The sequence below is a fragment of the Pseudokineococcus basanitobsidens genome, assembly GCF_037482545.1.
Lineage (GTDB): Bacteria > Actinomycetota > Actinomycetes > Actinomycetales > Quadrisphaeraceae > Pseudokineococcus > Pseudokineococcus basanitobsidens.
Window position 1 is genome coordinate 1 of the sequence record NZ_JBBIAA010000011.1, and the last position, 93,407, is coordinate 93,407.

General features: G+C 77.1%; 77 protein-coding genes and 2 pseudogenes. 34 read left to right on the forward strand and 45 right to left on the reverse strand.

The annotated features are described in order from the left end of the window. Positions 1-372 (reverse strand): annotated as a pseudogene (locus WDZ17_RS10600) (iron-containing redox enzyme family protein); the annotation flags it as partial. Positions 373-496: 124 nt separating this feature from the next. Between WDZ17_RS10600 and WDZ17_RS10605 the strand changes: the two are divergent. From WDZ17_RS10605 to WDZ17_RS10615, 3 genes are all read left to right on the forward strand, one after another. Further along, positions 497-700 (forward strand): CDGSH iron-sulfur domain-containing protein, encoded by a 204-nt coding sequence (locus WDZ17_RS10605; RefSeq protein WP_422631949.1) that lies wholly within the window; start codon positions 497-499, stop codon positions 698-700. Between the two features lie 244 nt (positions 701-944). Continuing rightward, positions 945-2,012, forward strand: a complete 1,068-nt coding sequence (locus WDZ17_RS10610; RefSeq protein WP_339575124.1) for a CDP-glycerol glycerophosphotransferase family protein — start codon at positions 945-947, stop codon at positions 2,010-2,012. Positions 2,013-2,149: 137 nt separating this feature from the next. Continuing rightward, positions 2,150-2,398: a hypothetical protein gene (locus WDZ17_RS10615; RefSeq protein WP_339575125.1), complete on the forward strand. Its 249-nt coding sequence runs from the start codon at positions 2,150-2,152 to the stop codon at positions 2,396-2,398. Between the two features lie 99 nt (positions 2,399-2,497). Here the strand turns inward: WDZ17_RS10615 and trxA (WDZ17_RS10620) are convergent, their stop codons facing one another. The 3 genes from trxA (WDZ17_RS10620) to WDZ17_RS10630 form a co-directional block, all read right to left on the reverse strand. Beyond that, positions 2,498-2,884 carry a thioredoxin gene (trxA, locus tag WDZ17_RS10620; protein WP_339575126.1) on the reverse strand — a complete coding sequence of 129 codons (387 nt, stop codon included), beginning with the start codon at positions 2,882-2,884 and terminating at the stop codon, positions 2,498-2,500. A gap of 101 nt (positions 2,885-2,985) precedes the next feature. Further along, complete coding sequence (locus WDZ17_RS10625; protein ID WP_339575127.1) at positions 2,986-5,148, reverse strand: HNH endonuclease signature motif containing protein; 2,163 nt, start codon at positions 5,146-5,148, stop codon at positions 2,986-2,988. Positions 5,149-5,300: 152 nt separating this feature from the next. After that, positions 5,301-6,578: a GNAT family N-acetyltransferase gene (locus tag WDZ17_RS10630; RefSeq protein ID WP_339575128.1), complete on the reverse strand. Its 1,278-nt coding sequence runs from the start codon at positions 6,576-6,578 to the stop codon at positions 5,301-5,303. A gap of 215 nt (positions 6,579-6,793) precedes the next feature. On the opposite strand from WDZ17_RS10630, the gene WDZ17_RS10635 reads away from it, so the two are divergent. The 6 genes from WDZ17_RS10635 (at position 6,794) to galK (ending at position 13,790) form a co-directional block, all read left to right on the forward strand. Continuing rightward, positions 6,794-8,119, forward strand: a complete 1,326-nt coding sequence (locus WDZ17_RS10635; RefSeq protein WP_339575129.1) for an ABC transporter substrate-binding protein — start codon at positions 6,794-6,796, stop codon at positions 8,117-8,119. 212 nt (positions 8,120-8,331) lie between these two features. Further along, entirely contained in the window at positions 8,332-9,201 is an 870-nt protein-coding gene (locus WDZ17_RS10640) for a carbohydrate ABC transporter permease (protein ID WP_339575130.1), read from the forward strand. Next, a complete protein-coding gene (locus WDZ17_RS10645; protein WP_339575131.1) occupies positions 9,198-10,184 on the forward strand; it encodes a carbohydrate ABC transporter permease in 987 nt (328 codons plus the stop codon). Before WDZ17_RS10640 ends, WDZ17_RS10645 begins: the two co-directional genes overlap by 4 nt. Before the next feature lie 131 nt (positions 10,185-10,315). Continuing rightward, a complete protein-coding gene (locus WDZ17_RS10650; protein ID WP_422631950.1) occupies positions 10,316-11,209 on the forward strand; it encodes a DeoR/GlpR family DNA-binding transcription regulator in 894 nt (297 codons plus the stop codon). A 101-nt stretch (positions 11,210-11,310) separates the two neighbouring features. Beyond that, positions 11,311-12,438 (forward strand): galactose-1-phosphate uridylyltransferase, encoded by a 1,128-nt coding sequence (galT, locus tag WDZ17_RS10655; RefSeq protein ID WP_422631951.1) that lies wholly within the window; start codon positions 11,311-11,313, stop codon positions 12,436-12,438. Beyond that, on the forward strand, positions 12,435-13,790 hold the full coding sequence (gene galK / locus WDZ17_RS10660) for a galactokinase (protein ID WP_339575134.1): 1,356 nt from the start codon (positions 12,435-12,437) through the stop codon (positions 13,788-13,790). The genes galT and galK overlap by 4 nt, the downstream gene beginning before the upstream one ends. A gap of 100 nt (positions 13,791-13,890) precedes the next feature. Here the strand turns inward: galK and WDZ17_RS10665 are convergent, their stop codons facing one another. From WDZ17_RS10665 to WDZ17_RS10675, 3 genes are all read right to left on the reverse strand, one after another. Continuing rightward, entirely contained in the window at positions 13,891-16,137 is a 2,247-nt protein-coding gene (locus tag WDZ17_RS10665; RefSeq protein ID WP_339575135.1) for a peptidoglycan recognition protein family protein, read from the reverse strand. A gap of 213 nt (positions 16,138-16,350) precedes the next feature. Next, the gene (locus WDZ17_RS10670) at positions 16,351-17,532 is read right to left on the reverse strand and encodes an MFS transporter (RefSeq protein ID WP_339575136.1); all 1,182 of its coding nucleotides are present in this window, start codon (positions 17,530-17,532) and stop codon (positions 16,351-16,353) included. 85 nt (positions 17,533-17,617) lie between these two features. Further along, positions 17,618-18,496, reverse strand: coding sequence for an aldo/keto reductase (locus tag WDZ17_RS10675; protein ID WP_339575137.1), 879 nt, complete (start codon positions 18,494-18,496; stop codon positions 17,618-17,620). Positions 18,497-18,861: 365 nt separating this feature from the next. Here WDZ17_RS10675 and WDZ17_RS10680 point away from each other — a divergent pair, with 365 nt between their 5' ends. Then, positions 18,862-19,806: a helix-turn-helix transcriptional regulator gene (locus tag WDZ17_RS10680; RefSeq protein WP_339575138.1), complete on the forward strand. Its 945-nt coding sequence runs from the start codon at positions 18,862-18,864 to the stop codon at positions 19,804-19,806. Positions 19,807-20,596: 790 nt separating this feature from the next. Here WDZ17_RS10680 and WDZ17_RS10685 read toward each other — a convergent pair. Genes WDZ17_RS10685 through WDZ17_RS10705 form a run of 5 tightly spaced genes read right to left on the reverse strand, consistent with a single transcriptional unit; the run spans position 20,597 to position 24,408 of the window. Next, positions 20,597-21,115, reverse strand: coding sequence for a hypothetical protein (locus tag WDZ17_RS10685; RefSeq protein ID WP_339575139.1), 519 nt, complete (start codon positions 21,113-21,115; stop codon positions 20,597-20,599). Then, positions 21,112-22,290, reverse strand: coding sequence for a molybdopterin-dependent oxidoreductase (locus WDZ17_RS10690; protein WP_339575140.1), 1,179 nt, complete (start codon positions 22,288-22,290; stop codon positions 21,112-21,114). Before WDZ17_RS10690 ends, WDZ17_RS10685 begins: the two co-directional genes overlap by 4 nt. Continuing rightward, the gene (locus WDZ17_RS10695; protein ID WP_339575141.1) at positions 22,287-22,961 is read right to left on the reverse strand and encodes a methyltransferase domain-containing protein; all 675 of its coding nucleotides are present in this window, start codon (positions 22,959-22,961) and stop codon (positions 22,287-22,289) included. The genes WDZ17_RS10690 and WDZ17_RS10695 overlap by 4 nt, the downstream gene beginning before the upstream one ends. Then, positions 22,958-23,707: a TIGR04282 family arsenosugar biosynthesis glycosyltransferase gene (locus tag WDZ17_RS10700; protein ID WP_339575142.1), complete on the reverse strand. Its 750-nt coding sequence runs from the start codon at positions 23,705-23,707 to the stop codon at positions 22,958-22,960. Before WDZ17_RS10700 ends, WDZ17_RS10695 begins: the two co-directional genes overlap by 4 nt. 11 nt (positions 23,708-23,718) lie before the next feature. Then, positions 23,719-24,408: a glycosyltransferase family 2 protein gene (locus WDZ17_RS10705; RefSeq protein ID WP_339575143.1), complete on the reverse strand. Its 690-nt coding sequence runs from the start codon at positions 24,406-24,408 to the stop codon at positions 23,719-23,721. A 183-nt stretch (positions 24,409-24,591) separates the two neighbouring features. On the opposite strand from WDZ17_RS10705, the gene WDZ17_RS10710 reads away from it, so the two are divergent. Next, positions 24,592-25,989, forward strand: coding sequence for a hypothetical protein (locus WDZ17_RS10710; RefSeq protein ID WP_339575144.1), 1,398 nt, complete (start codon positions 24,592-24,594; stop codon positions 25,987-25,989). Between the two features lie 57 nt (positions 25,990-26,046). Here WDZ17_RS10710 and WDZ17_RS10715 read toward each other — a convergent pair whose 3' ends face one another. The 3 genes from WDZ17_RS10715 to WDZ17_RS10725 form a co-directional block, all read right to left on the reverse strand. Next, positions 26,047-27,126: an NAD-dependent epimerase/dehydratase family protein gene (locus WDZ17_RS10715; RefSeq protein ID WP_339575145.1), complete on the reverse strand. Its 1,080-nt coding sequence runs from the start codon at positions 27,124-27,126 to the stop codon at positions 26,047-26,049. Next, entirely contained in the window at positions 27,123-28,037 is a 915-nt protein-coding gene (locus WDZ17_RS10720) for an S-methyl-5'-thioadenosine phosphorylase (protein WP_339575146.1), read from the reverse strand. Before WDZ17_RS10720 ends, WDZ17_RS10715 begins: the two co-directional genes overlap by 4 nt. Before the next feature lie 72 nt (positions 28,038-28,109). Continuing rightward, the gene (locus WDZ17_RS10725; RefSeq protein ID WP_339575147.1) at positions 28,110-30,296 is read right to left on the reverse strand and encodes a S8 family serine peptidase; all 2,187 of its coding nucleotides are present in this window, start codon (positions 30,294-30,296) and stop codon (positions 28,110-28,112) included. A gap of 254 nt (positions 30,297-30,550) precedes the next feature. On the opposite strand from WDZ17_RS10725, the gene WDZ17_RS10730 reads away from it, so the two are divergent. Beyond that, positions 30,551-32,014 carry a four-carbon acid sugar kinase family protein gene (locus WDZ17_RS10730; RefSeq protein ID WP_339575148.1) on the forward strand — a complete coding sequence of 488 codons (1,464 nt, stop codon included), beginning with the start codon at positions 30,551-30,553 and terminating at the stop codon, positions 32,012-32,014. A 256-nt stretch (positions 32,015-32,270) separates the two neighbouring features. Further along, a complete protein-coding gene (locus WDZ17_RS10735) occupies positions 32,271-32,522 on the forward strand; it encodes an STAS domain-containing protein (protein WP_339575149.1) in 252 nt (83 codons plus the stop codon). A gap of 56 nt (positions 32,523-32,578) precedes the next feature. On the opposite strand, the gene WDZ17_RS10740 is transcribed toward WDZ17_RS10735, so the two are convergent. Together WDZ17_RS10740 and WDZ17_RS10745 are read right to left on the reverse strand one after the other, a co-directional pair. Then, positions 32,579-33,577, reverse strand: coding sequence for a quinone oxidoreductase family protein (locus tag WDZ17_RS10740; RefSeq protein ID WP_339575150.1), 999 nt, complete (start codon positions 33,575-33,577; stop codon positions 32,579-32,581). 41 nt (positions 33,578-33,618) lie between these two features. Then, positions 33,619-34,443 carry a GAF and ANTAR domain-containing protein gene (locus tag WDZ17_RS10745; RefSeq protein ID WP_339575151.1) on the reverse strand — a complete coding sequence of 275 codons (825 nt, stop codon included), beginning with the start codon at positions 34,441-34,443 and terminating at the stop codon, positions 33,619-33,621. 373 nt (positions 34,444-34,816) lie between these two features. On the opposite strand from WDZ17_RS10745, the gene WDZ17_RS10750 reads away from it, so the two are divergent. Then, the gene (locus WDZ17_RS10750; RefSeq protein WP_339575152.1) at positions 34,817-35,338 is read left to right on the forward strand and encodes a hypothetical protein; all 522 of its coding nucleotides are present in this window, start codon (positions 34,817-34,819) and stop codon (positions 35,336-35,338) included. A gap of 32 nt (positions 35,339-35,370) precedes the next feature. On the opposite strand, the gene WDZ17_RS10755 is transcribed toward WDZ17_RS10750, so the two are convergent. Then, the gene (locus WDZ17_RS10755) at positions 35,371-36,246 is read right to left on the reverse strand and encodes a GAF and ANTAR domain-containing protein (RefSeq protein WP_339575153.1); all 876 of its coding nucleotides are present in this window, start codon (positions 36,244-36,246) and stop codon (positions 35,371-35,373) included. A 191-nt stretch (positions 36,247-36,437) separates the two neighbouring features. On the opposite strand from WDZ17_RS10755, the gene WDZ17_RS10760 reads away from it, so the two are divergent. Continuing rightward, entirely contained in the window at positions 36,438-37,457 is a 1,020-nt protein-coding gene (locus tag WDZ17_RS10760) for a TetR/AcrR family transcriptional regulator (RefSeq protein ID WP_339575154.1), read from the forward strand. Between the two features lie 75 nt (positions 37,458-37,532). Here the strand turns inward: WDZ17_RS10760 and WDZ17_RS10765 are convergent, their stop codons facing one another. From WDZ17_RS10765 to WDZ17_RS17495, 7 genes and pseudogenes are all read right to left on the reverse strand, one after another. Then, positions 37,533-38,069, reverse strand: a complete 537-nt coding sequence (locus WDZ17_RS10765) for a GNAT family N-acetyltransferase (RefSeq protein WP_339575155.1) — start codon at positions 38,067-38,069, stop codon at positions 37,533-37,535. After that, positions 38,066-39,310 carry a cysteine desulfurase-like protein gene (locus WDZ17_RS10770; RefSeq protein WP_339575156.1) on the reverse strand — a complete coding sequence of 415 codons (1,245 nt, stop codon included), beginning with the start codon at positions 39,308-39,310 and terminating at the stop codon, positions 38,066-38,068. The genes WDZ17_RS10765 and WDZ17_RS10770 overlap by 4 nt, the downstream gene beginning before the upstream one ends. Positions 39,311-39,481: 171 nt before the next feature. Further along, positions 39,482-41,314, reverse strand: coding sequence for an asparagine synthase (glutamine-hydrolyzing) (gene asnB / locus WDZ17_RS10775; RefSeq protein WP_339575157.1), 1,833 nt, complete (start codon positions 41,312-41,314; stop codon positions 39,482-39,484). 153 nt (positions 41,315-41,467) lie between these two features. Next, positions 41,468-42,190, reverse strand: a complete 723-nt coding sequence (locus WDZ17_RS10780; protein ID WP_339575158.1) for a hypothetical protein — start codon at positions 42,188-42,190, stop codon at positions 41,468-41,470. Positions 42,191-42,353: 163 nt separating this feature from the next. Continuing rightward, complete coding sequence (locus WDZ17_RS10785; RefSeq protein WP_339575159.1) at positions 42,354-44,813, reverse strand: SpoIIE family protein phosphatase; 2,460 nt, start codon at positions 44,811-44,813, stop codon at positions 42,354-42,356. Between the two features lie 126 nt (positions 44,814-44,939). Next, complete coding sequence (locus WDZ17_RS10790) at positions 44,940-45,287, reverse strand: hypothetical protein (RefSeq protein WP_339575160.1); 348 nt, start codon at positions 45,285-45,287, stop codon at positions 44,940-44,942. Between the two features lie 23 nt (positions 45,288-45,310). Beyond that, positions 45,311-45,952, reverse strand: a pseudogene (locus WDZ17_RS17495) (class I SAM-dependent methyltransferase); the annotation flags it as partial. On the opposite strand from WDZ17_RS17495, the gene WDZ17_RS10795 reads away from it, so the two are divergent. Continuing rightward, the gene (locus tag WDZ17_RS10795) at positions 45,953-47,419 is read left to right on the forward strand and encodes a dihydrolipoyl dehydrogenase family protein (protein ID WP_422631952.1); all 1,467 of its coding nucleotides are present in this window, start codon (positions 45,953-45,955) and stop codon (positions 47,417-47,419) included. 47 nt (positions 47,420-47,466) lie between these two features. Here the strand turns inward: WDZ17_RS10795 and WDZ17_RS10800 are convergent, their stop codons facing one another. From WDZ17_RS10800 to dnaB, 3 genes are all read right to left on the reverse strand, one after another. Continuing rightward, a complete protein-coding gene (locus WDZ17_RS10800; protein WP_339575162.1) occupies positions 47,467-48,591 on the reverse strand; it encodes a DUF302 domain-containing protein in 1,125 nt (374 codons plus the stop codon). 180 nt (positions 48,592-48,771) lie between these two features. Next, positions 48,772-49,239, reverse strand: coding sequence for a VOC family protein (locus WDZ17_RS10805; protein WP_339575163.1), 468 nt, complete (start codon positions 49,237-49,239; stop codon positions 48,772-48,774). Positions 49,240-49,244: 5 nt separating this feature from the next. After that, positions 49,245-51,671, reverse strand: coding sequence for a replicative DNA helicase (gene dnaB / locus WDZ17_RS10810; protein WP_422631947.1), 2,427 nt, complete (start codon positions 51,669-51,671; stop codon positions 49,245-49,247). A 546-nt stretch (positions 51,672-52,217) separates the two neighbouring features. Here dnaB and WDZ17_RS10815 point away from each other — a divergent pair. Next, entirely contained in the window at positions 52,218-53,576 is a 1,359-nt protein-coding gene (locus WDZ17_RS10815; RefSeq protein WP_339575165.1) for an MATE family efflux transporter, read from the forward strand. Between the two features lie 380 nt (positions 53,577-53,956). Here the strand turns inward: WDZ17_RS10815 and rplI are convergent, their stop codons facing one another. From rplI to WDZ17_RS10845, 6 genes are all read right to left on the reverse strand, one after another. After that, positions 53,957-54,406, reverse strand: a complete 450-nt coding sequence (gene rplI / locus WDZ17_RS10820) for a 50S ribosomal protein L9 (protein ID WP_339575166.1) — start codon at positions 54,404-54,406, stop codon at positions 53,957-53,959. Positions 54,407-54,420: 14 nt separating this feature from the next. Then, positions 54,421-54,657: a 30S ribosomal protein S18 gene (rpsR, locus tag WDZ17_RS10825; protein ID WP_339575167.1), complete on the reverse strand. Its 237-nt coding sequence runs from the start codon at positions 54,655-54,657 to the stop codon at positions 54,421-54,423. 141 nt (positions 54,658-54,798) lie between these two features. Further along, a complete protein-coding gene (locus tag WDZ17_RS10830; RefSeq protein ID WP_339575168.1) occupies positions 54,799-55,389 on the reverse strand; it encodes a single-stranded DNA-binding protein in 591 nt (196 codons plus the stop codon). Positions 55,390-55,547: 158 nt separating this feature from the next. After that, complete coding sequence (gene rpsF, locus WDZ17_RS10835; protein WP_339575169.1) at positions 55,548-55,838, reverse strand: 30S ribosomal protein S6; 291 nt, start codon at positions 55,836-55,838, stop codon at positions 55,548-55,550. Between the two features lie 210 nt (positions 55,839-56,048). Further along, positions 56,049-57,611: a hypothetical protein gene (locus WDZ17_RS10840; RefSeq protein WP_339575170.1), complete on the reverse strand. Its 1,563-nt coding sequence runs from the start codon at positions 57,609-57,611 to the stop codon at positions 56,049-56,051. Positions 57,612-57,661: 50 nt separating this feature from the next. Beyond that, complete coding sequence (locus tag WDZ17_RS10845) at positions 57,662-59,974, reverse strand: transglycosylase domain-containing protein (RefSeq protein ID WP_339575171.1); 2,313 nt, start codon at positions 59,972-59,974, stop codon at positions 57,662-57,664. A 465-nt stretch (positions 59,975-60,439) separates the two neighbouring features. On the opposite strand from WDZ17_RS10845, the gene WDZ17_RS10850 reads away from it, so the two are divergent. Beyond that, positions 60,440-61,825, forward strand: a complete 1,386-nt coding sequence (locus WDZ17_RS10850; protein WP_339575172.1) for an MFS transporter — start codon at positions 60,440-60,442, stop codon at positions 61,823-61,825. Between the two features lie 11 nt (positions 61,826-61,836). Here the strand turns inward: WDZ17_RS10850 and WDZ17_RS10855 are convergent, their stop codons facing one another. Then, complete coding sequence (locus tag WDZ17_RS10855; RefSeq protein WP_339575173.1) at positions 61,837-63,408, reverse strand: CCA tRNA nucleotidyltransferase; 1,572 nt, start codon at positions 63,406-63,408, stop codon at positions 61,837-61,839. A gap of 140 nt (positions 63,409-63,548) precedes the next feature. On the opposite strand from WDZ17_RS10855, the gene WDZ17_RS10860 reads away from it, so the two are divergent. The 11 genes from WDZ17_RS10860 (at position 63,549) to WDZ17_RS10910 (ending at position 78,754) form a co-directional block, all read left to right on the forward strand. Continuing rightward, positions 63,549-63,806 carry a hypothetical protein gene (locus WDZ17_RS10860; RefSeq protein WP_339575174.1) on the forward strand — a complete coding sequence of 86 codons (258 nt, stop codon included), beginning with the start codon at positions 63,549-63,551 and terminating at the stop codon, positions 63,804-63,806. Between the two features lie 6 nt (positions 63,807-63,812). Beyond that, on the forward strand, positions 63,813-66,494 hold the full coding sequence (locus WDZ17_RS10865) for a DNA methyltransferase (protein WP_339575175.1): 2,682 nt from the start codon (positions 63,813-63,815) through the stop codon (positions 66,492-66,494). 134 nt (positions 66,495-66,628) lie between these two features. Then, positions 66,629-67,282, forward strand: coding sequence for an NUDIX hydrolase (locus WDZ17_RS10870; protein ID WP_339575176.1), 654 nt, complete (start codon positions 66,629-66,631; stop codon positions 67,280-67,282). Next, on the forward strand, positions 67,275-69,683 hold the full coding sequence (locus WDZ17_RS10875; RefSeq protein WP_339575177.1) for a DUF6049 family protein: 2,409 nt from the start codon (positions 67,275-67,277) through the stop codon (positions 69,681-69,683). The genes WDZ17_RS10870 and WDZ17_RS10875 overlap by 8 nt, the downstream gene beginning before the upstream one ends. Further along, positions 69,680-71,410 carry a murein biosynthesis integral membrane protein MurJ gene (gene murJ / locus WDZ17_RS10880; RefSeq protein WP_339575178.1) on the forward strand — a complete coding sequence of 577 codons (1,731 nt, stop codon included), beginning with the start codon at positions 69,680-69,682 and terminating at the stop codon, positions 71,408-71,410. The genes WDZ17_RS10875 and murJ overlap by 4 nt, the downstream gene beginning before the upstream one ends. Positions 71,411-71,557: 147 nt before the next feature. Further along, positions 71,558-73,738 carry a protein kinase family protein gene (locus WDZ17_RS10885; RefSeq protein ID WP_339575179.1) on the forward strand — a complete coding sequence of 727 codons (2,181 nt, stop codon included), beginning with the start codon at positions 71,558-71,560 and terminating at the stop codon, positions 73,736-73,738. Position 73,739: 1 nt separating this feature from the next. After that, entirely contained in the window at positions 73,740-74,666 is a 927-nt protein-coding gene (gene sigM / locus WDZ17_RS10890; RefSeq protein ID WP_339575180.1) for an RNA polymerase sigma factor SigM, read from the forward strand. After that, positions 74,663-75,700: an RsmA family anti-sigma factor gene (locus tag WDZ17_RS10895; protein ID WP_339575181.1), complete on the forward strand. Its 1,038-nt coding sequence runs from the start codon at positions 74,663-74,665 to the stop codon at positions 75,698-75,700. The genes sigM and WDZ17_RS10895 overlap by 4 nt, the downstream gene beginning before the upstream one ends. A gap of 223 nt (positions 75,701-75,923) precedes the next feature. Next, positions 75,924-76,937: a thioredoxin-disulfide reductase gene (gene trxB / locus WDZ17_RS10900; RefSeq protein WP_339575182.1), complete on the forward strand. Its 1,014-nt coding sequence runs from the start codon at positions 75,924-75,926 to the stop codon at positions 76,935-76,937. A gap of 73 nt (positions 76,938-77,010) precedes the next feature. Then, entirely contained in the window at positions 77,011-77,334 is a 324-nt protein-coding gene (trxA, locus tag WDZ17_RS10905; RefSeq protein ID WP_339575183.1) for a thioredoxin, read from the forward strand. 178 nt (positions 77,335-77,512) lie between these two features. After that, entirely contained in the window at positions 77,513-78,754 is a 1,242-nt protein-coding gene (locus tag WDZ17_RS10910) for an N-acetylmuramoyl-L-alanine amidase (protein ID WP_339575184.1), read from the forward strand. A gap of 100 nt (positions 78,755-78,854) precedes the next feature. Here WDZ17_RS10910 and WDZ17_RS10915 read toward each other — a convergent pair whose 3' ends face one another. From WDZ17_RS10915 to rpmH, 10 genes are all read right to left on the reverse strand, one after another. Next, positions 78,855-79,523 (reverse strand): GNAT family N-acetyltransferase, encoded by a 669-nt coding sequence (locus tag WDZ17_RS10915; RefSeq protein ID WP_339575185.1) that lies wholly within the window; start codon positions 79,521-79,523, stop codon positions 78,855-78,857. A gap of 67 nt (positions 79,524-79,590) precedes the next feature. Continuing rightward, the gene (locus WDZ17_RS10920) at positions 79,591-79,794 is read right to left on the reverse strand and encodes a hypothetical protein (protein ID WP_339575186.1); all 204 of its coding nucleotides are present in this window, start codon (positions 79,792-79,794) and stop codon (positions 79,591-79,593) included. After that, positions 79,791-80,969, reverse strand: a complete 1,179-nt coding sequence (locus WDZ17_RS10925) for a ParB/RepB/Spo0J family partition protein (RefSeq protein ID WP_339575187.1) — start codon at positions 80,967-80,969, stop codon at positions 79,791-79,793. The genes WDZ17_RS10920 and WDZ17_RS10925 overlap by 4 nt, the downstream gene beginning before the upstream one ends. Continuing rightward, positions 80,966-82,048: a ParA family protein gene (locus WDZ17_RS10930; protein WP_422631953.1), complete on the reverse strand. Its 1,083-nt coding sequence runs from the start codon at positions 82,046-82,048 to the stop codon at positions 80,966-80,968. The genes WDZ17_RS10925 and WDZ17_RS10930 overlap by 4 nt, the downstream gene beginning before the upstream one ends. 427 nt (positions 82,049-82,475) lie before the next feature. After that, positions 82,476-83,192: a 16S rRNA (guanine(527)-N(7))-methyltransferase RsmG gene (rsmG, locus tag WDZ17_RS10935; protein WP_339575198.1), complete on the reverse strand. Its 717-nt coding sequence runs from the start codon at positions 83,190-83,192 to the stop codon at positions 82,476-82,478. Further along, entirely contained in the window at positions 83,189-83,845 is a 657-nt protein-coding gene (locus WDZ17_RS10940; RefSeq protein ID WP_339575189.1) for a Jag family protein, read from the reverse strand. The genes rsmG and WDZ17_RS10940 overlap by 4 nt, the downstream gene beginning before the upstream one ends. 53 nt (positions 83,846-83,898) lie before the next feature. Beyond that, on the reverse strand, positions 83,899-85,137 hold the full coding sequence (gene yidC / locus WDZ17_RS10945; RefSeq protein ID WP_339575190.1) for a membrane protein insertase YidC: 1,239 nt from the start codon (positions 85,135-85,137) through the stop codon (positions 83,899-83,901). 151 nt (positions 85,138-85,288) lie between these two features. Continuing rightward, the gene (gene yidD, locus WDZ17_RS17500) at positions 85,289-85,762 is read right to left on the reverse strand and encodes a membrane protein insertion efficiency factor YidD (protein WP_422631948.1); all 474 of its coding nucleotides are present in this window, start codon (positions 85,760-85,762) and stop codon (positions 85,289-85,291) included. Further along, the gene (gene rnpA / locus WDZ17_RS10955) at positions 85,759-86,166 is read right to left on the reverse strand and encodes a ribonuclease P protein component (protein WP_339575191.1); all 408 of its coding nucleotides are present in this window, start codon (positions 86,164-86,166) and stop codon (positions 85,759-85,761) included. The genes yidD and rnpA overlap by 4 nt, the downstream gene beginning before the upstream one ends. A gap of 6 nt (positions 86,167-86,172) precedes the next feature. Next, positions 86,173-86,310 carry a 50S ribosomal protein L34 gene (gene rpmH / locus WDZ17_RS10960; protein WP_339575192.1) on the reverse strand — a complete coding sequence of 46 codons (138 nt, stop codon included), beginning with the start codon at positions 86,308-86,310 and terminating at the stop codon, positions 86,173-86,175. Between the two features lie 514 nt (positions 86,311-86,824). Here rpmH and dnaA point away from each other — a divergent pair. From dnaA to WDZ17_RS10985, 5 genes are all read left to right on the forward strand, one after another. Further along, the gene (dnaA, locus tag WDZ17_RS10965) at positions 86,825-88,234 is read left to right on the forward strand and encodes a chromosomal replication initiator protein DnaA (RefSeq protein ID WP_422631954.1); all 1,410 of its coding nucleotides are present in this window, start codon (positions 86,825-86,827) and stop codon (positions 88,232-88,234) included. 733 nt (positions 88,235-88,967) lie between these two features. Continuing rightward, the gene (dnaN, locus tag WDZ17_RS10970) at positions 88,968-90,104 is read left to right on the forward strand and encodes a DNA polymerase III subunit beta (protein ID WP_339575194.1); all 1,137 of its coding nucleotides are present in this window, start codon (positions 88,968-88,970) and stop codon (positions 90,102-90,104) included. A gap of 205 nt (positions 90,105-90,309) precedes the next feature. After that, entirely contained in the window at positions 90,310-91,302 is a 993-nt protein-coding gene (gene gnd, locus WDZ17_RS10975; protein WP_422631955.1) for a phosphogluconate dehydrogenase (NAD(+)-dependent, decarboxylating), read from the forward strand. Between the two features lie 124 nt (positions 91,303-91,426). Then, positions 91,427-92,770, forward strand: coding sequence for a DNA replication/repair protein RecF (locus WDZ17_RS10980; protein ID WP_339575196.1), 1,344 nt, complete (start codon positions 91,427-91,429; stop codon positions 92,768-92,770). Further along, on the forward strand, positions 92,763-93,371 hold the full coding sequence (locus WDZ17_RS10985; RefSeq protein ID WP_339575197.1) for a DciA family protein: 609 nt from the start codon (positions 92,763-92,765) through the stop codon (positions 93,369-93,371). The genes WDZ17_RS10980 and WDZ17_RS10985 overlap by 8 nt, the downstream gene beginning before the upstream one ends. The last annotated feature ends 36 nt before the right edge of the window (positions 93,372-93,407 follow it).

The following is a 93,407-nucleotide window of genomic DNA, read 5'->3' on the forward strand; positions in this document are numbered from 1 at the left end:
GGCGACCTCGCGCAGCGCGCGCTCGAGCTCCCCCTCCAGCGCCCGGCGGGCGGCGACGAGCTCGAGGTCCCACTCCCACACGTCCCCGGCCCCGCCGAAGCCCCGGAAGGAGAGCTCCTGCAGGGTCCACAGCGCCAGCTGCAGGTCGTCGTCGCGCAGCACCTCGTCGGCGCTGCGGCGCACCCGGCCGAGCTCGGCGACCACGGCCTCCCGGACCTCCCCCGGGCTCGTGCGCCCGCCGCCGAGGAGGTCGACGACGGCGGTCGAGGCCGGTCCCCGCCCGCGGGGCAGGCCCACGGCCGCCGGCGTCACCCCCGGCGTGGTGGCGCGGCTGGTCGTGCGGGCGGTCGTCGTGCGGGCGGTCGTCGCCATGGCGGGCTCCCCGGTCGCGGTCCGTGCTGCGGTCGCCCACGCTCGGGCGGTGGTCATCCCCTCGCACCCCGCGGACGCCCGGGCCCGGCCGGTCGACGCCTCGACCGCTCCGCCCCGGGACGACCTGCTGGCCCGGCCGGGAGAGCGGGCCGTCATCACGGTGTGCCCGGACGGGCCGCTCCTCGTGCGCGGCGAGGTGGACGTCGTGGGCGTCGACGGCGAGCCCGTCGAGCGTCGGCGCAGCACGGTCGCGCTGTGCCGGTGCGGCCGGACGTCGATCGCCCCGTACTGCGACGGGAGCCACAAGGTCAGGCCGCGGCGGGGGTGAGGCGCTCCGGCGGGGGGCTGGGTCGGAGGACGTGCGCGACGTCGTCACGGCGTCGTCGGCCGGTCGGGGTCGCTCGTAGAGCCAGCGCCCGCACGCATCCCCGCGCGACCCGGGCCCCGGGACGCCGCCGGCCGTGACGTGCCGGCAGCGCGGATAGCCTCCGGACGTCCCTCACGCCACCGACAGGCGCAGGCGACGCGCCGGTGCGGCGAGTCGCCGTCCCGGGACCGTCGAGCGCAGGAGGGTGCAGCGCGTGCGCGTCGTCTACAACAGCTTCGGGGGGCGCTACGCCGACAGCCCGCGGGCCGTGCACGAGGCGCTGCTCCGCCGGGGCGACGACGTCGAGCACGTGTGGCTGCTCGACGAGCGCCATCGCGCAGGTTTCCCCGCCGGGACGGCGACCGTCGAGCTCGGCACCCCTGCGGCCGGGGAGGTGCTGGACGGGGCCGACGTCGTCGTCGCCAACACGCACATGCCCCTGGACTGGGTCCCGGCGGCGGGCACCCGGTACGTGCAGACGTGGCACGGCACCCCGCTGAAGCGGATCCACGGGGACGCGCACACGCGGTACGACGACGACCTCATGGCCCGACTGCAGGCCGAGGTGGACCGCTGGGGCTGCCTCGTCGGGCCCGGCGGGGAGGGCAGCGCGCTGCTGGCGCGGGCGTTCCGCTACACCGGCCCGGTGCTCGACACGGGGTACCCGCGCAACGACGTCCTGCACGCCCCCGGTGCCGCCGAGCACGGGCGCGCCGTCCGCGAGCGGCTCGGCCTCGGCGCCGACGAACGCGTGGTGCTCTACGCGCCGACGTGGCGCGACGACGAGGACCTCGTCGGCCCGGGAGCTCCGCCGGGGCTGGACGCCGCCCGGCTCGCCGACCACCTCGGGGAGGGCTGGCGTGTCCTGGTGCGGCTGCACTACTTCGTCCGGCGGGGAGCTGGTGTCGACCACCCCCGCGTGCTCGACGTCGGCGCCCACCCGGACATCACCGACCTGTACCTGGCGGCCGACGCCTTCGTGACCGACTACTCCTCGTCGCTCTTCGACGTCGCGCCCACACCGCTGCCGGTGCTGCTCTACGCCTACGACCTCGAGCACTACCGCGACCGGCTCCGCGGCTTCTACCTCGACCTCGACGAGGAGTCCCCCGGCCCCGTGGTGCGCACCCAGGACGAGCTCGAGCGGCTGCTGCTGGACCTCCCCGCCGTGGACGCCGCCTGGGCGGACAAGCGGGCCGCCTTCGTGGCGCGGTGGTGCCCGCAGGACGACGGGCAGGCCACCGGGCGCCTGCTCGAGCGGGCGGGGCTGTGACGGCCCGGCGCCCGCGCGGGCCGGGACCCGAGCGGTCGGTGGGGCTCGCGGCGCGCCTCCCGCACGGCGCGGCGACGCCGCCGCACGCCCTCCCGCCGTCGGGGCTGACGGCGTGGCGCGTCCGCGACGGACTGGCCGTGGCCGCCCGGGGCAGCAGCACCTGCCCCGTCTACCCCGTTGCGGTCGGGTACGAGCCGACCGGCGGGTCCAGCGGTCGCCCGCGTGTGCGCGTCGACCTCGACGACGCCTACCCGGGACGGCCCTGCACGAAGGACCTCGTGCTGACGACGCACGTCGTCGCACTGCCCGGGGGAGCGCCCGCGGAGGGCCACCTCGAGCTGCTGCTCGTGCTGCGCGAGGTCCGCGAGCGCGTCCTCGTCCACTGATCCGGCCCCGCGGCAGGAGCACGCGCGACGACGGCCCCGCACCCAGTGGGTGCGGGGCCGTCGTGGTGGTGTGTCCGAGGGGCCCGTGGACCCGTGGGCTCAACCCGCCTGCTGGGCCTTCTGGGCCTCGGCGAGGGCCTCGGCGTAGCGCTGCTTGACCTCGTCCATGTCGAGGCCGCGCAGCTGGCCGATGAGGTCCTCCAGCGCCGGCTGCGGCAGCGCCCCGGGCTGGCTGAAGACCGGGATGCCGTCGCGGTAGGCGACCAGGGTGGGGATCGACGTGATGCCGTACCGGGCCGCCAGCTCCTGCTCCGCCTCGGTGTCGACCTTGGCGAAGGTGATGTCCTCGTTGGCCTGCGACGTCTTCTCGTAGACCGGGGCGAAGCTGCGGCACGGGCCGCACCACTCCGCCCAGAAGTCGATGAGGACGATGCCGTCGGCGACGGTCTCGTCGTGCTCGGCCAGCGTCAGCTCACGGGTGCTCATGGAGGTCTCCAACCAGCTCTCCGGAGGCTGTGTTCCACGTGGAGCGCGTCGCCCGGGGACGCGCCGCAGGCCCGGGCGAGGCACCGGCACGAGGACGGTCCTCAGAAGGGCGGTGGCTCGGGGGCCGCCCGCCGGGAGCGCCTCGGCTCGACGGCCGCCCGCCGGTGGGCGAGCTCCGCCACGTCCTCGGCCGCACGGGCGTCGGCGCGCGCGTCGAGCCGCTGCCGCGCGAACGCTGCCCGGGCGCGCCGGCTGTCACCGGCGGCGGCGTCCTCGGAGGAGTAGGCGGCCACCACCTCACCGCGGGCTCGCGTCGTCACCACGACCGGCGTCGCGACGCCCCGTGGGGCGGGGGCCGGCAGGAGGGGCTCGGCGGGCACCTCGACGGTCTGGCCGAGGGGGCTCGTCCACGTCAGGCCGGGGTCGCGGGGGTCCTCGCTGCTCGGGACCGCCGTCCAGCCGTGGTGGTGCTTGGCCAGGTGGTGCCGTCGGCACAGGACGTCCAGGTTGCAGGGGCACGTGGGTCCGCCGGTGGCGTACGCGGTGCGGTGGTCGAGGTCGCACCGGGTGGCGGGCACGCGGCACCCGGGCGCCTGGCAGTGACGGGTCCGGGCCCGCACGTGGCGCTCGCACGCCCGCGTCGGGGTGTAGCGGCCACCTCCGGCGGCGGCGACGGGGCAGGCCCCCCGCGGCCGGGGCAGACCGGCGTCCTGCAGGCGTCGAGGCCGCAGCGCTCCCCGCGGAGGGGCAGGTCTCGTGCTGCCCCGCGGCACGTGGGGACCTCCGAGGGCGCCGGTCAGGTCGACGCGACGACGGCCGTCCGGCGGCAGTGCCGGTCCCCCGCCCCCACGGGGTCCTCCGGAGGGGGGCGCGCAGCCGTCGGGGCCCGAAGGCTCCGGAGGACCGGGTGGGCCGGAGGGACCGGGCGGGCCGGAGGGACCGGGCGGGCCGGAGGGACCGGGTGGGCCGGAGGGACCGGGTGGGTCGAGGGTGCGCAGGTGCCCGTCGAGGTCGACGAGGGCACCGGTGAAGGGGTCGGTCAGCGCGCGGCGGAACCGGTGCCCCGCGGCGAGCAGCTCGGCCACCTGGGTCACAGGCACAGGACCGAGGCCGGCGAGCTGGGCGGGCTCGGCGTCCAGACCGACCAGGCTGCTCAGGGCGACGACGAGCTGCGGGCCGTGCGGCGAGGCCGCCCGCCCCGGCCACGACCCTCCACCCGGCGAAGGCGCGTCGTCGCGGTCGCCGACGCCCCCGCCCCGGCCCGCCGCGGGCGCGCCCTCACCCCTGGTGGCCACGACGCCCTCGACGGCACCGGCGCCGCCGGCCGGCATCGCTCCCGTCGTGGCGAGGTCGACGAGCGCGTCGAAGCGGCGCGCGTCGACGCCGCGGCGGTCGGGCAGGGCGTCGGAGCCACCCGCCGGGGCCAGCGGGTCCAGGCCCGCGACGGTCGCGGCGTGCGGGTCGAGGCGGCCGTGCACCCCCTCGCGGGCTCTCGCGGCCGTCGTGAGCCGGTCCATCACCACGGCCAGGTCGGTGCCCGGGCCGGTCGCGACCAGCTCGGCCATCCCGTCCGGCAGGGCGACCAGACGCACACCGCGCTCGCACGTCGCCAGCCGGGCGCGTGCAGCCGTCGCGTCCGGTCCGGCCGTGGCGACGAGGTGCCGCACCCGGGCCCGCAGGCGAGGAGCGGCCAGCGGTCCCAGCGCCGGACCCAGCCGGGCGTCGACCGCGCGGGCCTGCACGTCCGGCAGGGCCCGCGTCTCGACCACCACGACGCGCGCCCGGGCCTCGTCGAGCCGTCCGGACTCGAGAGCGGCCATCGTGACCGGCAGCACCGTGCAGAGCGCCGTCGCCTGCTCGACCACCGCCCGGGCCGCGCCCAGCGACAGCCTCAGCGTGACGACCAGCTCCGCTGCCGCGGCCTCCTGCGCGCCGCCGGCGGCGTCCACGAGACCGGTCTCGGACGCCCACGGGCCGCCCCCGGCCATGACCTCCGGCGTGGTCCGGCCCTCCTGGAGCTCGGTCAGGTCCTCGACGAGAGCGGCGACCTCGCGCAACGTCGCGGCCCAGGCGAGCGACCGGGACGCCTCCGAGGACGCGACCGCCTCCAGCCGAGCCCTCGCCCGCTCGGAGGCCGGGGCGGGCTGGGCGACGTCCGCACCGCCGCCGTCGGGGACCGCAGCACCGCTCGAGCACGCCCCCTCGTCCCCGTCGGGGGCGACGGGTTCGTCCGGCACCTCCTCGGCACCACGGTCGTCCAGCACAGGAGCGACGCTAGGACCGGGCACCCGACGTCGACCGAGCCGCGCGACCGCTGTGGACGGCGGCCCCGCCCCGCACCCTGTGGACGCCGCACGGACGCCGCACCGACGGGCCGTCGCGCTCCACCCGTCCGGGCCCGCTACGCCCTCAGCGCTCAGAACCAGGTGCGTGCGAGCACCCCGGTCGACGGGTCCCACAGCATCGCCCCGAGCCGTCGTGCGGCGCCGGGCGTCCGCTCGTCGACGCGGCCGGCGGCGACGTGACCGGCGAGCGGCACCTGACCGAGGTACGCGGCGCCGAGGACCGCGACGGGCAGGACGACGTCGGGCTCGGCGTCCGTCGGCTCGGCCCGGCCGGCACCGTCCGCGTCCGCGACGAGCCGCCACCGGCCGCCCGCGAGCCCCAGGTCGTCGACGACCTCGAGCACCACGGACCCCGGCAGCGCGTAGCGGCGGGCCGCGAGCGCGGACGGGACGTCGAGCAGGCGCACCCAGTGGAAGTCGTCGCGCTCGGTCTGCACCGCGGCGCGCGGGTCGACGAGCAGGTGCTCGAGCGGCTCGTGCGGGGACCGGTCGCCCGCCGTCGCCGCGACGACGAGGTCGAGCTCGGCGAGGAAGCGCCACAGCGCCGTCGTGGCGGCCGGCCCGTCCGCCATGAGCTCGAGCACCTCGGCGCGCGTCGACGTGCGCCGGCCCTCGGAGGTCTCGACGGCGCGGTAGGACAGCGCGCCGACGACCTCTCCCGCCGCGCCGCGCGCCAGCACGGCCGGGCGCTGGAGCAGCGGGTCGTCGCCGCTGTCGTCGTCCTCGACGCCGAGCCGCGTCCGCCACCACAGGTCGTCGCGCGGCGTGGCGCCCGGCGAGGCCGCCGCGAGCCGGTCGTGCAGCGGCGCCACCGCGTCGAGCAGGTCGGCGTCCTCGACCAGCTCGAGGTCGACGACGCCCTCGCGCACGGGGTCGGTGCGGAAGCGGGCGCCCCGCGCGTCCAGGGTCCAGCGGCAGCCCTCGGTGGCGGCCCCGAAGCCGAAGCGCCCGTAGATCGGCGCCTCGCTGGCGATGAGCACCGCGAGGACGTCGCCGCGGTCCCGCGCCTGCGTGAGGTCCGCCGTCATCTGCCGCGTCAGCAGGCCGCGGCGCCGGTGCGTGGGGGCCACGACGACCGAGCTGATCGCCTCCCCCGCCGCGGAGCTGCCCGGCACCGGCAGGTCGACGCCGTAGGACCGGAACGTGGACACGACGCGGCCGGCGCCGTCCACCGCGACCCGACGCCGGTGCCCGGCGAGGGCACGACGGCGGACGTCGAACCCCGTCGGCGAGGGCCGGCGGGCCTCCAGGAAGCCCCGACGGCCGAGCGCCACCCACTGCTCGTGCTCCTCGGGTCGCATGTCCCGCAGCTCGAGCCGGTCGTCCGCCGTCGTCGCGAAGGTCGTCACGCCGGGTGACGCTACCGAGCGCCTCCTCCGTCGCACCGCCTCCGGCGGGTCACGGACCGGGACCCTCCGTGTTGTCGCGGGCGCGCCGCCTGCCTACTGTGTGCCCGTTCCGGCGCCCCCAGCCCCCGTCGCGCCCCACACCCCGGCTCCGTCCGCCCCCCGACGCCCGCGCCGCGGCCGTCGAGGAGCCGAACGCCTGCTCCGAGGAGACGCCCATGCGCGCCCTGCGACTGCGCCCGTCCGCCACCCCGCTCGCCGCCGCCTCGATCGCCGTGGTGACGGCCGCCGCGCTGACCGCCTGCGGCGCCGGGTCCCGCACCGGCGCGGAGACCGCCGCCGAGGTGCCCTGCGACGTCGAGGTCGACTCGCCCACGACGGTCAACGTCCTGGCCTACAACTCCTCGGCCATCGACCCGTTCACCAACGCCATGGTCCGCAGCTGCTCGCAGGGCGACCTCACGGTCGAGCACGAGCCCATCGACTTCGCCGGCCAGACCCAGCGGACGACGGCCACGCTGGCGGGCGAGACGGGGACCTACGACGTCCTGGAGACGTACGGCTACATCATCCCGCAGCTGGCCGCCGACGAGTCCCTCGTGCCCCTGGACGACCTGGTCGACACCTACGGCGACGAGTACGACCTCGGGGAGCTGAACGAGGGCATGCGGGAGGCCATGAGCTACGACGGCCAGCTCTACGCCGTGCCGATGCAGGCGCAGATGTTCCTCCTCGCGTACCGCCAGGACGTCTTCGACGAGCTCGGCCTCGAGCCGCCGACGACCTTCGACGAGCTGCGCGAGGTCTCCCAGACCATCCAGGACGCCGGCGACTTCGCGTACCCGCTGGCGCTGCCGTGGCTCGCGAGCGGCGACATCACCACGTCCTACGACGCCGCGCTGGGCTCTCTCGGCGTGGACTACGTCGACCCCGAGACCATGACGCCGAACTTCGACACCCCCGAGGCCGCGCAGGCCCTCGAGGAGATGAAGTCCCTCGTGCCCTACATGGACCCGCAGGTGACGACCTTCGACCAGCCGGCCGTCCAGCAGCAGATGTACAACGGCGACGCCGCGATGGCCATCATGTTCTCCGGCCGCATGAGCGACCTGGCGAACGAGGACAACACCCAGTACGCCGCCGACTTCGGGTTCGCCCCGCCGCCCTCGGTCGAGGAGGGCGGCCCGCAGTTCAGCGCGCTGTCCGTGGACGGCTGGTCCATCCCGGCCAACTCGGCCGTGGACCCCGACACGCTCTTCCAGGTGATCGCCACGTCCGTCTCCGAGGAGGCCTCGGAGGCCGCCCTGCCGGCCGCCTACCCGGCCCGCGACGGTGTCGCGGACGACTCGGACTCCCCGATCGTCGAGGCCGCCAGCGAGGCCATCGACAACGCACCGCCCGCCGAGCCCTTCCCCTGGACGGCGCCCATCTCGAACGACACGCGGGACGTCATCGCCCAGGTCGTCCTGGGGCAGACCTCCGTCGAGGACGCCGTGGTGCAGATGCAGCAGATCGCCACGGACGACCTCGCCCAGTACTCCTGAGCACCAGCACTCCAGAGCACCAGCACTCCAGAGCACCAGCACTCCTGAGCACCGGCACCTGAGCGGCTCCGGGGCCCGACCTGCGGCCCCGGAGCCACCGGCCGGGCGGAGCCACCGGCCGGGCGGCGCCACCGGCCGGGCGGAGCCACCGGTCGGACGAGACACCCCACGCGGCCCGTCGTGCGGGCCGCCAGCACCCGTGAGGAGCCGCCGTGCGCCGCCGTGAGTACGCCTACCTCGTCGCCCCGAGCGTCGTCGTCATGTTCGGCCTCCTCGTCGTCCCGCTGTACCGGACGGTCCGGTGGAGCTTCGAGCAGGTCCGCTACGGGCAGCCCGGCACCTTCGTGGGCCTCGACAACTACCGCGAGGCCTTCTCCGACCCGCGCTTCGGCAACGCCGTCTCCTTCACGGTCGTCATCACGCTCGCCGTGGTGACCGTGCTCGTCGTGGGGGGCTACGTGCTGGCGGTGCTCGTGAACCGGCTCGGACGCATGCGCCCGGTGGTGCTGGGCATCCTGCTCGTCTCCTACGTCGTCCCCGGCCTGATCGGCGCGACGATGTTCTCCTGGCTGTTCAACAACAACTTCGGCGGTCTGGTCAACCAGCTCATCGACGCGGTCGGCCTCCCGCCGGTCCTGTGGTTCACCGAGACCTGGGCGAACCGCGGCCTGGTCGGCGCCTCGGTCGTGTGGAGCATCCTGCCGTTCTCGATGCTCGTCATCCTCGCCGGCCTGCAGGGGGTCCCGAAGGAGATGCTCGAGGCGGCGCGGGTGGACGGCGCGGGCACCCTGCGCACGCACTGGAGCGTCATCGCGCCGACCATCCGTGGGGTCCTCGGCTTCGTCACGCTCATCTCGATCATGGACGTGCTGCGCCTGTTCGACCAGCTCATCCCGCTGTCGCCGCAGGCGGTGCAGATCGGCAACGAGTCGCTGGTCCTCTACATCTACAACCAGGCGTTCCTCGACGGCGGGCAACGGCTCGGCCTCGGGAGCGCGATGAACGTGCTGCTCATCGTGCTCATCGTCATCATGCTCCTGCCCTTCATCCGCGACACCGCACGAGAGGGGCGCCGCGCATGAGCGACCAGCAGGCCGTCGGCAGCGGGTCCGTCAGCAGGGGGTCCGTCGGCGAGGGTTCCGCCGACACGGGGACCGGCAGCACGAGGGCTCTCGAGCGGCCGACGACCGCGACGGGCGCCGACGCGGGCAGGGGGCAGACCTACCGCACCCCCCGCGGGCCGCGGACGTCACGGGCGAAGACGGTCGGCGCGGGGGTCGTCCTCGCCGTGGTCTGCGTCGTCATGCTCAGCCCGGTGCTGTGGACCGCCTTCTCGGTGCTGAAGCCGACGAGCGTCGCCTTCCTCAACCCGCCGGTGTACTCGTTCACGCCGACGTTCGAGGCCTTCGTCGACCTGTGGCAGACGACGAACTTCTACCAGTACCTCATCAACACGGCGGTCGTCGCGGTCATCTCGACGGCCATCGCGCTCGTCATCGGCCTGCCCGCCGCGTACGCGCTCTCCCGCTCGCCGGGATGGGTGTCGGTGGCCCTGCTCGTCGCCGCGCTGGTGTTCCGCGCGCTGCCCCGGACGGCCGTCGTCCTGCCGCTGTACGAGATCGCCCGTGACCTCCACATCTACGACACCCGCATCGCGATGGCCGCGGCGCTCGTCGCGATCAACCAGCCGTTCTCCATCTGGCTGCTGCGGAACTTCTTCGCCGCCGTGCCGAAGGAGATCGACGAGGCCGCGATGATCGACGGCTGCACCCGGCTGTCCCTGCTGCGCCGCGTCATCATCCCGCTCATGGGCCCGGGCATCATCACCGCGGCGCTGTTCATGTTCCTGTTCGCCTTCCAGGAGTACCTGACGGCGGTCGTGCTCACCGACGTGAACGCGGCGACGGTGCCCGTCTTCATCGCCACCCAGCTGGGCCAGACGCTGCCGCTGCTGCAGCAGGCCGGGGCGGCGTCGCTGCTGCTGACGGCACCGGTCTTCGTCTTCGCCTTCATCGCCCAGCGCTACCTCATCGCCGGCCTCAACGCGGGGTCGGTCAAGGGCTGACCCCGGTCGGGGGCTGACTCTGGTCCGGCCTCACCCCGGTCGAGTCTTGACAGGATCGGACAGCGAGCGACACGATCGAACAACCGCGGTGGTCGTCACCGGCGGACTGCCGCTGGACGCCGGAGGTGCCCGTGCTCGCCGAGGAGCGCCGCCAGGCCGTCGTGGAGCTCGTCCGGGCCCGCGGCGCCGTGCGGCTCGCCGAGCTCGCCGGGACGCTCGGCGTCTCCGAGATGACGGTCCGCCGCGACGTCGCCGAGCTGGCCGCCCGCGGGGAGCTGGACCGCGTCCACGGCGGCGCGATGGCCCCGCGTGCCGCGAGCACGGACGAGCCCGGCTTCACCGTCAAGTCCGGGCAGCGGGTCGCGGAGAAGACCGCCGTCGCGCGCGAGGCCGTCGCGCTGGTCGAGGCGGGCAGCTCCGTCGCCCTCTCCGGCGGGACGACGACGCACCTGGCGGCGATGATGCTGCGGGAGGTCGCCGGCCTCGTCGTCGTGACGAACTCCCTGCCGGTCGCCGACGTCCTCGCCGACGCCGACGGGCAGCGCGAGGTCCTCCTCGTCGGGGGCCGCCCGACGCCGTCACGGGCGCTCGTGGGACCCCTGGCCGTGCGCGCGCTCGACGGCGTCAACGTCGACGTGCTCCTCCTGGGGGCGCACGGCCTCGACCCCGAGCGGGGCCTCACGACGCCGACGCTCGAGGAGGCCGAGACCGATCGCGCGCTCGCCCGCTCGGCGCGGCGCGTGGTCGTGCTGGCCGACTCGGCGAAGTGGCGCGTCGTCGGCCTCGCGACCGCGCTCCCGCTCGAGGACGTCGACGTCCTCGTCACCGACGCCGGCCTCCCGCCCGAGGCCCGTGAGGAGGCCGCCGCGCGCGTGGGCCGCCTCGTGGTCGCGGGCGCGAGCGACGAGGCCCCCTCCCGTACGACCGCTGCCCGTACGACCCCTGCCCGCACGACCGCCGCCCGCACGACCGCCGCCCGCACGACCGCCGCCCGCACGACCGACCACCTCGGAGACGCCCCGTGACCACCCCGCCCCCCGCCTCCCCGGTGCCCGAGCCGTCCACCGGGCCCCCCACCGGGCCCCCCACCGGGCCCTCCACCGGGCCCTCCGTCGGGTCGTCGGCCCTGCGCGGCCCCGGCACCGAGCAGCAGCTCGCCGACGGCCGCACCCTGCGCTACTACGACGACCGCGGCGGCTCCGGCGCGGGCCGTCCCACCCCCGACGAGCGGCCGATGACGCCGCAGGACCGGTCCCGGGCGGGCGAGGTGCGCCGCGACCCGCTGACCGGCGACTGGGTCGCCGTCGCCGCGCACCGCAACGACCGCACCTTCCTGCCGCCCGCGGACCAGTGCCCGCTGTGCCCCACGGGCAGCCCCGGCTCGTCGGGCGCGCCGTCCGAGATCCCGGCGCCCGACTACGACGTCGCGGTCCTGGACAACCGCTTCCCCTCCTTCTCCGCGGGCGCCGTCGGCCCCGGTGCCGGCAGCACGGTGGACGGCGAGGCGCTGTGGCCCGCGGGCCCGGCGGCCGGCCGCACGGAGGTCGTCTGCTTCTCCAGCGACCACGCGGCGTCCTTCGGCGACCTCGGCGTCGACCGGCTGCGGACGGTCGTCCGGACCCTCGCCCACCGCACCGAGGAGCTCGGCGCCCTGCCGGACGTGGCCCAGGTCTTCTGCTTCGAGAACCGCGGCGAGGAGATCGGCGTCACGCTCGCCCACCCGCACGGGCAGATCTACGCCTACCCGTACGTCACGCCGCGCACCCAGGCGCTGCTGCGGGAGGCCCGCGCCCACCGCGAGCGCACCGGCGGCAGCCTCCTCGCCGACGTCCTCGCCGCCGAGCGGCGCGCCGGCACCCGCGTCGTCCTCGAGGCGGAGCACTGGACCGCGTACGTCCCCGCCGCCGCGCGCTGGCCGGTGGAGGTGCACCTGGCCCCGCACCGCGACGTCCCGGACCTCGCGGCGCTCGAGGACGCCGAGCGCGAGGAGCTCGCGCACGTCCAGCTCGACCTCGTGCAGCGCCTCGACCGCTTCTTCCCCGAGGTGGAGCACCTGCCCTACATCTCGGGGTGGCACCAGGCGCCGACCGGCGCGGGCCGGGACCTGGGACGCCTGCACCTGCAGGCCTTCTCGGTGCTGCGACAGCCGGGCAAGCTGAAGTACCTCGCGGGCTCGGAGTCGGGCATGGCGGCGTGGATCAACGACCGGACCCCCGAGGCGATCGCGCAGCGGCTGCGGGAGGTGGCCCGGTGAGCCCGGAGACGGACGCCGCACCGTCGCCGGACTGGGTGCCCGGTCCCGACCCCGCACGGGCGCTCGCGGAGGTCCGCGCCCTCTTCGCCGACGTCCACGGCGGGGAGCCGACCGGCGTGTGGGCGGCGCCGGGCCGCGTGAACCTGGTCGGGGAGCACGTGGACTACGCCGGCGGCACGTCGCTGCCCCTCGCCCTCCCGCACCGCACGCTCGTCGCGCTGCGCCCCCGCGACGACGGCCGCGTGCGGGTGGTCTCCGCCTGGGCACCGGACGAGCCGTGGGAGGGCGCCCTCGCGGACGTCCGCCCGGTCCGGCACCCGGACGAGGACAGGGACGAGGACAGGGACGAGCACGAGGACAGGGACGAGGGCGAGGACAGGGACGAGGGCGAGGACAGGGACGAGGGCGAGGAGGGGGACCGCTCGGTGCAGGGCTGGCCCGCCTACCCCGCCGGTGTCCTGTGGGCCCTGGGTCAGCCGGACGACCCGGGGTGGGACGTGCCCGGCGCCGACCTGGCGATCGCCTCCGACGTCCCGGTCGGGGCGGGCCTGTCGTCGTCGGCGGCGCTGACGTGCTCGACCGCGCTGGCCGTCTCCGACGTGCTGGGGCACGGCGACGACGACGCCACCCGCTCCGTGCTCGTGGACGCGTGCGTGCGCGCGGAGAACGACGTCGCCGGGGCCGCGACCGGCGGCATGGACCAGCAGGCCTCGCTGCGCTGCCGCGCGGGGCACCTGCTGCTGCTGGACTCGGCCGACGGCACCGTGGAGCACGTCCCCTTCTCCCTCGAGGAGCACGGCCTCGTGCTCCTCGTCGTGGACACGCGGGCGACACACGAGCTCACGGACGGCCAGTACGCCGCCCGCCGCGCCGACTGCGCCCGCGCGGCGGGGCTGCTCGGCGTGGAGCACCTCGCCCGCGCGGCCCGGGGCACCTCCGTCGAGGAGGTGCTGGAGCGGCTTCACGCCGCGGGCGCCGACGAGCGGGTCGTGCGCCGCGCCCGGCACGTGCTCACCGAGGAGGAGCGCACGCACGCGCTCGTCGAGCTCCTGCGCGCCGACCGGCCGCAGGACGTCGGACCGCTGCTCGACGGGTCGCACGCCTCGCTGCGCGACGACCACGAGGTCTCCTCCGTCGAGCTCGACGTCGTCACGGAGGCCGCCCGCGGCGCCGGGGCCCTCGGCGCCCGGATGACCGGCGGCGGCTTCGGCGGCTCGGCGATCGCCCTGGTGCGCACGGGCGACGTCGACGCCGTCGCCCGCGCCGTCACCACGGCGAGCGCCGACGCCGGCCACCCGCGGCCCCAGCTCGTCGCCGTCACCGCGGCGCAGGGGGCCGAGCGCGTGGCCTGAGCCGCGTCGTCCGGGCACCGGTCGTCGCGAGGGACGAGCCGCCACGGGCCGGCAGCCGTGGCGGCTCGTCCCGACGAGGGTCCCCCGTCCGGGTCGCTGCTCAGCCGGTGAAGACGACCGTCCCGGTGGCGGCGCCGGCGCGGGTGTCGCCGCGCCACAGGAAGGTGCTCGTGCCGGGCGCCCGCACGCCCCACCCGTCGCGGCGGTCGCCGTCCATGTCGGCGACGAAGCCGACCATGGTCGAGGTCCCGAAGACGACGGGGCTCGCGGGGCCCGGACGCAGCGAGGGGAGCGTGAACCGCTGGTTGCCGCGCTGCAGGCCCGGGGTGTCGGTCCCGTTGCCGTCCCAGTCCCCCGGCAGGGGCCGGTCGGTGGCCCGGCCGAAGGCGAGCGAGACGTCGACCGCGCCGGCGGAGGCCTGCGTGCGCAGGAGCCAGCGCCCCTGCCGCACGACGCCGATGCCCTCGGTGCGCCCGTCCCAGCGGCCGGTGACGGGGACGTCGCCGGCGCGGCCGAAGAAGAAGGTGCGGTCCGCGGCGCCGGTGCTCGTGCGGTTCTTCAGCAGCCACGTGCCGCGGCGGAAGACGCCGACGCTGTCCTTGCCGTCGCGGTCCCAGTCGCCGACGACGGCGACGTCGCCGGCCGCCCCGAAGCGGTAGCGCAGGACCGTCCCGTCGGCGCGGCGCAGCGAGACGGCGCCGTCGACGAACAGCCCGACCTGGTCGCGGCCGTCGCCGTCCCAGTCACCCACGAGCGTCTGGGCCCGCGCGGGGACGGGCGGCGCGGGGGTAGGCCTCGGCGCCGGGGTGGCCGTGGGCCGCGGGGTCGGCGTGGGGGTCACGACCGGGACGGTCGGCGTGGGCGTCGGCGTCGCGACCGGGACGGTCGGGGTCGGCGTGGGCGTCACGACCGGGACGGTCGGCGTGGGCGTCGGGGTCGGCGTCACGACCGGGACGGTCGGGGTCGGCGTCGGGACGGGCGCCGGGACCGCCGTGGCGGCGGCGGCGATGAGGGCGGCGGCCTGGGTCCGGATGGCCGGGACCTGGGCGAAGAGCAGGTCACCCGGGCACTCGGTGAAGGAGGTCTGGCGGTGGCCGCTGACCGTGTCCAGCGTGACCGTCGTCCCCCGGGCGAAGCGGGTGGTGCTGCCGCCGGCGGAGGTGAGCCGGGTGGTCGCGGTCGGGGAGACGCCGTTCGCGCCGAGCTTCCACGCGACGACCTGGGCGATGCTGCGCACCATCGCCGACGACGGCGACGCCTCCGCGTAGTTGCCGAGGGCGGAGACCCCCATGGTGCTCGTGTTGAAGCCCGAGGCGTGCGCGCCCACGACGTTCTCGGTGATGCTGCCGCGCCGGCCCTCGTAGACGGTCCCGAACTTGTCGACGAGGAAGTTGTAGCCGATGTCCGCCCAGCCGAGGGACTGCGTGTGATACGTGTAGATGCCGCGCAGCTGCTGCTGGGCCTGCGCCGGGGTGCTGTAGCCGTTGGACGACGCGGTGTGGTGGACGACCATCGCCGCGACGGTCTTGTTGCGGGACGTCGTCCCCCGGGCGAGCCTCTCGTCGGCGCCCCAGTCGGCGCGGGTGACGACGGCGGGCTGCAGCGCCGAGGACGCCGCGCCCACCGCGGCCCCCGCGACGGGGACGGGGACGGCCGACGACCGCGCGAGCGTCGACGACGCCGCGACGCGGGCGCCGGTGCGCCGCTCGGCGGCGGCCACGTCCCCCTCGCCGCCGTCGACGAGCCGGAGCCGGACGTCCTCGGGCGCGTGCCCGGTGCTCGTGTCGACCCGGAGCTGGTAGCCGTGCGCGCCGTTGGTCACGAGCGGGGCGGTGCCCACGACGTCGGCCGCCGCCGCGGCCTCGGCCGTGCCGGGGTCCGGGCCCTCGTCCATCACCGGGAGCGGCTCCCAGCGGGACCAGCCGTCCTCCTCGAGCAGGCGCACCTGGACCGCGACACGGCCCGCGCCCGGCGTCGGCGCCCACGTGACGCCGGCGACCTCGAAGGAGCTCGTGGTGCGGACCTGGGCGGTCAGCAGCTCCGGCGACGGTCGGTCCGCGGTCCCGGCCGCGGACGCGGCCTGCACGGCACCGAGGGCGGACAGCGCCGCCCGGTCGACCCCGGCGACGGCCACCGACGTCGTGCTCGTGGCGACGGGTCCGTGCTCGACGGCGGCGACCGGTGCCTCGGCGGGTGCGGGTGCGGGTGCGGGTGCGGCGCCCGCCGCCCCGGGGTGGACCAGCACGAGCGGCAGGGTGACGGCGGCGGCGCAGACGAGCACCGGGCCGCGCAGCGGCAGCCGGCGGAGTGCCCTCGCGGTCGCGGAGGGGTGGGAGGTCGTGGTCATGCGTCCGGTCTCGGCAGCCCGCGAGCGCTGCTGGAGCGGCCGGGACCGCGCCTCCCCGTCCGGGCGCAGGACGAGCAGGACGCGGACGGCCCGACGTCCGGCGACCAGGACGGCGACCGCCCGATGCCCGGCCGGGACCGCCGACGACGTCGAGCCGGCACCCGAGGGGTCGCCACCCGGTTCGGCCCGGGGACGCCGCGGCCGGCGCCGTCCTCAGGACGTGCCGGTGGCGACCGCCGGAGGTCGGCTCGTGCGGGCGGCGAGGACCACGAGCGCCAGCGCGAGGACCGTGAGCCCGGCGCACAGGGCGAAGACGCCGCCGTACCCCAGGGAGCCGGACGCCCCGACGCCGATGACGGGCCCGGAGACGACCCCGCCGACGCGGCGGGTGTTGGCGTACAAGCCCGAGGCCAGGCCGGGCCGGGGCACGACCCGCTGGAACAGGGCCAGGCCGACGCCCGCGACGACGGCGAAGAACCACGCGTTGAGCACCTGCAGGAGCAGCAGCGCCACGGGACCGCCGACGAGGGCCATCGCGACGTAGTAGGCGACGCCGGCGAGGCAGCCCGTGACCACGAGCGAGAGGTCGGGGACCCGCCGGCTGAGCCGGCCCGCCAGCAGCAGCGCCGGGATCTCCAGGCCGGCGGAGACGCCGAGGGCGATCCCCGCCCACACGACGTCCAGGCCCAGGTCGCGGGTGACGAACAGCGTCATGACCGCGACGACGGAGCTGTTCGTGGCCTGCAGGGCCACGAAGGCGACGACCACGAGGACGACGGCCGCCCGGGTCACCGGCGCGCCGTCCTGCGCCGCGGGCGCGCGGGCGGCCGCGGCGTCCCGTCCCCGCCGCTCGCGCGCGAGCAGGCCCAGCGTCGTGAGGAGGTTCAGGACGGCGACGACGGCGAGGGCGACCAGGACCGCGCGGTCGCCGAGGGACCCCACGAGCAGCGTCGCGACCGGGGGCCCGGCGACCCACGCGAAGGAGACGACGGCGCGCGTACGGACGACCTCGTCGGCCCCCGCGCCGGCGTGCCGCGGGTGGGCGAACAGGAGGGTGACGCCCACCCCGGCGGGGGCGCCGAGCACGAGCAGGGCCGCGACGGCCACGGGCAGCGCCGTCGTGGCGGCCAGCACGGCGGCCAGGGCGACGGTGAGCAGGGCGCACAGCCCCAGCGGGTGCAGGTAGTCCCCCCGGCGGTCCGCCCACGCGGGCAGGAGCAGGGTCGCGACGAACCCCGCGCCGTTGTAGACGGCGAGCACCCAGCCGACCTCGCCCGGCGTGGCGTCGTAGAGCGTGACGAGCAGCAGCGCGAGGCTCGGGACGAGGAACGCGAACTGCAGGCCCCACAGCAGCGCCGCCGACGACGTCAGCAGCCGGGCGGGGCGTGCGGGCATCGTCGTCTCCGGTCGTCTCCGGTCGTGGGAGGGGGCCGGTGCGCCGCCGCCGCGGCCGTCCGCGACGGCGGCGCGCCCCTGTCGGTCAGGCCTCGGGGATGTCCCGGCCCATGGACTCGAGGGTCACGTCCTCGGGCTCGGGGCCGCCGCGCACGCCCTTCTCCAGCCCGTCGATCGCCGTCATCTCGTCGTCGGAGAGCTCGACGTCGAACACGTCGATGTTCTCGGCGATCCGCTCCGGCTTCGTCGACTTCGGGATCACCGAGCGGCCCTGCTGCAGGCCCCAGCGCAGCATCACCTGGGCCGGGCTCTTGCCGTGGGCCCGCGCGATCGCCCCGATGGTCTCGTCCTGCAGCGCACTGCCGGTCTGCCCGTCGCGGTAGTGGGTGATCCCGCCGATCGGCGACCACGCCTGCGTGAGGATCCCGTGCTCGCGGGCGAGGTCGGCGACCTCGCGCTGCTGGAAGTAGGGGTGGCACTCGACCTGGTTCACCGCGGGGACGACGTCGGTGCGCGCGAGCAGGTCGGTCAGGTGGGAGACCATGAAGTTGCTGACGCCGATCGCGCGGACCTTCCCGTCCGCGAGCAGCGTCTCGAGGGCCTTGTACGCCCCGACGGTGCGCTCGAAGTCCGACGGCAGGGCCTGGTGGAGGATCAGCAGGTCGATCGTCTCGAGCCCCAGCTTGCCGGCGCTCTTGTCGAAGGCGTGCAGCGTCTGGTCGTAGCCGAAGTCGCTGATCCAGACCTTGGTCTCGACGAAGACCTCGGAGCGGTCCAGGCCCGAGCCGCGCACGGCCTCGCCGACCTGCTTCTCGTTGCCGTAGGCGGCGGCGGTGTCGACGTGCCGGTAACCGGCCTGCAAGGCGGCGGCGACGGCGTCGCGGGTCTCGTCCGGGGGCGTCTGGAAGACGCCGAGGCCCAGGGCGGGCATCTCGACGCCGTTGTTCAGGGTGAGGGTGTCCATGACGGCGACGCTAGGACGACCGGCGGGGACGTGACAGGACCTGGCAGACCACGGCACACCAGGTCCTGTCTCGCCCCGGCCCTGCCCACCCGCGGCAGACCCGGTGGTGCCGCCGCCTGCGCCCTCACCGGGACGGGTCAGGTCGGGCGTCGAACCGAGGCGGGGTCGCGGCCGCTGCGCCGGCCGGCAGACGCCCGGTCGTCCCCGGTCACGAGCAGCCTCCTCGTGGCGGACGGTGCGCGGTGACGAGTCGGGCGGTGAGCACGCCTCGTCGTCGGCGCGCAGGCGCCGTGCGGGCCAGGACCTGCTCTTCCGTGGACTGCCAGGTCCTCCCACGCCCCCGCGCTGGTGCCTACCGTCGAGGCATGCCCGCGACCGGTGACCACCGCAGCCAGGTCAGCGCCTTCCTGTCCACCCGACGGGCACGGCTGACCCCCCAGCAGGCCGGCGTGCCCCTCTACGGCGGGCAGCGCCGCGTCGCCGGGCTACGCCGCGAGGAGGTCGCCCAGCTCGCCGGCGTCAGCACCGACTACTACGCCCGCCTCGAGCGCGGCAACCTCGCCGGAGCCTCCGAGGAGGTCCTCGACGCCCTCGCCCGGGCGCTGCAGCTCGACGACGCCGAGCGCGGGCACCTGCACGACCTCGCCCGGACGTCCGACGTCCCCGGCAGCGCGGCGCGGCGGCGCCGCACGCCGCGAGCCGCGACCGTGCGACCCGGGCTGGTGCGCACCCTGGACGCCATCACCGACGCCCCCGCCTTCGTGGTCACCCTCCGCCGGGACGTCCTGGCCGCCAACCGGCTCGGCCGCGCCCTCTACGCGCCGATGTACGAGAGCTCCGCCCGACCGGTCAACACCGCCCGGTTCGCCTTCCTCGACCCCCGCGCCCGCGACTTCTTCCTCGACTGGCACCGCACCGCCGACGACACCGTCGCCAACCTGCGCACCGACGCCGGGCGCAACCCCCACGACCGGGCGCTGACCGACCTCATCGGCGAGCTCGCCACCCGGAGCGAGGATTTCGCCACCCGCTGGGCCTCCCACGACGTCCGCTACCACCACACCGGCACCAAGGGCATCCACCACCCCGTCGTCGGCGACCTCGTCCTGTCCTACGAGGTGATGGTCCTGCCCGCCGACCCCGACCAGTCCCTCATCACCTACACCGCCGAGCCCGCCACCCCGGCCGCCGACGGGCTGCGCCTGCTCGCGACGTGGGCCGCCACCACCGAGGCAGAGCAGCTGCTCGAGCCGGCCACCGACGTAGCCGGCGCCAGCACGGTGCACGAGGAGGGACGCCCGCACGAGTAGCCGGCAGCCTCTCCCTGGGCGTCCTCGACGGGCGACGTCCGCACGACCGGCCTCCGAGCGACCGAGGCAGGCGACCGAGGCAGGCGACCGAGGCAGGCGACCGAGGCAGGCGACCGAGCGCACCTGCTCGTCCTGGCCTCGGGTCCGCTGCCGGAGCCGGCGACACCGGGACGTTGATCGAGACCATCAGCTGGTCCCGGTCAGGGCTGATGCGGGTCGAGCACCCGTCGAGGAACCCCTGCGCATGGAGGGCGTCCTCCACCGTCGAGCACGGGACGTCTCGGACTGACGGCGGCACCACGGTGGGCGCGCCCGTCGGCGACAGCACCGGAGACCTGGCCTCGGACCAGTCGCTGCGGGATGGCGTCACGAAGCCACCGAGCCGGCGTCACACCCTCGCGGTCGGCAGCAGCGCACCGCGTCCTCGACGTCCTGCGGGACGACGCGCGTGGACGGCCGCGGCGGGTGTCCGCCGACCGTCGACCCCAGAGGCGGTCGGCCGCGGCGGACCTGCGGTGGCGTCTGGCGCTCGGCCTCGTCCGCGAGCTCGTGCCCGTGGGCGTCGTCGTAGGGGCGTCCGCTGGGAGTGCTGGACCGCCCGCGTGCCGGCGGCCCTGTCCGGACCTCCATCCCGGTCAGGAGACGTGTCCCGGGACTCGCCCGCCGCGTCACCGGACCTCGTCCGGAGGTCCCGCGGCCGCCGCGACGCCCGACCCGACGGGCGGACGGCTCGGGTGCGTCCGGAGCGACGTCGCAGGCCTGCACGGGCTCGTCGGGAGGGGACCGCTGCTCACCCTCGCGGGGGTCGAGCGCCCTCGAGCTCGGCCGCACGCCGACGACCACGCCGCGGCACGAGCAGCGCGAGGGCGGCGACCGCCCACACCACGGCGAGGGAGACGAGCAGGTTGCGCCCGTAGTCGAGCGGCAGCGCCGAGGGCTCGGACGGGTCGTCGCCGAGCCCGAGCACGAGGGGCAGTGCGACGAGCGCGAGCGCGCCGCTGACCAGCAGCGCGGCCCGGACCACCGGGACCGCCCGGTCCGGGACGAGGCGCGACGCGACGGCGACCACCACGAGCACGGCCGGCGCGAAGAGGGCGTCGTGGCCGACGGCGAAGGCGGCGAGCACGACCCAGGAGGCCACCGGTCCGGTGTCCCCCGCGTCCAGGACGAACCCGAGGACGCCGAAGGCCATCACCGCGACGCCCACGACGACGAGCAGCACCCGCGCCGTCCGCACCCCCCGGCCGAGGACGACCGGCGGGGCCGGGACCTCCTCGACCGGCCGCCGACCCCAGGGCACGACGCTCACGCCGTCGCCCCGCTCGTGACCGGGGCCAGGCGGGCGACCCACTTCGTCTGCATGACGCCGGGCAGCGTCGGCGCGATGAGCCGGCACGGGTACCCGTGGTCGAGGGCCAGCTCCTCGCCGCCGAGCTGCAGGGCGAGCAGCGTCCGCGGGTCGCGGGCGTGGCCCGCCGGGAGGAGCGACGAGGAGTAGCGGCTGCCCGTCTGGATCGACTCGACGCGCACGTCGCTCGTCCCGTCCCAGCCCGCCCGCTCGAGCAGGTCCCGCACCCGCACGCCCGTCCACGTGCCGAGGGCGTTCCAGCCCTCGACGCAGGCGATCGGCAGGTCCTCGGTGTGCTGCTCCATCGCCTGCAGGTCGGCGCGCGTGAGCGTGAACGGCGCGGCCCCGTCGACGGCGAGCTCGTAGCCCGGCTCGGCTGCGGCCTGCTCGACGCCGGCGGAGACGGCGGACTTGTTGACCGGCAGCCCCTGCGGCCCGACGGTCGCGACCCGCGGCGCGAGCAGGCTCACCGGGCGGAGGAGGTGCAGCGTCTGGCCGACCGTGGCGACGGTGACGGCGCCCGCGGCGAGCACCACCCCGGTGAGGAAGCGGCGCCGGTCCGGGCCCGCGCCCTCCTCCCGCGGTCGGCCGCGCCCGAGGTGCGCGCGGGCGACGACGAGCTTCGTCGCGACGTGCACGAGCAGCGCCCCGATGACGAGCCAGGACGTCCAGAAGTGCGTCGTCGTGAAGAAGAACGGCCACGGGTACCAGAGGCTGATGTTCGCAAGCCCGGTCACGAGCTGCATCACGGACCCGCCGACCAGGACGAGCAGGGAGCCGCGCTCGAGCGCGTTCAGCACCCCGCTGACCGGCGGCCAGGCGAACAGCCGCGGGTAGACGGTCCACAGCTTGGCGAGCAGCAGCGGGATGCTCGCGAGGCCCGTCGCGACGTGCACGCCCTGCGTGATCGCGTACAGCGACACCGGGCGGGTCGGCCACGTCGTCCACCACGTCGGGTGCTGCACGAGGTGGCTCGCGACGCCGGTGAGGAAGCACGTGCCGAAGGCGACGCCGAGCCAGGTGCCGAGCAGCGCCGCGGTGCGCGGCTCGTGCAGGCGGGAGGTGAAGCGCCGCTGCACGAAGGACTCGTGCTCCTCCCCGCCCGTCGTCGGGGTCGACCTCGTCGACGCGCTCACGACGCCACGAGGCACGCGAACCACCGCCGGCCCCCCGAGGACGGGGCGGAGAAGGCGTCGACGACGACGAGCCCCGCCTGACCGGCGACGCGCTCGACGTCGTCGCAGGCCACGCGGTCCCAGCCGAACCAGTCGCTCGCGCGGCCGTCGGCCTCGAGCCGGACGAGCGCGGGCCCGGTCGGCGAGCCGGGCGGGCCGACCTCGCAGACCACCTCGCCGCCGGGCGCCAAGAGCTCGCCGGCCCGCCGCAGCAGCGCGACCGCGTCCCCGCCGATGCCGACGTTGCCGTCGGCCAGCAGCACGTGCTGCCACGTGCCCGCCCCCGGGACGCTCCCGAAGACGTCCCGGCGCTCCGCCGACCCGCCGCGCTGGCGGGTGAGCCGCACCGCCTCCCGCGAGACGTCGATGCCGAGCGCCACGGGCACCCGGCCGGTCAGCGCCGCGGCGAGACGGCCGGGTCCGCACCCGACGTCCAGGGCGGGGCCGGTGCAGCGCTCGACGACGAGCCGGTCGGCGTCGTCGAGGTCCGCCGACCAGGTGAGCACGGGCAGCTCTGCGACCGAGCCGTCGTGGGAGCGCCACCGCCAGCGGACGCCGGAGCCGTCGCGGGCACCGCGCAGCGCCTCGTCGTAGAGGTCGATCGGGTGCACGCCGGTGCCGACGACGGTCACGCGACGTCCTCGGCGGAGCCGGGCGGCAGCTCGGCGGCGGCCGCCCGGACCGCGGCGGCGAAGCGCGTGCCCGGGGCCTGCGCCGCGACGGCGAGCGCGTCCTCCCACGCGTCCACGTCGCGGGCCTCGGGCAGCCGGGCGACGTCGAGGCCGCCGGCGCGCAGGGCGGCGAGGGTGAGGGCACCGGTGTCGTCGCGCGACGTCGGCACGTCCAGGACCAGGCGCACGTCGTGCGGCCGGCGCAGGGCCAGCGCCCACCAGCCGCCGTCGAAGGCGGGGCCGAGCGCCGCGTCGGCGCCGCCGTCCCCGACGGCCGCCAGCGCCGCCGTGATCTGCCCCGGGACCACCTGCGGGGTGTCCATCCCGACGAGCGCGACCGGCTCCCCCGCGTCCGCCCCGCCGACCCGCGCGGCGTCGGCGTCGGCGGCCGCGGCGACGGCGCCCGCGATCCGCCGGTCGAGGCCGCCGTCGACCTGGGGCACGACGACGACGCCGTCGGGCACGCCGCCCGGGACGTCCGCCACGGCGCCGTCCAGCGCGAGGACGACGCGTGCGCCGGTCCCGGTCGCGGCGGCCAGCACGTCCGCGAGGGCGGCGGCGGCGAGGTCCGCGGCCCGCTCGAGGCTCAGCGGCGGGTGCAGCCGCGTCTTGACCCGCCCCGGCACGGGGGCCTTCGCGAGGACGACGACCGTCCCGCGCACGCCGTCCTCCTCCACGCCGTCCTCCTCCACGCCGTCCCCCCTCACGCCGTCCCCCCTCACGCCGTCCGCCCGGGGGCGTGGGGAGCGGTGCCGCGGACCTCGCGCAGGACACCGCCGATGTCGCCGACGGCGCGCACGTAGCCGCGCAGGTCGCCCGTCACCTTGGACCGGCCGCCGCGACGCGGGCCGTAGGGCACGTCCACCTCGACGACGCGCCAGCCGGCGGCGCCGGCGCGCAGCAGCAGCTCGACGGGGTAGCCCGATCGCCGGTGCGCCACCCCGAGGTCGAGCATCGCGGCGCGCCGCCCGACCCGCAGCGGACCGACGTCGCGCACGCCCAGGCCGCCGGCGCTGCGCAGCCGCGCCGCGAGGACGGCGTTGCCCGCCCGCGAGTGCAGCGGCATCGCCGCGCGGCTCGTGGGGCGGCGCCTCCCGCAGGACAGGTCGGCGTCGCCGCGCACGACCGGCGCGGCGACGAGCGGCAGGTCGGCGGGGTCGAGCGTCCCGTCGGCGTCCATGACGGCGACGACGTCCGACGTCGCGGCGACCAGCCCGGCGTGGACGGCGGCCCCGTACCCCCGCTGCGGCACCTCGACGACCTCGGCCCCGGCGGCGGCGGCCACCTCACGGCTCCCGTCGGTCGAGCCGTTGTCCGCGACGAGCGGTCGGAAGCCCGGGGGGAAGCGGCCCAGCAGCCAGGCGAGGGCCTCGGCCTCGTCCAGGCACGGGAGCACGACGTCGATCACCCTCGGACTCTAGGCAGACGGGGGCCGTCACCGGCATCCGGATCCGCGGACCGGGCCCGACCACCCCTCGACCTGCCCCCCGACGCACCTCGCCCCGGTCCCGACCGGCCCCCGACCGGCCCCCGGCCGGGTCGGCGGCCGGGTCGGCGGCCGGGGGCCGCGCCGTCGACCTACTGTCGGGGGGTGGCGCTGCGCGGCGAGGGGACCGGGACGCGCGCGTCCCGCGTCCTGGAGCGGCACCGGGGCACCGCGCCGACACGGCGCTCGGACCGGCGGGTCGCGCTCGTCGCGGTCGCGGTCCTGGTGCTGGCGACCGCGGTCAGCAGCGTCCTGTTCGCCCGCGGGGTCCCGCTGCGGCTGTCCGGCGGCCCGGGGCCGCTGACGGGAGAGCTCGACCCCGCGCCCGGCCTCTGGCTGCTCGCCCCGCTCGTGGTGGGCGCCGCGGCCGTCCGCTGGTGGCCGCAGGTCTGCCGCGCAGCGCCCGTGCGCGTCCTGCCGCTGCTCGCCGGCGCCCTGGCGGCCCTGTTCGCGCTCGCCCTGGCGCTGCGCCGCGGGGTCGACGACCTCTCGCTCCCGCTGCGCAGCCAGCACGACTACCTGGCGGACACCGACCGCGCGCAGGACGTCCCCGGGCTGCTGCGGACCTTCGCCGACCGGATCGTCCAGACGGGCGACGGCACCGAGTGGGCCACGCACGTGTCCTCCCACCCGCCGGGCGCTCTCCTGCTCGCGAGCCTGCCGGGCCGGGTCGGGCTGGACGGCGCGGGCTGGCTCGTCGCGGTGTGCCTGGTCGGCGCGGCGCTGGCCGTCGCGGCGCCCCTCGCGGCGCTGCGCGTGCTCGGCGGCGGGGCCGCGGCGCGGCGGGCCGCGCTCGTCCTTCCGCTCGCACCGGCGGCCCTGTGGTCGGCCGCAGCGCTGGACGCCGCCTTCGCCGGTGTCACGGCGGTCGGCGTCCTGCTCCTCGTGCTCGCGGGCGAGCCACGGCGGGGGCGGCTCGTCGCGGCCGCCGGCGGCGGGCTGCTGCTGGGCGCGGCCCTCCTGCTGTCCTACGGCCTCGTCCTCGCCGGCCCCCTCGCCGCCGCGGTGCTGCTGCGCCGCGGCGTCCGCGCCGCCCTCGCGCCGGGTCTCGTCGCGACGGCGGGGGTGCTCGCCGTGCTCGGCACCTCGTGGGCGCTGGGGTTCGCCTGGTGGGAGGGGCTGCCGCTCGTCCGGGAGCGGATGTACCAGGGCGTCGCCAGCGAGCGCCCCGCCGCCTACTTCGTGTGGGCGAACCTCGTCGCCCTCGGTGTCGCGCTCGGTCCCGCCGCCGTCGCCGGGCTCGCCCGCCTCGCGCGCCCGGCGCTGGCCGCCCGCGCGTCGACGCGGCCGCTGCTGCTCCTCGTGCTGCCGGTCGCCGCGGCGGTCCTGCTCGCCGACGTCACCGGCATGTCCAAGGGCGAGGTCGAGCGGATCTGGCTGCCCTTCGCCTGCTGGCTGGGGCTGGCCGCGGCGCTCCTGCCGGTCCGCGACGCCCGCTGGTGGGTCGGCGCGAACGTCGTCACCGCCGTCGTCGTGGGGACGCTCGTCAACAGCCCCTGGTGACGCGCCCCGACCCGGCGACGGCGTGGGCGGCGGACGGCGTGGGCCGGCGGACGGGGCTCAGCGCAGGGCGGCGTGCGCCAGCTCGACCATCCCGTCCTCGAAGCCCTCGCGGGCCCGGAACCCGAGGAGCTCCTCGGCCCGCGCCGGGGACGCCGTGACGTGGCGCACGTCGCCGGCGCGCCACTGGCCCGTGACGACGGGCTCGGGCCCGTCGAGCGCCCGCGACAGCGCGGACGCCATCTCCCCGACGGTGTGCGGGTCGCCGCTCGCGACGTTGACCGGCAGCAGGGCACCCGGCCCGGGGGCGCCCCCCTCGCCCGGCCCCGCCTCCCCGGCGACGAGCGCCAGCGCGTTGGCGCGGGCGACGTCGCGGACGTGCACGAAGTCGCGGCGCTGGCCGCCGTCCTCGAAGACGCGCGGCGCCTCGCCGCGCTCGAGCGCGGACCGGAAGATCGCCGCGACGCCGGCGTAGGGGGTGTCGCGCGGCATCCCGGGGCCGTAGACGTTGTGGTACCGCAGCGCGACCGCGCGCCCGCCCGTCCCGGCGGCCCACGCGCCGGCCAGGTGCTCCTGCGCGAGCTTCGTCGCCGCGTAGACGCTGCGCGGCTGCAGCCGTGCGTCCTCGGCGACGACCCCGGGCACGAGCGGACGCCCGCACACGGGGCACGGCGGCTCGAAGGAGCCGGCCCGCAGGTCCTGCTCCCGCCGCGGCGCCGGGTCGACCGGGCCGTGCTCGGGGCAGGCGTAGGCGCCCTCGCCGTAGACGACCATCGAGCTGGAGAGCACCAGCCGTCCCGTGCCGGCCCGGTCCATGGCGGCCAGCAGCACGGCCGTCGCGAGGTCGTTGTGCCGCGCGTACTGCGGCATGTCCTGCAGGTCCACGCCCATGCCGACCATCGCCGCCAGGTGGACGACGGCGTCGACGCCGGGCAGCAGCCGGTCCAGCAGCGCGGGGTCCGCGACGTCGCCGGCGACCACCTCGACGCCGTCCAGGTCGTCGCCGGCGGCCGTCGCGCCCTCGCCGTGCGCCGCCGGCAGCCACGCGTCGAGGCCGACGAGGTCGTGGCCCGCGCCGGCCAGCTCGCGCAGCACGTGCCGGCCGATGAACCCGCCCGCACCCGTGACGAGGACCCTCACGCGTCCGCCCCTGCGGTGCCGGAGGTGGACCCGGCGTCGTCCCCGGGCAGCGGGAAGGGCAGCTCGACGCCGTCGAGCGCGCCGGCGCACGCGCAGCCCGTCCGCTCGGCGGGCAGCTGCTGCACGGCGTCGAGGACGACGGACCGCACGCGGGCCAGGGTGCGGCCGAAGACCTCGAGCACCTCGGCCTGCGTGACGCCGCTGCCCTCCTCCACCCCGGCGTCGAGGTCGGTGACGATCGTCAGCGCGGTGCAGCACAGGGCCAGCTCGCGGGCGAGCCCGGCCTCGGGGCTGCCCGTCATCCCGACGACCGACCAGCCGGCGGCGGCGTTGGCCTGCGACTCGGCGCGGGTGGAGAAGCGCGGTCCCTGGATCGTCACGAGCACGCCGCGGTCCACGACCCGCTCGCCGGCGGCCTCCGCCGTCCGGGCGACGACGCCGCGGCCGACCGGGCAGTAGGGGTCGGCGAACGGCGCGTGGACCACCGGGCCCGGCCCGCCCGGGCCGGTGGAGGAGCCGTCGTAGAAGGTGTGCTCCCGGCCCCAGGTGCGGTCGACGACCTGGTCGGGCAGGACGAGCGTCCCCGGCCCGTTCTCCGGCCGCAGCGACCCGACGGCCGAGACCGTCAGCAGCTGGCGCACGCCGAGGCTGCGCAGCGCCCAGAGGTTGGCCCGGTAGCCGATGCGGTGCGGCGGGAGCGTGTGGCCCTTCCCGTGCCGGGGCAGGAAGGCGACGCGGCGGTCCCCGACCGTGCCGACCGTCAGGCCGTCGCTGTGCTCGCCCCACGGCGTCGCGACCCGCAGGGTCTGCGCGTCCTCCAGCAGGGCGTACAGGCCGGAGCCGCCGACGACGCCGACGTCCGGGCGCGGGCCGTCCAGGTCGTCGGCGGTCGCGGGCGCAGAGGAGGTCATGGGCGCATCCTGCCGCCCGGCCCCGACAGCCCCGACAGCCCCGACGGCGCCGGCGGCACCGGGGGGTCGGCGTCAGCGGGCGGTCGCGGTGCCCGTCCGGGCCGAGGCCGGGCCGACGCCGGCGGCGTTCACGGCCCGCACGACGGCGGTGTAGCCCGTCCCGTTCCGCAGACCGCCGATGCCCAGCGAGGTCGCCCCCTTCGCGGCCGTGTACGTGACGTCGCGGGTCGTCCCGTTCTGCCGCAGCACGACCTGGTAGCCCGTGATCACCGCCCCGCCGTGGGAGCCGGGGGCGCTCCACCGCACCTCGACCGTGCGCGCCGAGGTCTTGGACGACCCCGACACGGCGCTCGGCGAGCGCGGGGCGGAGGGCAGCGTCCGCGGCCGCGCGACGACCGTGGCCGCCGGGCCGAGCCCCCTCGCGTTGCGCGCCCGCACGCTCACCTCGTAGCCGAGGCCGTTGACCAGGCCCTTCACGGTGACGGAGCGGCTCGTCGTCGCGAACCGCTGGTCCGGCTGCCCCTTGCCGCGCACGAGCACCTCGTAGCCGGTGACGGCCGACCCGCCGTGGGAGCTCGGCGGCGACCAGGAGACGACGCCCGAGCGGTCGCCGTCGCGGACGGCCGGGCGCACGGGCGCGGACGGCGTCGTGGCCGGTCGCGCGACGACGGTCGCCGCCCAGGGGCCGGCGCCACCGGCGTTCGTCGCGCGCACCCGCACCTCGTACCCCAGGCCGTTCACGAGACCGGTGGCCGTCCACGTCGTCACCGAGGCGCCCAGCACCGCCCGCTGCAGCGGCTGGCCCTTGCCGCGCACCTCCACCTCGTAGCCGGTGGGCCGGCCTCCGCCGCCCGCGGTCGACGGCGCCCGCCAGGACACCGCGGCCCGCCGGTCGGCGGAGGTCACCGCGGCCGAGCGGGGCGCGGCCGGCACGACCGACGTGCTCGCGCGCAGCAGGGCGAGGGCCTCGACGGGGTCGACGAGGCCGGAGCCGTAGGCGGTGTCGCGACCCGCCGGGCCGAGGTCGGCGGAGGTCCCCGTCAGGGCGTCCGCGATCTCGGCGGCGCTCGCGCCGGGCACCGCGCCGGCGAGCGCGGCGGCCGCCGCCGCCACGTGCGGGGAGGCCATCGACGTGCCGCTCGACCAGCCGTAGCCGTTCCCGGGGACGGTGGAGACGACCGCCGTCCCGGGTGCGGCGAGGTCGGCGTGGGAGCCGAGGGAGGAGTAGCCCGCCCGCCGGCGGTCCTTGTCCAGGGCCGTGACCGCGAGGACGTCCCGGTCGGCCGCCGGGTAGGAGACGGGCGAGCCCGTGAGGCCCTCGTTGCCCATCGCCGCGACGACGACGACCCCGTGGCCCACGGCGTACGCGACGGCGGCGGACAGCACCCGGTCCTGGCCGGGGCCGCCGAGGGACATGTTGACGACGTCGGCACCGTGGTCGGTCGCCCAGACGACGCCCTCGGCGATGTCGTCGGTGTACCCCGCGCCGTCGGCGTCGAGGACGCGCACCGGCAGGACGCGGACGTCGTCCAGGACGCCCTGGCCGCCGCGGCCGTTGCCGACGACCGCGGCCACGGTGCCGGCGACGTGGGTGCCGTGCCCGTCCAGGTCCCGCCAGCCGTCGCCGCCACGGGAGCTGACGAGGTCGGTGCCGGGCAGGACGACACCCGCGAGGTCCTCGTGCGTCCCGTCCACCCCGCTGTCGACGACGGCGACGACCGGCGTGCCCGTCGCGGCCGCCCGCACGCGCTCGGCGCGCAGCGCGTCGAGGCCCCACTGCTGGGGGCGCAGCGGGTCGGTGCCGCCGGCCGCCGCCGAGGAGGTCGCGGCCGAGGAGGTCGCGGCCGGCGCCGGGACGACGTCCCCGACGGCGCGCATCGTGCCGACGACGGACGCCGCGGCCACCGGCCCCTCGCCGTCGAGCGCCGCCGCGACGTCCGCGGCCTCGGCCGGGGCGACGTCGAGGCGTTCCACCGACAGGCCGCCGTCCGGCGCCTCGACCGCCACGGCGACCGCCGTGCCCCTGCCCTGCGGCACGAGCGCGTCCGCCACCTGCTCCTCCACGGGAGCGGGCAGCTCCCCGAGCGCGTCCTGCAGCTCCGGCTCGAGCGCGGCGAGGGCGTCGACCGCGGCCCCGTCGGGAGGCGATGGGGCCGCCACCGCGGCCGACGGCGCGAGCAGCGCCGCGGCGGCCAGGACGGCGACCGCGGCGGGCCGGCGCAGCGAGGGGCGCGGGGGGTGTGGGGTCACGGGGCTCACACCGCAGATCATCGGCGCGCGACGGCCCGCTCCGGAGCCGTTTCCCGTGACTGCCTCGCGGACCGCTCCCGGACGGCCGCCCCCCTCACCCGTGCGCCCGCCCCTCACCCGTGCGCCGCGGCGGACGGGTGGGACGGCCGCCGGGTCCGGCCTCCCGACCGCGCCGGCGTCCACGGGCTCGCGGGGCTCGCCGGGCGACGACCCGCCCGTCTACGGTCGACCCGCCGGCACCGACGGGTCGACGAGGAGGAGCCGTGGACGTCGAGGAGCTGCTCGCGGACGCCCCGCCCGAGTCGCGGACCACCGCCGACGAGGTGGCGCAGGCGCTGCGCGCCGCCGGCACGACGCTCGTCGTCCTCGACGACGACCCCACCGGGACCCAGTCGGTGGCCGGCCTGCCCGTCCTCACCCGCTGGGAGCCGGACGACCTCGCGTGGGCGCTGGCCGAGGGCTCGGCCGCCGCGGTGGGCGCGCTCTACGTGCTCACCAACTCCCGCAGCCTCTCCCCGGAGGCGACCGCCGCGAGGACCCGGGAGGTCGTGCGCGCGGCCCTGGCCGCCGCCGGCGAGCGCGGCGAGCGCGTCACCTTCCTGTCCCGCAGCGACTCGACGCTGCGGGGCCACTTCCCCCTCGAGACCGACGTCGTGGCCGACGAGCTCGCCGCGGCGGGCCTCCCGCGCCCGGACCTCGTCCTGCTCGTGCCCGCGTTCCCCGACGCCGGACGCGTGACGGTCGGCGGCACCCACTGGACCCGGGAGGCCGGTGGCCTGGTGCCCGTCGGGGAGTCCGAGTTCGCGGCGGACGCGACCTTCGGCTACCGGGCCTCGTGGCTGCCGGAGTGGGTGCAGGAGAAGACGTCCGGGCGGGTGCGCGCCGAGGACGTCGTCGCGTGCGACCTAGCCGTCGTGCGGCGCGGCGCGGACGCCGTGGCCGCGGTCCTGCGCGCGGCGGCCCCCGGGGCGGTCGTCGCGGTCGACGCGGCGGCGCAGTCGGACCTGCTCGTCGTGGCGCTCGCCTGCGCGGCGCTCGAGGGCGAGGGGCGGACCCTGCTGTACCGCACCGGGCCGGCGTTCGTCCGGGCCCGGGTCGGCCAGGACGCACCGGCCGTCGTCGAGGACGTCGCGCTCCCGGCCCCGGTGACCCGCTCGCACGCGGGCGGTCTCGTCGTCGTCGGCTCGCACACGGGCCTGACGACGCGCCAGCGCGACGCCCTCGTGGCCGCCCGGCCGGGCACCCGCGTCGTCGAGCTCCCCGTCCCCGCGGTCGTCGACGACGACCGTCGGGCACGGGCCCTGACCGCCGCCGTCGACGACGTCGTCGCCGGGCTCGCCGCGGGCGACGTCCTCCTCCAGACCAGCCGGGAGCGCGTCGTCGCCGGGGACGCCGAGGGCAGCCTCGCGCTCGCGCGGTCGGTCTCCGCCGCCGTCGTGGAGGTGGTCGCCCGCGTCCTGGCCGAGCGCGCACCGCGCTTCGTCGTCGCCAAGGGGGGCATCACCTCGCACGACGTCGCGGTCCGGGGCCTCGGCATCGCGCGTGCCGTCGTCCGCGGGCCGATGCTGCCGGGCCTCGTCTCGCTGTGGGAGCCCGCCGACGGCCCCGCCGAGGGCGTCCCCTACGCCGTCTTCCCCGGCAACGTCGGCGACGAGGACGGCCTCGCCGAGGTCGTCGAACGGCTCGCCCCCCGCCGCGAGCAGCCGGCGGCGACCGGTCACAGGTGATCGCCAGCCGGGACCCACGCAGGTCACCGGCAGCGGTGGTGACCTGCGCGTGACCTCCAGGACGGTGGTCGCCGCACGCAGGACCTCGGGAGACGCCATGACCGCTCCGCGCCGGACCCCCCGCACCCGGGCCGAGCAGGCCCGCACCGCTCGCACCGCCCCCTGCGGGACCGTCCCCGGCGCCCGAACCCCGCGGCTCGGACGGCCCCACGACGACCGGGCCCCCCTCCCCCACCGCCCCCTCGTACGGGTCCGCGTGGCCGACGACCTCGACCTCCGCACGGCCCCACGGCTCGCCGAGCGCGTGCTGGACCTGGTCCGGTGCGGCGCCTCCGTCGCCGTCGACACCTCCGCCGTCGCCTTCGTCGACTGCTGCGGCCTCGCGGCCCTCGAGCGGTGCGTCGCCGAGGGCCGCGGCGAGGTGTCGCTCGAGCCGGTCGGGGTCGCCGTGGAGCGGCTGCGGCACCTCGTCGAGCTCAGCGGGAGGGCGGTGCCCAGCGCCGGGTGACGGGAGCTGCCGGGTGACGGGGGGGCTGACGGGGCCGCGGGGTGAGGGGGGTCCGGTCAGCTGCGGCCCAGCTCGGCCTCGGCCGGCCCGCCGGGCAGGACCAGGAGCTTGCCGGTGGTGCGGCGGGCTTCGAGGTCCTCGTGCGCGCGGGCGACGTCGTCGAGGTCGTAGCGACCGCCGACGCGGACGTCGAGCGCCCCGGTGGCGGCCCAGCCCAGCACCTGCTCCGCCCGCTCCTCCAGCTCGGCGCGGGTCCGGGTGTACGCCGCCAGCGACGGGCGGGTCACGTACAGCGATCCCTTGGCGTTGAGGTCCTGGACGTCGAGCGGCTCCACCTGCCCGCTCGCGCCGCCGAAGAGCACCATGACGCCGCGCGGGCGCAGCGCGTCGAGCCCCTCGGCGAAGGTGGCCCGCCCGACGCCGTCGAAGACCGCGGCCACGCCCTCCCCGTCGGTGAGCTCCCGGGCCCGGGCCGCGAAGCCCTCGTAGGCGAGCACCTCGTCGGCCCCCGCCGCGCGGGCGAGCTCCGCCTTCTCCGGCGTCGACGTCGTCGCGAGGACGCGCCCGCCGCGCAGCACGACCATCTGGGTCAGCAGCAGCCCGACGCCGCCCGCCGCGGCGTGCACGACCACGGCGTCCCCGGGCCGCACGGCGTACGTCGCGCTGCACAGGTACTGCGCCGTGAGCCCCTGCAGCATCAGCGCCGCGGCCGTCTCGGCGTCGACGCCGTCGGGCACCGGCACCGCCTCGGCCGCCTCGACGAGGACCCGCTCGGCGCAGCTGCCCGGCGCCTGCTTCCACGCGACGAGCCGGCCGGGGCCGAGGTCCTCCCCCACCCCGTCGCCGACCTCGACGACGCGGCCGGCGCCCTCGAGGCCCACGCCGAAGGGCGGCTGCACCGGGTAGACGCCGCTGCGCTGGTAGGTGTCGATGAAGTTGACGCCCGCGGCGTCCACCTCGACGACGAGCTGGCCGGGACCGGGGTGGGGGTCCGGGACGTCCCGCACCTCGAGGACCTCGGGCCCGCCGGTGCGCTGCACGCTCGCGGCTCTCATCCCCCGAGCGTCCCAGCCGTGCCCGTCGCGCGCCCGCCGGCTCAGCGGCCGCCGGCACCCTCGCCGCCGTGCCGCCGGGCGCCGTCCCACCGGGCGCGGGGGGCGGCGCTGCGTCGCTGCGCCATCGCGACCAGCTCGGCCGCGACGTCGCGCAGCTTGGTGTTGGAGCGCTGGCTGCGGCGGGACAGCTCGGCGAACGCCTCCTCCGGGTCGACGCCGAGGGCGGCGACCAGCACGCCCTTGGCCTGCTCGATGACGGCGCGCGACGCCATCGCCCGCTGCATCTGCTCGGCCAGCTCGGCGGTCGAGGCGTAGAGCGCGGCGTTGGCCAGGGCCGCCGCGGCGTAGCCGGCGAAGGTGCGCGCCAGCTCCACCTCGTCCTCCGGCAGGGGGTCCTCCCCGACGACGTAGAGGTTGAGGGCGCCCACGACACGCTCCCCCCACGGCATGCCCACCGAGGTGACCGACCGGACGCCGTACCGGCGGGCGAGCGCGGCGAACCCCGGGTACGTCTCCTCGTGCGCGGTGTCACGGACCCGGACGACGCCCCCGGAGCGGGCGGCGTCGGTGCAGGGCCCGAAGCCGTCCTCGTACTGACGCTCGTCGAGCCGCGCGGCGACGGGGTCGCTGAACGCCGCGCTGCGGGTGGAGCCGTCGTCGACGAGCGTCACGGACAGGGCACGGACCCCGTCCAGCATCTCCACGGCGAGGTCCACGACCTGCTGGAGGACCTCGCCGAGCGGCTGGTCCAGCGAGATCCGCGCGAGCTCGGCGAGCGCGCGGGAGCGGTCCCCCGGGCGCGTGGGACCCTGCGCGAGGGTGGACGGCGGCGGCGTCTGGCCGCCCGGGGCCTCCTGCGGTGGCATCGTCCGGTCGACCTCCTGGCTGCGCGCCCTCCGCCGCCGACGCGGGGGCCGGCCGGCTCCCTCGGCGTCCGCGGGCTCCTCTCCCGACCCCGCAGGACAGCGCCCTGCGGCGCTGGCGGGCGAACCGTAGTCCTGCCAGGGGCTCATGGACAGCAGCTCGGCGAGCTCCTCGGCCGGCCGGGGGCGGCGACGTGGAACCCCTGACCGAGGGCCCCGCGTCGGACCCCGGTACCCAGCGCTCGGACGACCGTCACCCCGGCTCCCGGGGAACCCGGCGTCCTCCTCCCGAGCCTTGACCGTGCCGGGAGGTCGTCGGAGACTTCTTCCCCGGCTGAAGAACTCGGCCACGTCTCCGATCCCTCGGAGGTGCCAAGTGGCGGGTCGCGTGCAGGTCGTCGTCGAGGTGGACCCCTCCTCGTCCTCGGCGCTCGTCCGGGTGGCGGGCACCGCCTCGTCGGCCCTCGTCGGCGAGCTGCGCCAGGTCGTCCGGCGCGTGGAGGAGGCCGTCGGCCCGCGGGTGCGCGTCGACCTGAGCGGCTGCGACGCCGTGGACCCCGCGGTGCTCGCCCTCCTGCGCGCGGAGCGGGAGAGGCTGCGCCGCGCCGGTGGGACCCTGTCGTCCTCGGAGGTGCTCCTCGACGGGGGACAGCCCGGCGGGGCCTCGGACGGCCGGCCCTCCGGGCCGCCGACGTCGTCGCGTCGGTCGCTGCGCCGACGTGCCGATGCGGCGCTCGCGCGCCGTACCGCGGCGACGGACGTGGGCCCGGAGCGCAGCGCCGCCGGCCTCGAGCTGCTCGAGCTCCTCCGGGCGATGACGACCCTCCGCGAGGAGCAGCAGCACGGTCGAGCCGCGACGGTCGGGCGGCGGCGGGGCAGCGGGGCGGTGTCCTCGTAGGCCGTCCTGCACCGACGGCCCCGTGGCCGACCTCAGCGGTCGTCCGCGGGCCCCCGGTCCTCGTCCCGCCCGCCTCCCGGGCCGTCCTCGCCGGCGACCTCGACCGGAGCTGGCGTCGGCGACGGGCGACCCTCCGCACGCTGGTGCGGCGGGTCGGTCGTCACGACGTCGCGGGCCACGTCGTACACCGACGTGCCGCTCGCGAAGGCGCGAGCCTCGAGCCGGAGGAGGGCGTCCTCCTCGCTGAGGTCGTCGCTCACCATCAGGCGGCCCACGGCGAGGGGCAGCACCTGGGACGCGGGGTCCAGCGCCTCGTCGAGCCGGTTCCCCGACCCGGCGTCGCCCTGGCCGCTGTCGTCCAGGGCCCGGGCCTGGAGCATGACGGACAGGAGGGCGGCGAGCCGGTCCGCGACCACCTCGTCGACGGTGGTGAACGGCCGGACGTCCTGCCGGGCGAGCACGAGGACCCCGCCGACGTCGTCGGCCGCGGCCGCCCGCCCCGGCGGGCCGTCGAGGGGCACGACGAGCAGGCTCCGGAGGTCGAGGGACGACGCGTGGGTGGTCAGGAGCACCGGCCAGCGCTCCATGCCCGCGTGCAGGTCCGGTACCGACAGGGCGCGGCCCGAGGCGAGGACGTCGACGGTGGGGCCCTGCCCGACGGACTGCTCGCGGTCGGCGAGGGCGACCAGCACGGGGTCCGAGCCGCGGACGACGGACCGGTGGTCCGAGCCGGACGTCAGCGTGACGGCGACGCGCTCCGCCCCCACCGTCGCCGCGACGAGGCGGGCCACGCGCGTCTCCGGGACGACGGCGTCCGCGCGGGCCCCCTGCCCGGTCGCGGCCCGGGCCGCCTCCCGGACGCCGGGCGAGGACGACGCGCCGCCTACGTCCTCGTCGTGCTCTGGCACCGTGCTCCCCGGGCGTCCCGGCCGGTGCACGCCGTGCGAGCACCGGAGTCGTCGGCTCTTCTTCGTGCGGGGAGACTACGGCGGACGCGGTGCGCGGGCGACACGCCGCCCCCCGGGTCCCCCCCGGGCCGCCGCTCGGGCGACGATGCGTCCCGGACCGGGGCGGTCCGGCGGGCGGACGAGGGAGAGCGGTGGCGGACGAGCGGTCGCACGAGCCGGGGACGCCGTCGACGAGCGGGGACGTGGCGCCCGACGACGCCGGGCCCGCCCCCCGGCCGCGAGGACCCCGCGGCGACCGCGGCGAGGTGCGCCGCCGCATCACGGACGCAGCCCTGCGGTCCTTCGCCGACCACGGCCTCGACGGCGCCTCGACCCGGTCGATCGCCCGGGAGGCCGACTGCGACCCGGCGCTCGTCCGCTACTACTTCGCCAGCAAGCAGGCGCTCTTCGACCACGTCACCCGGCGGCCGGAGGCCGTGGACTCCCAGCTCGCCGCCATGGCCGCCCTCCCGCACGCCCGGCGTGCGGCCTACCTCGCCGACGTGGTCGAGGCCTGCTGGGACGACCCGGCGACCCGGGACTTCTGGCGCTCCCTGCTCCGCAGCTCGCGCACCGACGTCACCGTGGCCCGCCAGGTCGAGGACACGTGGGCGGACTTCGTGGCGCTGGGGATGCGGCGGGGCGCCCCCGTGGGGCCGGCGGACGGGCGGGCGGCGGCGGACGGGCAGGCGGACGGGCAGGCGGACGGCGTCCGGGGAGGGGACGGACGGACGGACCCCCTCACGTGGCCGGCGCCGGCGGACGACGACGCGACCCTCCTCGTGGACGGTGCCGGTCCGCAGGAGGCCGCGGTGGGCGCCGTCCACGCGCCGGACCACCTGCGCCCCGCCGGTGACGCGGCCGCCCCGCTCGTCACGCGTCGTCTCGTCGACCCCGACGGCGCCGGACCGCCCGACGTCGAGCACCCCGACACCCAGCACCCCGACACCCAGCACCCCGACACCCAGCGCCCCGACGCCGACGGGCGGGGTGGCGGCACGACCGCCGGCGACGAGCGGGAGCGCACCGTCACGGCGCTCTCGAGCATCACCGGGATGCTGGGCGCCGTCCACCTGTGGCAGAGCGAGCGCGCGGGCGCGATCGGCGGACGCGGGCGCTCGAGGGCGCTCGAGGGCGTCCTCGCCAGCTGCTTCCGCTCGCCGGGGGACTGACCCGGTCTCACGGGGGACCCGGTGACCCGGTGACCCGACGAGCGGTGCCCCGACGGGTCGAGACTTCAGGACCGCTCAGCCGTCGGCGTGGGCGAGGACGACGAACTCCAGGTCGTCGCGGCGCGGACGGCCGAAGCGCTCGTCGCCGTAGGGGAAGGGGCGACGCTCGCCCGTGCGACGCCAGCCACGCCGCTCGTACCAGGAGATCAGCTCGGCCCGCTGGGCGATGACCGTCATCTCGAGCCGCGTGGCGCCCAGCGCGTCGCGGGCGTGCGCCTGCGCCGCGGCGAGCAGCGCGCGACCGGTGCCCGCGCCCTGGCGCGCCGGGTCGACGGCGACCATCCCGACGTAGCCGGTCGTGCCGCCGTCCGCGGCGGGGCGCGCCTCGACGTGGCAGCACGCGAGCAGCCGGCCGTCGTCCTCGAGCAGCAGCACCACCGAGCCCGGCGCCCCGAGCAGCGCGGTGACCGCCGCCGCGTCCGTGCGCTGCCCGTCGAGGAGGTCCGCCTCCGTCGTCCAGCCCGCCCGGCTGGCCTCCCCCCGGTACGCCTGCTGGACGAGCGCGACGACCGCGGGGACGTCGGCGCCCGTCGCGGTCCGCAGGCCCGTCACGCCCGGGCGCCGTCGGCGACCTCGGCGACGGCGGCCAGCAGCCGGTCGACGTCGTCGTCGTCCGTGTACGGGGCGACGCCGGCGCGGACCATGCCGCCGGTCTCCCGGAGCGAGAGGGCAACGACGAGCTCGCGGGCGTAGTAGTCGCCGTCCGAGACCGCGACGCCCCGCGATCCCAGCCAGAGGTTCGTCTCGCGCGGGGTGGCCCCGGCGACGCGGAAGGAGACGGTCGGGGTCCGGTGCGCGGGCGCGCCGACGACCGTCACGGCGTCCAGGGCGGTGAGGCCGTCGAGGAGCCGGCGGAAGACGCGGTCCTCGGAGGCCTCGAGGGCGGCCATGGAGCGCACGAGGCACGTGCGCCGGTCGTCGCCGTCGGCGCCCGGGACCAGGCCGGCGAGGACGTCGACCGCGGCGGTGACGCCGGGCATGAGCTCGAACGGCGGCGTCCCGTGCTCGAAGCGCTCCGGCACGGCGTCGGACGCGGGCACGAGCTTGTCCGGCTGCAGGCCCTCGAGCAGGACCGGGTCGGCGACGACGGCCGCCAGGTGCGGGCCGAGCAGCTTGTAGACCGACAGCGCGTAGAGGTCGGCGCCGAGCTCGGCGACGTCGACGGGCGCGTGCGGGGTGAGGTGGACGCCGTCGACGTACGACGTCGCCCCGACGCCGTCGGCGGCCGCGGTGATCGCCGCGACGTCGGGGCGGGTGCCGAGGGCGTTGCTCGCCCCCGTGACGGCGACCAGGCGCGTGCGCCCGGTGATCGCCGCGAGCGGGTCGACGAGCTCGCCCGTCGCCGGGTCGACGTCCACCCACCGCACGGACGCCCCGGCGCGGGCGGCCGCCTGCACCCAGGGGCGGACGTTGGCGTCGTGGTCCAGGCGCGTGAGCACGACCTCGTCGCCCTCGCCCCAGCCCTTCGCGAGCGCGCCCGCCATCACGTAGGTGAGGTGCGTCATCGAGGGACCGAGGACGACGCCCTCGGGGATGCCGCCGACGAGGTCCGCGACCGCCTGGCGCGCGTCGGCGATCGCCGTCTCGGCCCGCCGGCTGGCGTGGTGCGGGCCCTTCCGGTTGGAGACGGCGGACCCGAGCATCTGCGTGACCGCGTCGGCGACCTGCGCCGGCACCTGCGTGCCGCCCGGCCCGTCGAAGAAGGCGATGCCCTCCTCGAGGGCCGGGACCTGGGCGCGGAGGGCGGCGACGTCGACGTCGCTCCTCGGTGCGGGGCTGCTGCTCTCGCTCACCCCGCCACCCTGGCACCGGTCCCGCGGTCGGGCACGAGGGCACGCGACGCCCCTCGGGGGTCGCGCGACGCCCGTCGCACCGGCGAGATGGAGGTTCGCGTCATGAGGAGTGCCCTTCCGTGACGAGAACCTCCATCTCGGCGTGCCCGCTGCGCAGCACCGCCGCGGCCGTCAGGAGATCAGCAGCCGCGGCTGGTAGAGGTCCAGCCAGACGCCGAGGCCGAGGACACGCTCGACGCCGCTGCGCACGCCCAGCGACGTCGTCGCCGGGTCGCCGCGCACGACGTCGCGCAGCCAGGTGACGTCGACGAGGTCGAGGACGGGGTGGTCCTCGGCGAGGAGGTCGGCGCCCTGCTGCAGCAGCGCGCCGGTGTAGCCCTGGTCGGGGTTCGCGGGGTAGGGCAGCTTGCGGCGCTCGCGCACGGACGCGGGCAGCAGGTCGCCCGCCGCCCCCCGCAGCAGGCTCTTCTCCTGCCCGTCGTAGCTCTTGAGGGCCCACGGGACGTTGTAGACGTACTCGACGAGACGGTGGTCGCAGAAGGGGACGCGCACCTCGAGGCCGACGGCCATGCTGAGCCGGTCCTTGCGCTCCAGCAGGGAGCGCTCGATCCGCGTGATCGCCAGGTACGACATGACGCGGTAGCGCCGCTCCTCCTCGCTCTCGCCGGGCAGGTGCTCGACCTCGGCCACGGCGTCGGCGTACTGGGCGTCGACGAAGGCGGGCAGGTCCAGGGCCGCCCGCAGGTCGCCCGCGAACCGGGACGACAGCTGGGCCTGCGAGCCCCGGACGAGCACCTCCATCCACGGGAAGCTGTCGTGCGCCCGCCGCTCGGGGTGGGTGAACCACTCGTAGCCGCCGAACAGCTCGTCGGCACCCTCCCCCGACAGGGCGACCGTGGAGTGCTCGCGGATGGCCTTGAACAGCAGGTACATCGAGGAGTCGATGTCGCCCCACGTCACCGGGCTGTCCCGCGACGCGATGACGGCGCGGCGGACGGCCGGGTCGGCCATCGCGGTGTGGTCGAGCACGATCCGCTCGTGCCGGGTGCCGACGTGCTCGCCGACCTCGGTCGCGAAGGGGCTGTCGGGCGTGGCGTCGCGCCCGTCGCCCTCGCCGACGAAGTCGACGGCGAAGCTGCGCACCTGCTCGCCGCGGCCGGCGAGCGCCTTCGCGGCCAGCGCCGTCAGCACGCTGGAGTCGAGCCCGCCGGACAGCAACGTGCAGCGCGGCACGTCGGAGACGGTCTGGTGGGCGACGACGTCCTCGAGCAGCGAGCGGACCGTCTCGAGGGTGGTCGGGAGGTCGTCGGTGTGGGGCCGGGTCCGCAGCGTCCAGTACCGGTGCTCGCGCAGGCCGCCGCGGTCGACGGTGACGAGGCCGCCGGGCAGCACCTCGCGCATGCCCCGCCACAGCGACGCGCCCGGGGGGACGGTGAGGCTGACCATGGCCCGCAGGCCGTCGAGGTCGACCGTGCGGTCCCCCAGCGGGTTCGCGAGCAGCGCCTTGGACTCCGAGCCGAAGAGCACGCCGTCCTGCGTCTCGGCGTAGTAGAGCGGCTTGATGCCGAGGCGGTCGCGGACCAGCAGGAGCCGCTCGACCCGGGCGTCCCAGACGGCGAAGGCGACCATCCCGTCGAGGTGCTCGGCGACCTCCTCGCCCCACTCGAGGTAGCCGTGCAGGACGACCTCGGTGTCGCTGCGCGTCGTGAACCGGTGGCCGCGGCGGACCAGCTCCGCCCGCAGGTCCTCGAAGCCGTAGACCTCGCCGCTGTGCAGGAGCGTGACCTCGCCGTCGTCGGTCTGCACCGACATCGGCTGCGCGCCGCCCTCGACGTCGATGACGGCGAGCCGCCGGTGCCCGAGCCCCGCGTGCCGGTGCAGCCGGACGCCCTCGTCGTCCGGTCCCCGGCAGGCCATCGTCGCCGTCATCGCCTCGACGTCGGCCCGGTGCCCCGGCTCGCTCAGGTCCCGGTCGAAGGACACCCAGCCCGTGATCCCGCACATGCGCGCTCCTCCCGGCCCCCGCACGTGCGGGGCCGCGTCGACGTCCCGGCAGGTGGGTACCACGGGTCCGCGCCGGAGGACGCGGCCGGCCCCGAGGTCGGGGCGTCCGGTCTGCCGTCGTCCGACCCGGCTCCCTCTGGTGCGGCGACGGACCTACGCCGCGAGCAGGTGCCGCAGGAGCGCCTGCGCGCGGGCGTCGTCCGCGACGAGCGCTCGCAGGTCGACGTCCGCGCCGCCGTGCGCCTCCAGCCACGGCCCGAGCCCCCCCTCGACGCCGACCCCCAGCTCCGTCGAGGCGCAGTCCTGCAGGTACTGCAGCGTGGCGTCGGCGAGGTGGCCGTCGGCGTAGGCCGCCTCGGCGTCGAGCCAGGCGGCGAGGACCCAGCCCTGCCGCCTCGTGCCGGCGCCCTCGCGCGGCCCGCCGTCCGCGGCGGGGCCGTCGTCGGCGGGCCACGGCCTGTCGGTCGACGCGACCCAGACGTACTCGCCGTCGGGGTCGAGGTCGGGCACGGGCGCCCGGGCCGGCGGCTCGTCCGGGACGGCGGGGTCCGTGACGACGGCCATCCGTGGCTCGAGGACGAGGTGGCGTCGCGCCGGGTCGTGGTTCGTGTCCCACGTCTCGTCCACGTGGACGAGGAAGAGGTTCAGCCCGGCGTCCTCCAGCGAGGCGTCCGGCCACAGCGCGTCCCGGGTGTCCTCGTCGACGCGGACGTACGCGGCCAGCTGTGCCGGCCGGACGTGCAGGTGCAGCGGCGGGTCGAGCGCCTCGTCCCGGTACCTGTGCAGGACGAAGGCTCCGTCGACGTAGACGACGTCCGGGTCCTCGAAGGTCCGCAGGCGTCGCGCGAGCTCGGCGAAGACCTCGTCGTCGGTCACGGGCGCACCGTAGAGGCGCGCGCCGCCGACCAGGTGCGCGTCCGACGTCGGTGCGCGAGTCCGACGCGTCGCAGGTCAGGTCCCGGCCGTCGCCGGCGCGACGTCGGACTCGACGCCCGGGATCGGCGGGACCCACGTCCCGCCGATCCCGCCGACCCCGCCGTCAGGCCACCGGGTCGGGCGGCACCTCGGGCGGGACGACCTCGGGCCCGGCCTCGGGCGGGCGGGGCTCGTCCTGGGGGTGCAGGCGGACGGCGAGGAGCGCGACGTCGTCGTGGCCGGGCTCGGGCAGGAGGCGGACGAGGAGCGCGTCGAGCATCTCCTCCAGCGGCAGGTGCGCGACGTCGGCGAGCTCGCGCCGCAGCCGGACGAGGCCCTCCTGCAGGCCCTGGTCACGACGCTCGACGAGGCCGTCCGTGTAGAGCAGCAGCGTGCTGCCGCGGTCGACGACGGCCTCGCCCTCGACCCGCGACGTGCCGGGCAGGATGCCGAGGAGCAGGTCGGTGCGGCGGGCGAGCAGCTGGTGCACCTGGCCGTCGGGCGTGGCGAGCATGGGCGGCGGGTGGCCGGCGTTGGACCAGCGCAGCCGGGTGAGGCCCTCGGCCCGCATCTCCGGCGTCTGCTCCACGCGGGCCACCACGGCCGTCGCCGTCGTCTCCAGGAGCAGCCCCTCCATCGCGGCGTCGAGACCGGCGAGGGTCTCCGCCGGGCCCGCGCCGCTGTGGAAGGCGATGCCCCGCAGCAGCCCCCGCATCTGACCCATCGAGGCCGCCGCGGCGGTGTCGTGGCCCACGACGTCACCGATGACGACGACCGTGTCCCCGCTCGCCTGCAGGAAGGCGTCGTACCAGTCGCCGCCGACGCGCGCGGACTCGGCGGCCGGCACGTACCGGACGGCGATCTCGGTGTGGTCGGGCGCCGGCGGCGCCGTGAGCAGGCTGCGCTGCAGCTCTTCCGCGAGGCCCAGCTGCACCCGGTAGAGGCGGGCGTTGTCGAGGCCCGTGCCCGCGCGCTCGGCGAGCTGGCGGACGGCGGCTAGGTCCGCGGCGCCCGCCGGCTCGCGGTCGGGCCCGCGGAAGAGCGTCACCAGGCCGAGCGTCCGGCCCCGGGCCACGAGCGGGAAGACCCCGGCCCAGCGGGGCGCCAGGTGCGTGACGAGGTCCCGGGCGACGCCCGGGCGCAGCACGCCGGCGACCGAGGACGAGGCGGGGTCGGGCATGACGGCGGGCAGGCCCGTGGCGAGGGCCCGGTCGAGGAAGCTCGAGTCCTCGAGCGCCTCCAGCCGTCGTTCGGCGTACCGGGCGACGAGCGGGCGCAGGTCCTCCTCCGCGTGCCAGGAGCCGACGTCCTGCAGGGTCCCGTCGTCGCGGACGAGCGTGACGACGCTCCAGTCCGCGAGGACCGGCACCACCAGCCGGGCGAGCCGGGCGACGGCCTTCTCGGGGTCCAGCGTGACGGCGAGCTCCGTGCTGACCTGGGAGAGGACCTCGCGCCGCGCCGCCTCCCGGGCCTGCCGCTCGGCGGCGGCGCGGCGCTCGCTGACGTCGAGGAAGTACACGGACAGGCCGTCGGGGACCGGCCACACCCGGACCTCGAACCAGCCGTCGAGCGGGGCCGGGTAGTACGTCTCGAAGGAGCGCGGCCGGGCGCTCTCGACGGCGTCCCGGTACTCCCGCTCGAAGCTGGTCCCCACCGTGGCGGGGAAGAGCGCCCACAGCGACCCGCCGAGGAGCTCGGTGCGCTCGCGCTGCAGCAGCCGCTCGGCCTCGGCGTTGACGTAGGTGAAGCGGAAGTCCCGGTCGAGGGCGCAGAAGGCCGCCGGCATCGCCTCGAGGACCCGGCGCACGCCCACCTCGGCACCCGCCGCGTCGGTCGTGTCGTAGGCCGCGCCGACGAGGTGGGCCGCGGGGCCCTCGCGGGCGACGCGGCCCCGCGCCTGGATCCAGCGCACCTCGCCGCCGGGCAGGACGATGCGGTAGAGCTCGTCGTACTCGCCGTCCGTGCTCGCGGCCCGGGCCATGGCGTCCTCGACCCGCTGCCGGTCCTCCGGGTGCAGCCGGCCGACGAAGTCCTCGCGCCGGCGGCCGAAGCTGCTCGGGTCGTACCCGAACATCGCGATGAGCCGGTCGTCCCAGGCGAGCTCCCCGGTGACGAGGTCGAGGTCGAAGCCCCCCACGCCGGCCGCGTCGATGGCCAGCCCCCACCGCAGCCGGCCGCTGGCCACCTCGTCCGCGAGCTCGCTGCGCTGCTCCCCGGTGACGACGGCGGCGGCGACCTCCTCGAGCAGGTCGCGCTCGTCGTCGCCCCACCGGCGCGGCGCGGTGCTGTGGACGGCGAGCGCGCCCACGACCCGTCCCGACGAGCGCAGCGGGACGGCCAGCAGCGCTCCCACGACGCCCGCGGCCACCTCCGGGGCGGTGCACGTCCGGGCGTCCGCGACGGCGTCGTCGACGACGAGAGGCCCGTCCGCGGCGGCCCGCAGGAGGACGTCTGCCGCGAGCTCGGCCGTGCCGGTGTGCAGCCGCACCCCGTCGGCGGCCAGGACCCGGCGGGCGAGGGCGGCCAGCCGGGCCCGTCCGGCCGGAGCAGCCCGACCGGCAGGGCCGTCCCCGCGCTCGGTCACCGCGCCCTCCTCCGCCCGGGACGCCGTCCGCGCCGCCCGGACCCCATCCTGCCAAAGCCCCGGCTCGGTGGGGCCGTGCCCAGGGGCGCTCGAGGGGGGCGCTCGAGGGGGGCGCTCGAGGCGGGTTCAGCCGGGCACGGTGGCGGCCCGCACCTCGACGTGACCACGCAGGAAGGTGCGCGCCTCGACGTCCGCGAGCTCCTCGACGAGCTCCCACGGGCGGGCCCGGACGTCGACGCCGCCGAGCGTGCACGCCAGCCGGGACGCCAGGCGCAGCGGCAGGGCGCCGTCGGCGAGCGTCGTGTCGACCACCGCGACGCGGGCGCCGGGCCGGGCGGCGGCCAGCGCCGTCGCCCAGGCCCGGCGCCGGTCCGGCATGAGCGAGAGCGCGTAGGGGGCGAGGACCGCGTCGGCCGGGCCGCCCAGGGCGTCGGTGAGCCGGCGGGCCGGCACCTGCTCGGCGTCGGCGCGCACGAGGCGGACGCCGTCCGGGCCCAGNCCGGCATGAGCGAGAGCGCGTAGGGGGCGAGGACCGCGTCGGCCGGGCCGCCCAGGGCGTCGGTGAGCCGGCGGGCCGGCACCTGCTCGGCGTCGGCGCGCACGAGGCGGACGCCGTCCGGGCCCAGGCGCTGCGCGCGGCGTCGGGCCGCCTCGAGCATCGAGGCGCTGGCGTCCAGGCCGACGACCCGACCACCGGGGGCGACCCCCGCGAGCAGCGACGGCAGGTCCGGCCCGGTACCGCACCCCACGACGAGGACGCGCGCGCCCGGGCGCAGGCGCAGCAGGTCCACGGCCGCCTCCCGACCGGGCGCGTACAACGCCTCGCCGGAGACGAGGTCGTAGGCACGCCCCAGGTGGGCGTAGCGGGCGACGGCGGGCACGGTGGCTCCTCGGGCGGCGGGGGGACGACGGGGGGACGACGGGGGGACGACGGGGGGGCACGGCGCGGAGCCGGGCCCCGGCGGCGCGCGGGGCGACCAACGGGAGCCGAGACTGGCACGCGCGGGGCGAGGCGCCCCGCGGGGAGGAGAGCCGTGACGAAGGACCGCACCACGGACGGCGCTGCCACGGACGGGGCTGCCACCGACGGCACGGCCGGGGCCGACCCGGCCGGGGCGACGTGGCCCGCCGGCTCGCACCTGACCGACGCCGACGCGGCGACGACGTGGGACCTCCTCGTCGTCGGGGGCGGCACGGCGGGGCTCACCGGTGCGCAGTCGGCGGCGCTGCTCGGCGCCCGGGTGCTCCTCGTCGAGCGCGACCGCACCGGCGGGGAGTGCCTGTGGTCGGGGTGCGTGCCGTCCAAGGCCCTGCTCGCCGCGGCGTCGGCCGCGGCGGACGCCCGCCGGGCCCACCGCCTCGGGGTCCGGGCCGAGGTCGAGGTGGACTTCCCCGTCGTGATGGCGCACGTGCGCGCAGCGGTGACGGCGATCCAGCCCGTCGACGCGCCGCAGGCGCTCGAGGCGGCGGGCGTGCGGACGGTGCGCGGGACCGTCACCTTCACCGGCCCGGCGACGGCGACCGTGGACGGGCGCGAGGTCCGTTTCGCGCAGGCGCTGCTCGCCACCGGCTCCCGCCCGGCACCGCTCGACCTGCCGGGCGCGGACGGCGTCGCCGCGCTGACCGCCGACGACGTCTGGGACCTCGCGGAGCTGCCCGGGCGGCTCGCCGTCCTCGGCGGCGGGACCACCGGCACCGAGCTGGCGCAGGGCTTCGCCCGGCTCGGCGCCCACGTCACCGTGGTCGAGGCCGGTGCCCACCTCCTGCCCGCCGAGGACGCCGACGCGGCCGCCGTCGTCACCGCGGCCCTGCGCGCCGACGGCGTGGACGTGCGGACCGGGGTACGCGCGACCTCCGTGCGTCCGGGCGAGGACGGCGCCGGGGCGCTGGTCCTCGACGACGGCGCGCAGGTGCCCTTCGACCGGCTGCTGCTCGCCGGCCCCCGCCGCCCGCTCGTCGACGGCCTCGGCCTCGTCGAGGCCGGCGTCCGGCGGGTCGACGGACGCCTCGTGCTCGACGGGCTGCGCACGACGAACCCCCGGGTCTGGGCGGCCGGCGACGTCACGGGCGAGGACCTCTACACGCACACCGCCGGCGTCCGCGGCTCCGACGCCGCGATCAACGCGGTGCTCGGGCTGCCGCGCCGACCCGGCGCCGTCGTCCCCCGCGTGACCTTCACCGACCCCGAGCTGGCGGCGGTGGGCGAGCCGACCGGGACCCTGGCGAACGGGACACCACGGGCCGGGACAGCACGCACCGGGCGCCGGCTGCTCGAGCTGCGGCACGACCACGTCGACCGCGCCGTCGCCGAGGGCCGCAGCGAGGGCTTCACCCGCCTCGTCGTCGACCGACGCAACCGGGTGCGCGGTGCCACCGTCGTCGGCCCGCGGGCCGGCGAGGTGCTCGCCGAGCTGACCGCCGCCGTCCTCGACGGCACGACCACGAGCGCGCTCGTGGCCCGCACCCACCCGTACCCGACGTACGGCGACGGGCCGTGGAACGCGGCGATCGCGGACTACCGGGGACGCCTCGGGACCCCGGCCGTGCGCGCGGTGACCCGGACCGTCGTCGCCGCCCGCCGGTGGGTGCGCTCCCGGAAGGCCTGATCCGGCGCGGGCCCGACACGTCCCCCGGCCGGCCGCGGCCGCCGCCCTCAGCCCACGCGGCGACGCGCGACGAGCACGGCGCCGCCGGCGGCCAGCAGGGCGAGACCCGCGGGGAGCAGCCACGACGCGTCGTCGACACCGCCGACCGCGCCGCCGGCCCCGGTGTCGACCCCGCCCTCGGGGGCGACCATGCCGCCCGCCGCGGCGGCGGTGAAGCCGGCCGTCGCCTGCCGCACCATGGCGAGGGTGCTCACGTCCTCGACGCCGTGCCGCCGGGCGAGCGCACCGACGTCGACGTTGCCGACCCGCACCTGCCCGCTCTCGTCCTCCCACGCGAGGTAGCGGGTGGGCAGGTCGATGCCCATCGTCTGGGCGGCCTGGATCAGCGGGGTGCCGGCGGCGGGGTTGCCGGCGAGGAGCACCTGGGTGGGGCGCAGGACCTCGCCGATGCTCGCCGCGGCCGCGGCGTGGTCGACGAGCGCGACCTGCGAGAGGCCGGCCGAGGTCGTCGCCTCCTGGTAGCGGGCGATCGCCGCGTCCACGTCCGCCGCGTCGCTCGGCCGGTCGGCGAGGTAGCCGTCGAGCTCCTCGACGGGCGCTCCTTCGGTGGCCGGCTCCTCGCTGCCGCTCGCCGCCGCCGCGATGGTGGCCGACGCCGTCGCGAGGGCCTCGGTCGTGGGGTCGTCGGCGGGCAGGCCCGCCTGCACGGCGACGTGCTCGGCGGAGTTGTACCCGAGCCACACGTCGCCGGCCTCGTCCTCCCACGCGAGGAACTTCTGCGGCAGGTCGACGCCGGCGCGCTGGCTCGCCTGCAGCAGCGGCGTCCCCACGGGCGGCGCGCCGCCGACGACGAGCGTCGTCGGGCGCAGCTCCATGCCCACCGACGCGGCGTTCTCCTGGTGGTCCAGGACGGCCGTGACCATCCCGTTCGCCGAGAGCGCGTCCTGCACGGCCTGCGCGGTCGCGTCGACGTCGGTGTCGCTCGCGTAGACCACGAGGCCCGGGACCTCCGGGGGCTCGCCCGTCGGCGTGCCGGTGGCGGCGGCCGGCGCCGCCGTCGCGAGGGCGAGGACCGCCGCCCCCGCCGCCGCGGCGACGGCCCCGGCGCGGGACCACCCCACCGGCGAGGGCCTCGTGGTGGGGGTCGGGCTCGGGCGGGTGCGGCGCAGCATGGCGTCCTCCGGGTCGGCGTCGTCGTCGGCTGCCCCAGGGGACGCGGTCCGGCCGGCCGGCGCCAGTCGAGGTGCTGCCGCACCGTCATCGGCGACGCGCCGGACCCTCCTGGACCCGCCCGCGTATTCGACCTCCGACGCGGACCCGGACGTCGCGGCCCGGCACGGCCCGCACTCGGCTCAGACGACGCAGAGCTCGTGGCCCTCGGGGTCGCCGAGGACCACGTGGTCGAGGTGCCCGTCCCTCTCGTGCCGCTGGAGCACCGTGCCGCCGGCGGCGACGAGACGCTCCACCGCGGCCTCGAGGCGGGGGCCCCGCACGTCCGGGGCCAGGTGCCGGCCGCCGGAGACGTGCAGGTCGAGGTGGAGCCGGTTCTTGCGCTCCTTCGGCTCCGGGACGCGCAGGAGGGTCAGCGCCGGCCGCCGACCGGAGGGGTCGACGAGCGCGGCGCCGTCGTCGCGCTCGTCCTCGGGCACCCCCATGTCGTCGCACCAGGCCTCCCACGTCGCCCAGCCCTCGGGCGGGGGCGCCGGGACGTAGCCCAGCGCCTGCGCCCAGAAGGACGCCGCCCGGGCGGGGTCGGCGCAGTCGAGCGTCAGGGACCAGGGCACGACCGGCGCGGCGTCGGTGCCGACCCCGGACGCCACCGTCCTCACCCTCCCTGCGCCATGTCGACGAAGCGTGAGTAGTGGCCCTGGAAGGCGACGGTGATGGTGTCCGTCGGGCCGTTGCGGTGCTTCGCGACGATGAGGTCCGCCTCGCCGGCCCGCGGGGACTCGCGCTCGTAGGCGTCCTCCCGGTGCAGCAGGATCACCATGTCGGCGTCCTGCTCGATACTGCCCGATTCGCGTAGATCGCTCATTGCGGGCCGTTTGTCCGTTCTCTGCTCGGGCCCACGGTTGAGCTGCGAGATCGCGATGACGGGCACCTCGAGCTCCTTCGCGAGCAGCTTGAGGGCGCGGGAGAACTCCGAGACCTCCTGCTGGCGGCTCTCGACCCGCTTGCCCGAGCTCATGAGCTGCAGGTAGTCGATGACGACGAGCTTGAGCCCGTGCCGCTGCTTGAGCCGCCGGCACTTGGACCGGATCTCCATGAGCGACATGTTCGGCGAGTCGTCGATGAACAGCGGCGCCTCGCTGACCCGGCCCATGGTGCGCGCCAGACGCGTCCAGTCCTCCTCGCGCATCGTCCCCTTGCGCATGTGCTGCAGCGAGACCGTCGCCTCCGCCGAGAGCAGCCGCATGGTGATCTCGTTGCGGCTCATCTCCAGGGAGAAGACGACCGACGGCAGACCGTTCTTGATGGACGCAGAGCGCGCGATGTCCAGTCCCACGGTCGAGTTGTGCGTGGGCACCATGGACCGGGTGGCGAGGTAGAGGTGGCTCGGGTCGTCGACCTGCACGCAGCGCACCGGCACGCTCGGGACGGGCCGGACCGTGGTGATGTACCGCCGACGCGTCCGCTGCTCGACGCGGTCCTTCGTGCGCTCCTTGTGCACGAGCCGCTTGCGCTCGAGGCGGAAGACGTCGTCGTGAGTGGTGAAGGTCAGCGTCCAGCACGTCGACGAGGCGTCGTCGCGGCCCTGCACCTGCTTCGTCGACGTCCCGCAGCGGTAGCCGAGACCGAGCACGAGCTCCCGGACGTCCTCGGACAGCTCTGGGCTGGTCAGCGCGATCTGCACGCTCCCCGTCCGGTCGACCGTCCCGTCGGTGTCGAGCAGGCCCGCGAGGAGAGATCGTCGCTGCGCCTCCGACGCCCGGAGGTAGGTCTGCGGGATGCGCTTGCGACCGAGGACGCCGAGACCCCTGAGCAGCGCCGTGACCGTGCCGTGGTCGTGCCGGCAGGCCTGGCACCGCCGCAGTCCCGACTCCGGCTCCGGCAGGCGCAGGGCGTAGGTGAGGCCCGTCTGCGCCTCGGCCACGAGCCCGTCCCCCTCGATATACATGGCGATCTCCGCGTCGGCGGAGGTGTAGCGCGCTCCCGCGGAGTGGCCGCCCCCGAGCCACACACCGAGGACGTACGGCGGCAGCGGCAGCTCGGAGGTGGGCAGCTGCAGCGGAGCGGTGGTGCTCACGGAGTGGTTGAGCCGCCGGTCCGCGGTCCGGCAGCGGACCGTCGCGGCGATCTCCTCGGTGGTCCGGACGGCCGCCTCGGCCGGCCCGCGCCGCGACGCCCGGGTGTCGGTGAGCCACTGGTGCTGGGCGTCGGCCACCACCGTGGTCCCGTCGTCGAAGACGACCTCGTAGCACGGGCGGTCGGCCATGACGTCGGTGGCCGCGACCACGCGCGTGGGCGTGCCGTCCGCGGCGACGAGCTCGTCCCCGACCGCGACCTCCCCCATCGTCGTCCACCCGCTCGGCGTGGGCAGCGGCGTGTCCAGGGCGAGTGCCTTGCCGATCGCCGGCCGCGCCGCGATGACGACCATCTGGCCGGCGTGCAGGCCGTTCGTCAGCTGGTCGAGGTCGGCGAAACCGGTGGGGACGCCGACCATGCCCTCGCCGCGGTGGCTCGAGGCCTCGATCTCGTCGATCGTGCCCTCGATGATGTCGGCGATGGGGAGGTAGTCCTCGCTGCTGCGCCGCTCGGTGACCTGGTACACCTCCGCCTGCGCCGAGTCGACGATGGCGTCGACGTCCCCGCCGCCCGAGGCGTACCCGAGCTGGACGATGCGCGTGCCGGCCTCGACGAGACGGCGCAGGACGGCCCGCTCACGGACGATCTCCGCGTAGTAGCCCGCGTTCGCGGCCGTCGGGACCGAGGCGATGAGCGTGTGCAGGTAGGCCGCGCCACCGACCCGGGCGAGGTCGCCCCGGCGGTTGAGCTCGGCGGCGACGGTGACGGCGTCGGCCGGCTCCCCGCGGCCGTACAGGTCGGTGACGGCGTCGAAGACGCTCTCGTGGTTGGGCCGGTAGAAGTCCGTGCCGCGCAGCACCTCGACGACGTCGGCGATGGCGTCCTTGCTGAGCATCATGCCGCCGAGGACGCTCTGCTCCGCCGCGACGTCCTGGGGCGGGGTGCGCCCGAGGTCCTCCGACGGCGGTCCCGACGTCTCGTACCGGTCGACCTCCGCGAGGCTCACGCAGCCACCTGACCCTCCGTCGTCGACCCGCGACGCCCCGCGCAGGAGCACCGTCGCGGGGGCGTCCGTCCCCGCGCCCGCGGACGCTAGGGGCGGGCACCGACATCGGTCGAACCGCGCACGCACAGGGGCTGTGCACAGCGTTGTGCACGGCTGTGGACGACGACGGCGCGCCGTCCACACCCCGTGGACAGACCTGGGGACGAAGCGCCGGGACCGCCCCGGCGTCGGGTCGCTGACCTGCTGCGACGTCGTGCACCGGGTGTGGACGGACATCCGACGAGGAGGTGTCCGAGGCGCGGACAGCGGGTGTCCGTCGGGGGGCCGACCGCGCCGGTGGCGGCGCTCGTGACGCGTTGCTGACCGGCTCCCGGCGCGATCGCCCCCGGCCGTCGTCCCCACCCGCTCCCGCCTGCGGGCACGGCGACGGCCGTGCGGCCCCACCGGAGGTGCCGCCGGCGCCCGCTGCCGGGTCGTCCCCTCCACCCGGCCCCGCCGTGACTGCGCCCCGGCGCCGCCGCGGGGGCCGGTGCGAGGATCCCGGGCGTGCCGTCCCTGCCCTCCCGCCTGCGACCGCGGCCGCTGGACCGGGAGGTGGCGCGGCTGGCGCTGCCCGCCTTCGCCGCCCTCGTCGCCGAGCCGCTCTTCCTGCTCGTCGACTCCGCCGTCGTCGGGTCCCTGGGGGTCGTGCCGCTGGCGGGGCTGGGGATCGCCGGCACCGTCCTGACCACCGCCGTCGGCGTCTTCGTCTTCCTCGCCTACGCCACGACGGCGGCCGTCGCGCGACGGCTCGGCGCCGACGACCTGCCCTCGGCGCTGCGCCAGGGCGTCGACGGGATGTGGCTGGCCCTCGGGCTGGGGGTCGTCACGGCGGCCGCGGCCTGGCCCGCCGCGCGGTCCCTCGCCCTCGCCCTGGGGGCGGGCGCGGAGGTGGCCGACGCCGCGACCGCCTACCTGCGGGCGTCGCTGCCGGGGCTGCCCGCCATGCTCGTCGTGCTGGCCGCGACAGGGGTGCTGCGGGGGCTGCAGGACACGCGGACGCCGCTCGTGGTCGCCGTCACCGGGGCGCTGGCCAACGTGCCGCTCAACCTCGTCCTCGTCCTGGGGCTCGGACCCGTGCCGGCCCTCGGCATCGCCGGGAGCGGGCTCGGGACGTCGATCGCGCAGCTGGGGATGGCCGCCGCCCTCGTCGTCGTCGTCGCGCGCGGGGCGCGCCGCCACGGCGTCACGCTGGGACCCGCCGGCGCGGGCGTCCTCCGGTCCGGCCGCGACGGCCTGCCCCTGCTCGTGCGGACCCTGACGCTGCGGGCCTCGATCCTGCTCACGACCGCGGCCGCGGCCCGCTCGGGGGACACGGCGCTGGCGGCCCACCAGGTCGTCGTGACGATCTGGTCCGCGCTGGCGCTCGGGCTGGACGCGCTCGCCATCGCCGGGCAGGCGTTGACCGGGCGGACCCTCGGGGCGGGGGACGTCCCGGGCACGCACGACGTCCTGCGCCGGCTCCTGCAGTGGGGCGCCGTCGTCGGCGTGCTGAGCGGCCTGGTCGTCCTGGCGGGCCGGACGCTCGTCGCGCCCGTGTTCTCCCCGGACGACGGCGTGCGCACCGCCATCGCCGCCGCGCTCGTCGTCGTCGCGCTGGCTCAGCCGCTGGCCGCCTACGTGTTCGTGCTCGACGGCGTGCTCATCGGCGCGGGCGACGGGCGCTACCTCGCCGTCGCCGGGCTCGTCGGGCTCGCCGTGTACGCGCCGCTCGTCGTCGCCGTCACGACCTGGGGGCCGACCGGCACCGCCGGGCTCGTGTGGCTGTGGGGCGCCTTCGCCGGCGGCCTCATGGCCGTGCGCGCCCTGACGCTCGGGCTGCGCGCCCGGCGCGACGCCTGGGCCGTCGTCGGCGCCGTGCGCTGAGCACGGCCCGCACGGGCGCCGCCGCACGCCGTCGACGTGCGCAGGACCCGTGCGCCCACGACACGACGTCGTCGAAGTGCGCCAGAACCCGCCCCCAGACCGCACGAAGTCGTCGAAGTGCGCCAAAACCCGCCCCCAGACCGCACGAAGTCGTCGACGTGCGAAGAACCCCACCCCCAGACCGCACAAAGTCGTCGAAGTGCGCCGAAACCCGTCCCCGGACCGCACTAAGTCGTCGAAGTGCGCCACAACCCGCCCCCAGACCGCACAAAGTCGTCGAAGTGCGCCAAAAGCCGGGCGGGACGCGCGACGGCCCCCTCGCCACGTGGGCGAGGGGGCCGTCGGTGCACCGGGCGGGCCGGTGCGGGGGGACGAGCGCGTCAGGCCGAGGGGACGACCTCGACGTCGACGCTGGCCTGGACCTCCGGGTGGAGCCGGACGGTCACCGTGTAGCGGCCGAGGGCCTTGATCGGCTGGCCGATCTCGACCTTGCGGCGGTCGACGTCCTTGCCGGTGGCCGCCTTGACGGCCTCCGCGACGTCGTGCGGCGTGACGGCGCCGAACAGGCGCCCGCCGCGGCCGGCCACGGCCGTCAGGCTGACGGGGTTCTCCTGCAGCGAGGCGCGGACGCTCTGCGCCTCCTCGACGGAGGCGATCTCGCGGATGCGACGCGCCCGCTGGATGTCGTCGACCTGCTTCTGGCCGCCCTTGGTCCACGGCGTCGCGAGGCCGCGGGGCAGGAGGTAGTTGCGGCCGTAGCCGTCCTTGACCTCCACGACCTCGCCGGGCGCACCGAGGCCGGTGACCTCCTGGGTCATGATGAGCTTCATCGTCGTTGCCCCTCTCAGCGGGCGGAGCTGCTGTAGGGCAGCAGCGCCATCTCGCGGGCGTTCTTGACCGCCTTGGCCACCTGGCGCTGCTGCTGGACGGAGACGCCCGTCACCCGCCGGGCACGGATCTTGCCCCGGTCGGAGATGAACTTCCGCAGCAGGGCGGTGTCCTTGTAGTCGACGTAGCCGATCTTCGCCGCCTTGAGCGGGTTCGACTTCTTCTTGGGCTTGCGCAGGACTGGCTTGGCCATCGTGGAGCTCCTTCGGAGCCCGGGTCCTGCCGAGGACCCGGGATGGGTGGTGAGGGGTGCTGGTGGGTGCGGTGGCGCACGCAGGTGCGCCGCCGCGGTCGGCCCCGCCGGTCCGCTCGGGACCGTCGGGTGCCGCTCGGGTCAGAAGGGCGGCTCGTCGCTCTGGCCGCCGCCCCAGCCGCCGCCGGACTGCTGCTGCTGGCCGCCGCCACCGCCGCCGGACGACGGGCCCGTGGCCCAGGGGTCGTCCTGCCCGTAGCCGCCGGAGGACTGCTGGCCGCCGCCCTGCTGCTGGCCGCCGCCGTAGCCGCCGCCACCGCCCTGCTGGCCGCCACCGCCACCACCACCGAAGCCGCCGCCACCGCCGCGCTGGGTGCGCTGGGCCTTGGCCGTCGCGTAGCGCAGCGACGGGCCGACCTCGTCGGCCTGGAGCTCGTTGACGGTGCGGTTCTCGCCCTCCTTGGTCTGGAACGACCGGGAGACGAGACGACCGGTGACGATGACGCGGTTGCCCTTGCCGAGCGACTCGGCGACGTTCTCGGCCGCCTCGCGCCAGATCGAGCAGCGCATGAACAGCGTCTCGCCGTCCTTCCACTCGTTGCTCTGGCGGTCGAACTGCCGGGGCGTGGAGGCGACGGTGAAGTTGGCCACGGCCGCCCCCGACGGGGTGAAGCGCAGCTCGGGATCGGCGGTCAGGTTGCCGACCAGGGTGATGACGGTCTCGCCTGCCATGGCTCCTCCTCGCGGGGTGGACGGTGCTCGCTCGTCGGCTCGGCCGCCCGGGGGCGACCGGGCGCTCGCGGCCTGGGACGCCGGACGCTAGGGCCGGGGCACGACGGCGCGCAGCCGTCCTCCACAGCCCCGGCGTGACGACGGCCGGGCCGACGGGCTCAGTGCAGCTCGGGCCGGACGAGCTTGGTCCGCAGGACCGACTCGTTGAGCGTGAGCTGGCGGTCGAGCTCCTTGGCGACGGCGGGCTCCGCCTTCATGTCGACGACGGCGTAGATGCCCTCGGTCTTCTTGCGGATCTCGTAGGCGAGCCGGCGCTTGCCCCAGATGTCGACCTTGTCGATCGAGCCACCGCCGCGGCGGACGACGTCGAGGAACTTGTCGAGCGACGGGGCGACGGTGCGCTCCTCGAGCTCGGAGTCGAGGATGATCATCATCTCGTAGTGACGCATGGGAGTACCCACCTCCTCTGGTCTCAGGCGGCCACGGTCTCTCCGTGGCAGGAGGGTGTCAGCGTCACGGCCCCGGTCCGCCGGGCCGGAGGCACGGACGGACGAGGGGCCGATCGCCGACCAGGGTAGTGGACGCCCGCGCCCCGCCCGACCCCTCGACCGCCCGACCCCTCGACCGCCCGACCCCTCGACCGCCGGCGCCGGCCGCCGTCAGCCCGGCGCCGGCCCCGGGACGGCGGGGGTGCGCCGTCCCCGGGGCAGCGCGGGGTCGTCGGTCCCGAGGAGCGGGTCGCTGCGCGGGGCGCGGACGACGTCGCACCCCGGGTCCGTCGTCACCTCGACGGCACGGGCGGCCAGCACGAGCAGGGCGCCGAGCCGCAGGAGCACCAGGACCGCGTAGGCCCACGGGGGCAGGCCGCGGTCGTGGACCTGGAGGCCGTAGAGGTACAACCACGTGCCCGTCGCGGCCGCCGCCTCCACGGCGCCCCACGCGAGCAGCAGCCGCCACCCCGGCACGGCGAGGACGGCGAGGGGCAGCACGAGGACGGCCGCCTGCGGCGGCAGCGCCGGGGAGGTGACGAGCGCGGCGACGAGCAGGAGCAGCGCGACGACGGGCACCCGCGGCGCCCGCGGCGCCCGCAGCACCAGGACGACGACGGCGAGGACGAGGACGACCAGCAGCAGGAGTGAGACCACCGTGGTGGTGGTGCGCGAGGGCTCGGCGCCGAGGAGGCCGGCCACCAGCCAGACCGACCCGTAGCCGGGGCCGGCGAGGACCCGCGTCGTCACGGCGTCCACCCACGTCCCGGGGTTCTCGAGGAGGACCGGCAGCCCGCCGAGGACCCAGACGACCACCGCGGCGACCGCCGTCCGCAGCTCGGGGTCGAGGGCGCGGGCCGGGGGCTCCTGCTCGCCGTCGAGGTCGTCCCCCGGGCCCGCGGCCGCCGACGGCTGCGGGCCCGCGGCGCGCTCGGCCGCCTCGTCGCGGCGCCGGCGCGCGCGGACGAGCAGCAGGGCACCGCCCGTGGCGAGGCCCAGGACGGGGGCGAGGAGCGCCGCCAGGCCGACGAGGACGCCGGCGCCCAGGGCCCGGCCCCGGGCCGAGGCCCACAGCCCGGCGACGGCCAGCGCCGCGGGGACGAGCGGGACCCCCACGAGGGCGCAGACGAGGACGACGGGCGAGGCCCCCACGAGGACGGCGTCCCAGGGCCGCCGGCCGCTCAGGGCGACGACCGCGGCGACGAGGACGACGAGCGCGGCGGCGCCGAGCACCACCGTCGCGTCGAAGACGTCACGGCCCCCCGTCGCGGCCCCCCGGTCCACGCCGACGAGCCGGCCGAGTCCCCACAGCAGCCACCCGGTGCCGAAGGGGACCTCGAGGAAGTCGGTACCGCCCCGCCGCTGCAGGTAGGGCACGACGGCGTCCAGGTAGCGGCTCGAGAAGAGCGTCGGCACGTCGCTGTAGCAGGCGTGCACGTACTGGCCGGGCGTCGCCCACAGCGTCTCCCGGCAGTGCTGGCGCAGGAGCACGCCGACCGCCAGGACGACGAGCCCGAGCCCGGAGCCGACGGCGAGGGCGCTGCGCAGCGGGTGCCGGCGGGTGCGGACGCGGCGGCCCGCGGGGCCCCCGACCACGGGGGACGCCGAGCGCGCCAGCGGGTCCTCGTGCGTCGGGAGGACGACGACGGCCCCCTCGACCTCGCCGGCCCCGGGGGCGCCCGCACCGGTCGGGCGGGAGGCCGCCTCGTCGCCGGGCCGCACGGACGTGCTCACCCGCGCGAGTGTGCCAGCCGCACCTGCCGGTCGGTGGCTCCCCGAGGCCCTCAGCCGTCGGTGGAGGTCCCCGGCTCGACCGGCGGCTGCCCGGGCTCGGGGCGCACCGGCTCACCGAGGGCGCGGGACGTCGACGTCGGCCGCGGCCCCGGCTCCGTCGTCGGCCCGGAGGTCTCCGGCGGGACGGTCGGCTCCGGCTCCGGGTCCGGGTCCGGGTCCGGGTCCGCGGTCCGCGTCGGGGCGACGGGCTCCCCGGTGGCCTCCGGCGTCGGCTCCGGCTCCGGCTCCGCGGTCACCTCGGGCTCCTGGGTGGGCTCCGGGTCCGCCGTCGGCTCGGGCGCGCGCGTCGGCCCCGGGTCCCGCTGCACCACCGCCGGTGCGTCGTCGTCCTGGTCGCCCTCGTCCGAGGAGGAGCGGGAGGAGCGGCTCGGGCCGGCGTCGTCGTCCTCGTCGTCACGGGAGGAGGACGACGTGGAGGAGGGCAGCCCCCGGGTGCCGACGTCGGCGCGCTCGGGGAAGTCCTCGACGGGCATGCCGTCGGTGGCGACCTCCATGTACTCCTGCCAGATCCGCGTCGGGTAGGAGCTGCCCGTGACGACGCCGGTGCTGCCGTCGTCCCATCGGTCCATGCCCCCCTCGCTGTCGGGCTTGGTCGTGAAGACCGACACGACGGTGGCGAGCTGCGGGGTGTACCCCGCGAACCAGGCCGAGCGCGCGCTCTCCGAGGTGCCTGTCTTGCCCGCGGCCGGCCGGTCGAGGTCGATCGTCCGGCTCACCGACCCGTCCTCGACGACCTGCTCCAGGGCGTAGGTCGTGTCCGCCATGACGTCCTCGGCGAAGACCCGCTCGCCGTCGGTCTGGCCGCGGTACTCCAGCTCGCCGTCCTGGGTCACCTCGGCGACGACGTGCGGGGTGGTCCGCACGCCCTGCGCCGCGAAGGTCGAGTAGGCGCGCGCCATGTCGAGGACGTGCGGCGACGCCGTGCCGAGCACGTTGCCGGCGTTGTCGCCGAGCCCGACGGTGTCCTCCGGGAGACCGGCGCGGATCGCGACGTCCTGGGTCCTGTCGGGGCCGACGGCCAGGTTGAGCGGGACGTAGACCGTGTTGGTCGACGTCGTCGTCGCCTCGACGAGGTTCTGGTAGCCCTCGTCCTCGTCGTCGAAGTTGTTGACCTCTTTGGGCGTGACGCCGTCGCTGGTGTACCCGTCGAAGTACTGGCCGCTGCGGCCGTCCAGGCGGGTCCGCAGCGACACGCCGTCCTCGAGCGCCGCGACCAGGGTGAAGGGCTTGAAGATCGAGCCCGCCTGCATCGTGTCGAAGGTGGCGGCGTTCGCCTGACGCTCGAGGTAGTCGGCGCCGCCGTACATCGCGCGGACCGCGCCGTCCGCCGGGTCGATCGACACCAGGCCGGCGAGGACGTCGTCCGGCCGGTCCTCCGACGGGAACGCGTCCTCGTCGTCCATCGCGTCGACCGCCGCCTGCTGCATCCCCGCGTCGAAGGTGGTCGTGATGGACAGGCCGCCGGCGTCGAGCTCGTCCTCGGTGAAGCCGCCGCGGCTCGTCAGCTCGTCGCGGACGGCCTGGAGGAGGTAGCCGGTCGGGCCGGCGTAGGTCTGCTCCTCCTGGGGCTCGATCGTCTCGGGGAAGGCGAGCGCGTCGCGCTCGGCCTGGGTGAGGGCCCCGGTGGCGACCATCCCGTCGACGACGTAGTCCCAGCGGTCCTGCGCGGCGGCGGCGTCGACGGCCGGGTCGTAGGCCGACGGCGAGGGGACGATCCCGGCCAGTAGCGCCGCCTGCGCGGTGTCGAGCTCGCCGACGTCGACGCCGAAGTAGGCCTGCGCCGCCTCCTGCACGCCGTAGGCGCCGCGGCCGTAGTAGATGGTGTTGAGGTAGTCCGTCAGGATCTGGTCCTTGTCCAGCTCCTGGTCGACCTTCAGCGCGATGAAGGCCTCGCGCACCTTGCGCTCCAGCGACCGCGTGTCGTCGCCCGTGTAGTAGTTCTTCACGTACTGCTGGGTGATCGTCGAGCCGCCCTGCGTGGCGTTGCCGGTCACGTTGCTCACGAAGGCACGGACGATGCCGCTCGGCGAGACGCCGCGGTTCTCGTAGAAGCTGCGGTCCTCGGCGGCGATGATCGCCTCACGCATGACGTCGGGGATGTCGGCGCGGTCCACCGGCGTCCGGTTGACCTCGGCGAAGGTCCCGAGCGGCGTCGTGCCGTCCGCGTAGTAGACCGTCGTCGTCGCGGCCTGGCCGAGCGCGGTGGGCTCCGGGACGTCCGTCGTCGCGTAGCCGACGGCGAAGGCGGCCCCGCCGAGCACGACCCCGCCGACGACGACCCCGCCGACGACGAGCAGGGCCACGCGGCCTCGGCTGCGACGACGTCGCGCCGGCGCACGGCGGGTCGACCTGCTGGGGGGTGTCGGGCGAGAACCTGCTGCCACTGCGTCCGTCCCTCGGCCTTCTCCGCGCCCGGCGGGGGCCGCGGTGTCGTGTCGTGGTGCGCGCGGGTCCCGCGCGGGGCGACCCGGTCGGCTCACCCGTCCGGCTCATCGGCGACGCCCGTCCCGTCCTGAGGTCAGGACCCGGCCGGACCGGGGACCTCGGGGGCGAGCGGGACGAACCGCCTCACTACCAGGCCGGGGGGCTGCCCGGCCAGGAGGCGCGCCGTGGGTGACCCTGCCCGATCGGGCTGAGCGGGACCTGACAGCGGGCGCCGGGGGGAGAACGCCCCGTCCCCCCGGCCTGTTCCGCGCACCTCGGGCCGCCCGGACCGCTCCGCCCGCCGCCCGCCGCCCGCCGCGCGCCGCGCACGCGAGGATGCACCGGTGGGACCGGTCAGCTCCGCCGCCGCCCCGGCGGGCTCGCAGGGGCTGCGCGGGCTCCCCCGCCTCCTGCGCGGGGCAGACCTGCGGCGGCTGCTCGTCGTGCGCCTGCTCTCGCAGTCGGGGGACGGGGCGTTCCAGCTCGGGCTGGCCGGGCTGCTGCTCTTCTCGCCCGAGCGGGCGCCGACGCCGCTCGCCGTCGTGGGGCTGCTCGCGCTGGTGCTGCTGCCGTACACGCTGGTCGGCCCGCTCGTCGGCACCCTCCTCGACCGGTGGCGGCGGCGCTCCGTGCTCGTCGGCGCCGGGGCGCTGCGGGCGGCCGCCGTCCTCGGCACGGCGCTGCTCGTCGGCTCGGGTGCGGCGGCCCCGGGCTCGGCCGGGGAGGTGCTCCTGGTGCCCGCCGTGCTGGTGGTGCTCTCGGTCAACCGGCTCGTGCTCGCCGCCCTCGGCGCGGGCCTGCCCGCCGTCGTCGCCGGGCGTGACCTCGTCCTCGCCTCGTCGGTCGTCCCGACCGTCGGGACCCTCGCGCTGGCCCTCGGCGCCGGCGTCGGGACCGGTCTCCGGCTCGTCGTCGGCGCCGGCCCGACCGCGCAGGGGGCGACCGACGCCCTGGTGCTCGCGCTGGCGGCGGCGCTCGTCGGGGCGTCCTGCCTGGCGGCGCTGCGGCTCCCCCCCGACGCGCTGGGCGGCGGCCGGACCGACGCCGCCACGCGAGGAGCCGCAGGGCCGCACCGGGCCGGGCGGCGGGCCGTCGAGGCCGTCCGCGAGCTGCGGGACGGGCTGCGGCACCTGGCCGCCCGTCCCGCCGCGGCGCGCGCCGTGGCCGCGCTGGGGGCCTCGCGGGTGGCCTACGGGGTGCTCGTCGTGCTCGTCGTCGTGCTGACGCGCACCCGTCTCGCCCCCCTCGACGACCCCGACGCCGCGCTCGCCCTCACGGGGCTCGTGCTCGGCGCCGTCTCCGTCGGCGTGGCCGTCGCGGTGGCCACGACGCCCAGCGGTGCCGCCCGTGCCGGCGCCCGGCGCTGGGGGACGGGGTGCCTGGTGCTCGCCGCCTCGGCCGCCGCCGCGCTGCCCGTGGCGCTGCCCGTCGGCCCCGCCGCCGTCGCCGCCCTCGTGGTCGGCGGCGCGCTCCTGGGCGCGGGCGGCCAGGGCCTGAAGATCTGCGTCGACGCCGTCGTCCTGCGGTCCGTCGGAGGGGCCCACCGCGGCCGCGTCGTCGCCGTCCACGACGCCGTCTTCAACGGCTCGTTCGTCCTCGGGGCGCTCGCCGCGGCGGGCGTCCTGCCGGCCGGACCGTCCGACGCCGCCGTCGCGGCGCTGCTCCTGCCGCTCGCCGCCGTCCTGCTGGCCGCCGCGCTGCTGCTGGTGCGCTCCCCCGACGTGACGTAGCCGCCGGCGGCTCAGCCCTGCGGCTCCTGCGGCCGCTCGGGCTGCCGTGCCCACCACGCCAGGAGCTCGGCGCGGGCGGCGTCCTCGCCCAGCGGGCCGTGGTCCAGGCGCAGCTCCAGCAGGTGCCGGTAGGCGCGGCCGACGACGGGCCCGGGGCCGACGGCGAGCGTGGCCATGATCTGCCCGCCGTCGAGGTCGGGACGCACCGACGCCAGCTCCTCGGCCTGCTGCAGCTCGGTGATCCGCTGCTCGAGCGAGTCGTAGGCGGCGGCGAGGCGGGAGGCCTTGCGCTGGTTGCGGGTGGTCGAGTCCGAGCGGGTCAGCCGGTGCAGCCGGGGCAGCAGCGGACCGGCGTCCGTGACGTAGCGGCGCACCGCCGAGTCGGTCCACTCCCCGCCGGCGTAGCCGTGGAAGCGCAGGTGCAGCTCGACGAGGCGGGCCACCTGCTTCGTCGTCGCCGCGTCGAAGCGCAGCGCCTTCATCCGCCGCGCCGTCATCTTGGCGCCGACGACCTCGTGGTGGTGGAAGCTCACGCCACCGCCGGCCTCGAAGCGCCGCGTCGCGGGCTTGCCGACGTCGTGCAGGAGCGCCGCGAGGCGCAGGACGAGGTCGGGGCCGGGCACGCGGCCGTCGTCGCCCCCTCCGTCGGCGCCGGGCGGGTCCTCCAGGGCGATGGCCTGCTCGAGCACGGTGAGCGTGTGCTCGTAGACGTCCTTGTGCCGGTGGTGCTCGTCGATCTCCAGCTGCAGCGCCGGCAGCTCGGGCAGCACGTGCTCGGCGATCCCCGTGCCGACCAGCAGCTCCAGGCCGGCCCGCGGGTGGACGCCCAGCAGCAGCTTCTCCAGCTCCGTGCGCACCCGCTCCGCCGACACGATGGTGATGCGGTCCGCCATCGCGGTCATCGCCTCGACCACGGCCGGCGCCACCCGCAGCCCGAGCGTCGACGCGAACCTGGCGGCCCGCATCATCCGCAGCGGGTCGTCGGCGAAGGACTCCTCCGGCGAGCGCGGCGTGTGCAGCACCCGGTGGGCGAGGTCGCGCAGCCCGCCGCACGGGTCGACGAAGGCGCCGTCGGGCAGCCGGACCGCCATCGCGTTGACCGTGAAGTCCCGGCGGACGAGGTCGTCCTCGAGCGACTCGCCGAACTCGACGACGGGCTTCCGGCTGGCCCGGTCGTACAGGTCGCTGCGGTAGGTGGTCACCTCGACGACGACGTCGCCCCGGCGGGCGCCCACCGTCCCGAAGGCCGCGCCCACGTCCCAGGAGGCGTCGCCCCACGCCCGCAGCAGCCGCTCGGTCTCGGCCGGGCGGGCGCTGGTGGTCAGGTCCAGGTCGACGTCGGCCGGGCCGGACAGGCGACCGAGGACGGCGTCCCGGACGGGTCCGCCGACGAGCGCCAGCTCGTGGCCCGCGCGCGCGAAGACCTCGCCCAGCTCGAGCGCCGCGGGCGCGAAGTCGAGCAGCGCCTCCACCGCGCTCTCCCGGGCGGCCAGCACGGCGGCCGCGACGCCGCCCGGGTCGCCGGAGGACGGGACGGCCGGCGTGGGGGCGGCCGGCGTGGGGACGGGCGAGGACGACGGCACCGCACGAGGGTGCCAGAGCGGGCCACGGGCGAGCCCGCCCGAGGACGGAGGTGGCTGTCCACAGCCGGGGAGCGGACCTGGGCCGCGGGCGTCCCGCCACCTAGACTCCCGGCACCGACCTCGACCCAGGGAGCAGCGCCATGGGACAGGCAGCGCACGACCCCCGTCCGCAGGGGCAGGTCGCCCACGAGCGCGCCCAGAACGAGGTCTCGGACGTCCTCCTGAACCTCGAGCACACCATCTCCCGGGCGAAGAAGGCGGCGCGGAGGCTCGGCGAGTCGCCCGAGGAGCACAACGCCAAGCTGGCGCTGGCGGAGGCGCGGGTCGCGCTCGAGGCCACGCGGTCCCGACTCCAGAAGGACGCCTACTTCGCGGGCGACGAGCTGCGGCTCGTCTGAACCGCCATGCGGAGCGGTGAGGAGATCCAGGCGGCGCTCGCGGGCTTCGCGTCGAGGTGGGCGGAGTACACGGGCGGGGAGCGCGCCGAGGCGCAGACCTTCCTCAACGAGCTCTTCGCCTGCTACGGGTCCGACCGGGGCGCCGTCGGTGCACGCTTCGAGGACTTCAACGCCTCCGCCGGCTTCATGGACCTGCACTGGCCGGGTGAGTGCATCGTCGAGATGAAGGCGCCCGCCAAGGCCGTGTCCTCCGCCCGCGAGCAGGTCAAGCACTACTGGGAGGAGTCCGCCGACGAGGAGAGGGGCACCCCCGCCGCCCGCTGGGTCGTCCTGTGCAACTTCGCCGGGTTCGAGATCTGGGAACCGGGCCGGTTCCCGAAGTCCCCCCGCGCCACCTTCACCCTCGCCGAGCTGCCGCAGCGCTACGAGGCGCTGATGTTCCTCGCCGGCCCCGCCCTCGTCCCCAGCTTCCTCGAGCACCACAAGGAGCTCACCGCCGCGGCGGCCAGCACCGTGGCGGCGCTCTACGAGTCGCTGGTGGACCGGTCCGCAGCACCGCTCGACGAGATCCAGCGCTTCACCCTGCAGACGGTCTGGACCCTCTTCGCCGAGGACCTCGGCCTGCTGACCGGCTCACCGCTGCAGCGCACCGTCGAACGCCTGCGCCAGGACCCGACGCGCAGCCCGGCGGCGGAGATCGGCTTCCTCTTCCGCGTGCTCAACCAGAAGACCAACCACAACCGCAAGGACCTGCTCGCCGGGACCCGCTACGTCAACGGCGACCTGTTCCGGGACCCGGCCGAGGTCGACCTGGGCCGGGAGGAGCTCGACCTGCTGGCCGAGGCCGCCGAACGGGACTGGAGCCGCGTCGACCCGACCATCTTCGGCTCCCTCATGGAGGGCCTGCTCGGCCACGACCGCCGCTGGGAGCTCGGGGCGCACTACACGCACGAGGCGGACATCCTCAAGATCGTCGGCCCCACGGTGGTCCACCCGTGGCAGGCGCGCATCGACGCGGCGCGGACGCCCGCCGAGGCGCTGCGGCTGCTGGAGGAGCTGGCCCGCTACGTCGTGCTGGACCCGGCCTGCGGGTGCGGCAACTTCCTCTACGTCGCCTACCGCGAGCTGCGGGCCCTCGAGCACCAGCTGAAGGAGCGCATCACCGACCTGGCCGCGAGCACCGGGCAACCGCTGCCACCCGGACCGTGGCCCTACGTGCCGCTCAGCAACCTGCGGGGCATCGACGTCGAGCCCGTCGCCGTGCTCATCGCCCGGGTGACCCTCTGGATGGGGCACCGGCAGATGATCGACCGCTACGGGGAGGCGGAGAACCCGCTCCCGCTCGTCAGCCTCGCCGGCATCGCCGTCGCGGACGCCGTCTTCGCCCCCTGGCCCGAGTGCGACGTCGTCATCGGCAACCCGCCCTTCATCGGGGACCGGCTGATCCGCCGCGCGCTCGGCGACGCCTACGTCGAGCGGCTGAGGGGCGCGTTCGACGTGGGCGTCGTCGACTACTGCGCCTACTGGTTCCGCCGTACCCACGAGCACCTGCGCCCGGGGCAGCGCGCCGGGCTCGTCTCGACGAACACGCTGCGGGAGAACAAGCACCGACTGGCGTCGCTCGACCACCTCGTCCGCACCGGAGGGGTCATCACCGACGCCGTCTCCTCCCAGCGCTGGCCCGGCGAGGCGAAGGTCCACGTCTCCATCACGAACTGGGTCAAGGACCCGGCGAGTCCGGTGACGTCCTTCACGCTCGACGGCGCCCCCGTCGACGGCATCACCCCGCAGCTCCGCGAAGGCGTCCTCCGTGACGAACCGGTCCGGCTCGCGCCGAACAAGGGCGTCTGCTTCATCGGCTGCCAGCCCACCGGGCGTGGCTTCGTCCTCGACGACGACGCGACGGCCTCGCTCGTCGCCGCGGGAGACGGCGACGTCGTCCGCCGTTACCTGACCACCGACGACATCACCGACAGCGTGGGCGCCGGGCCGCGGAGGTGGATCATCGACTTCGGGACGCTCACGCTCGAGGAGGCCCTGCGCTACCCGAGGGCGCTCGCGGTCGTGCGGCGGGCCGTACGGCCGGAGCGCGAGGGGCGACCGGAGCTGATGCGCCAGTGGTGGCAGTTCTGGCGGCCTCGACCGCGGATGCGGGCGGCCGTCGCCGGCCTGGACCGGTACATCGCCTGCACGCTCACCGGCAAGCGACTGCTCATGGTCTGGGCCGATGCCTCCTGGTGCCCCAGCAACCTCGTGGGTGTCGTCGCCCGGGACGACGACTACGCCATGGCTGTCCTGGCCTCTGGCGTGCACCGCGCCTGGGCGTGGGCACGGTCCTCGACCTTCGAGACGAGGCTGCGCTACACGCCGTCCACCGCCTTCGAGACGTTCCCCTGGCCCACCCCCGACGCGGCGGGCCGCGACGCCGTCGCGGCGGCCGGGCGCGCACTCGTGGAGCGCCGCGACCAGCTGGCGCGGGAGGCGGGCATCGGGCTGACCGAGCTCTACAACCGCGTCGACGACGGCGCCTACACAGGTCTTCGGGACCGGCAGCGGGAGCTCGACGTCGCCGTGGTCGCGGCCTACGGCTGGCCCGCGGCCGTCGCCGGGGACGACCGTGAGGTGGTGCACCGCCTCTGGCAGCGCAACGCCCAGTGCTCTCTGGCCGACCAGGTCGCCCCGGCCTGACCCGCCCGGGGACGGCCGCCGCGCTGGAGCACGCTCACGAGGCGCCGGTGGGCGAGGTCCCAGGTCGGTCACGACTCCCGCCGGCGGCCGGTCGTGGGCCGGGGAGGCGAGCGGCCCGTCGTTACAGTGCTGGCATGCCCGTCCCGCCCGGCCGCCCGCTGCCGCGGGCGCGCACCCCGCGCGAGGAGGAGACCTCCGTGGGCGACGGCGGGGAGGTCGGCCCGGGGGTCGGCCCGGAGGTCGCGGCGACCGCCCGCCGCAGCGCCCGGGCCCACGGCCGGCCGGCGCGTGACGACGGGGGCCGGCGCCCCGGCCCCCGGGGCCGCGGCACCCGCACGGCCGGGCGGACGACGGTGGAGGAGACCTCCGCAGGGGGCCTGGTCGTCCGCGACGGCGGCGGCGTGCCCGAGGTGGCGCTGATCGCCCGGGTCAACCGCGCGGGTCGCCTCGAGTGGTGCCTGCCCAAGGGGCACCTCGAGGGCGAGGAGACGCCCGTCGAGGCGGCGGTGCGCGAGATCGCCGAGGAGACCGGCATCGTCGGCGACCCGGTCCGCCCCCTGGGGACCATCGACTACTGGTTCACCGCCGAGGGCCGCCGGATCCACAAGACGGTGCACCACTTCCTCCTGCGGGCGACCGGCGGCCGGCTCGGGGTCGAGGGCGACCCGGACGCCGAGGCCGTCGACGCCGCCTGGGTGCCCGCCCCCGAGCTGCAGGGACGCCTGGCCTTCCCGAACGAGCGCCGCATCGCCCGTGCGGCCGGGGACCTGCTCGGCGACGGTGGCTGAGCGGGCGCGCCGCCGCGCCGCCGCCCTCGCCCTGGCCGTGGGCGCCCCGCTGCTGCTGGCCGCCGCTGCGCCCACCGGCTCCCCCACGTCCCCGCCCGCGGGGACGACCGGGGACGCGACCGGGTCCGTCGCCACCGCCGCGCCGACCACCGACCCGGCCCCCGAGGACGCCGCCGACGCCGTCTCCGTGGAGATCACCGACCTGGCCGCGCAGCCGCTGACCCCCGACGACGCCCTCTCCGTCGGAGCCGTCGTCGTCAACGGCACGGACGCCCCGGCCGCCTCCCTCACCGTCGAGCTCCGCGTGCGCCGCGAGGCGCTGGGCAGCCGGGACGCGGTCGCCTCCTGGGCCACGGCGCCCGCGGGCGCCGCCGCCGGCACCGTCGTCCTGGGGGTGCCGCTGCTCGAGCCGCTGCCGCCGGGCACGCAGCGACCGGTCCGCCTGTCGCTGCCGGCGGACGACCTCGGGCTGGCGCCGGACGCGCAGGAGTGGGGGCCCCGGGGGGTCGCGGTCGACGTCGTGGACGCCGACGGCGACCGCCTGGACGCCGCCCGCGGGCTCGTCGTCTGGACGCCGGGCGCCGTGGACGTCGACCCGCTGCCCGTCGACGTCGTGGTCCCGCTCACCGGCGCGGCGCCCGACGTGACCTCCGGGCTGGTGCCCGACGCGACGACGGCCGCGCTCGTCGGCGACACGGGCGACGGCGCGGGCACCGGCACGGGCCGGCTGTCCCGGCTGCTCTCGGTCGCCGAGCACCCGGGGGCGAGCTGGGCGCTCGACCCGCTGCTGCTCGCCTCGTCCGAGCCCGCCGCCGTCTCGTCCGACGCCGCAGGCGGGCCCGACGACACGTCGACGTCCGCCGGCGCCGACCCCACGACGACGCCCGACCCGACGGCGGAGGTGGTGGCCTGGCGCGAGCGCCTGCTCGCGGCGGCACCGGACCACGAGGTCCTCGCGCTGCCGTACGGCGACACCGACCTGCTCTCCGTCGCGGGCGCCGGGACGCCGGAGCTGTGGGAGCAGGCGCTGGCGCAGGCGACGGGGCCGCTGGGGCGTGCGGGTGCGTCGCTGGCCGGCGCCCGCACGGACGTGGTGTGGCCCGCGGACGGCGCCCTGGGGTCCGAGGCCGCGTCCCTGGCCGCCGGCGCGGGGGCGCGGGCGGCGGTCGTCGCCGCCGACGTCCCGGACGAGGTCGAGGGCCAGGTCGCGGACGAGGCGCCGTACGGCACGGCGGTCCCCCTCGGCACCGGCTCGGGGCCGGGGGACGACGGCGCAGCCCTGACGGGTCTCGTCGTGGACGACGAGCTCTCCGACGTCCTGGCCTCGGCGTCCGACCCCGACGAGGCGGCCCTGGTGCCGTCCCGGCTGCTCGCGGAGACCGCCGCGCTGGCGCAGGAGGGGTCGGCCGGCGGGAGGGGCCGCGGCGTCCTCGTCGTGCCGCCGCGGACGTGGGACGTCGGCGTGGACGAGGGCCTCGCGGCGCTCGACGCCCTCACCGGCACCCCGTGGACGACGCCCGCCGGCGTCGACGACCTCGTCGCCGGGGCCGCGGACGCGACGGGCGCGACGGGTGCGACGGGCGCGACGGGGCTGCCGGAGCAGGCGACCGGCGCCCCGCCGCCCGCGCTCGACGGCGAGGTGCTGCGGTCGGTGGTGCGGTCGGCGCAGGAGGTCGAGGCCCTGGCGGCCGTCCTCGTCGACGACGCCCCCGTCGCGGCCACCTGGCGACGGGCGGTGGCCTCCGCGGCGCTCGCGCAGCGGTCCGTGGCCGACTGGCGCGCGCAGGTGGCCGACGCGGTCGCGCGGGCCGACCGGCTCGCCGGCGGGGTCGCGCTCGTGCAGGGCGGGACCGTCACGGTCGTCGGCGCGGAGACCTCGGTGCCCGTCACCGTCGCCAACGACCTGGACCAGGCCGTCGACGTCGTCGTCACGGCGACGTCCGACTCCCCCCGGCTGCGGGTGCGGGGGGACGCCGCGACGACGGTCGGCCCGGGAGCCCGCGCCCAGGTGCTCGTGCCCGTCGAGGCGGTGGCGGGCGGCGACACGGTGCTGCGCCTGGAGCTGGCGTCGCCCGGTGGCGCCCCGCTCGGCGTGGGCACCGAGGTCCCGGTCCAGGTGCGGCTCGACGTCGCCGCCTGGGGCACCACCGGGATCATCGCGCTCGGGGTCCTCGTCCTCCTGCTCGGCCTCGTGCGCACGGTCCGCCGGGCCCGGCGCCGGCCCCCGGGAGCCGGGCCCCGCAGCCCGGACGCGAGCCCGGACGCGAGCCCGGCGGGCGGCGGCTCGGGCGCCGGTGCGTCCTCGCGACCGCCCCCGGACCCGCGCACCAGCACCGGGCACCCCCAGCACCCCGCCGGGACGGCGGGTACCGCCGCCCCCACGGCCCAGGAGACACGATGAGCACCCCCAGCAGCAGCCCCTCGGGCGGCGCGACGAACCCGGCCGGCGGTGCGTCCGGACCTGTGGACGCCGGGCCCGAGCCCGCGGCTGCCGCCCCGGGCGGCGGGGGCGTGCGGTCGCTCGCGCGCTCCAGCACCGTCATGGCCGCCGGCACCCTGGTCAGCCGGGTGCTCGGCCTCGTGCGCTCCGTGGTCCTCGTCACCGCCGTCGGCGCCGTGGGCGTCGGGGCGGACACCTTCGACGTCGCCAACCGGATCCCGAACATCGTCTACCTGCTCATCGCGGGCGGCGTGCTCAACGCCGTCCTCGTGCCGCAGATCGTCCGCGCGTCGCGCGACCCCGACGGCGGCAAGGAGTTCGTCGACCGGCTCGTGACGCTCGTCGTGGCGGGGCTCGCCGTCGTCACGGGCGTGTGCCTCCTCGCGGCGCCGCTGCTGGTGCGTCTGTACGCCGGCGTCTCCTGGGGCGGTCCCGAGCTCCGGCTCGCGACCGCGATCGCGCTGTGGGTGCTCCCGCAGGTCTTCTTCTACGGGCTCTACACCGTGCTCGGCCAGGTGCTCAACGCCCGCGGCAGCTTCGGGCCGTACATGTGGGCGCCCGTCGTCAACAACGTCGTCTCGATCGCCGGCCTCGGCGTCTTCATCGCCCTGTTCGGGCGGGCGGACCCCGAGACGGGCCTCGAGGACCTCGGCAGCGGGCAGATCGCCCTCCTGGCGGGCACGGCCACGCTCGGCGTCGTCACGCAGGCGCTCGTCCTCCTCGTCCCGCTGCGTCGCCTCGGTTTCACGTGGACCCCGCGGTTCGGGGTCCGCGGCGTCGGGCTGCGCAGCGCCGGGACGGTCGCCCTGTGGACCTTCGGCGGCATCCTCGTCTCGCAGGCCGGCTACGTCGCCACGACGCAGGCGGCCGTCTTCGGCTCGCAGGGCGAGGCCCTCCCCGACGGCACGGCGTCCCCCGGCCCCGCGGTCCTGGGCTACGCCTACCTGCTCTACGTGCTGCCGCACTCGCTCGTCGCCGTCTCCGTGGTGACCGCGCTCTTCACCCGCCTCTCGAGCCGCATCAGCAGCGGGGACGAGGCGGGCGCGCGCGCCGACGTCTCCCTGGGCCTGCGCCTGCTCGGCGTCGTGTCGGTCCTGTCGGCCACGGGCCTCGTCGTCCTCGGCGGGCCGGTCGGGGTCCTGCTCTTCGGACGTGGCGGCGGGTCGGCGATCGGCGCCACGACCGCGGCGATGGCGCTGGGCCTGCCCTTCTACAGCGCGCTCTACCTCGTCCAGCGCGGGTTCTACGCGCGGGAGGACGGGCGACGGCCCTTCTACGGCGTCCTCGTCTCGGCGGCCACGTCGGCCCTGCTGACGCTGGTCGTCGTGCTGGTGGTCGACCAGCAGCACGTGGTCGTCGGGCTCGGGGTGGCCCAGAGCGCGGGCAACGCCGCCGGCCTCGTGACCGCGCTCGTGCTGCTGCACCGGAGCACGGGGTCCTTCGACGGCGCCCGCGTCCTGCGCCTGCACGTGCGCGTGCTGCTGGCCGCCGCCGTGGCGGGGCTCGCCGGCTGGGGCGCCAGCAGCGGGGTGCAGGCGCTGCTCGAGGGCATCAGCGGGCGCCCCGCGGCCCTCGCCGTCGTGCTCGTCGCCGGGGCGGTGGTGGTCGTGGTCTACGTCCTGATGCTCCGGGTGACGCGGGTGCGCGAGCTCGACGACGTGCTCGCCCAGGTGCGCCGGGGTCGCTAGACCCCCGGACGTGCCGGCCGTTCTCCCCGGGCCGCGCCGCTCCGGCGCCTACGCTGGCGGGACGTCGGCGCGGGTCCGGACGGACGGCGCGGGACGGGCAGGCAGACGCGTCCGCGGGGGCCGCGGCGGAGGACGGAGGACCCGGAGTTGGACGCCGACGCAGGAGCAGCACCGCTGCACGAGGGGGACGCGCTCGCCGGGCGCTACCGCCTGGTCCGGCGCACGGGCGGCAGCGCCCCCGCGCAGGGCCCCGCCCCCACGGGCAGCACGAGCACCTGGCACGCGCGCGACCTCGTCCTGCGTCGCCCGGTGGAGCTCCTGGCCGTGGCCGGCGGCGCCGAGGACGTCGTCGACGCCGCCCGGCGCGCGGCCCTGGTCGAGGACCCGCGGGTGCTCCGCGTGCTCGACGTCGGCGGCGCGGCGGTCCCGGGCGCCCCGGGGGCAGGGACGGAGGCGGCGGCGGACGCGACGGGAGGCCCGGACGACGCGGTCACGGGCTGGTCCTTCGTCGTCACGGAGTCCGTGGCGGGGGAGTCGCTGGCCGCGCTCGTCCGGCGGCGCGGTCCTCTGCCGGCCGCGCTCGTGCGCACCCTCGTCGGCGAGGCCGCCCAGGCGCTGGAGCGCGCGCGCTCCCTCGGGCTGCACCACCGCCACCTCTCCCCGGAGCACCTGCTGCGCGCCCGGGACGGCGGCGTCGTCGTCACGGGGGTCGAGGTGCGCGCCGCCGCGGCCGACGGCGACCCGGCCGAGCCCGCCGCCCCGGGCTCGCTCGTCGACGGCGGCGTCGTCGGCGTCCCCCTCGACGACGGCGACGACGGCGGCGCCCGGTCCGCCCACGAGGCCACCGGCGGGTCCCGCGTCCGCAGCGCCCCCGGCGAGGTGGACCCGGCCGTCGCCGCGCGCGCCGACGCCGTGGCGCTCGTGGCGCTCGCCTACGCGGGGCTGACGGGACGCTGGCCCGACCCGCTGCGCGGCGTCGACCCGGCCGCACCGACGGGTACGGCGGCCGGCGCCGGAGGACCGGTGGGGGGACTGCCGGCCGCGCCGAGGGGCGACGCGGGCCCCGTGCCCCCCGGGGACCTCGTCGCGGACGTGCCCGCCGACCTGGACGTGCTCTGCTCGGTCGTGCTGGGGCCGCACGAGGACGGCCCCCGCACCCCCGGCGAGCTCGCCGACGAGCTCGCCCCCTGGGAGTCCCCCTACCTCGACGGCCGGGCCGGCGGCGGGGGCGGCGTCCCCGTGGCGACGGCCGCCGCGTGGGTCCCCCCGGCGCGGCGGCCCGAGTCCTCCGCCGCGACGGCGCACGAGGCCGAGCCCGTCGGGGAGCGGCCGGACGGGTCCTCGGACGCGTCGTCCGCCGTCGACGAGACGTCGGCCCTCGACGAGCCGGTCCCCGTGGGCGCCCTCGCCGGCGCCTCCACGGCGGGCGGGGCCACGCCGGTCGGGGTCACGCCGGGCGGGGCCACGGCCCCCGCCGGGCCGGCCCGCGGGTCCGCCGACGCCGGCCCCGCGCGGGCCGCACGCCCGGCGCTGCGTCCCCGGGCGTCGTCGGGGTCCGCCGCGGCCGTCGAGGCCGGGGCCGCCGGCGTCGCCGCGGCCGGGGAGAGCCGCTCTGCCGCGGGCGGGAGCGGCGGTGCGGGCCGCGACGGCGTCCTCGCCGCCGAGCCCGGGCGACGCCCGGGCCGGGCCCAGAGCGCCGTCGTCATCGTCATCGCGCTCGTCGCCGTCGTCGTCGCCCTCGTGCTCGCGCTGGGCGTCCTCCAGGGGATCGGCTCGGGCGGGGGCGGGGGCGGGGACGACGAGGCCGCGGCGCCCGGCGCGACCGTCGAGCCCTCGTCCGCCGCGACGAGCCCGGCGCCCTCCTCCACCCCGACGCCGTCGTCCGACGAGACCGGCGGTCCGGTGCCCGTGATCTCCGAGGGGGCCGCGGTGGACCCGGGCGGCGACGGCGAGGAGAACGACGACGAGGTCCCGGACGCGCTCGACGACGACCCGAGCACCAGCTGGAGCTCCTCGACCTACACGACCGAGGACTTCGGCAACCTCAAGACCGGTGTCGGATACGCCGTCGAGCTGCTGCAGCCCGCCCTCGTCAGCGCGGTCACGCTGACGACCGAGGGCGACGGCGGCTCCGTGGAGCTGCGCACCGCGCAGGGGCCGACGTTCGACGGGTCGGAGGTCGTCGCCACCGCCGACCTCGACGGCGGCGAGGTCGAGATCGAGCTGGACGAGCCGGTCCGCACCCAGGACCTCCTCCTGTGGTTCACGAGCCTCCCCGAGGTCGACGACGGCTACGCCGTCGAGCTCTCGCAGGTCCAGGTCCGCTGAGGTGCCCGCCCGCGGTCGCCCGCGGGGGCAGGGGACGGGGGCGAGGTCGTGGGACGGCCGTCGGGCGACCGTCCGGCCGGGCGCCGGGGCCGGCCGGCGCGAGGCGGCCGGGGCGGACCCCCGGGACGACGGGGAGCTGCTGCGGGCGCACGTCGCCGGTGACCCCCGGGCCTTCGAGGAGGTCGTCCGCCGGCACAGCCCCCGGCTGTGGGCCCTGGCCGCCGGCGTGCTCCGGGACGGCGACGAGGCCGCCGACGCCCTCCAGGACGCGTTCGTCTCCGCGCTGCGGGGGGCCTCGACGTTCCGCGGCGACGCCGCCGTCGGGACGTGGCTGCACCGCATCGTGGTGAACGCCTGCCTGGACCGGCTGCGGCGCTCCCGGGCCCGGCCCACCGTGCCGCTCGACGCCCCGACCGGGAGCGGCGAGGGACGCACCGCCGCCGAGCTGCTCCGGGCGCCCGGCGACCCGCACGCCGGCGTCGAGACGGAGGTCGACGTCCGCGCGGCGCTCGCCGCCCTGCCCGAGCACCAGCGCGCCGCCCTCGTCCTCGTCGACCTCCACGACATGCCGGTCGCCGAGGCCGCCGCCGTCCTCGGGGTCGCGGTCGGCACCGTGAAGTCGCGCTGCGCGCGCGGGCGCGCGGCGATGGCCGACCTCCTGCGGGCCCGTGGGCTCGACCCGCGCCCGTCCGCGACGGACGCCGGGGGCCGCCGGGCGGAGGAGGGCGCCCCGGTCTGCCCGGGGAACCCCGCGGCGCCGCACGACGTCCCAGGGGACGGGGACGCGACGTCCTCCGGACGCCGACGGTCCCCCGCGCCGCCCCCGACGGGTGGCCCCCCTCAGCACGCCCGCCCGCCCCATACCCGCCCGCCCCACGCCCGCCCGCCCGACGACCGCCCGCCCGACGACCCCGTGGAGGTGCCGTGACGACGCCGCACCCCTGGGACGGGACCGACGGTCCCGGGGACGGCCACCCGCGCGAGGACGACGTCGACGCGCTGCTGGACGCCGACCTCGCCGAGGTCCGCGACCGTGGGGGCCCGCAGGGACCTCCGCCCGAGGCGCTCGTCGCGGCGCACGTGCTGGGGTGCACCCGCTGCCGGCACGTCCTCGAGGACATGCGGGGCGTCCGGGAGCTGCTCCGGGCGCGCGCCGCCGGCGCACCGCCGCCACCGCGGGACCTGCAGGCGCGCATCGCCGCGGCGGTGGCGCACGACGCCGAGCGCGAGCGCCGTGCCGGGCGCCGACGACGACGCCGTACGGCCTTCGCGCTCGCCGCCTCCGGCGTCGTCGTGGCCGGCCTCGGCACCGCGGTGGCGCTCTCGGCCGGCCCGGTGCTCGGCGGTGGCGGCGCCGACTCGGCGGGCGGCGGCGCCGCGGGCGGCGAGGCCGCCCGCGCGGGCGTCGCCCCCGTGGTGATGGCCTCGGGCACCGACTACCTCCCGGGGCAGGTGGGTCCCCAGCTCGACGAGGCCGTGGCGCACCACTCCGGGACCCCCGCGGACCTCGCGCCGGGCGAGGCTGCCGGCGCGTCCGGCCAGGGAGGGACCGACCCGAAGGGGACCGACCCGGACGGGTCCGGCACGGCGGGATCCCGCACGGAGGGCTCCGTCCCGGGGGGAGCGGCTCCCGACCGGGCCCCGGGGGCGACGCAGGACGGTGCCCCGGAACCGGCCGACGTCCCGGCCGACGTCCCGGGCGACCCCAGCGGCCTGTCCGACCCGGACCGGCTCGCCGCGTGCCTGGACGACCTGGGTCGGTCGGGCGCCGTCGTCCTCGCCGTCGACACCGCCCGCTGGGAGGGCCGGCCCGCCGACGTCCTCGTCGTCGAGGCCCCCGGGGCACCGGGCGGGGCCACCTCGGGGACCTCCGCGCTCGGTCGTCCGGTGCAGGTGTGGGTCGTCGCGCCGGGGTGCGCGGGCGGCGAGGAAGGCCTGCGCCACTACGAGGTCCTGGGCTGAGGTCCTGGGCTGGGGTCCTGGGCTGGGCGCCGCCGCGAGGAGGCGGTGGTCGTCCCCCGGTGCGGGGCGGGGCCGTCCGGGGGACGGGCGCCGGCGGGGAACAGCCGCACCGCCGGTGGACGTTGGAGCCCTCGCACCGACGGGTGCGGCCCGTCGGGTCCGGACCGAGTCCGGGCGAGCAGGGCCGGACCGCGACCATCCCGAGGCGAGGAGCGCAGCAAGCGTGAGCGACGACGTCCGCAACGTGATCATCGTGGGCAGCGGCCCGGCGGGGTACACCGCCGCCGTGTACGCCGCGCGCGCCAACCTCTCGCCGCTCGTCGTCGCGGGGTCCGTCACCGCCGGCGGGGCGCTCATGAACACCACCGAGGTGGAGAACTTCCCCGGCTTCCCCGACGGCGTCATGGGGCCCGACCTCATGGACAAGATGGAGGCGCAGGCCAAGCGCTTCGGCGCCGAGATCGTCTTCGACGACGTCACGCAGATGCGCCTGTCCGGCGACGTGAAGGAGGTCGTCCTCGGGGACGGCACCACCCACCGCGCCCGGACGGTCGTGCTGGCGCTCGGCTCGGCCTACCGCGAGATCGGCCTGGAGAACGAGAAGCGGCTCTCCGGCCGGGGTGTCAGCTGGTGCGCGACCTGCGACGGCTTCTTCTTCCGCGACCAGGACATCGCCGTGGTCGGCGGCGGGGACTCAGCCGTCGAGGAGGCCACCTTCCTGACCCGTTTCGCCCGGTCCGTGACGCTCGTGCACCGTCGGGACGAGCTGCGAGCCTCGAAGGTGATGCAGGACCGTGCCTTCGCCAACGACAAGATGCGCTTCGCCTGGGACACCGAGGTCGTCGACGTCCTGGGGCAGGACAAGGTGTCCGGCCTGCGGGTCCGCAGCACCACGGACGGCTCCGAGCGCGAGCTCGACGTCACCGGCCTGTTCGTCGCCATCGGGCACGACCCGCGCGTCGAGCTCGTGAAGGGGCAGGTCGACCTGAACGACCACGGCTTCATCGCCGTCGACGGACGCTCGTCCCGGACGAACCTCGCCGGTGTCTTCGCCTGCGGGGACGTCATCGACCACGAGTACATGCAGGCGATCACGGCGGCGGGCAGCGGGTGCGCGGCGGCCCTGGACGCCGAGCGCTACCTCGCCGAGCTCGGGGACGCCGGGTTCCCGGCGCCCGAGGCCAGCCTCACCGAGGACAAGCCGGAGATGGCCGCCTCCGCCGGCAACCGCCCCTGACCGACCAGCACCGACCCCCCACCACCCGGACCGTCCCGGTCACCACCGGACGGCACCAGCACCGAGGAGCGCCGTGAGCACCAAGCCCGTCACCGACGACACGTTCGACACCGAGGTCCTGGGCGCGGACAAGCCCGTGCTCGTCGACTTCTGGGCGCCCTGGTGCGGCCCGTGCCGCCAGGTCTCGCCGATCCTCGAGGAGCTGTCGGACCAGTACGCGGACAAGATCGCCGTCGTCAAGGTCAACACCGACGAGAACCCGCGCATCGCGGCGAGCTACGGGATCACCTCGATCCCCACGCTCAACGTCTACTCCGGCGGTGAGCTGGTCAAGTCCATCGTCGGCGCCAAGCCCAAGCCCGCCCTCGTGCGCGAGCTGGCCGACTACCTGGGCTGAGCCCCCGACCCCGGAGCCGGTCCCCGCTGACCTCGCTCCGCCGACCGACGGCCCCCGGCACCCGCCGGGGGCCGTCGGTGCACCAGCACCCACGACCGCCCGCCCCCGGGGTCGTCGTGGTACGAAGCAGCCCCGCGCCGGTGACCTCCGGTGCGCGCACGGCACGAGGAGGCGACCGGTGAGCCAGGCCGACCACGTCCTGCGACGGGGGGCCCTGCGACGGGGGGACTCCGGTCCCCGCGTCTCCGCCCTCCGCGACCTGCTGCTGCGCGCCGGGGTCGACGTCCCCGGGGCCCCCCGCCCGGGAGGGGCCGGCCCGGACGGCACCGGGCCGGACGGCACCGGGCCGGACGGCACGGAGGAGCTCGACACGTTCGGCACCGCGCTGGAGCAGGCCGTCCGGGCGTTCCAGCAGGCGCGCGGCCTGCGGGCCGACGGCGTGGTCGGTCGGCAGACCTCGCGGGCCCTCGACGGGGCCCGCTGGCGGCTCGGCGACCGCGTCCTGCGCTACGTGCCCGGTCACCTGCTGCACGGCGACGACGTCGTGGCGCTGCAGAGCCGGCTGCTGTCCCTCGGGCTCCTCGACGACCGGCGGGACGGCCGGTACGGGCCCCGCACCGAGGCCGGGGTGCAGGAGCTGCAGCGCAGCTGCGGCACCGCCGCCGACGGGGTCGTCGGCCCGGCGACCGTGGACGCGCTGCGGCGCCTCGACCGCTCCGTCGGCGGCGGCGACGCGTCGGCCCTCCGCGACGCGGAGCGCACGGCGCAGGCACGCCGTCGCACCGGCCACGTCGTCCTCGTCCACCCGGCGCACGGCGGTGACGACCCGGGAGCCCTCGGCCACGGCCTGCGCGAGGCCGACGTCGTCCTGGACCTGGCGCAGCGCCTCGAGGGCCGGCTCGCCGCGTCCGGGACGGCCGTGGTGCTGAGCCGGGGGGCCACGCAGGAGCCCTCGGCGGAGGATGCCGCCGACCTCGCCGACGCCGTCGGCGCCGACGTCGTCCTCGCGCTGCACTGCGACGCGCTGACGCCGGTGCGGGGCTCGGCGGACCCCGCTCGCCTCCCCGCGTCCCCCGCGCGCGGCGTCGCGACCTTCTCCTGGGGGTCGGCGACGTCCCGCTCGGTCGAGGGAGCCCGGCTGGCCGGGCTGGTCCACCGCGAGGTGCTCGCCCGCACCGGTCTCGCCGACCTCCGCACGCACACGTGGGACACCGACGTCCTGCGTCTGACGCGGATGCCCGCGGTCCGGGTCGAGCTCGGCTACCTCACCTCGCCCGAGGACGCCGCCGAGCTCGCCGACCCCGCCTTCCGCGACCGTTGCGCCGAGGCGCTCGCCGCCGCGGTGCACCGCTTCTTCCTGGAGGCGGACCAGGACGTCCCCACCGGCCTCCTCCCGGTCGTCGCGGCCCCGAGCGGCTGAGCCCGACCGCTGGTCGCAGGCGGCCCCGCGGTCGGCGCGACCTGGTCGCAGGCGGCCCCGCGGTCGGCGCGTCCTGGTCGTAGCCGGCGCCCCCGGTGGTTCAGCCGAGGGCCGGGACCCTCAGGTCGGCGAGGATGCGGTCGAGCGCCCGCTCGACGTCCTCGCGCCACTGCAGCGCCGTGCGCAGCTCGAGCCGCAGGCGCGGCCACCGCGGGTGGTCGCGCACGACCTCGAAGCCGACCTGGAGCAGGAACTCCGCCGGGACGTGGCACGACCCCTCCATCCGTGCCGCGGGCACGGCCGTCGGGTCGCCGCGACCGGGCACGGCGTCCTCGCCGGGCGTCCCGGCGACGCGGGCGAAGGCCTCGACGGCCCGCACGCCGCGGCGCGTCAGGTCCTTGGCCGCCGACTGCACGAGGACCCGTCCCAGCCCGCCCCCGCGGTGCCCCGGGAGGACGCCCCCGGTCATGAGCAGCACGGCGTCCGCGCTCACCGGTGAGGTCGGGTAGCCCGTCGAGCGCGGCACCAGGTGCGGCGGGGCGTACGTGACGAAGCCGGCGAGCTCCCCGCCCTCGTGCGCGACGCGGCCGCAGGACCCCCACTCCAGGAGGGTGCGCGACAGCCACGCCTCCTTCTCGAGCGCCGGGTCGCCCCGACGGCGCACCGCGGCGGCGGACGCCTCGTCGAGCTCCCACCGCAGGCAGGTGCGGCACGGGTCCGGCAACGAGGCGACGTGCGCGAGCGTCAGCGGACCGACGCTGCGGCTCATCCGCACGTCCCGCCCTCCACGAGAGGCAGGGACGTCGCCCCGGGGCTCATGACGGCGGCACAGCCCCTCACCCCGTCCGTCGGGGGTCGTACCCCGCCCGCCGGCGCGGCTGCAGCAGCGCCCCCACGAAGGCCGCCGCGGCACCCAGCGAGAGGCCGAGGCCGACCGCCGCCGCCGTCCGCCGACGAGCCGCGGCCCGCTCGGACGCCGGCCCGCCCGCCGCGCCGGTGCGCGCGCTCAGGGGCGGGCGGGAGGGCGGACGTCGTGTCACCCCGGGCTCCCGGACCCGGCCCCGTGCTCGTCCACCACCGGGTCCACCACCGGGTCCACCACCGAGCTCACCACCGGGACCGCGCCCGGGGCGAGGACGGCGAGGATGCGCTCGAGGTCGTCGGCCCCCGCGAACTCCACCGACAGCCGTCCCTTGCGGCGGCCGACGGTCACGGTCACCCGCGTCTCCAGACGCTCGGACAGCGCCGACGCGACCGCCTCCGCCCTCTCGTCACGCTGCTTCGGCGCCGCGGGACGGCGAGCCGGGCGGGCGTCCTCGCCCAGGGCGACGGCCTCCTCCGTCGAGCGGACGGAGAGGCCCTCGGCCACGACGCGCTGCGCGAGGCGCTCCATCGCCGCGGCGTCCGGGAGCCCCAGGAGAGCCCGCGCGTGCCCCGCCGACAGGACGCCGGCCGCGACCCGTCGCTGCACCAGCGGTGGCAGGCGGAGCAGCCTCATGGTGTTCGTGATCTGCGGGCGGGAGCGCCCCAGCCGTCGGGCGAGCTCGTCGTGCGTGCAGCCGAAGTCCTCGAGGAGCTGCCCGTAGGCCGCACCCTCCTCCAAGGGGTTGAGCTGGCTGCGGTGGAGGTTCTCCAGCAGGGCGTCGCGCAGCAGGACGTCGTCGTCGGTGCGCCGGACGACCGCCGGGACCGTCGTGAGACCCGCCCGTCGGCAGGCGCGCCACCGGCGCTCGCCCATGACGAGCTCGAAGCGGGCACCGCCCGTCGGTGCGTCGCCGTCGTCGCGGCCCTCGACGTCGTCGGCCGCCAGCGGCCGGACGACGACGGGCTGGAGCACGCCCACCTCGCGGATGGACTGCTCGAGCTCCGTGAGCTCGTCCTCGTCGAACTCCTGCCGTGGCTGGCGCGGGTTGGGCCGTACGTCGTCGACGGGGATCTCCACCAGACGGAGCCCGGGGACGTCGACGAGGTCCCCGTCCTCGTTCCACGTGGAACGCGACCCGTCCTGCGGCGCCGCGACGACGCCGTCCTCGACGACGACGACCTCCCCGTCCGAGACGGCACCCGCCGGGTTCCACGTGGAACGAGGGACGTCCTCCACGGCCGTCACGGGCACCGCGCCCGGCCAGAAGATGTCCCGGGGGCGCTCGCCCTCCGGACCGGCCGGGATGAGGGCACCCAGCCCGCGGCCCAGCCCTCGTCGTCGTTCCGTCATCGCGTCATGCCCGTCCTGCTCGTCATCGCCGGCGCTGCTCCTCGTCGCTGCTGCTCGTCGCTGCTCCCGGCCCCGCCCGCTGCCAAGGGGCGCTCAGCCAGCTCCCGCGCGGCGGCGAGGTAGGAGAGGGCCCCGCTGGACCCCGGGTCGTAGGTCATCACGGTCTGCCCGTACGAGGGCGCCTCCGACACGCGGACGGACCGCGGGACCGTCGTGGCGAGGACCTGGGCGGGGAAGTGCTCACGCACCTCCTCGGCGACCTGCGCCGCCAGCCGCGTGCGGGCGTCGTACATCGTCAGCAGGATGCTCGACACGTGGAGCCCGGGGTTGAGGTGCCGCGTGATCATCTCGATGTTCTTCAGCAGCTGGCTCAGCCCCTCGAGCGCGTAGTACTCGCACTGGATGGGGATGAGCACCTCCTCGGCGCACACGAAGGCGTTGAGCGTCAGCAGGCCGAGGCTCGGGGGGCAGTCGACGAACACGTAGTCGGGGGCGCGGTCACCGCGGGCGGCGCACCGCTCCAGGTAGCCGGCGACGGCCGAGCGCAGGCGGGTCTCGCGCGCCACCATGGACACGAGCTCGATCTCGGCGCCGGCGAGGTCGATCGTGGCGGGCGCGCACACGAGCCCCGGCACGTCGGGGCAGTCCTGGAGCACGTCCTCCAGCGGCACCTCGTCGACGAGGACGTCGTACAGACCGGGCACCTCGGCGTGGTGCTCCACCCCGAGCGCCGTGGAGGCGTTGCCCTGCGGGTCGCCGTCCAGGACGAGCACCTGCAGCCCCGCCTGCGCCAGGGCCGCGGCGAGGTTCACCGTCGTCGTCGTCTTCCCGACGCCACCCTTCTGGTTGGCCACGGTGAGCACCCGGGTGCGGGCTGGTCGGGGGAGCTGGCGACCGCTCAGGGCGATCCGTCGCCGGGCGTCCTCGGCCACCTGCCGGGCCAGCGGCGTCGACTCGTCCGTCTCGGGCAGGGAGCCGGCGAGCTCGGCCCGCCGGGCGTCGTCCTCCGCGGTGCTCTCGACGCTCGGGCGAGCAGGACCCTCGGCCGTTCCCTCGTCGTCCCCGGGCCCGTCCACCACCGCGGACCGTGACGCCTCGGCCACCGGCCCCGGCTCGCCCCCCGTCGCGCGCGGGCCGGAGCTCGTCGGCGCGGGCGGGACCTCGGGAAGGCTCTCGTCGCCGTCCCTCTCGTCGCCGTCCCTCTCGTCGCTGTCCCTCTCGCCGCCGGCTCTGTCGCCGCCGTCGCCCTCGGTCGTTGGACCGGCCGTCGCGGTCGCCGACTCCTCCGCCGCGCCGACGCGCCGGGACGGCACGCCCGCCGCGACGACCCGGTCCACCGCTGTTCCACGTGGAACGACCGGCCATCCGAGCGCGTCACCCGACCCGTCCGCCGTGGTCGGCCACCCCGGCGCCGTGCTCGTGCGCACCCGCGTCCTCCTGCTGATCGTCGCCGTCCGGCCCCGCCCGTAGGTCGACCCGTCCGGGTCGTCCTGCGGCGCGGACGCCCTACCGCCGGCGACCGCCGGGGCGGCTCCCGACCCTAGCCCGCACGACGGTCGTGGGGTCCTCGAGCACCTCGCCCCCGCACGTCACCACCTCGACGTCGCGCAGCCCGGTGCGGCGCAGCGCGGCGGCGTGCTCGGTGACCTCGTCGTCTGCCCGACCACCCTTCACGGCGAGGAGCAGACCGTCCGGGACGGCGAGGGGAGCGCACCACCGGGCGAGCCGGTCGAGCGGCGCGACGGCCCGCGAGGTGACGACGTCGCCCCGGACCGTGCCGACCAGCTCCTCCGCACGGCCCCGGACGACGCGGACCCTCAGCGGCGGCAGGTCGTCCGCGGCGTCGAGGACCTCGACGACGTGCTCCAACCAGCGCGCACGGCGCAGCGACGAGTCCACGAGGACGAGCTCCAGGTCCGGCCTCGCCATCGCGAGCACCAGCCCCGGCAGCCCCGCCCCGCTGCCCACGTCGACCACCACCGCACCCGCGGGGACGAGCTCGGCGACCGCGGCGCAGTTCAGCACGTGCCGCGTCCACAGGCGCGGGACCTCCCGCGGGCCGACCACCCCCCGGACGACGCCCTCGCCGGCGAGCTCCCGGACGAAGGCGCGGGCCCGTGGCAGACCGGTACCGAGCAGCAGCTTCGCCTCGGGCGGCTCCAGCGCCGTCTCGTCCGGACGCGGCGCGTCGAGCCCGCCCGGACGCCCGTCGAGCCCGCTCAGGGCGCGGCCGTGACGACGACGTGCCGCTCGGCCGCCGCCCCCTCGGACTCCGAGACCAGACCGGCGTCGGCGACGACGTCGTGGACGATCTTCCGCTCGTACGGGTTCATGGGCTCGAGGTGCACGGCCGGCGTGCCGGCGCGGACGTCCTCCACGGCGCCGCGCGCCAGCCGCTCGAGCACGACCTGGCGCTCCTTCCGGTAGCCCCCGACGTCGAGCAGGAGACGGCTGCGCTCGCCCGTCCGGGCCTGCACGGCCAAGCGGGTCAGCTCCTGCAGCGCCTCGAGGACCTCGCCGTCGGACCCCACCAGGCGGCGCAGCGACGTCGGGGAGGCCTCGTCGGCCAGCACCGACACCGAGGCACGGCCGTCCTCGACGTCGATGTCGAGGTCGCCGTCCAGGTCCGCGATGTCCAGCAGCTCCTCGAGGTAGTCGGCCGCGACGTCGCCCTCCTGCTCCAGGCGCGCCCTCCGCGACGGGGCCGAGGCCTCCCCGTCCGGCTGCCCCCCGTCCGCCTGCTCCCCGTCGGGCTCGCCGGAAGCCGCGAGGTCGTCCACCGGTGGTCCGTCCGCGTCCCGCGTGGCCGGCGCGGGCACGTCGGCGGTCGCGGGACCGGTGGTCTGCGCGTCCAGCGCGCCGTCCTGCTCGCTCATCGGGCTGCAGCCCCTTCTGTGTGCTGGCGGAGGAGGGTGGTGGCGGAGTGCTGTCAGCTGCCGCGAGAAGGTCGCCCCGCGGGTCGGGAGCCCTGGCGGCCGCGCTGCCCGGCGGCCCGACCGCTGCCGCCGCCCCGCCGCGCCGCCGGCGACGACGGGGTGGACGAGGTCGTCGGGGGCGGCGTGGAGCCCGGCGGACGCCCCGCGGACCCGGTCCGGGCGGTGCGGGCGCCTCCCCGCGTCCCGTCCGTGGCGGCCGACGACCCGGGCTCGACCGACCCCCCGGCCTCCGGCGTGCCGGTCGGCGACGACGGGTCCTTCGCCGGACCCCCGGTCGTCGGCTGCCCCGGGCGCCGCTGGCGGTCCTTGCGCCGCGGCTGGACACGCTGGCCCCGCGGCGCCTCGGCGGCGGCCGCCGGCCCGGTCGGCGCGGAGCCGGTGAGCTCCTCCACGGCCACGCCCTTGCGACGTGCCCGACGCTCCAGCATCTTCGTCTCGGCCTCGGACCCGGGGGCCGGCATGTTGCGGATCACGTAGAACTGCTGGCCCATCGACCAGACGTTCGTGGTGAGCCAGTACAGGAGCACGCCGATGGGGAAGTTGACGCCCGTGACGGCGAACACCAGCGGCAGGACGTACATGATGATCTTCTGCTGCTGCGCCATGGGGTTGTCGGCCATGGACGCCGGCATGTTCTTCATCGTCAGCTGCCGCTGCGTCGTGAAGGTCGTCACCGACATCAGCACGATGAGCAGGACCGTGACGACCTTGGTGACGACGTCGTCGCTGCCGAGGAAGGTCGACGACAGCGGCGCCCCGAGCAGGGTCGACGCCTCGGCCTGCGCCGCCACCTGCTGCGTCATGCGACCGATCGGCTCCTGGTCGCCCGAGGCGATGCCGGACAGCCCGTTGAGCACCCGGAACAGGGCGAAGAAGATCGGCATCTGCAGCAGGATCGGCAGGCAGGACGCGAAGGGGTTGGTGCCCGCCTTCTTGTAGGCGGCCATCGTCTCCTCCTGCATCTTCTGCCGGGAGGCGGGGTCCTTCTTCCCCTTGTACTTCTGCTGGATCTTGCGCACCTCGGGTGCCACCAGCTGCATGCCCCGCGACGCCTTGATCTGCTTGACGAACAGCGGGATCAGCACGACGCGGATGACGACGACGAGCGCCACGATGGACAGCGCCCACGTGAGACCGGAGGTGGCGTCGAGGCCCACGGCGGTCAGCAGGTCGTGCGCCGTCACCATGATCCAGGCGACGACGTACTCGATGGGGCGGAGGATCTCGAGCATGGGCTCCTGCCGTGGTGGGCGTCGGTGGTGCTGTCGTGGCGGTCCGGCCCTGCTCCGGTGCAGGACCTCGGGACGGTCGGGACGGTCGGGACGGGCACCAGCGTGGCAGCGCGCCACGGTCGGTCGCGCCCGGGTGGCCGCGGCCGGCGGGTCAGGCCGCCGGTCGGCCGGGCGGGTCCTCCCGGGCGCGTCCCGGCGGGCTGCGGCGAGGGCCGTCACGGGGAGGGACGTGGTCGACGCCTCCCGGGTTCCAGGGGTGGCACCGCAGCAGCCGCCGGGCGGCGAGCCCGGTCCCCCGCACGGCGCCGTGCTCCTCGAGCGCACGGACGGCGTACGTCGAGCAGGAGGGGTAGAAGCGGCAGACCGGCGGGTACCAAGGCGAGACGACCAGCTGCCACGCCCGCACGAGGAGGACGAGCACTCGCCGCGGCAGTCCCCGGGTCGCCGGCGCGGGCGTCGACACACCGTGCGCCGCCCTCGACCCCGCGGGTCCGCCCCCGGCCACGGAGGTGCTGTCCACGGGGGCCCCGTCCACGGGGGCCCCGTCCACGGAGATCGCGTCCACGGAGATCGCGTCCACGGAGATCGCGTCCACGGAGCTGCGGGCCGCGCCCACGGGGGTCATGCCGTCCCCGTGCCGGCGGGGCGGGAGCCCCGCGGTCGCCCGGACGGGCCGGAGCGGCGTCCCGGGGTCGCCCGTGCCGCCGACGCGAGGGCGCCGTCGAGGTCGGCGGCGAGCGCCGAGGACGTCGCCCCCGCCGCGGGGGGCAGCGCCCGGACCACGAGCTCTGCGCCCCGCGGCAGGGCGTCCAGCCGCTCGGCGACCAGGTGCTGGAGCCGGCGCCGCACCCGGTTGCGGACGACGGCCCCGCCGACGGCCCGCGACACGACGAACCCCGCCGCCGCGGGCTGCGGCAGCGGGGTCAGCGCGAGGTGGACGACCAGCGCGGGCCGTCCGGACCGGGCGCCCGAGCGCACCGCGCGCCGGAAGGCGTCAGCGGTGCGGACCCGTCGACCGGCCGGGAGCACGACGGGTCAGGCCGAGATCTCGGCGCGACCCTTGCGGCGCCGGGCGGCGAGGATGGAGCGGCCGGCGCGGGTGCGCATCCGCAGGCGGAACCCGTGCGTCTTGGACCGGCGACGGGTGTTCGGCTGGAAGGTGCGCTTGCTCACGGGGGCTCCTACGGGTGTGGCGCGCCGTCGTCCGGCGCTCGGGTGTCACGGGCTCTCCACTCCCGGGTCGGACCCACCCGGCGCAGCCCACGGGCGGGGCGTGCACCGACGTCGACGACCGGGCTCGGACCGCCTCACGGTACGGGCGCCCTCGCGGGCGGTCAAACGGCTCCGGGGGCGCCCCCAGCCCTGCGACGACGAGTGGCAGAACCATCAATCATCACCCGGTCTGGGGGTAGGGTCCGCGGACCGACACGCCGGACGCCGGGAGGTGCTCGCGCCGTCGTCCCCCGGGGCTCGTGCCGGGCCGCAGGACGGGGTCCGGTGCCGTGGACGGAGGGCGCACGGCACCCTGCCCTCCTGTGCTACCCACAGGTGTGGACAAGTCTGTGGACCGCCGCTGCCGGGGGTCGGTCGCCCGGCCCGCGGGCCCGGGCACCGCAGTCGCCGGAGGAGGCGCGTGAGCACGCAGAGCACTGACCAGGTGGACCTCCCGACCGCGTGGGGACGCGCCATGCAGCGCTTCCGCGGGGACGAGCGGATCACGGCCTCGAACCTCGGCTTCCTCCGGCAGACCCGTCCGCTCGGCCTCCTGGACGGCACCGTCCTGCTGGTCGTGCGCGACGAGCTGACGAAGAACGTCCTCGAGCAGCGGGTCCGGGACGTCGTCGTCGGGGTCCTCGGGGACGAGCTGGACCGCCCGGTACGCCTCGCCATCACGGTGGACCCCTCGCTCGACGTCGACGCGACGGCGGACGGCGGGGCCGCCGGTCCCGACGGGACCGACGACGAGGACGACGACGGCGAGGACGCCGTGCGCGCCGCCGTCGAGGCCGAGGCCCCCGCGATGGCCGCGGTCCGCCCGCGCGACCCGGGCCGCCCGACCGAGCCGACGCGGCTCAACCCGAAGTACACCTTCGACAGCTTCGTCATCGGCGCGTCCAACCGCTTCGCCCACGCGGCGGCGGTCGCGGTCGCCGAGGCGCCGGCGAAGGCCTACAACCCGCTGTTCGTCTACGGCGAGTCCGGGCTCGGCAAGACGCACCTGCTGCACGCCATCGGCGACTACGCGGCCAAGCTCTACGCGGGCGTCCGGGTGCGGTACGTGAACTCGGAGGAGTTCACCAACGACTTCATCAACTCCATCCGCGACGACAAGGCGTCGGCGTTCCAGCGCCGCTACCGCGACGTCGACGTGCTGCTCATCGACGACATCCAGTTCCTGTCCAACAAGGTGCAGACGCAGGAGGAGTTCTTCCACACCTTCAACACGCTGCACAACGCGGACAAGCAGGTGGTCGTCACGAGCGACCTCCCGCCCAAGCAGCTGTCCGGCTTCGAGGAGCGCATGCGCTCGCGCTTCGAGTGGGGCCTCATCACCGACGTCCAGCCCCCCGACCTCGAGACCCGGATCGCGATCCTGCGCAAGAAGGCGGCCGGCGACGACCTCCAGGCGCCGGACGACGTGCTCGAGTTCATCGCGAGCAAGATCTCGACGAACATCCGCGAGCTCGAGGGTGCCCTCATCCGGGTCACGGCCTTCGCGAACCTCAACCGCCAGGGCGTCGACCTGCCGCTCGCCGAGGTCGTGCTCAAGGACCTGCTGACCGACACGGGCACGGGCGTCGTCACCGTCGCGACGATCATGGCGCAGGCCTCGGACTACTTCGGCGTCACGATGGAGGACCTCGCGGGCGCCTCCCGCTCGCGGACGCTCGTCACGGCCCGGCAGACCGCCATGTACCTGTGCCGGGAGCTGACCGACCTGTCCCTGCCGAAGATCGGCCAGGCCTTCGGCGGTCGTGACCACACGACCGTCATGCACGCCAACCGCAAGATCCGCGAGCAGATGGCGGAGCGCCGGTCCACGTTCAACCAGGTCACCGAGCTGACCAACCGGATCAAGAGCCAGCACCGCACCTGAGGTCGCCCCGCGCACCGCTGCGGACCCCTCGGCGCCGACCCCGACGTGGAGGTCGGCGTCACGTCGACGTGACGCTGCGCGACCGTGCCGCTCCTGCCGTCACCCGTCCGGCCCGACGAGGGGCCCGGGACGTGACACGTCTTCCCCGCCCGAGGAGGTCGCCCGCTCCTCTGCGTCATCGTCCCTCGCCCGCTGTGACCCCCCACAGGTGTGCACAACCCTGTGGACGGCTGTGGAGATCCCCCCGCCGGGGTCCACACCCCCGTGGACGAGGGCCCGCACCCGGTCGCGCACCCACAGGCACGCCTCCGGCCTGCGCAGCGCCGCCACCACGTCGTCCCGAGGCCGACACGCGAGCTGACCAGGGCGTCCGCCCCGTCCTCCACAGCCTCCACAGGACCGATGACGAGGACGAGTCTCCCCGGACGACAGGAAGCTCCGCGCACAGCTGGGGAGGGGGCGACCTGGGGACGCCACCCGCCGGCACGTCGGCCGGGACGTCGGCCGGGACATCGGCGGGGACATCGGCGGAGGCACCGACCGGGGCCTCCGCCGGACCGGGACCGGTCGCGAGGGTGCCCCCGGCGGTACCGCCTGCCGTAGGGTCGGCGACCGCGCCCGCGCGTCCGCCGGGCGCTCCGGGTGGATGGTCGCGGGTGCCCCGCGGACGCACCTGCTGCTGCGGGGCCGCGGCTGCGGGAGGGGTCCGGGCGCCGAGGAGAGGTCGGTCGACGTGAGGTTCAGGGTCGAGCGGGACGTGCTGGCCGAGGCGGTCACCTGGACGGCGCGGTCCCTGCCGACCCGGCCGCCGGTGCCGGTGCTCGCCGGCCTGGTGCTCGACGCCGACGCGAGCGGTGCTCTCGTGCTCTCCGGCTTCGACTACGAGGTCTCGGGTCGCGTGGAGGTCGCCGCGGAGGTCGACGAGCCGGGCCGGGCGCTCGTCTCGGGCCGGCTCCTGGCCGACATCGCCCGCAGCCTTCCCGGGCGGCCCGTCGAGGTCGCCAGCGAGGGTCCCCGCGTCACCCTGACCTGCGGGGCGAGCCGCTTCCAGCTGCTGACGATGCCGGTCGAGGAGTACCCCTCCCTCCCGGAGATGCCCGGCTCCAGCGGGGTCGTCGCGGGCGACGTCCTCACGCAGGCGGTCGGCCAGGTCGTCGTGGCCGCGAGCCGGGACGAGACCTTGCCGATCCTCACCGGCGTCCGCATGGAGATCGAGGACGACCGCCTCACCCTGCTGGCGACGGACCGCTACCGCCTCGCCATGCGGGAGCTGCCGTGGCGCCCGGCGTCACCGGGCGCGTCCACGACGGCGCTCGTGCGGGCCCGCACGCTGTCCGAGGTGGCCCGCTCGCTGGGCACCGGCGGCGGGGACGTCGTCGTCGCCCTCTCGGACGCGTCCACCGGCACGGGCCTCATCGGCTTCGAGGCCGGGGGCCGCCGCACGACGTCGCTGCTCGTGGACGGGGAGTACCCCAAGGTCCGCTCGCTCTTCCCGGCCGAGTCGGCCGCCCGCGCCGTCGTCGTGCGCGAGGACCTCGTCGGGGCCGTCCGGCGCGTCTCCCTCGTCGCCGAGCGCAACACGCCCGTCCGCCTGTCGTTCAGCGAGGGCCAGGTCGTGCTCGAGGCGGGCGCGGGCGACGACGCGCAGGCCAGCGAGGCGCTGCCGGCGACGCTCGACGGCGAGCCGCTCGAGATCGCCTTCAACCCAGCCTTCCTGCTCGACGGGCTCGGCGCCCTCCCGAGCGAGCACGTGCGGCTGTCCTTCACCCAGCCCACCAAGCCCGCCGTCCTCACGGGCCAGGCGGAGGCCGACGGCGACGACGACCCGGGCTACCGCTACCTGCTCATGCCCGTGCGGATGGCCGGCTGAGCACCACCCGGGCCGCCTGGCAGCCTCCGCGCGGAGGGCCCCGGGCGGCGCGGGAGGCCCGCAGGCGCCAGGCTGGCGCCGACCTGCACGACCGACGTCGTCGCCGTACGGCGGCTGGAGGAGCGGCATGACCACGGACACGAGCACCAGCACGGCGAGCGGCTCCGAGCAGCGGCCCTCGACCGAGCCGGTCCACCACCTCGGGATGGTCGGGCTCGGGAAGATGGGTGGCGGCATGCGCGACCGCGTCCGCCAGGCCGGCCTCCAGGTCACCGGCTACGACCGGGACCCCGACGTCACGGACGTCGAGAGCCTCGAGGCCCTCGTCGCGGCCCTCCCGACCCCGCGCGCCGTGTGGGTCATGGTGCCCTCCGGACCCGTCACCCACCGGGTGGTCAGCGAGCTCGCCGACCTGCTGGAGCCGGGCGACCTGCTGGTGGACGGCGGCAACTCGAAGTGGACCGAGGACGAGGACCACGCGCAGCAGCTGGCCGCGAACGGCATCCGCTTCGTCGACTGCGGCGTCTCGGGCGGGGTGTGGGGCCTCGAGGCCGGCTACGGCCTCATGTGCGGCGGGGCGCCCGAGGACGTGGAGCGGATGCTGCCCGTCTTCGACGCGCTGCGCCCCGAGGGCCCGCGCGAGGAGGGCTTCGTCCACGCGGGCGCCGTCGGCGCCGGCCACTACGCGAAGATGGTGCACAACGGCATCGAGTACGGCCTCATGCAGTCCTACGCCGAGGGCTACGAGCTGCTGCTGGCGAAGGGGATCGTCACCGACGAGACCGGCTGCTTCAAGGCGTGGACCCGCGGCACCGTCGTGCGCTCGTGGCTGCTCGACCTCCTCGTGCGCGCGCTCGAGTCCGACCCGGGGCTCGAGGGCATCGAGGGCTACGTCGACGACTCCGGGGAGGGCCGTTGGACGGTGCAGGAGGCGGTCGAGAACGGCGTCCCCGCGCCGGTCATCTCGACGGCCCTGTTCTCGCGCTTCTCCTCCCGCCAGCCCGACTCCCCGGCGATGAAGGCCGTGGCGGCGCTGCGGAACCAGTTCGGCGGCCACGCCGTCCACACCGCCGGCCCGAGCTCGGGCGGGGGCGACGCCGACGCCGACACCCGGGGCGCGTCCGGCGGCCGGGACGTCGAGGACGCGCCGCAGGCCGGGCCCACGTCGGGCGGCCGCGAGGTCGACCACTCGGCGTAGGCGGCCCGGGGCGCAGCCGCGGCGAGCCCGGACGGAACCCCGCGGGCGAGGGCCCGACGAGGAGGGCCCACCGCCCGCCCCGAGGGCGGGGTGGGGGTCCGCGAGCAGGACGGAGGTCGGCGCGGTGCACGTCGCGCACCTGTCCCTCGCCGACTTCCGCAACTACGAGCGGGCGGAGCTGCCCCTCGAGCCCGGGGTGACGGCGCTCGTCGGCCCCAACGGGCAGGGGAAGACGAACCTCGTCGAGGCCCTGGGGTACGTCGCGTCCCTGTCGAGCCACCGCGCGGCCCAGGACGCCCCGCTCGTGCGGGCCGGCGCCGAGCGCGCCGTCGTCCGCGCGAGCGTCGTCCGGGACGGGCGGCCGCTCCTGGCCGAGGTCGAGATCAACCCCGGCCGGGCCAACCGGGCCCGGCTCGGCCGCTCCGCGCTACCGCGGGCCCGCGAGATCGTCGGGACGTTGCGGACGGTGCTCTTCGCCCCCGAGGACCTGGCGCTCATCAAGGGCGACCCCGAGGGGCGCCGCCGGTTCGCCGACGACCTCCTCGTGCTGCTCGCCCCCCGGCTGGCCGGGGTGCGGGCCGAGTACGACAAGGCGCTGCGGCAGCGCAACGCCCTGCTGCGCGGTGCCGGGGCCACGAGCGCCGCGCGCCGGGGCGCCGGCCCGGCGTCGAGCCTGGCCGCGGGGCTGGAGGTCTGGGACGCGCAGCTCGCGACCCTCGGTGCGGACCTGCTGTCGGCGCGCCGGTACCTGCTCGCGCGGCTGGCCCCGTACGTCGCCCGGGCCTACGACGCCGTCGCCGAGACGGCACCGGGCGGGGTCGGCGCCGGTGCGGCGGCCGCCGGTGCCCCGGCCGACGTCGTGCGGGTGGCCTACCGCGGCTCGCTCGCCGAGCACCGCGGCGAGGGCGAGGAGGACTCCTCCGCCGAGGCCGCCCGCGAGCGGGGGGCGCCCGCGCGCGACGTCCTCGCCGCCCAGCTCCTCGCGGCGATGGAGGACCTGCGCCGCCGCGAGGTGGAGCGAGGGCTGACGCTCGTCGGTCCCCACCGCGACGACGTCGTCCTCACCCTGCGGGGGCTGCCGGCGCGGGGGTACGCCAGCCACGGGGAGTCCTGGTCGCTCGCGCTCGCCCTGCGGCTCGGCGCGTACGAGCTGTTGCGCAGCGAGGGGCCGGGCACGCCGTCCGAGCGCGAGCCCGTGCTGGTCCTGGACGACGTCTTCGCGGAGCTGGACGCGCGGCGCCGCGCCCGGCTGGCCGAGCTCGTGGCGGACGCCGAGCAGGTGCTGCTGACGGCCGCGGTGCCCGAGGACGTCCCGCCCCAGCTCACCGGGCGCCGCGTCCAGGTGCGTGCGGGCACGCTCGTGCTGCCGGACCCGTCGGGGTCCGGTGGGTCGGGCGGGGACGGTGGGTCGGGCGGGGACGGTGGCTCGGTCGGGGACGCGGCGGCGGAGGTCGAGGGGCGTGGCTGAGGACGCGAGGGAGGAGCCGGGCGCGACGCCGGAGGACGACAGGGGCGCGCCCGCCCCGGGCGCGACCGACTCCTCGGCCGACGCCGTCCGCGCCGCGCTGGGCCGCGCCCGGGCGGCGGCGCGCGAGCGCGGCCTGCTGCCGGGCGCCCCCGGCTCCCACGGCGCCGCCGCCCGCTCGGCCCGCCGCGAGAGGGACCAGCGACGCCGGGCCGGCCCGTCGATGTCGGGGGCGCGCCCCGACGACCGGGACCCCCAGACGATGGGGCGCAGCGTGGACCGTCTCGTGGGGGAGCTGGGCTGGTCGGCCCCCGTCGCCGTCGGCGGCGTCGTCGGCCGCTGGGAGCAGGTGGTGGGGCCCGAGGTGGCGGCGCACGCGGCGCCCGAGCGCTTCGAGGGCGGCGTCCTGACCGTCCGCGCCGACTCGACGGCGTGGGCCACCCAGCTGCGCCTGCTCGAGCCGGTGATCGCCCGTCGCCTCGACGAGGAGCTGGGCGCCGGCGTCGTCACGCGGCTGCAGGTCCGCGGGCCCGGTGCCCCCTCCTGGCGGCGCGGCCCGCGCCGGGCGGCCGGGGGCCGCGGTCCCCGCGACACCTACGGCTAATGGCGGCTACCGGACCGGTTCCGCAAGGGGCAGGGT

Bases quoted from the DNA above. Each gene is read 5' to 3' on its own strand.
- WDZ17_RS10865 (WP_339575175.1), top strand. From the start codon at position 63,813: ATGCGGAGCGGTGAGGAGATCCAGGCGGCGCTCGCGGGCTTCGCGTCG.
- dnaA (WP_422631954.1), top strand. From the start codon at position 86,825: ATGCAGCGCTTCCGCGGGGACGAGCGGATCACGGCCTCGAACCTCGGC.
- murJ (WP_339575178.1), top strand. From the start codon at position 69,680: ATGAGCACCCCCAGCAGCAGCCCCTCGGGCGGCGCGACGAACCCGGCC.
- gnd (WP_422631955.1), top strand. From the start codon at position 90,310: ATGGTCGGGCTCGGGAAGATGGGTGGCGGCATGCGCGACCGCGTCCGC.
- rpsR (WP_339575167.1), bottom strand. From the start codon at position 54,657: ATGGCCAAGCCAGTCCTGCGCAAGCCCAAGAAGAAGTCGAACCCGCTC.
- WDZ17_RS10740 (WP_339575150.1), bottom strand. From the start codon at position 33,577: ATGAGAGCCGCGAGCGTGCAGCGCACCGGCGGGCCCGAGGTCCTCGAG.
- WDZ17_RS10670 (WP_339575136.1), bottom strand. From the start codon at position 17,532: ATGCCCGCACGCCCCGCCCGGCTGCTGACGTCGTCGGCGGCGCTGCTG.
- WDZ17_RS10745 (WP_339575151.1), bottom strand. From the start codon at position 34,443: ATGCCACCGCAGGAGGCCCCGGGCGGCCAGACGCCGCCGCCGTCCACC.
- WDZ17_RS10830 (WP_339575168.1), bottom strand. From the start codon at position 55,389: ATGGCAGGCGAGACCGTCATCACCCTGGTCGGCAACCTGACCGCCGAT.
- rplI (WP_339575166.1), bottom strand. From the start codon at position 54,406: ATGAAGCTCATCATGACCCAGGAGGTCACCGGCCTCGGTGCGCCCGGC.
- WDZ17_RS10915 (WP_339575185.1), bottom strand. From the start codon at position 79,523: ATGAGCCGCAGCGTCGGTCCGCTGACGCTCGCGCACGTCGCCTCGTTG.
- WDZ17_RS10635 (WP_339575129.1), top strand. From the start codon at position 6,794: ATGCGCGCCCTGCGACTGCGCCCGTCCGCCACCCCGCTCGCCGCCGCC.
- WDZ17_RS10870 (WP_339575176.1), top strand. From the start codon at position 66,629: ATGCCCGTCCCGCCCGGCCGCCCGCTGCCGCGGGCGCGCACCCCGCGC.
- rpsF (WP_339575169.1), bottom strand. From the start codon at position 55,838: ATGCGTCACTACGAGATGATGATCATCCTCGACTCCGAGCTCGAGGAG.
- WDZ17_RS10800 (WP_339575162.1), bottom strand. From the start codon at position 48,591: ATGCTGCGCCGCACCCGCCCGAGCCCGACCCCCACCACGAGGCCCTCG.
- yidC (WP_339575190.1), bottom strand. From the start codon at position 85,137: ATGCTCGAGATCCTCCGCCCCATCGAGTACGTCGTCGCCTGGATCATG.
- trxA (WP_339575126.1), bottom strand. From the start codon at position 2,884: ATGAGCACCCGTGAGCTGACGCTGGCCGAGCACGACGAGACCGTCGCC.
- asnB (WP_339575157.1), bottom strand. From the start codon at position 41,314: ATGTGCGGGATCACGGGCTGGGTGTCCTTCGACCGGGACCTGAGCGAG.
- WDZ17_RS10860 (WP_339575174.1), top strand. From the start codon at position 63,549: ATGGGACAGGCAGCGCACGACCCCCGTCCGCAGGGGCAGGTCGCCCAC.
- WDZ17_RS10645 (WP_339575131.1), top strand. From the start codon at position 9,198: ATGAGCGACCAGCAGGCCGTCGGCAGCGGGTCCGTCAGCAGGGGGTCC.
- WDZ17_RS10675 (WP_339575137.1), bottom strand. From the start codon at position 18,496: ATGGACACCCTCACCCTGAACAACGGCGTCGAGATGCCCGCCCTGGGC.
- WDZ17_RS10925 (WP_339575187.1), bottom strand. From the start codon at position 80,969: ATGACGGAACGACGACGAGGGCTGGGCCGCGGGCTGGGTGCCCTCATC.
- yidD (WP_422631948.1), bottom strand. From the start codon at position 85,762: ATGACCCCCGTGGGCGCGGCCCGCAGCTCCGTGGACGCGATCTCCGTG.
- WDZ17_RS10940 (WP_339575189.1), bottom strand. From the start codon at position 83,845: ATGAGCGAGCAGGACGGCGCGCTGGACGCGCAGACCACCGGTCCCGCG.
- WDZ17_RS10680 (WP_339575138.1), top strand. From the start codon at position 18,862: ATGCCCGCGACCGGTGACCACCGCAGCCAGGTCAGCGCCTTCCTGTCC.
- WDZ17_RS10665 (WP_339575135.1), bottom strand. From the start codon at position 16,137: ATGACCACGACCTCCCACCCCTCCGCGACCGCGAGGGCACTCCGCCGG.
- WDZ17_RS10720 (WP_339575146.1), bottom strand. From the start codon at position 28,037: ATGACCTCCTCTGCGCCCGCGACCGCCGACGACCTGGACGGCCCGCGC.